The organism is Celeribacter sp., from assembly GCF_048266405.1.
GTDB lineage: Bacteria > Pseudomonadota > Alphaproteobacteria > Rhodobacterales > Rhodobacteraceae > Celeribacter.
The window spans coordinates 167,647-259,212 of the sequence record NZ_JBLWZO010000005.1 but is presented as its reverse complement, the minus strand read 5'-3'; the positions used below and the strand labels follow the sequence as shown (position 1 = coordinate 259,212).

Here is a 91,566-nt window from a genome sequence, read left to right as displayed (position 1 = left end):
ATAACCAACTTTATCGCAATTCCAGCAAGCCTAAAACCCACAACCCCAACCTGACCCTAGGTCAAACTCGCCGCGCCGCAGAACCACAACGCAACATTTTGTGCTTATCCACAGACCAACACGCAATAAACATTAAAAGCGCCGTGAATCGGGCATCGAGGCTCCTAGAGGAATCAGCACGCGACTCGTGAAACAGGAGTAATTTTTGTGAATCGCTTCGAAAATGGACGCCCCAAAGGCCGATTTGCCACGAAAAAGGGCGACTCGTTTCCGAGCCACCCGTCTTCAACAGTATAATGTCGCCAGATCAGGCGTAGCGAACGTCGTCCCCGTCGCTCTCAAGCGGTTTGAGCGCATTGATCGCGTCATCCAAGGACACAGCCCCCAAAGGAACGCCCTTCACGGACACCACTGGGCAGGTGCTATCAGGGGCGCGGTGCAACTTTGGCAAGGCGTCCTCAATAGACATGCCGCCCGACAGCGTCGGTCCCTGCCCTGTCGCCCCTTTACGAACGATAGAACGCAGGCGCACGACCTTGGCGCGATTGATGTCCTTAATAAAGTCGGTGATGTAGTCATCCGCCGGCTTCATAATAATGTCTTGTGGATCACCCGACTGAATAATCTCCCCATCGCGCAAGATCGCGATGTTGTCGGCGATGTTGAGCGCTTCGTCGAGATCGTGGGTGATAAAGATGATCGTCTTGTGCAGCTCGGCTTGAAGCTCCAACAGGATCGACTGCATATCCGTACGGATCAGTGGATCGAGCGCCGAGAAGGCTTCGTCCATCAACAGGATGTCTGCATCCGTCGCCAAGGCACGGGCGAGGCCTACGCGTTGCTGCTGACCACCGGAGAGTTGCGAGGGGTATTGTTCCTCGAACCCGTTCAGGCCGACACGGTCAAGCCACTTGCGTGCGCGTTCGTCCCGCTCCTCTTTCGCGACGCCCTGAATTTCCAAACCGTATTCGGCATTCTCCAGCACCGTGCGGTGCGGGAAGAGGCCAAACTTCTGGAACACCATCGACATCTTAAAGCGGCGCAGATCGCGCAATTCCGAAGCGCTCATCTGCATCACGTTTTCACCATCGACCCAGATCTCGCCCTCGGTGGGTTCAATCAGTCGGTTCAGGTGGCGGATCAAAGTGGACTTGCCCGACCCTGACAGCCCCATAATGACCTGAACCTTTTGCGCAGGAATATCGAGGGTGATGTTTTTGAGGCCGAGGGCGTGACCATGCTGGTCCATCAGATCTGGTTTCGACATGCCCGCATGCACATGCTCCATGGCGCCCTGAGGATCATCCCCAAAGACCTTGAAGAGAGAGCGGATCGAAACCTTGATCTCGTCTTGGTCATCATCTGCCATTGCAGAGGTCACGTTCATACTAGTCATGGCCAGTCTCCCGATATGCCTGAAGGCGTTTGCCGTAGGTCTGGCTTACACGGTCAAAGATAATGGCGAGCGCTACGATGGCGAGACCATTCATAATGCCCAGAGCGAGGTACTGGTTCGCAATTGCTTGTAGCACAGGTGTGCCGAGGCCCTTCACGCCAATCATCGACGCGATCACGACCATAGACAGAGCCATCATGATGGTCTGGTTCACGCCAGCAAAGATGTTGGGCAAGGCGAGCGGGATTTGCACACCGAAGAGTTTCTCGCGTCCAGAAGCGCCAAAGCTCTCAGCAGCTTCCATCACATCGCGATCCACCAAGCGAATACCAAGGTTGGTCAGACGCACGATGGGTGGAATGGCGTAGATACACACGGCAATAAGCCCCGGAACCTTACCGATCCCCAACAGCATCACCACAGGGATAAGATACACAAAGGACGGGATGGTTTGCATCACGTCGAGAATAGGGGTCACAATCCGCTGCGCGATATCGGATCGCGCCATAAAGATGCCGATGGGAATGCCCACGGCGATACAGACAAATGTCGCGACAGATATAATGGCGAGCGTCGCCATCGTATTTTCCCACATGTCGAGATAGCCGATCAACAAGAAGGCAACGATCGTCCCCGCCGTGATTTTCCAAGAGCGCGCGCCCAACCATGTCAGGGCAGCGATCACGGCAATAACCAACGGCCACGGCGCGCCCGTCAGTAGTTTTTCGAAAAAGATCAAGAATTTCAGCAGCGGCGTAAAGAACGCCTCAAGTTCATCCCCGAAAGCCCGCGAAAATGTGCGGAAGCTCTCATCTATGCTTTGTTTCAACTGCGAAAGGTCGCGGCGACCCATCGAAGGAAACTCCATTAGCCAATCCATCGGTATTGATTCCCGTTTTTCCTAAAAGAAGGGGCCCGCGATAGACCGTAAACCGGATCGCGGGCCCCCAAATTTTAATCAGACCACATCAAGGGTATCCCCTTACAGTGCGCCTTTGACTTTCTCGGCAACTTCAGGGGAAACCCACTGCATCCAAACGTCCTCACGTGTCGCAAGGAATTCGTAAGCAGCATCTTCACCAGAGGCTTGGTTCTCGTTCATATAAACGAGCATGCCATTCATCACTTCACCAGGGAAAACACGGGCTTTGAAGTAGTCGGTCGCTGGGCCTGCTTTTGCGATGAACTCATCGGTCACAACAGATTCAACTGCGGATTCAATCCATGCCGTTGGCTGTGGATCAAGACAGTCTTGCTCGGGCAAGGACACACAGTTGTTCCAGTTGTCATCCCCGGCGTAATCGACTTCGAATGGCAGCATTTGCAATTCGTATTTGCCGATGACAGCCGTTGGGCTCCAATAGTAGCCAAACCATGGCTCGTCGCGCTCAACCGCTTTCGCGATAGAACCGTCAAGGCCTGCTGCCGAACCTGGATCAACCAAAGTCCAACCTTTTGCTTCCATGTCAAACGCACGGAACAAGTTGGCGTTAATCGCCTGACAGCCCCAACCCGCAGGACAGCCCATGAAGGCGCCTTTGGTTTTGTCTTCGATGTAGGGGAACAACTCGGGATGCTCGAGCAGTTTCTCGACGGTGTCGAGTTCAGGATGATCTTCCTTGAATTTCTTCGTCACCCACCAGCCTTCGCCAAGACCCGTGATCGGGCCGTCGTTGAGAGCAACCAAGGAGCCGGCTTCTTTCGCCGCTGCCAAAGGTGTCGCAACAGCGTTGATCCAAAGCTCGGGCGCAACGTCTGGCTGACCTTTTTCGTTCATGGACGTAAAGGTCGGTGTTGTGTCGCCGGTGATCAGTTCGACGTTACAGTCGTAACCTTCTTCGAGGATGATCGCGTCGACATTTGCCATGAGAGAGGCAGAGGCCCAGTTCATCTCGGCAATCGTTACGTCGCCACATTCAGCGGCAAATGCTGCACCAGCAGAGGCCGCGAGGGTCAGTGCGCTGGCCGCAATAAGTTTCGTCATAGTCATAAGTGGGAATCCTGCTTACATTCGTGTGTGTGTTCAACGATCCTACGCCTCCCTGACGCAAAAGATGGACCGCGCACCACCCCGAAATGGGCGATTTCTCCACACGTCCGTTCGCTGTTCCTCTCTAGGAACGCCCCTCTATCTATAGAGAGGCACGATCGGCGGAGCATGCGGCGAATCTACATGTTGTGGGCTTGGATGCAACCCGATTGCCCAAAATGCCCTCTCTTACCCCGCGGAACAGCCCTCCAACCGCCCGCCAAGCCCCGTCAATCTCTCCCATATAATACAGGGTGAATTCAGCCCCCGCGGCGGGTGTCTCGTGCCCTGCGGCACCATGGCCCTCCGCCAAAGGTTGCCCCGCCATAGCCGCGCCGCTATCAGTCATGCGCATAAGTAAGACCAAGAAGGATCAAACATGGCCGACGACCGCACACTTCAAGACGCCGCAGATCGCGAAAAATCCAAGCGCGTCGGCGCCTTGGCCGAGCTTTGGCCGTTCATCCGCCCTTACAAAACAATCATGGTCGGCGCGATGTTGGCCCTGATCCTCACGGCCTGTATCTCTCTCATCCTGCCCGTCGCGGTACGCCGCGTGGTGGATGGGTTTCAATCCTCGCAGGGCCTTTTGCTCGACAAATACTTCGGCGCGGCATTGGCCATTGCCTTCCTGCTCGCGCTCGGAACGGGGCTTCGATATTACCTTGTGACCCGTTTGGGCGAACGTGTGGTGGCCGACATCCGCAAAGCGGTGTTTGACCGCATGATCCGCATGTCCCCTGCGTTTTACGAGAAGATCATGACGGGCGAAGTCCTGTCGCGCATTACCACAGATACCACGCTGATCCTCTCGGTGATTGGCTCGTCCATCTCGGTCGCGCTGCGCAACTTCCTGATTTTGATCGGCGGGCTCATCTTGATGATGTTCACCTCCGCAAAGCTCACGGGCCTTGTTTTGTTGATCGTGCCCGTGGTGATTGTCCCAATCATTGTGCTCGGGCGCCGCCTGCGCAAATTGAGCCGCGAGAACCAAGAGTGGATTGCCTCCTCTTCCGGTGCAGCTTCCGAGGCACTCTTGTCGGCGCAAACGGTCCAAGCCTTCACCGCCGAAACCGAGCAGGCCCAGCGCTTTGATGATGTCACCGAGAAGAGCTTCGTCTCCGCACAAACCCGCGTCAAAACCCGTGCGGTTATGACGGTCATCGTTATCACGCTGATCTTCTTTGGTGTGGTGGGTGTACTGTGGATCGGGGCGCGTGACGTGCGTGAAGCCACCCTATCCATCGGGGAACTGGTCCAATTCGTGATCTACGCCGTGATGGTGGCAGGGGCCGCAGGGGCGCTGTCGGAAATATGGGGCGAATTGCAACGGGCCGCAGGGGCCACCGAACGTCTGGTCGAACTTCTCGGCGCTCAAGATCCCGTCCAAGACCCCGCGCATCCCGTCCCCTTCCCTACCCCCGCCAAAGGCGCGATCTCGTTCGACGCGGTGCGGTTCTCCTACCCTGCCCGCCCGTCACAGGCGGCACTGGATGGGGTCTCCTTTGACATTAAAGCGGGCGAAACCGTTGCTCTCGTCGGCCCATCGGGTGCGGGAAAATCCACGATTATTCAACTCCTTCAACGCTTTTACGAGCCACAGGAAGGCACGATTTCGATTGATGGCGTCCCCATTGCGGATATGGCGCGCAGCGATTTCCGCCGTCACATCGCACTGGTCCCCCAAGACCCTGTGATCTTTGCCGCCTCCGCCGCCGACAACATCCGCTTTGGCTCCTCGGACGCGTCTCTCGACACCGTCATCGCCGCGGCGAAAGCGGCCAATGCCGATGACTTCCTCGCCAAGCTGCCCGAAGGCTACGACACCTATGTGGGCGAACGCGGCATCATGCTGTCGGGGGGCCAGAAACAGCGCGTCGCGATTGCCCGTGCGATCCTGCGCGATGCGCCGATCCTCTTGCTCGACGAGGCCACCTCCGCGCTCGACTCCGAAAGCGAACAGGCTGTGCAAAATGCCGTCGACGAGATGTCGCGCACCCGCACCACCCTGATCGTGGCGCACCGCTTGGCCACCGTGAAAAAGGCCGACCGCATCCTTGTGTTCGAAGATGGCAAGATCGTCGCCACTGGCACCCATGACGCCTTGGTTGCCGAAGGTGGACTCTATGCCCGACTGGCCAAACTACAGTTCACGAATGGCGATTAAGGCTTTGTAACAAAAAGATAAACAACTTTACGCCCCGCTCTGACGGGGCGTAATTTTTAGGAGAAAACCCGAATTTCCGCTTTTCATTCTGCCTGTTTCCCTGTCTGATACGCGCAATCGTAATTAACCATTTGGAGTATGAACATGGGTCTGTGGAGTTTCGCGAAAAATGCTGGCAAAGCCGTCTTTGGTAAAAAAGACGACGCGCCAAACAAGGATGATCTTCTGGCGGAAATCGAAGCCCTCGGTCTTGACGCAGCAGGCGTTGAAATCGAAGTCGAAGGCGACACTGTGAAGGTCGGCGGTACGGCTGTTTCGCAAGAAGCCAAAGAGAAAATCATCATGGCTGCCGGCAACATCGAAGGCATCGCTTCGGTCGAGGATAACCTCGACGGTGACGACCCTGTGTTCCACGAAGTCAAAAAGGGCGACACGCTTTGGGGCATTGCTGCGGCTGCTCTGGGCAATGGCGCACGCTACGAAGAAATCTTCGAGGCCAACAAGCCAATGTTGTCACACCCTGACAAAATCTATCCTGGTCAGATGCTACGCATCCCACAGGACAAAAAAGCCTAAGCAACCGCTTTAGGGCATGTGTTGAGGGCGTCCCAAATGGGGCGCCCTTTTTAATATCTTTCACAGATTTGCGGCGCGGTCTTTAAAATGTTTAAAGACTTTGTGGGACGCATTTTAACACAATTTCCCCCGCCTCCCGCCCACCTCCGCGCCCGTTTTACAGGATCAACTCCCGCTCATGCCCCTCCTCGCCCTTCTCATCATCGTCGGTGTTTTGCTCTTTTTCGGAGGGCGGTTCATCGTCAGCACATTGCACAAACGGCGGCTATTGCGCCGCCCGCTCACGGCGGATCAACGCGCGATTATAGCCGCCTGTGTGCCGCTTAGCCGACGCCTGCCCACCGCCCTGCGTCCGCGCTATGAGGGAAAAATTAACCTCTTTCTCGATCAGGTCGAGGTCTTTGGCTACGAGGGCGTCGAGGTCACGGAGGCCATGCGCCTGTCGATTGCCGCGCAGGCCTGTTTGCTGATCGCGGGGACGACTGCGTGGTATGACAGCCTGCGCACGATCCTGCTCTACCCAAGTGCCTTTCGCTCGATGCAGAAACGCCGCGAGGGCTATGTGATCCGCGAGCGCAACCAAACGCGACTGGGGGAGAGTTGGCGCTATGGTCCCGTAATCCTGTCGTGGCAGCATAGTCGCGAGGGGGCCGAGGACGCCAATGATGGCAAGAACGTCGTGATCCACGAGTTTGCCCACCAACTTGACGGGCTATCGGGCGACGTCAACGGGGTGCCGACTTTGGCGCAGGGACAGAGTTTTGCGCAATGGGAGGCGGTGTTTCTCGACGCCTATACCCGCCTTGTCGCCGACGTTGCGCGCGGGACACGCAGCGTAATCGACGGTTATGGCGCCACCAATCACCAAGAGTTCTTCGCAGTCTGCACCGAAGTCTTCTTCGAGCGCCCTGCCGACTTGAAGGCCGAAGAACCTGCGCTCTACGCGCAGTTCTCAACACTGTTTCAGATGGACCCTGCGGCGTGGTGAGGGGTTAGACCCGCTCCACAATCACCGAGCCAACCGAGTAACCCGCCCCGAACGAACAGATCAGGCCTTTGTCGCCTGCCGCCATATCGTCCGAGTGTTTTGCAAAGGCGATGATGGAGCCTGCTGACGAGGTATTGGCGTAGTCCTGCAAGATGTTGGGCTGCTCGCCCGCTTCGGGTTCACGTCCCAGAACCTTTTTGCCAATGTAGTCGTTCATGGATTTGTTGGCTTGGTGCAGCCAGAGCCGTGACAGATCGTCAGCCACGACGCCTTCGCGGTCGAGATGGGATTTGATGTGTTTCGAGACGAGGGGCAGCACCTCTTTGAACACCTTGCGGCCATTTTGCATGAACTGCATGTCACGGCGGTCGTCCATCTGGTCGTGGGCGCGGCGCAAGAAGCCAAAGTTGTTGCGGATATTGTTGGAAAACTGCGTGGCGCAGGCGGTCGAGAGCACCTTGAACTGCGGATTTTGCGCAATATCGCCCGCCTCAAGCAGGACGGCGGTGGCCACATCGCCAAAGATAAAGTGGCAATCGCGGTCGCGCCACTCAAGGTGGCCGGAGGTCACTTCGGGAGAGATCACAAGCGCACGGGTGGCCGAGCCGCCACGGATCATATCGGCGGCGGCCTGAATGCCGAAGGTGGCGGAGGAACAGGCGACGTTCATATCAAAAGCAAAGCCGCCCGCGTCCAGAAGCTGTTGGATTTCAACGGCCATCGCAGGATAGGCGCGTTCCATATTGGAGGCGGCGACAATCACGAGGTCCACATCCGAGGAAACCACGCCCGCCTGTGCCAAGGCGTCTTTGGCAGCGGCGCAGCCCATCTCGGCCATCAGGGACGGTTCGTCATCGGCGCGGGGCGCATAGCGCGGACACATGCGGGCGGGATCAAGCGTGCCTTCTTTGTCCATCACGTAGCGCTGCTCGATGCCCGAGGCCGCAACGATGAAGTCGGAGGACGACGGGGCTTTCGCCACGATCTCGCCTGCGGCAATGCCTTCGGCGTTTTCAGCGTTGAACAGCTCCACATAGGCATTGAAGGACGCCACGAGTTCGTCATTAGTGATGACATGGGGAGGTGTGAACACACCGCTGCCGCTAATGAATACGTCCGCCATACCGAGGTCTCTCCTTATGTTATGCGCTAACGCTACCCGCGCTTGCCTGCGAGGTCCAGAAGTGCGCGGCGACATTCGTAAGGATGACGTCGCGTTCAGCATGACTGCGGGAGACGTGACGCTGCGTAGTGGAGAGCGCGGCGAGGCTTGCGCGATGCGATAATTCTACGCACAATCAAAGGTAAGAGGAGAGACCCCCAAGGCGCGATTTGCCCTTGGCTGAGGTCGACGGGGAGGAAAGGGAGATATCATGGCGTCAGATTTCAGTTCATATGAGGCACGCAACGCAATCCATAATGAGATGGCGTGGGAGGACCGCGACGTCGCCAAAACCGTTTACGGGCTTTTGAGCGATACGACGTCGAAATTTCCAGACCGCCCCGCCTTTTCCTATCAGATCACCTCTGGTCCCAAAGATAAGAAAGAGACCCTGACATGGCGGGCGTATCACGCCAAGGTCACGCAGGCGGCGAACCTGTTTCGCAAGCTCGGCATCGGTGAGAAAGACACCGTCGCCTATATCATGCCCAACTGCCATGAAACGGCGATCACCTTTGTCGGGGGTATGGTTGCGGGGATCGTGAACCCGATCAACCCGCTGCTCGAACCCGAACAAATGGCCGCGATCCTGCGCGAAACGGGCGCGAAGGTTGTCGTCACGCTCAAAAGCTTCCCCAAAACGGACGTGGCCCAAAAGGTGGCCGAGGCCGTGCGCCACGCCCCTGCGGTCAACACCGTGCTTGAGGTGGATTTGCTGCGCTACCTCAGCCCACCCAAAAGCTGGATCGTGCCGCTCATCCGCCCGAAAAATCCAACGGCTATTGCCCATCACGCCGACCTGCTCGACTTCAACGCCGAACTGGCAAAGATGCCCACGACACTGCAATTCGAGGACGAGCAAAAAGACCGCGTTGCCGCCTATTTCCATACGGGCGGGACAACGGGCATGCCGAAGGTGGCACAGCACACCTATTCGGGCATGATCTACAACGGTTGGCTCGGGACACGTCTTCTCTTTGACGAAAAAGACGTGATCATGTGTCCGCTGCCGATGTTCCATGTGTTTGCCTGTCACGTCATCATGATGGCGCAGTTCACATCGGGCGCACATGGCGTCTATCCGACCCCTGCGGGCTATCGCGGCGAGGGCGTCTTCGACAACTTCTGGAAGTTGGTCGAGCGCTATCGCGTCACTTTCATGATCACCGTGCCCACAGCCATGTCCGCGCTGATGCAGCGGCCTGTGGATGCCGACATCTCGTCGATCAAGACCGCATTTTCGGGATCTTCCCCCCTCCCGGTCGAGCTCTACAAACGGTTCGAGCAAGCCACTGGCGTTGAGGTAATCGAGGGCTACGGCCTCACGGAGGCCACATGTCTCACCTCGATCAACCCCGTGGGTGGCGTCAAGAAAATCGGCTCCGTCGGGATTCCCTTCCCGCATTGTGACGTCAAAATCCTGCGCGATGGACCAGACGGCCCAATCGAATGCGGCGTTGATGAAATCGGTGAGATTTGCATCGACAACCCGGGCGTTTACGCAGGCTCGACCTACACGGAAGTGGACAAGAACCACGACCTGTTCCACCACGATGTCTACCTACGCACAGGCGATTTGGGGCGCATCGACAGCGATGGCTACATCTGGATCACGGGCCGCGCTAAAGACCTGATCATCCGCGGCGGTCACAACATCGACCCCGCCGAGATCGAGGAAGCGCTCGCAGGACACGAGGCCGTCGCCATGGTCGGCGCTATCGGCCAACCCGATGCGCATGCGGGCGAAATTCCCTGTGCCTATGTGGAACTGGTCGCGGGGGCATCCGTCTCCGTCGAGGAGCTGATGGAGTATGCCAAGGTGCATATCCACGAACGCGCCGCGATCCCGAAACACATCGAGATTCTCGACGAGTTGCCAAAGACGGGCGTGGGCAAAATCTTCAAACCCGACCTGCGCAAAGCGGCGATCACCCGCGTCTACAACGCAGCGCTGGAAAAAGCGGGCCTGAGCGCGCGCGTGATCTCTGTGATCGACAGCAAGAAGCGCGGGCTTGTGGCCCAACTCGACCCTGCGGCGAAGGGCGAATCCGACGCGGTCACAACCTGCCTTGGGGCCTTCACCAACCCGTGGGAATGGGCCGAATAGAGACGTTTTTAACGACTCCTCTCGAAGAAACCCAACAAAACGCGCGGTCCTTTGCCACGGCAAGGGGCCGCGCAATCCGTTTCAGCGCCTGTCCTCGCCTCGCAGACCACCCCATCGGCGGTCTGTCGCTCATCTGCAAACATCTATTGAATGCAAGGCCTTACCCGCCTAGTCACGGGGAGTGAGGCCGTCGCCACAAATAAAGCTGGCAAGAAACGTAACGGCACGCTTTACGCAGGGGCAGTTAGCACTTATTAACAAAGTGTTAACAAGTGGACGCCTTAAACATTTTGTCCATAGGTTTTAGTCATAAGTATTGTGTGCGATTCGATGTTTTAGGGGAGTTCGGATATTATGCTAGCGAACGTCATTTTTTCACTGGTCTGCGGCTTTGCCGTTGCTGTGTCGCTTTACTTTGTCGGCGCTCCCCTTTGGCTTTCCGTCATCGGATACGGATTGGGCGGCGCGATTGCACTCGTATCTCTCTCGCTGCGCGGCTACCTCAAAACCGCCCCCCAGTCCTCCCAGATCGACAACACCGCACATCTGCGCACCTAGAAGCCACTCATCGCGCCTATTATAAAGCGCCCCCATAACAATCTGCACGTTCGGATCGGCACACAAGCCGAGCCAAACCCATGCGCCCTCCCCCACATCACACCACCGCCCGTACGAGGGGAAAAGGTGGCATGTCATCCATGCCACGGAGATCAAGTCTAATTTCTTGGGAAAACTGGTGCTGCTGGAGAGAATTGAACTCTCGACCTCTCCCTTACCAAGGGAGTGCTCTACCTCTGAGCTACAGCAGCGCCGTGGGCGGCTGATTAGACGCTCAGGCGGGTCGGTGCAAGAGGTATTTGTCGAAAAATACCCGTGACGTTCCGATTTTGGCGGGTGGGTGGTTTCAAGGCCGCCCGCGTGAGGCCTTTTGATCGAGACGGTGTGACCCGCGCGGCCAGCACTGGACGGGCCGCGCCCCTTTGGCTACATGGGAAGTGATGAATAGAAAACCCGATCATACCACTGGCGCAAAAACGCCCGCTTCGAGCCGCGAAGCACGACTCAAGGCGGCGCTGAAGGCCAATCTCGCACGGCGCAAGAAACAGGCACGCGCGCGGGCGGCGGACGAGACGGTTCACACCAACGATAACGATAAAGCGTGAGGCGAGAGTAATGGATAGTATTTTGGTACGCGGCGGTGGCCCGCTTAACGGGGACATCGAAATCGCGGGGGCAAAGAACGCCTGTTTGACGCTGATGCCCGCGACCCTGCTCTCGGAAGAGCCGCTGACTCTGACCAATGCGCCGCGCCTGTCCGATATCAAGACCATGACCGCGCTCCTGTCCTCGCTTGGCGCCGAGGTGTCCTCGCTCCATGAGGGCAAGGTGCAAGCCATGTCGTGTCACGGCGAGATCACCCCCTTGGCCGACTACGAAATCGTGCGCAAGATGCGGGCCTCCAACCTCGTGCTTGGGCCGCTTCTGGCGCGTCTGGGCCATGCGGTTGTCTCGCTTCCGGGCGGCTGTGCGATTGGTGCGCGTCCAATGGATTTGCACACCACGGCGCTTGAGGCGCTTGGCGCAGAGATCGAGTTGAAAGACGGCTACCTGCACGCCACGGTCAAAGGTGGACGTCTCAAAGGGGCCGTTCACAAAATGCGCTTCCCCTCTGTGGGCGCGACCGAAAACTTCCTGATGGCGGCCTCGCTGGCCAAGGGCACATCGGTGTTGGAAAACGCCGCACGCGAACCCGAGATCATCGACCTTTGCGATTGCTTGCGTGCTATGGGCGCACAGATCGAGGGCGACGGCACATCGCGGATCGAAATTCAGGGTGTAGACCGTCTGCACGGCGCAACCCACCCCGTTGTGACCGACCGTATCGAGCTTGGCACCTTTATGCTTGCGCCCGCGATTTGCGGCGGCGAAGTGACCTGTCTGGGTGGCAAGATGCGCCTCGTGGAGAGCTTTGTCGAGAAGCTGAACGCGGCGGGCATCGACGTGCAGGAAAACGAGCGCGGCCTGACCGTCAAACGCACAGGCGAACGCGTCAAAGCGGTGGATGTGATCACCGAGCCCTTCCCCGGCTTCCCGACCGATCTGCAAGCGCAGATGATGGCGCTGCTGTGCACCGCTGACGGCACGTCCGTGCTTGAGGAAACCATTTTCGAGAACCGCTTCATGCACGCACCCGAGTTGATCCGCATGGGCGCTGACATCGACGTTCACGGCGGGAAGGCCATCGTGACGGGCGTGGGTAAGCTCAAAGGCGCCCGCGTCATGGCGACCGACCTACGGGCCTCTGTGTCGCTGATCCTCGCGGGTCTGGCCGCAGAAGGCGAAACAGTCGTGAGCCGCATTTACCACCTTGATCGTGGCTACGAGTTCGTCGAGCGCAAACTGTCAGGCATCGGCGCACAAATTGAACGCATCCAAACCTAAGGGATAGACAATGGTCGAAGACGCACGCTTCGAAGATGGCGGAGAACGCCCCCTCTCTCTCAAGGCTCTTGATGCCGAAGACCTCACCGTGATTTCGGCACTGGTCCAAGACGCTGTAGTGCCCGTGGGCGAGATGTCATATGACGCCAACAAACGCCGCTTTGCCATGTTGCTCAACCGCTTCCGTTGGGAAGACGTCGAGGCCGCGCAGGCGCGGGGCCGTGCGGTGGAGCGCGTGCAAACGGTTCTGCTGTTCGACGACGTGATCAAAGCCCGCTCAATGGGCGTGGACGGGCGCGACACAGAGACGATTGTTTCGGTTCTGGCTCTCACGTTCGAGGCAGGGCCAGATGGCACGGGACGCGTCGAAATCACCCTTGCGGGGGATGGCGCGATCGCTCTGGACGTAGAGACCATCGACGCCACGCTCAAGGACGTGACACGCCCCTATGTGGCCCCCTCTCATAAAGTGCCGACCCACGACGCCTGAATGCGGGCGCTTGCCCGTCTGCCACCTGCGCGATATGTGAGGATCAAGGAGACCACGATGCCCCACTTTCTGAACTCTGCCGACACCGACTTCGAAGACCGCTTTACCGCTCTTCTCGCCATGAAACGCGAGGATAGCCCTGATGTGGATGATGTCGTCGCAGGGATCATTGCCGATGTGCGCGCCCGTGGCGATGCTGCGGTGTTGGAGCTGACCGAAAAATTTGACCGCATGCCGCTTACCGCCGACAAGCTGCGGTTTTCCGATGCGGAAATCGACGCGCTCTGTGCGCAGGTCTCTGCCGAAGAACGCGCTGCGCTTGAACTGGCCGCCGAGCGCATCCGCGCTTACCACGTGCGCCAGATCCCCGACGACCAGATGTGGACCGACCCCGACGGGGCAACGCTCGGGTGGCGGTGGTCGCCTGTCGCCGCTGCGGGGCTGTATGTGCCTGGTGGTTTGGCCTCTTATCCCTCGTCGGTGTTGATGAACGCTATCCCCGCAAAGGTTGCGGGCGTGACGCGTCTGGCCATTACCGTGCCGACACCTGATGGCGTGGCCAACCCCTTGGTGTTACTTGCCGCGCGGATCGCGGGTGTGGACGAGATTTACCGCATCGGCGGCGCACAGGCCATTGCCGCCCTCGCCTATGGCACGGACAGCATCGCCCCCGTGGACAAGATCACCGGACCGGGCAATGCCTTTGTCGCCGCTGCCAAGCGTCGCGTCTTTGGCAAGGTCGGCATTGATATGATCGCGGGTCCGTCCGAGATTCTGGTCATCGCTGACAAGCACAATGATCCCGACTGGATCGCGGTTGACCTGATGTCTCAGGCCGAACACGACGAGAGCGCCCAATCCGTCCTCATTACCGATGACGCCGCCTTTGGCCGCGCCGTGGCCGAGGCTGTCGACAAGCGCCTTGAGACCCTTGAGCGCCGCGCCATTGCGGGCAAGTCTTGGGCTGATTTCGGCGCAGTTATCACCGTGCGCGACCTTGATGAGGCAGCAGAACTGTCGGACCGTTTCGCCCCTGAACACCTTGAGCTTTGCGTCGAAGATCCAGAAGCCCTAAGCGCGAAAGTCACCCATGCGGGCGCGATTTTCCTCGGGGCCTATACGCCCGAAGCGATTGGCGACTACATCGGCGGGCCGAACCACGTTCTGCCCACCGCCCGCTCTGCACGATTCTCCTCGGGCCTGTCCGTCCTTGATTTCATGAAGCGGACAACATTGGCCAAGATGACGCCGCAAGCCTTGGCTGCCATTGGACCCGCCGCCGAGCGCCTCGCCAAATCCGAGAGCCTTGAGGCGCACGGTCTGTCTGTGCGGGCGCGTCTCGACCGTCTCAACGGGGGCGGCAATGAGTAAACTGGTCGCCATCACAATCGACGACGAGGGATTGGCCCCGCCGACCCCCGAGATCGAACAGGAGCGCAAGGTCGCGATCTTTGACCTGCTCGAAGACAACAGTTTCGGCCTGCCCGCCCGCGAGGACCGCGAGGTTCCAAAAGGACCATTCAAACTGTTGCTGTGCATCCGCGACCGCCGTTTGGTGTTCGATTTGTCCAATGAGGCCGACGATAAAGTGGCAGAATTCCACATGTCGCTCGGCCCCTTCCGTCAGGTCGTCAAAGACTACTTCCAGATTTGCGAAAGCTATTTCGACGCCGTCAAAACCATGCCCCCGTCGCAAATCGAGGCCATCGACATGGCGCGGCGCGGCATTCACAACGAGGGTGCGCGGGTGTTGCAAGAACGTCTTGAGGGCAAGGCCGACGTTGATACCATGACCGCCCGTCGCCTGTTCACCCTGATCTGTGTGCTACACTGGGGGGCGTGAGCGACATGACCGCAGAACTGCCTCACTCTGTCTTGTTCTGCTGTGACCACAACGCCGTTCGCTCCCCGATGGCCGAAGGCCTGATGAAGAAATTCTACGGCACCGATAGCTATGTCCAATCCGCAGGTGTCAAAAGCGACATGGAGATCGACGGATTCTCTGTCGCGGTCTGCGAAGAGATGGGAATCGCCCTGCATCGGCATCGTTCGCGTTCCTTTGATGACATGAAGGACTGGGGAGATGACATTTCCTCCTACGATCTTGTCATCGCTCTGTCGCCCGCATCGCAGCGACAAGCTCTTGAAATGACGCGCTGTTATCACTTGGACGTGGAATACTGGCCCATCATGGACCCCACGGGTATTGGCGAAACGCGCGAGGAAAAGCTCGACGCCTACCGCCAGACCCGCGATCAGATTATCGCCCGCATGACCGCGCGCTTCGGGCCACCAAAAGAGTGCTGACGCTCTGGTGAGGGCGCTTTTTTCGGAATTTGGCGACGAAAACCCCACATCCTGTGGCCAAAACACCGCATTAGGGTGAAATCAGCCTTGAAAATCTACGATCAAAGGCGCATTTACTGCACGCATCCGCAGATTGGCGGGTGAGTTAAACATGGAGTGAACATGGCCAAGGAAGAATTGCTCGAATTTCCCGGTGTCGTTAAGGAACTCCTGCCGAACGCGACATTCCTGGTCGAGCTGGAAAACGGCCATACGATCATCGCTCACACGGCAGGCAAAATGCGCAAAAACCGCATTCGCGTTCTCGCAGGCGACAAGGTACAGGTCGAGATGACCCCCTACGATCTGACCAAGGGTCGGATCAACTATCGCTTCCGCTAAACGCGGCGGCGCGGTTCCCACATGAAACTGATCCTAGGTTCAGGAAGCCCGCGCCGGAAGGACCTTCTGGCGCAGCTTGGGCTTGTGCCCGACGACATTCGGTCCCCCGACATTGATGAAACGCCCGCCAAGGGCGAATTGCCCCGCCCCTATTGCGCCCGTATGGCGCGGGAAAAGGCGATGGCGGTTGAACGCGCACCCGACGAGATAGTCCTGTGCGCCGATACCACTGTGGCCTTGGGCCGTCGCATTATGGGCAAACCCGAAGACGAAAAAGAGGCTGCGGCCTTTTTGCTTGCAATGGCGGGGCGTCGTCACAAGGTGATTACGGCCGTGGCCGTGGCTCATGGCGCGCGCGTCCTCGAATCTGTCGTCGTCACGACCGTCAAGATGAAGCGCCTCTCAGACAATGAGCTGAACACCTACCTCGCCTCGGGCGATTGGAAGGGCAAAGCCGGCGGCTACGGCATCCAAGGCCCCGCAGGTGCATTCATCCCGTGGATTCAGGGCAGCTACACAGCCGTGATGGGATTGCCCGTGGCCGAAACCGCAAACCTGCTCCTCGCAGCAGGCTACCCCGTATACGGAGAGACATCATGAAGGGCAGCGTCATTGCACTTGGCGAGATTAACGGCAACCGCGCGGCGGCCCTGATCCGTGACGGCAAACTCGACGATTTTGTGGTGGATGCGGATGACACCGCCGCCCCTGCCCCCGGCTCTATTTTTCGCGCCAAGGGCGGGCGCTTGCTAAAGGGGATGGGCGGCGCACTGCTTGATCTGCCCGACGGCGAGCAGGCCTATCTGCGCGGCTCCAAGGGGCTCAAGCCCGGCGCGCCGATGTTGGTGCAAGTCACGCACATCGCCGAAGAGGGCAAAGCAGTGCCTGTCACCACGCGACTGCTGTTCAAATCGAAATACTGCATCGTCACGCCTGATGCGCCGGGTCTCAACATTTCCCGCGCGATCAAGGATGAAGATGAATTGCTGCGCCTTCACGATCTGGCGAGCGCTGGCATGGAGGAGGCTGACGAGGCCTTCGGTGTGATTCTGCGCTCCGCCTGCGAGGGCGCGTCGGATGATGACATCCTCGAAGACATCACCGCCATGCGCAATCTGGCCGAGGCCGTGACCGCCGATGTGGCGGGCGATCCCGAATTGCTCGTCTCTGGCCCCGATGCGTGGGAAACCGCGTGGCGCGATTGGTCCTCCGATATGTTCGACGACAGCGAGGATGCGTTTGAAAATCATGGCGTGATGGAACTCATCGACGGTATTCGCGCCATCAAGGCCCCTCTCACAGGCGGCGCCTTTGCCTATATCGAACAGACCCGCGCGATGGTCACAGTGGACGTCAACACGGGCGGTGCCTTTTCCCCCGCCGCAGGAACAAAAGCCAATATTGCGCTGGCCCGCGACCTGTCGCGTCAACTGCGTGTCCGCGGCCTTGCAGGGCAGATCATCCTCGATCTGGCCCCTATGCCCAAGAAAGAACGCCGCCAGTTCGAGCAGGCGCTCAAAGCAGGGTTCAAAGCCGAAGGTGGCGATGTTGTCCTTGCGGGCTGGACGCCACTTGGCAACTTCGAGATTCAGAAAAAACGCACAAGATTGCCCGTCGCACAGGTGATCCGATGAGCTGTCCCGTTTGCAAACAAGAGAGCGTGGCGGCCTACCGCCCCTTTTGCTCCAAACGCTGTGCTGACATCGACCTCGGGCGATGGATGAACGGCTCCTATGCGATCCCGTCCGAGCGGGAATTCGACCCCGAAGAGGTCGCAAAAGCCCTCCAAGAGGCAGAAGAGGATGAAAATCCTGATGGCACCAATAAACCCCACTAAATTCTTCAAATTCCCTCTGGACACCTGACCGCCCTACGACTAGAAACCGCCTACCCGAACGCAACAGCGTTCTTCCGGTGCCCGGGTAGCTCAGGGGTAGAGCAGTGGATTGAAAATCCTCGTGTCGGTGGTTCGAATCCGCCCCTGGGCACCATTTTTACTCAACATGTCAGGCTAAAAAGCGGACGCGGGTGACGCGGGCTTGTGTCTTTTTGATGTGGGGTCTTGTGAGATGTCTGAGTGCGTTCGCCAGGAGGGGAATGAGGGATTGCGGGGCCGCCGCACTCTAAGAAGTCTGTCGGGTTTTCACACCGCGCCGCTCGATGCTCATTTTCTATGATGCGAACCAAATTAAGGCGGCGCTGGATTGCAGTGCGCCGCCCCTTCTTCGCCCCGCCCCCTAAACCGATCCAAGGAATCAGGAACCCTGTAGCATACAAATCCACGCTTCCGTCCAACGACTGCAAACGTCAGACATCAAAACTCAAAACCGTCTGCGGCGCCCCATGAGACGCTTCGCAATGACCGCCGTCAGGTGAGTGCATTAGGCCAAGTGCCTAATGGCCGAAAATCTGGCTGAGGAAAACCTTCGTACGCTCATGTTGTGGCGCATCGAAAAACGGCTCAGGCGCGTTTTCTTCGACGATTTCGCCCTGATCCATAAAGATCACCCGATCGGCCACGCGGCGGGCGAACCCCATCTCGTGGGTGACGCACAGCATGGTCATTCCCTCGTCTGCCAGCTCGATCATCGTATCAAGCACCTCTTTGATCATTTCGGGATCGAGGGCCGATGTCGGCTCGTCAAACAGCATGATCCGCGGCTTCATACACAAGGACCGCGCGATGGCGACACGTTGCTGTTGGCCACCTGAAAGCTGCTCGGGGTATTTATGAGCCTGATCAGCAATGCGTACTTTTTCCAGAACCGCGAGTGCCGCCTCCGTCGCATCCGCGCGTGACACGCCGCGCACAGACATCGGGGCAAGGATGCAGTTTTCCAGAATCGTCATGTGCGGGAACAGGTTGAACTGTTGAAAACACATGCCAACCTCGGAGCGGATTTTGCCGATATTCTTGGTGTCGTTGGTCAACTCAACGCCGTCGACAATGATCTGCCCCTCTTGGTGCATTTCAAGACGGTTTATGCAGCGGATCAGGGTGGATTTCCCTGACCCCGACGGCCCCGCAATCACGATGCGCTCGCCTTGCTTCACGGTCAGGTCTATGCCCCGCAAGACTTGAAACGTGCCGTACCATTTGTTGAGGCCTGAAATAGAGATGGCTGGAGAAGTATCTTGGGTCATGTGGAGTATCCTGGGTCTCGAGGGGAAAAGGTTTGGCTCACCAATCGGGTAAGTCCATCATGCGGCGATAACTTTCTTCGCCAGCGAGCACGTAGCGAAAAAGGACTAACTCGACATGTGCGGCATTACGGTTGGTGAAAGCGTGAAGCATTTGACGCTGGAGCTCAATGAGTGCCTGCGAGGAACGTGCATCGCTTAGCGTTGCAAAACGCACAGCCTGGATTTGGGACATATACCGCAAGATCGTGTCACGCAGCTCGACGTTTGGCACAGCCATAATCCACGTGCGCCGAATGACTTCTGATGCAGAATGAAGACTCTCTACATCACCCGTTTCAAGTGTTTTTTCCGCCTGAATCACAGCCCCCTCAAGCGCATCAAGGTCGGCCTGGGTCAGGTTTGCGGTCGCGAGTGCGGCAGCGCGCGGCTCAAGCAGACGACGCAACTCGAAAATCTCCAAGATCTGTTCGGGCTTCATGTTCGGCAGCATAAAGCCGCGTGTTGTACTGGTCAGATAGCCCTCATGTGTAAGCCGCATCAACGCATCGCGCACCGGCATTCTCGACACATTAAGTTCCGCCGCGATAGCCGTATCCACAAGCCGATCCGTATGTGAAATCTGGCCACGCTGAATGCGCGCCAGATAGGTGTCATAGATTCGGTCTTTGATATGGCGCTTCGGCGTACCCGACATGGCGACCCCCAGAACAGTATTCTAATTTTTAAGCATCATAAGCAGACATCGCCAAATCAGTAAAGAAAAAGCTTTAGGTTTAAATAAAATGTTTACATCCGTATACTGAATGTGCCAACGATATGTCATCAAAGACGCAAAAACGCACTTCACTCCACAACAGGGAACCCTTCAAATGACATCTAGACGCACCATTCTCGCAACCCTTGCACTGGCCACTGTCACCGCTTTTTCTGGCGTAAGCGCCATGGCGAAAGACACTCTGCGTGTTGGCTCCTACCCATCGAATCCCCCGTGGGAATTCAAAAATGAAGCCGGCGAATTTGAAGGCTTTGAAGTCGACATCATCAACGAAGTCGCAAAACGCCTCGACATGGACGTCGACATCAAAGGTCTCGACTTCCGCGCCCTTTTCGTCGCATCAGCATCGGGCCGTGTAGACGCCGTCATCTCCTCGCTGACCACCACAGAGGAACGCCTCGAAGCGCAATCCTTCACCCAACCCTATTTCCTGGGCGCACTTGGTGTCGGTACGAAAGATACCGCTGGGATCACCGAAATTTCTGACCTCAAAGACAAGCGCGTTGGCGCCATCGCAACCTCTTTCGGCGAGGCATGGGTCAAAGAGCGCGAAGAAGAGCTGGGCTACACTTCTTACTCCAGCTACGACAGCACAGCGAACATGCTGACCGACCTTCGCAACGGACGCATTGACGCCGCGGTGAACGACATTGTTGGCCTGCGCTATTCCTTCGCGCAAACGCAAGACAGCAGCCTTCAGGTGCCCGTTGAAATCCCAACAGGCGACCTCTTCGCGATCATGATGCCGAAGAACTCCGACAAGTTGGAAATGGTCAACGATGCGATTTCCGCCATGAAAGAAGACGGCACTATGGCCGAACTCTTTGAAAAATGGATGGGCGTTGCCCCTGCTGCAGGCAGCGTCACAGTGACACCAATGCCCTTTCCTACCTTGGCCAAGTAAGCCAACCAGACAGCCCAGCACTCCCTTGCTGGGCTGTTCGCCCCCACCAAGATGACGCGCCCCTTGCGTCTGTGCGACCGGAGTTTCCATGGAAATCATCGACATCTTCTTCAACATCGACGTGATGCGTCGCGCCTTTCCGATCATCATGCGCGGCTTGATGAACACGCTTCTTTTGGGAAGTGCGGCTATTATCCTTGGTGGAGCCTTGGGTATTCTGGTCTGCCTTGTGCGCCTGTATGCGCCCCGTCCCTTCCAGCTTTTGGCGATCTTTTATACCGACATTTTTCGCGCCATCCCCGTGCTGGTGGTGCTCATTCTTGTCTACTACGCCCTACCCTTTGCAGGCATTGTTTTATCCTCATTCGTCGCGGCGACCGTCGCCCTTGCGGTGGTCCTCGCGGCCTACACCGCCGAAGTTGTCCGCGCAGGCATTCAAGCCGTCCCCAAGGGGCAATTCGAGGCCTGTGATGCACTCGGCCTGTCGTTTGCCACCACGATGCGCAAAGTCATTTTACCCCAAGCCTTCCGTATGATGATCCCGCCACTGGCGTCCTACGGCGTGGCAATTATCAAGGACACATCGCTGGCCTCGGTTGTGGCTATGGACGACCTGCTCAAACAGGCCACAGATGCCCAAGCGCTCTTCGCGAACCCGACACCGCTGCTTTTGGCCGCGATGGTCTACATCGCGATCCTTTGGCCGCTCGTGCGCCTCACGGGATGGCTCGAAGAGCATTTCAAACGCGGCTACCGCTAAGCCCCCCATATTTCGCGCAGCCCCTGCGCAACGCATTCAATCGGAGACTAAAATGTCCACATCACCCAAAACTGGCGATGCCTATTTGCTGTACCATTCCATCGGCCAATACGAAGGCAAGAAAGACGATATGGCTGCGGGCCTTGCCGACTTTTGCGACGTTTGGGGCGCAGCAAATGGCGACCAATGGGGCGACGTTCTCGGCAAGCGCCAAGAGTTCATCGACCTGTGGGCCGAATTGATTCACGCCCCCAAAGGCACCGTAACGACGACCGAAAGTGTAACCACAGGCCTGATGTCCGTGATTGGCGCCTTGCCCGAGGGCACATTACGCGGCAAGCGGGTTTTGGTTGCTGAAGACGGCTTTCCGTCGCTGCACTTCCTCCTGACAGGTCTGGCTAAACGCTTTGAGTTCACCCTCACGACTGTGCCTATCCGCCAAGGTGGAAACTGGGTTGAAGCCGAGGACATCATTTCCGAGTGGGATGAGACCGTCGCTGTTGCCCTGCTAACATGGGTCAGCTCGACAAGTTCGCACCGCCTGGACATTCCGCAGCTCGTCGCCCACGGGCGTGAGATGGGGACGATTATTGGGGTCGACCTGACGCAAGCTGCGGGTCTATTGCCCTACGACGTGACCGCGCCAAAAGTCGACTTCGCCCTGTCCACGAGTCTCAAGTGGATGTGCGGCACCCCTGGCGCTGGTATGATATATATGGACCATGATCTCTTGCTGCGCTGCGAGCCCGAATTGCGTGGCTGGTTCTCACAAGACAACCCGTTCTCTTGGGACTTGGACAAATTCAAATTCGCCGATGACGCGCGCCGACTGGATAGCGGAACACCATCGAGCGTCTCCGCATTGGCCAGCCTACCTGCCATGAGATGGCGCATGGCGCAAGACAGCGACAAAATCGCAGCGCATAACCGCAAGCTTACAGGTCTCCTCCAAGAAGGACTGGAAGACATGGGGCTTATCCTCGCCAGCCCTACGAACCCCGACGAACGCGGCGGCAGCCTAATGGTCAACCTCCCCGACAGCCTCCCCGCCGCCGAGGTAGTTGCTGCACTGCGCGAACAGGCCATCTTCATGGACAATCGCAGCCAAATTTTGCGGATGTCCCCCGGCGTGCTGACAACCGAAGATGGCGTAATACGGACGCTGAAAGCACTGCGCGAGATCGTGCAGCCCGCAGAGAGCCGCACCGCCGTAGCTACACTGTAATCAACACATCAAAACCACTGGGGAGCGCCACTCAAGCATGGCCTCCCCGCTCTACAGACTTCGGGGCAGCTCACGGGTCATCTATTTTAGGCTGCGCCCGCTTGAACAACCTCAAAGCCGAGCAAACCCCTAAATGTCGCTTTACCGACAACCTATAAAGTTGGTATATAAAACAAATTAGAAACAGTGAATTTTAGGGGCACATTATGGATAGCGCAACGACCACAGGCATCGCCGACGAGCACCTCGCCCGCCAACGTCTTCGTCTTTGGCTTCAGATGTTAAAAGCGACACGCCACATTGAGAGCGCCCTTCGTGAGCGCCTTCGTGCAGGGTATGACACCACCCTGCCGCGCTTTGATGTTTTGGCGACATTACACGCCACGCCAGAAGGCATGAAAATGAGCGAACTTTCAGCCCACCTCGTAGTCTCCAACGGCAACGTGACAGGCGTTGTGGATCGCCTCGTCGCTGACGGCCTCGCAGAACGCACCAACCTGCCAAAAGATCGCCGCGCATTTTTGGTGCGCATCACGGACAAAGGACGTGCCTTGATGGATGAGATGACATCGGAACACCTGATGTGGGTCAACGATCTGTTTGACAACGTCACGGAAGCGGACGCCGCGCGCGCCATTTCAATCATGCTCGACATTCGCCAGAAGGCTTAGCCTCCACACACAAAAGCCCCCCGACCATTTGGACGAGGGGCTTTTTCTTTATGCGCGAGCAGGCGTCTTACAGAATGCCCGTTTCCTTTGCGACACGGCGATATCCGGCCCCCGCGGTGAAGCCACCGTCGATGACGATATCTTCGCCCGTGATGAAACCAGACCCGTCAGACGCGAGGAACAGCACGAGCTGCGCCACCTCATCGGCCTCACCTGCGCGTTGTGCGGGCGTCATTGAGATCATCGGGCCAAGGTGTGGAGACTCGCGGTTGAGGTCGGTGACGATCAAGCCGGGGCAGATCGCATTCACGCGAATACCGTCATCCGCAAACTCCATCGCCGCCGTGCGCGTCAATCCGCGGATCGCCCATTTGGACGAGGTGTAGGCGGGGTCATAGTGACCCGAGAATCCGCTATTGGACGAGATATTGACGATGCTACCGCCACCCGTTTCCGCCATCATAGGCGCACAGAGTTTGACACCGATAAACGCGCCCGTTGCGTTGACATCCAAGACCTTACGCCATTCTTCAACCGACATGTCACGAATGACCTTGCGGTTGATAATGCCCGCGTTGTTGACCAAAACGTCAAGGCGTCCCGTCCATGCTTTCACAACATCAAGCGCCGCCGCCCACTCCGCCTCGGAAGTGACGTCTAGCTTGCAGAACCGCACAGGCTTGCCATCGGCCTGAAGGCGTTCAGCAAGTGCCTTCCCGTCCTCTTCTAGCACATCACAGATTAAAACCTGCGCGCCTGCGGTGGCCAAGAGTTCAACCTCAACCGCCCCCTGCCCGCGCGCGCCACCTGTGACAATCGCCGTTTTTCCGTTCAAATCCGTTAGGGCCGCTTTGGCCTTTTCAAAGTCAATACTCATGCTTGCACCATCACTTGTCGTTGTTCGCCCAAACCAGCAGCCCCGAGCGTCACAACCTGCCCCTCCTTGAGGAAGGTCGGAGGCTTCATGCCCAAGCCAACACCGGGAGGAGTGCCCGTTGCGATGATATCGCCCGCTTCAAGCGTCATGAATTGCGAGATGTAATGCACCAGATGCGCAACACCGAAGATCATGGTTTTGGTATTGCCCGTTTGGCGCCGTTCGCCGTCAACATCGAGCCAGAGATCAATGTTCTGAACATCCGCGATCTCGTCTTTCGTGACCATCCACGGGCCGACAGGACCAAAGGTATCGTGGCTTTTACCCTTCACCCATTGGCCGCCACGCTCGGACTGAAAGCGGCGCTCGGAGACGTCATTCACCAGGGCATAGCCAGCGACGTAGTCAAGGGCGTCAGCCTCCGACACGTATTTCGCACGCTTGCCAATCACGATGCCCAGCTCGATTTCCCAATCCGTGCGGTCAGAGCCGCGCGGGATTTCGACGTTGTCATATGGCCCGCACATGGCTGTGGTGGCCTTGGAGAACAACACAGGCTCGGCGGGTGGCTCTTTGCCCGTTTCGCGCGCGTGGTCGGCATAATTCAAACCAACACATAGAAACTTGCCTGGACGTGCAATCGCTGAACCAATGCGTGGCGTTCCGTCGACAAGCGGCAAGTCCATTGGATTGAGGGCCGCCAATTTGGCAAGGCCTTCAGGTGCGAGTGCCTGTGCGTCGATGTCATCAACATACTGCGAGATGTCGCGCATATTGCCATCGGCATCCAAGAGTGCGGGGCGTTCTGAGCCAGCAGGCCCATAGCGAAGAAGCTTCATACAGCGTCCTTTTCATGGTGGCCTCTCCCCCGCGAACGCAGCGGAGAGGTAGCAATGAGATCAAGCGCGACGGTAGCCTTCGAGGGCTTCGTCGGGCACATCAGGCAGGTTTGTGACAAGATTGTCAGGCGTACGGCATGTAAGCCACACGAGCTCCTCGGTCGTGCTCATATTCACTTCAACATGCGGCATGTATGGAGGAACAAAAACAAAATCGCCTTCATAGAGATCGGTGTATTCCTTGTAGTCTTCACCGAAATAGATGCGACCGTGACCTTTCAGGACATAGCCACCTGTTTCGCATTCCTCGTGATGGTGCGGAGGGGAGCGGTGCCCTGGATCATTACTGACGCGGCCAAACCAGATCTTGGTCGCAGGAGTGTGCTGCGGGCTCACGCCGGATTTACGTACGCATTCGCCAGATTGCAGCGTGCTGTCATCGAGTTCGTTCGAACGCGTGACGACGGGAACAACTTTATCAGTCATGTAGAATGGCTCCTCAAATTTCATTGCGACGTCGGTGTCGCGACGCGATGATCCTGTCAGATTATATTTTAAACCTCAACTGTTTTTGGGCGGCGACTCGCAATTACTGCAAATTCTGCACATGACGTGACTTTCTGCGCCTGCAGTATGATTCTCAGGCAAACCGCCGAATGAACCCTTATTTTATTGCCTCAAATTTAGTCACCGAAAAAGATAAGACGCCGTGAACGCCCTTTGTTGAAAAGAAAAATCCACTTTTGGAAATTTTGCGCTTGAAGAAACTTAATACATGTATTTGCATATGATTTAATCAATACACCAAAACTATCACTCAGGGAGTTTCTATAATGTCCACGAAAGACACACTCGCAAATCTCGCCTCCGGCCTTCTGGATGGCTCCATCAAAGTCGTCGATTGCACGGCACCTTTGGGCCCCGACACGCCGCTTTTGAAACTGCCGCCAGAACTGGCAGACGACACGCCCAAAATCGAAATCCACGAAATTTCCCGCTATGGCGACCGTGGTCCATTCTGGGCATGGAACTGGCTCAAATTGGGCGAACACTCCGGCACGCACTACGATGCACCGCACCACTGGATTTCGGGTAAAGACTACCCTGACGGCTCGGTCGACACCATTGCGCCACAGAACTTTGTCGCCCCCGCCAACGTCATCGACTGTTCCAAAGAAGCCGCTGAAAACTCTGATTTCTTGCTGACGGTTGAGCATGTGAAGGCATGGGAAGCGGAGCACGGCGAGATCAAAGAAGGCGAATGGGTTTTGATGCGCACTGATTGGGACCAATACAACGACGACGAGGACAAATACCTCAACGCCGACGAAAACGGCCCGCACACCCCTGGCCCAACCGCCGAAGTTATCACCTATCTGATGGAAGAGAAGAAGGCACTTGGTTGGGGCACACAGTGTATTGGGACGGATGCCGGCGCTGCTGGTGGGTTCGAGATTCCCTTCCCTGCGCACTTCTTGCTGCACAAACACAACCGCTACGGTCTGGCCTCTCTGACCAACCTGAGCGAGTTGCCAGCCAAGGGCGCGATTCTCGTCACCGCGCCACTCAAGATCGTTAAGGGCACAGGCTCGCCGATCCGCGCACTTGCACTCGTTCCTGCGTCCTAAGTCGGAGTTCGCACCATGACCGCACCCCTCGATATCGCCATCATCGGCAGTGGCATCAACGCGCTGACCGCTGGCGCAATGCTTGCCAAATCCGGCAAACGCGTCGCGCTGTTCGAGCGTGAGGACGTCGCGGGCGGCTGTATGCGGTCTGAAACACTGGCCGAGGGGGTCACTTATGATCCCCTCGCCACCACCTTTGTTCTTTGGGTCACGGGGGCCGCACATGGGGCACTTGGCGATGATCTCGCCCGCCACGGCGTCGAGTTTTGCGCCACGGACACCCCTACGGGTGTTCTGCTCCCTGATGGGCGGGCGCTCACCTATACAACTGATCGCGCCGCAAATGTGCGTGCGTTCGATGCCGTGCATTCCGGAGACGGCGCACAATTGGCCGCCGATCTGGACGCCTTTGGCGCGGATGCCGAGCTTCTGTTCGGCCTTATGGGAGGCGATCCGTGGTCAAAATCCACGGCGAAACTTCTCGCAAAAGAGACTTGGAAACGCAAACCACGCGGGCTCGCCACAACGATGGGCGGCGCATTGCAATCCATGCGCGGCTGGCTCGAAACCTCCTTTCAAGACGAGCTGACCCGTGCGCTTTGGGCACCGTGGTGCCTCCACGCTGGCCTCGGCCCAGAAGCCGCCTTCTCTGGTCAAATGGGACAAGTGATCGGTTTCGCCTTGGAAGCTGCGGGTGCGCCCGTGATCAAGGGCGGAACGGCCGACATGGTGCGCGGATTGATCGCGATCATCGAGGAAAACGGCGGAGCTGTTCACACGCGTACCGAAGTAGCCAACATTACCGTGCGCAACGGAATTGCCACGGGCATCACGCTCGGTGACGGCCAAGACGTCGCTGCGAAAAAGGTGCTTGCCTCCGTGACGCCGCACCAACTGTACGAAGACCTGGCACCGAATGCAGACAAAGAAGATGATCTGCGCAAATATCGCTATGGAAAGGGGAATTTCCAACTTCACTACCTGCTGGACGGTCCTGTCAAATGGAAGACCGACGGGCTTGATACCGTGCAATTGTTGCACATCACGCCGGGTCTTGATGGCGTCTCCAAAGCAGGCAATGAGGCCGAGCGTGGTTTGCTGCCAGACGTTCCCACCATCTGCGTTGGACAGCCTACCGCCGCGGATCCGAGCCGCGCACCTGAGGGGCAGACCGTTCTGTGGCTGCAACTGCCCGAAGCCCCTCGCCACATCAAAGGCGATGCTCGCGGCGAGATTGACACACCCGAAGACGGTCAATGGACTGAAGCCGTGCGCGAGGCCTACGCCGATCGCGTCGAGGCTATTCTGGCAGACCACATCGACGGGTTCAAAGATCAGATCAAGACGCGCCGCGCCATCTCACCTGCGGACCTGCAAGGCTACAACATGAACCTCGTCGGCGGCGACCCCTATGGTGGTGCCTGCTCGATTGAGCAGTTCTTCCTCTGGCGTCCGTTTGCCGACACCGTGCGCCATGAAACGGGAATAAAAAACCTCTACCACATCGGCGCATCCACCCACCCCGGCCCCGGCCTCTCCGGCGGCTCCGGCTTCCTGACGGCAAAGGAATTGGGGGCATGAGTGATCGCACCGAAGACCTTGAGGAGTTCACGCCATACCTGATGAACCGCATCATGGCGCGCTATAACAAAGGCGTCGATGCCGCCCTCAAAGAGGTGGGTGTCTCGGTCGCACAAATGCGCGCACTTGTCGTGCTCGCGGACAACGGGCCGTGCACCATTTCCGAACTCTCGGTTCTCACCGTTATCAAACAATCCACGCTCTCGCGCACCCTCGACACGATGGAGGCAGCGGCACTCATCAAGCGTGAAAGCCGCGATGGTGACAGCCGCTATCGCCTCATCAGCCTCACAAAAACAGGCCGTGCAGCCTATGACGCCGCTTGGCCCGCCATGCTCGGGATGCGCGACACCATGCTCAACGCGTTGTCCGACGACGAACGCGCCACATTCAATCAACTGTTGCTGCGGATTTTTTACGACATCCGCCACCACGAATATTAAGTCAGGAGCCACCTATGGCCGAAAGATCATTTGCCAAGGAAGTCGAAAAACTAAAGCAAGGTGAGGGCGAGGTCTTCACGGGTGAAGGTATCCTTGCCATCACCAAGGCGCTGTTGGAAAACGGCGTGGGCTATGTGGGTGGCTACCAAGGCTCCCCCATTTCCCACTTGATGGATGTATTGGCAGATGCCCAAGAAATCCTTGGCGAGCTTGGCGTACACTTCGAGGCCTCCGCCTCCGAGGCAACGGCGACTGCGATGCTCGCGGCTTCGGTGCATTACCCCATTCGCGGCGCGGTGACATACAAGTCCGTTGTCGGCACCAACGTGGCCTCCGATGCCCTCTCCAACCTTGCCTCAGGCGGGGTGACGGGCGGCGCGTTGATTATCGTTGGCGAGGACTACGGCGAAGGTTCGTCCATCATGCAGGAGCGCACCTATGCGTTCGCCATGAAATCACAGGTCTGGATGCTTGATCCGCGCCCGAACCTCCCCGCGATTGTGGACGCTGTTGGGCATGGCTTTGAGCTATCCGAGATTTCCAACACGCCTGTGATGTTGCAGGTCGGCATTCGTTCGTGCCACGTGCACGGCCACTTCGACGCCAAGGATAACAAGCGCCCCGACATGACCGTGTCGGATGCGCTCGAAAATCCCGCGCGTCAATTGGACCGCATCGTGTTGCCCCCCGCAACCTACCTGCACGAAGAAGAGAAGCTCACCAAACGCTTGCCCGCCGCGCAAAACTACATCCTCGAAAAAGAGATCAACGAGCGCTTTGGCAAGTCTGGCGCAAAGGTCGGCCTGATCCTCCAAGGCGGCACCTACAACACCGTGATCCGCGCGTTGAACCGCCTCGGCCTTGCCGATCTCTATGGCGACACGGACATGGATATGCTCGTGCTCAACTGCATCTATCCATTGGTCGACAGTCAGATCATGGACTTCTGCGAGGGCAAAGACGCCGTCTTGATCATCGAAGAAGGTCACCCGAACTACATCGAACAGCAGATCGCGCATATGCTCTACAAGGGCGGCAAAACGGTCAAACTCGAGGGCAAGGGCAAATTGCCCATGGGCGGTGAGTACACCGGTCAGGTCATGGTCGATGGCATCGGCGCGTTCCTGTCTGAACATGCCGCCGAGATGCTGCCGATTGCGAAAGTTGCGACAAACGAAGAGCCGGTTGCGATCCCTGATCTGTCGAAAACCCTGCCTGCGCGCCCACCCGGGTTCTGCACAGGCTGTCCCGAGCGCCCTATTTTTGCGGCAACCAAACTGGTTGAAGAGGAATTGGGAGAGCACCACATTTCATCCGACATCGGCTGTCACCTGTTCTCGATCATGCCGCCCTTTGATCTGGGTGCGACAACGATGGGCTACGGCCTTGGCCCCGCCTCTGCCGCTGCCTTCCACAATGAAAACAAAGAGGGGCGTCGCTCGATCTCCTTCGTGGGTGATGGTGGATTTTGGCACAACGGCTTGACCAGCTCGGTCGGCAACGCGGTGTTCAACAAATCCGACAACGTCATTGTGATCGTCGACAACTTCTACTCGGCCGCGACCGGCGGTCAGGACATCCTGTCGTCTCGCGCAGACAACAAGACCAAGCAAACCCAGAACTCTATCGTCGACGCCTGTAAAGGCATGGGCGTCAAATGGATTCGCCAGATCGACCGCACCTATGACGTGACCAAAGTGCGCGACACACTCAAAGAGGCGCTCACCACACCAGAAAGTGGTCCGAAGGTTATCGTCGCCTCCTCCGAGTGCATGTTGAACAAACAGCGCCGCGTGAAGCCGCAACTGGCCAAAGCCGCCAAAGAGGGCAAACGCGTTGTGCGGCCACGGTTCGGTGTGGACGAGGATATCTGCACGGGCGATCACGCCTGTATGCGCCTGTCGGGCTGTCCATCACTGTCGGTCAAGGACACGGGTGATCCATTGCGTGACGATCCAGTGGCCGCGATTGACCAGACCTGTGTCGGCTGCGGCAACTGTGGCGAGGTGGCCGATGCGGCGATCCTTTGCCCGTCCTTCTTCCAAGCCGAGATTGTTTCGAACCCAAGTCAAACCGAAAAGCGACGCGCCAAGCGGAGCCAGAAAATCATCTCGTGGCTACAAACACGCCGTGACGCCAAGCGCGTTGCCTTCGCTTAAGGACCATTCTTATGAACATCCAAACAAACCCGATTGTTGCCCGTCGTTCTCCCGGTCCAGATGGGGAGAAAATCATAACACTCGCGGCCTTGGCCGTTGGTGGACAGGGCGGCGGCGTGCTGACCAACTGGATTGTCGCCGTGGCCGAGGCCAATGGTTTTCGTGCCCAATCCACCTCGGTGGCGGGCGTAGCCCAGCGGACAGGTGCCACGATCTACTACGTCGAGATGTGCCGTGACACGGGCCGCGCACCCGTCTTTTCGCTGTCCCCCTCCATCGGTGACGTCGACATTTTGATGGCGTCCGAATTGATGGAAGGCGGGCGAGCGATCACACGCGGCTTCGTCACACCAGGACGCACAACGCTAATCGCCTCCACGCACCGCATCGCCGCAGTTTCCGAAAAGGTAAATCCCGGCGACGGTCGTGTGGATGGCGCTGACGTGATCGAAGCCATGGGCATCGCTGCCGATCATGTGGTGGCGTTTGATATGGAAACGGTTGCCAAACGCGCAGGCTCGGTGATCTCCTCCTCCCTGCTCGGTGCATTGGCGGGCTCTGGCTCTCTGCCGTTCCCGCGCGAAAGTTTCGAAGAGGTGATCCGCAAATCGGGTCGCGGCGTCGAGGCAAGTTTGCGTGCGTTTGGCGATGCCTATGACATCGCGAAGGGCATCACACCCGCGCCACAGCCCGAAGATGTTGAAGCGCCAATTTTGCCCGTGCTTCACGTACCCCAAAAGTTGAAAACGAAATGGGCCACTTTAGAGGCTCGCGTTGCTGCTCTGCCCGAAGACGCCCGCGAAATGACGGCTCTGGGATTGCAAAAAGTCGTGGATTACCAAGACGTAGACTACGGGTCGGACTACCTCGACATGGTCGAGAAAATCGTAGCACTCGACACGACTCCTTATGAAATGAGCATCAATGCCGCCAAGTATTGCGCCCGTGCACTCTGCTACGATGACATCCTACGTGTCGCCGACATCAAAACCCGCGCCTCTCGGTTTGAGCGCGTGAAAAACGAAGTGGTCGTGAAAGACGACCAACTATTGATGTTGACCGAATACTTCCACCCGCGGTTCGAAGAATTCACAACCACCCTTCCCCGCAGCCTCGGAAAATGGCTCCAACGCCGCAAAGGGCTTGAGGCATTTTATAGCAAACACTTCGACAAGGGACGCCGGATTCGCACGGACAGCCTGCGCGGGTTCATGATGCTTTGGATCGTCTCGTCACTGCGCCCTTACCGCCGCAAATTGCTCAGACACGAAAGCGAAATGGCGCACGTAGACGCATGGTTCAACACAGTTTGCGACCTCGCAAAAAGTGATCCCGCATTGGCTAGCGAAGTCCTTGCCAACTACCGCCTGATCAAAGGGTATTCCGACACCCACGCACGCGGCCTGTCTAAATTCGCTCGCGTCATGGGCGCGCTTGAGCTGCTCGAAGGACGCGCAGATGCAGCCGATTGGATGCGCCGTTTGCGTGTTGCCGCCCTGGATGACGTTAAAGGCGATAGCCTCGATGGCGCGCTTGCAACCGTAGAAAGCTTTGCGAGGTAACATATGAAAACACCTGTCATCATCATCGGCGCTGGCATCAACGGCCTTGTCGCAGCGGCGGATTTGGCCGCACGCGGCACGCCCGTGCGCGTGTTGGAACGTGGCCCGACAGCAGGGGGCGCGGTGCGCACCGAAGCGCTGACCCTCCCCGGATTTCGCCACGACGTCGCGGCGATGAACCTGTCCATGTTCGCAGGGTCGCAATTCATGGCCCGTCACGGGGATGAGATGGCAAAGCATGGCATGGAGTTTGTGCCTATTGACCGCCCCTTTGCGCAGGCGATGGAGCCGGGCGATCATCTGGGCGTGACGACGGATGTTGATGAAACGTTAAGCACCTTTAACTCTCAAGCCGACAAAGACACATGGCGCGCCTTGATGGAGGATTTTCCCGAACGCGCTGGCGTTGTTGGTGGCCTGCTCGGCACACCCATGCGGCGTTGGCCATTGGCGAAATTCCTTTGGAAGACTTGGCGCAGCCTTGGCACAGCCAAGAGCCTAGAGGTCGCGCAATTCCTGATGTCGTCACCGCGCGACTGGCTCGACGCCAACTTTGAAGACCCACGTCTCCGCACAGCCCTGTCCACATGGGGAATGCACCTCGATTTCGCGCCCGACATCGCAGGCGGCGCAATCTTCCCCTACCTTGAGGCCATGGGCGGACAGGCCATGGGCATGGTCATCGGCAAAGGCGGTGCAGATGTAGCGACCCGCGCGCTCGTCTCCATGATCGAAGCGCACGGCGGGAGTGTCGAGTGCAACAGTGAAATTACGCAAATCTTGCATATGAATGGCAAAGCCACAGGCGTGATTTCAAACGGCGAAAAAATCGAAGCCTCAACTATCCTCGCAGGTCTCGCGCCGAAACATCTCGTGCGTCTGACAGGCGACACATCAGACGCCCGCTTCGACAAAGGAATGAAGTCCTTCCGTCACGCGCCAGGAACAATGATGATCCATCTCGCGCTCGACAAACAAGTTCCGTGGCTGGCGGAAGCGCTCAAAAAATTCGCCTACGTTCACATTGGCCGCACCATCGACACTGCTTCGCGCACTTATGCGCAAGCTGTTGCGGGGCAGCTTCCCGACACGCCCCTGCTCGTCGTCGGACAACCAACCGTATTTGACCCAAGCCGCGCGCCCGACGGCAAACACACGCTTTGGGTTCAAGTCCGTGTCGTGCCCGCCGAGATCAAGGGGGACGCAAAAGGGGAAATCTCTGAGACAAACTGGCAAGACGCGAAAGCGCCGATGGCCGAGCGCGCCCTTGACCTGATCGAAGAGCAAGCACCTGGTTTCCGAGATCTGATCCTTGGGCAGCACGTAGTGTCCCCCCTCGATCTGGAGGCCGAGAACCCCAATCTCGTTGGTGGGGATCAGATTTGCGGCTCCCACCACCTGACGCAAAACTTCCTCTTCCGTCCCGTGCGCGGCTTTGCCGACGGCCAAACCCCGATTGAAGGACTGCATATGATCGGTGCGGCCTGTTGGCCAGGCGCTGGCACAGGTGCCGCCTCGGGTTTCTTTGCAGCGCAAACAATCAAATAGAGCATTTTCTGAACATAAATGAAGAGCAGAGTCTATTTTTGCTTTAATTATGAAATTTTATGCTCAAACTACTTTCGAAACAAACATGAGTCCGAAAAACGGACCTTTTCGCATTAACAAGGAGTATCGCAAATGTCTGACAAAATGAATCTCACGCGACGTGGCTTCATGGGCACATCCGCCGCCCTCGCCACGCTCTTCGCCAGTGGCGTCCCATTGTCCGCGCAAGACGCCGACAACCTCACAATCGCCTATAACATTCCCGTGCAAAGCTGGGATCCAACCACAGGCCCCGCCGCAGTAAACCCTGCGCTACAGTCTATCTATCTGGCTGTATTTGACCGCTACATCGAGCAAGCCCCCGACCTGTCTTTCGGCCCTGGCCTTCTGACCGAATGGGGTTTCAACGACGATCAAAGCAAGGTCACAATGACCGTGCGTGAAGGCGTAAAATGGCACAATGGCGACGACTTCACTCCTGAGGATGTTGTCTGGTCCCTCGAACGCGCCGCCAATCCCGAGACAGGCAACCCGATGCAATTCGTCTGGTCCAAGATCGGAAATTTCACGGTTGAGGGTAACGTCATCACCGCCGACGTGCTGGGCTTTGAGCCCGCACTGTTCAAATGGATGGCCTTCCTCACAGCGTTCATTTTGCCGAAAAACTACTACGAAGAAGTCGGTGCAGACGGATTTGAAAAAGCTCCCATCGGCACAGGCCCCTACATGGTCGACGCGTTCGAGCAAGGTGCCTATGTGCGCTTGAAAGCCTTCGCTGACTACTGGGGCGGCGCGCCTGAATTTGAAACGGTTACCGTCAAATTCGTCACCGACGCCGCATCGCGTGTCGCGGAGATTGAATCGGGCAATGCCGACATCACCTCCAACATGCCCTATGAGGAATATGATCGCCTAATCGCCAAAGATGGCCTATCCGGCGAAGCAGTGCCCGTCACAGATATCGGCATGATCTTCCTCAACGACATCGACGTCATGCTCGACAAAAACGTGCGCCTCGCCGCCCACCACGCGATAGACAAACAGCTGATCATTGATCGCTTGCTGCGCGGATACGGCGTGCCTTTGGCGACCCTCGAGGTGCCGGGCTATGCAGCTTATGACGAGAGCATTACCTTTGACTATGACCCTGAAAAGTCTGTCGAACTTCTCGCTGCATCAGGTTACTCCTCCGACAATCCTGTGCGTTTCACAATCCAAACCACCCGTGGGTTCAAGCCCAAGGATTACGAGATGATCCAAGCCATTGTCGGCATGTGGCGCAAGGTCGGGATTGAGGCCGAGATTGAGGTCTATGAGATCGCGAAACACTACGAGTTGCGCGCAACAGATACCCTCGCCCCTGCGGCGTTCTACAACTGGGGCAACTCAATTGGCGACCCATCGACCTCAACCGGTTTTGCCATGTTCGGCCCCTCCCCCCATTCGGTTTGGGACTCGCCAGATCTGGTCGAGATGATGGCACCACTGTTCTCGGAAAGCGACGAAGAGGCCCGCATTCAGGGCTTTAAAGACGTGTCGCGCTACATCGCAGAAGAAGGCTATGTCATCCCGCTTTTGCAGTACGTGATGCCGATTGTTTACGCGTCCTCCGTGAAAGTGACGCCATACACGTCTGGCGATTTGCTTCCGCAAGCCGTCACCAAAGCCTAAGCCCCAAAAGGCACAATCTCGGATCGCACGCTGTGGCGGTCCGAGACCATAACCCAGTGAGACTCTCATGCTTTTGAAATCCGTCCTTGTGCGGCTCCTGACAACAGCGATCACGTTGTTTGGGGTGGCCGTCGTCGTCTTCACGCTTGTGCGTGTGGCCCCCGGCAACCCCATTTCGATGATGCTGCCGCCGGGCGCGACCGAAGATGACATCGCGGCGCTAACCGCCCTTTACGGCTTTGACAAAAGCCTACCCGAACAGTTTGTGATCTGGCTCGGCGGGGTACTTCATGGAGATTTCGGGACATCCATCACAATGCGCCAACCTGTGGTCGGACTTGTGCTTGGACGCCTGCCCGCCACGCTCGAGCTCTCCACGATGGCGCTTTTGATCGCCGTGGGTTTGGGCGGATTGGTCGCCGTCATTGGCGCTCGCAAACGGGGCACAGCGACCGAAGTCGGCCTCGACCTGACCAGCGGGGCGGCCCTGTCGATACCGGATTTTCTCTGGGGCCTGATCTTCGTTTTGCTCTTCGGGGTTTTGTGGCCCGTCCTCTCCATTTCCGGACGCATTGATCCCCGTCTCGACTTTGATTTTACCACCAACTTCTACCTGATCGAAGGGGTGCTGCGCGGCCGGTTCGACGTTGTCGGCTCGACACTATCGCATATGCTTATGCCCGCCATGTCGCTCGCATTGCCACTGGCTGCGATGATCGCACAATTGCTAAAACAAAACCTCAAAGAGGTTTTGGCACAAGATTACACCACATTGGCGCGGGTGCGAGGCTTCTCCGAGACAGCCGTAATTTTACGTGAAGCGTTGCGCAATGCAGCACTTCCCACACTCGCTCTGGTGGGGGTGCAGTTCACCTTCTTGATCGGTGGCACCGTGATCGTCGAGCGCCTCTTTGCGTATGAGGGGCTCGGGAATATGGCCATCGACGCAGTGATCAACCGTGACCTGCCGTTGATCCAAGGCATCGTTTTGCTCTTCGCCGCCCTCTTTACCGTGATCAACCTTCTGGTCGATCTGTCCTATACTCTTTTGAACCCGAGGTTGCGCCATGGTTGATGTGACACCAACACAGACGCGTGCACGCGTCCGCCGTATCAATTTCCGTTTGTGGGTTCCCTTGACGTGGATTGCAGTAGTGTTTGTAGCCGCGCTCTTCGCTCCCCTCCTTGCGCCACACGATCCTTTGGCCCAAGATCTCATGCTTGAGCGGTTACCACCCTTCTTTATGAGTGGCTCCGAACCGGGGTATTTGCTCGGCACCGACAGCTTGGGCCGCGACGTACTATCGCGTATGATCTACGGCGCACGAATTGCCCTGTTTGTTGGCGTCGTCGCAGCGCTCAGCACCGGCATCTTCGGCTCGATACTCGGTCTGGTCGCCGGCTATTATGGCGGTTGGTGGGATCGTGTGATCTCGAGGCTCGTCGACATCTGGATGGCCTTCCCACCCGTATTGTTCGCCGTGCTTTTGGTGGCAGTCATGGGCACAGGCCTCACCTCTGTTATCGCTGCTATTGCCTTGATCGACTGGACCCGTTTCGCCCGTGTAATCCGCGCCGAAACGATGGTTCAGGCGCATATGGATTACGTCGACAGCGCCCGTATCGGCGGCGCGCGCCGCTTGGCTACACTATTTAGTGAAATCCTGCCCAATGTCTTGCCGTCGATCATCGCGCTTTTGATGTTGGAAATGGGTATCGCCATCATCGTCGAGGCTATTTTGAGCTTCGTAAATCTGTCGATCTCATCCGATGATCCAACGTGGGGCTCGATGATAGCGGAGGGCCGCGGCGCCATTCACTTCGCGTGGTGGGTGCTTCTCTTCCCCCTTATTGCGCTGTTCCTCACCGTGTTGAGTTTCTCGACATTGGGCGAAGGCCTCAAGAAACAATTTGATCCGGTGCTCCAATGACCCAGCCAACCCCACATGCTAAAACACTCGACATCATCCAGCTCAATGTAACCTTGCCGAACGGCATACGCCTGTTGCGGAATGTGTCCTTGTCGCTTGACCCCGGCGAAGTGCGTGCCCTGGTCGGCGAAAGCGGCGCGGGTAAATCCATGATCGGCAAAGCCGTGCTTGGCATCCTTCCCAACGGAATCAAAATCGGGAGTGGTGAAATCCTCCTTGAAGGCGAACATTTAAACGCGCTGACCCCCAAAAGCCGCCGCAGTACCGTCGCCAAGATGTCGGCGCTGATTCCGCAAGATCCGCTCACCGCACTAAATCCCGTCCGCAAAATCGGGCCACAGATCACCGATCCCCTCACCCGCATTCACGGTTGGAGCTATGACCGTGCCCTCGAGCGAACCCTTGAATTACTAGACCGCGTCCACATCCGTGATCCTAAGCGCGTCATGGCAAGCTACCCGCACGAAATGTCTGGCGGGATGCGCCAACGCATTTTGATCGCCGCAGCCTTCGCCCCTTCCCCGCGTTTGATCGTGGCCGACGAACCGACTACGGCGCTGGATGTGACAGTCCAAAAACAAATTTTGCGTCTCATTCGCGAGTTACAACAGGAAACAGGGACGAGCGTTTTGTTTGTCACCCACGACATGGGCGTCGTTGCCAAGATCAGTCAGAAAGTCACAGTGCTTTTCGAAGGACGCGTCGTCGAAGATGCCCCTACGCGCACCGTGTTTGAAAACCCCGCCCACGCCTACACCCGCGCGCTCATTGCAGCGACGCCAACACCGAATGCCACAACGGAGCCATTTCGCCCCGTTCCCACGGATTTGATCGACACGCTTCACCGCGAGACACAAGCCGCGGATGCGCTATATACCCAAAGGGCTCGCAGATGAGTAACTCCGTATCTCCCACCCCGACCGCTTTGTTTTCAATAAAAAACCTGCGTTTGTCATTCGCCGATCGCGCTCATAAACCCCTCATTGGTGCCGCGCCTCGCATCACCGTTTTGAAGGGATTGAGCCTCGACATCCCTGAGGGACGCATCACCGGCATTGTCGGAGAAAGCGGCTCGGGAAAATCCACTTTCGGGCGTGTTCTCGTGCGGCTCCTCTCGCCCGATTCAGGTCAGGTTATGTTTGACGGTAAAGAGATTGGAGACCTCGACGAGCAGGCACTTCGTCCTCTGCGCCGCGACCTTCAGATGATCTTTCAAGACCCGATGTCCTCCCTCAACCCGCGCCATAAAGTGTGGCGCATCATTGCCCAACCGATGAAACGTTACGGGCGCGGCGGCACACGAGATGACGCCATTGCAGCACTTGGGAAAGTGGGCCTGCCCGCCCATTTCGCAGATCGCCACCCCCACGAATTGTCGGGTGGCCAGCGCCAGCGGGTCGGGATTGCACGCGCCATTGCATTGGAGCCACGATTTATTCTGGCGGATGAAATTGTGTCGGGGCTGGATGTATCCAGTCAGGCGCAAGTGTTGTCGCTGCTCAAGAACCTTGCCCGCGACATGGGGCTCACAGTGGCATTTATCAGCCACGACCTCTCCGTCATTCGGCACCTGTGTGATGATGTTATCGTGCTAAATCATGGGGAGATCGTCGACAGCGGGCCTGTTGAAGAGGTGTTTGAAAACCCTCAATCCGAGATCACCAAAACGCTTCTCGCCGCAATTCCACGGCCCGAAATAGATGAAAGCTGGTTCAACTAAACCAAAGAAGACACGCGCCGGAGCCCGAGCACAGGCGCGTGTCTTTTCATTGCGTTGACTATTTCGCCAGTTCAGGATGCAAGTATCGCTCCAAACCCGCGCGACAATCGTCAGGCCAAGGATGAGATTTGTGGTCTTTGGTTGAGGTCATCACGATGAGCTGCTCGATGGTCCAAATGACATCTTCGCCCACTTTGACAACCGTGTAGAGATCAAGGGACGATTTGCCAATTTTGCGTACATGCACATTGAAGTCGAGGATGTCGCCGTAGACTGCTGGCTTTTTGAATTCGATGTTCATTTTCACGCTTGGCAGGCCAAGGTGACGCTCGAACATCAGCTCTTTCCATGTCACGCCAAAGGAAGCGAACATGGCTTCGTTGACGTCGACCAGATAGGACAAATAGGCGGGATGGTAGGCGATACCAGTGAGGTCGCAATCGCCAAAGCGCATGGGCTTTGAAATCGTAAAGGGCATAATTCGTTCCTTTCAGTGTCGCAGAGGCGTTGCGACGAACCGCGGCTTCACCTCCTGATTTTTACTTCCTATAATAATTTATGTTTAAAATTTATTCCGATGTCAAACACCCAATCCTCAAGTCGCCCACAATCCGAGCGATCTGCGATTCTTTTGATCGAATTTGGCGACAGTAGCCACAATGTAAAATTTATAAATCATTCATATAATGGCAAGATAGTGAGAAAAATAAGGGGAACAGTACCATCTGCGTGACGCAAAGCCCAATCCGCATCAATCCGCCTTACCTGTTGACAGGGTGCAGCGACACAATTACCTTTATGTTTAAAGTAAATTAAAGTGGCGATCCTCCCCGCCCTTCAGCAAAGGATAACAGCAATGAAGATAGCAGTTCTTGGTGCCGGACCGTCTGGTCTCTACTTTGCAATCTCGATGAAGCTGCGCAATTCGGCGCATGATATCACGGTTTATGAACGCAATCGCTTTGACGACACCTTTGGGTGGGGCGTGGTTCTGTCCGACGAAACAATGAGCAATTTCGAGGACAACGACCCCGTCAGCGAGAAGATGATCCGCGACAACTTCGCCTACTGGGATGACGTAAAAACTGTCCGTGGCGATGAGTCCATGACATCTGGCGGGCACGGCTTTAGCGGCATCGGACGCAAAAAACTCCTCATCCTTTTGCAAGATCGCGCACGCGAATTGGGTGTAAATCTGGAATTCGAACACAATCTGGACGCAGAAAAAATTGCAGCCCTTAAGGAAGCAAACGATCTGGTTGTCGCCGCTGACGGACTGAACTCCATGACGCGCAAGATCTATGAGGACAAGTTCAATCCAGAGATCGACATGCGACAGAACCACTTTGTGTGGCTCGGGACGCACCAGAAATTCGACGACGCCTTCACCTTCATCTTTGAGAAAACGGAGCATGGCTGGATCTGGGCGCACGCCTATCAATTTGACGACGACACAGCGACGTTCATTGTCGAATGTGGTCCGGAAACATACAAAGCATTCGGGTTCGACAAGCTAGATCAAGCGGCGAGCATTGCCCTATGCGAAGAGATTTTCGCCAAGCACCTCGGCGGTCATTCGTTGATGACCAACGCCAATCACATTCGTGGCTCGGCGTGGATTCAGTTCCCTCGCGTCACCTGTGAAAACTGGTATTTCGAGAACGTTGTATTGCTTGGAGATGCCTCCGCAACGGCACACTTCTCCATCGGTTCCGGCTCAAAGCTTGGCATGGAAAGCGCCATTGCCTTGGCCGACGCGATTGAGTCAGGCAAGCCACTCGACGAAGCACTTCACACCTATCAAGATGAGCGCAAACTCCAAGTGCTGCGCGTCACATCAGCGGCCCGCAACTCGACAGAATGGTTCGAAGATGTCGAGCGTTACCTGAACCTTGACATGATGCAATTCAGCTACTCTTTGCTCACCCGTTCGCAGCGTATCAGCCATGAAAACCTACGCTTGCGCGACCCCGAATGGATGGCCAAGGCGGAGGCATGGTTCCAGAAGAAAGCTGGCGGCACCGAAGGGCGCAGTCCGATGTTCGCGCCGTTTAAATTGCGCGACATGGAATTGGAAAACCGTGTCGTCGTCTCGCCCATGGCGCAATACAAAGCGCAGGATGGCAACCCGACAGATTGGCATTTTGTCCATTACTCCGAACGCGCCAAGGGCGGTGCGGGCCTCGTCTTCACCGAAATGCTGTGCGTTTCCAAAGAAGGGCGCATCACACCAGGTTGCCCGTGCATCAGCGAAGACCAAGTCCCTGCATGGTCACGCCTGACGGAGTTCGTCCATACGGAAACCCCCGCGAAAATCTGCGCCCAAATCGGCCACGCGGGGCGCAAAGGCTCCACACGTTTGGCATGGGACGGGATCGACAAGCCGCTCGATGAGGGCAACTGGGATCTCCTTTCTGCGTCCGCCATTCCCTTGATGGAGGGCAACGTAGTTCCCAAAGCAATGGACCGCTCCGATATGGATATGGTGAAGGCGCAATTCGTCGCCTCTGTCAAAGCAGCCGCCAAGGCTAACTTCGACATGATCGAGATGCACGCCGCCCACGGCTACCTCCTGGCCTCGTTCATCTCGCCTGTGACCAACAAACGAAGCGACGAATACGGTGGATCATTGGAAAACCGCATGCGGTATCCGCTAGAGATTTTCCACGCGATGCGTGCTGAATGGCCCGAGGACAAGCCGATGACGGTTCGGATTTCGGCGCATGACTGGATGGGCGACGCGGGCGTTTCCCCCGAAGATGCAGTTGCCATTGCGCAGATGTTTAAGGATGCAGGCGCAGATGCGATCAACGTCTCCTCTGGCCAAACGGACAAGGCTGAGCAGCCGGTGTATGGCCGCATGTTCCAAGTGCCCTTCTCGGATCGTGTGCGCAATGATGTAGACGCGCCGACGCTTGTTGCAGGCAACATTTACGAACCCGATCACGTCAATTCTATCTTGATGGCGGGTCGTGCCGATCTTGTCCTTCTGGCCCGTCCGCATCTCGCGGACCCCTACTGGACCCTGCATGCCGCTGTTGAATTGGGCGATACGAAACAAGCATGGCCTGCCCCCTATGAGGGTGGACGCCGCCAAGCCAACACATTGGCCGAACGCGCCAAGGCGATGTCGGCATGAGTTTGTCGGGAAAAACGGCCTTTGTCACGGGAGGCGGCTCCGGTGTTGGGGCCGTCATCGCAACGCAATTGGCCGAGGCGGGCGCACGGGTGACAATCTGTGGTCGCCGTTTGGCACCGCTTGAAACGGTCGCGGCGACGCATCCGAACATCACGGCGGTTGTTGCAGACATTACAGATGAGGCGGCGATTTCTGCCGCGATTGCGGGTGCTTCTCCTGACATCGTTGTTGCGAACGCAGGTGCCTCCGAAAGCGCGCCCTTTGTCAAAACCGAGCTTGAGGCCTTCGAGCGCATGATGAAAGTCAACGTCACGGGCACGTTTTTGACATTGCGTGAAGGCGCCAAAGCCATGAAGGGCAAACCTTGGGGCCGCCTCATTGCCATCGCCTCGACGGCGGGTATCAAAGGCTACCCCTACGTAGCGCCTTACGCAGCTGCGAAGCATGGCGTGGTGGGCATGGTGAAATCCGTAGCGCTCGAATTCGCGCGCAAGGGCATCACCGTCAACGCCATCTGTCCCGGCTTTCTGGACACGGAAATGACCCAACGCTCGATCGCCAACATCGTCGAGAAAACGGGCCGTAGCCAAGAGGAGGCGCGCGCCTCCCTTGAGGCAACAAATCCGATGCATCGCCTTGTCCCCCCCGAAGACGTCGCATCATCTGTCCTTTGGCTTTGCAGCCAAGGCTCTGATATGGTCACCGGCCAGAGCATTTCTGTATCCGGAGGCGAGACATGAGCGAGATTTTCAAACTGAAGCGGCAGGTTGAGTTCAACCACTGCGACCCAGCGGGCATTGTATTTTATCCGCGCTATTTCGAGATGATTTCCTCTGTCACCGAGCGGTTCTTTTCCGACGCGCTTGACCTGAGCTGGGCCAAAATCGTGCTCACGCAGGATCATGGCACACCAATGGGGAATATCGAGGTCCGCTTTCATGCCCCCTCCAAGCTCGAAGACTGGCTGGATTTCTCCTTGACGGTCAAACGCATTGGACGGTCCTCTGCGACTTTGCACATTGAATGCCACTGTGACGGAGAGCCGCGCTTCACCTGCGTAGCGACACTCGTCTATGCCAATATCAAAACCGGGAAATCCGATGCGTGGCCAGAAGCCGCACGCGCAGCGATGATCCGATTCCAACCTCCTCTCAAAGACAAATAAGAAAGTCCCGCCATGAGTGCTCTCAAACCCCACATGTTTCTGCAACCAGATGGTTGGGCCCCCGCAAAGGGCTATTCAAATGGCGTCATGGCCGAAGGCAAAATGGTCTTCACAGGCGGTCTCGTCGGCTGGAATGCCCAACAGGAGTGGGAGCATGACGACATGGTCGCACAGTTCCGCCAGACCTTGGAGAACATCGTCGCCGTTTTGGCTAGCGCGGGCGCGAAACCCGAGCACCTCGTGCGCCTGACATGGTATATTACCGACAAGCAGGAATATAACGACAACCTGCGCGCGTTTGGTGCCGCTTACCGCGATGTCATCGGGCGTCATTTTCCCGCGATGGCCGTGGTGCAAGTGGTCTCATTGATGGAAGACAAGGCAAAGATCGAGATCGAAGCCACTGCGGTGATCCCCAATGAGTGACCAGCCGACCCGTCCCGACACTGCCCCCGTTGTCGTCACCGTCGCGCCCTATGATGCCGTCACGCCACGTGGCGCAGTCACGGGCGCGTGGATTTTGGGGCAGTTCGACACCGCGGCAGGTCTTGCGGGCAAGAAATTCTCTGGCGGAGAGGCTTTGATTTTGTCGATCAAAGACTTTACCTTCCACGCCGCTCTTTCTGCATGGGAAGAATTTGTCATCCATGCTGAGCCGGTCCGCAAGGGCAACAGCTCTTTTGATCTGTCCTTTTCAGGATGGGCCGATCCCGATGGCGCGTGCACCCGCATTTTTAGCGCAACCGCCGTTCTCATTGCAGTTGATGACGACGGAAAACCACGCAAACTGACATAGCGGCACGGGGCGTTATACCCGCGCTTACTGTGCGGGAATGGGGTCTGCGCATAGGAGGGGGATGAGGTCTTGCGCGGTAGCGACAGCGCAAAAGGCTCCCGCAGCCATCAGTTGATCGGCATGATCAGGCGTAGTGTGTCCCCCGCCCGTAAAGCCAATGGCCCTTGCCCCTGCGGCGACAGCCCCCGCGATACCTGTCGGGCTATCATCAATGACCAGACAGTTTTGCGCCTCGACGCCCATGCGTTGCGCCGCAAAGTAGAATAGATCGGGTGCAGGTTTGCCCTGCGCCACATCATCGGCACTGAACACACGCGGACCGAAATGAGCGGCCAGTCCTGTCAGTCCCAAGGTGAGCGCGAGACGTTCATGCCCGCTGTTCGAGGTCACACAACTTGGCAAGCGCAATGCCTCCAGAACCTGTGCGATCCCCGCTACGGGCTGCAACTGCTCCCGAAACCGCTGATATACCTCGCGCGTATATAGCTCTTGATACGTAGCGGGAAGCTCGACGCCGAAGGTGGCGCGAATATAGGCTGCGGAATCCTTGGCGGTTTTGCCCAGAAGGGTCGCAAGTACCTCATCGGTGGTCAGCTCGACGCCAAACTCCGCAAGGCATTCTGCCGTGGTTTCAGCAGCAAGTCGTTCACTGGCGATCAGAACGCCATCACAGTCAAAGCAAATCAGATCCGTCATCAGTGGTCCTCACATAGGGATGTCAATTGTTTCAAGCGGCTCGTGATCTACTCCGCCAACCCCAACCCGCGCAGATAATCTGCTGAAGGACGGATGCCCGATTTATCACGGAGTTCCATGATCAGGCGCGGTTTGCTCGTCAGTTGAGCCAGAGCAGAAAACACGGCGGGCCAGTTCACAGTGCCCTTTCCAATCGCCCAATGACGGTCGGCATAGCCATCGGCGTCTTGCAGATGGATATGCTCCAACAAATCGCCTGCGCGATGCACATAATAATCGACGGGCGGCGCCATAGTGGTGCCGTGGGCGTAATGGGCGTGACCCGTGTCGATGGAGACCTTGACGGCTGCGCTATCGAAGCTACGCGCCAGTTCACAACGGGCATCGGGATCTTTGTCCTCGATGTTTTCGAGAACCATCGTCACCCCTATGGATTCAGCCCGCGCGATCACGGGATCAAGCGTGGCGTGGACCAGATCGACAACATCCCGTCTACCGTTTTTCGCATTGTCGAGATTGTTATACATCCATGTGGTGTAGGGGCTATGGATCACCATTTGCGTTGCGCCAAGCGCCTCGCAGACCGCCAAGCCCTGCTCCATACGCCGCGTGACTAGGGCCCGCACGTCTGCGTCAGGGTTGGCTAGGGACAGCCCCCAAAACGGCCCGTGAATACCCAAACGTCCCGAATAGCCATCAAGCAGGCCACGCGCCCGTTCCACCAAAGGCATCCAATCGCCATTCAACACATCGGCGGTGATAAAGTCCTGAAGTTCGAGATCGCGTTGCGCGTCGATAATCCAGTCGCGATGCGTCTCCAAAGCGTCGAGCGGCATGGCCGCGCCGAGAACGGGAAGAGATGTCATAGAATGCTCCATAGCTGAAAGGCATCGCCAAGAGGCGACACGACAAAGGGAAGGAAACGGCCCTGATTGGGCCTTTCGCTGCCCTGTGCTACGGCGGCTCTATGACAGGTTGATAACAAGCAGAACAAAATCGGCGCACATTGTGCCATTTGGCACATGTATCAAAACCGTAACCTAAGCGTCTCACAGCTGTCACATAGCTCGGGTTGTTTGCGCTCTGTCGAGGGCGGCTTGCTGCTGCCTTCGCCCGAAATTCCATGCGGGCCTCTCGGTGATGTCCGTACTTCCTTTAGGAGACAGAGAAATGATCAACCTCAATCGTCGTCACGCACTCGGCCTGATGGGGGCCTCCGTCGGCGGCCTCATCCTTCCTGGCTATTTGCGCGCCCAGACACAGCGACCTTCGGTCACTATTGCAGTGCAAAAAATCACCAACAACAACACACTCGACCCGTGGAACGAACAATCCAACGTCGGCGAGCGTGTCCTTTACCCCAATCTTTGGGAAGGCTTGATCCTGCGCGACTGGATGGGCAATCAGGGCCCTGTCCCTGGTCTGGCGACCGAATGGCACCGTATTGATGACAAGACGTTGGAATTGAAACTTCGCAAGGGCGTGAAATTCCACAACGGCGACGAAATGACTGCCGAAGATGTGGCGTTTTCTTTCTCCGCCGAGCGCGTGTTCGGCGAGACCCAGCCCGCAGGTGGCAAAACGATTTTTGCCGAAAACTTCAAACCGGAAACGGCCAAAGATATTCCGGCAAACGTCCCTGGCATCGGTCGCCGCAAATGGCCATCGCTCGCAGGCGTCGAAATCGTCGACAAATACACCGTGCGCTTTCACAACGCGACGCCTGACGTGACGCTGGAAGGCCGCCTTTATGCAGGTGGCAGCCAGATCCTCAACCGCCGCGCGTGGGATGAAGCTGCGACCTATACCGATTGGGCAGGCAAGCCTGTGACAACCGGCCCTTACATGGTCGAAGATTACCGCCCAGATGTTTCGCTGACACTCGTGGCCTTTGATGACTACTGGGGTGGTCGCCCACCACTTGAGCGCATCACCTTTGTTGAAGTGCCCGAAGTGGCAAGTCGCGTGAACGGTCTGCTGTCTGGCGAGTATGATTTTGCCTGTGACCTGCCACCTGACCAGATCGGCAACGTTATGAATGTGGACGGGTTCGAAGTGCAGAACTCCACCATCTGGAACCATCGCATTTCGGTGTTCAACACGCAAAACGACATCCTTGCCGATCCGCTTGTCCGTCGCGCCATGACCCATGCGATTGACCGCGAGGCTATCGTTCAGGCGCTCTGGGGCGGGATGACCAATGTGCCCGCAGGTCTGCAATTCGAAAGCTTCCGCTCCTCGGATATGTTCATCGAGGGATGGGCCGCACCGGAATACAATCCGCAGCTGGCCCGCGATCTGCTCAAACAGGCCGGCTACAAGGGTGACGCAATCCCTTACCGCTTGCTCAACAACTACTACACCAACCAGACCTCCAACGGTCAGATCATGGTTGAGATGTGGAAGCAGGTCGGTCTCAACGTCGAGATCGAGATGAAGGAAAACTGGGGCCAGATCCACGACCCTGAAGGCGTCAAGGGTGTGCGCGACTGGTCGGCCTCCAACACGATCAACGACCCCATCACCCCGATGGTCGTCCAGTTCGGCCCCAACGGCGAAGTCCAGCAAAAGCAAGACTGGAGCAATGCGGAGTTGAACGAACTGTCCATTGTGATGGAAACCTCGACCGACCGCGCAAACCGCAAAAAGGCCATCGCGCGGATGCTCGAAATCGCCGAACGCGAAGACCCTGCCTATCAGGTTCTGCACCAGAACGCGGTCTTTACGGGTATGCGCTCCGATCTTGGTTGGAAGGCGGCTCCTGCCTTCGCAATGGATTTCCGCGCCGAGAACTGGCCAACAAGCGGCTAACCCTCTGACACTGGACCTCGGCGGGCGCAGGCTCGCCGAGGCTTCCCTCCCCCCTCTCCGCTTGGGCCGACCTCCTTCGACCCAAACGCAGTGGCGGATTTCAAAAGGACCCCAAATGAGCAATCTTGTCGAAATTCACGATCTGAATGTCGCCTTTGACGGCGTTCCCGTCCTGCACGGGATTGATTTACACGTGGCCCGTGGTGAGGCACTTGGCCTTGTGGGCGAAAGCGGCTGCGGGAAATCCGTGACGTGGTTGGCCGCTCTTGGGCTTTTGCCGACGAAAGCAACAGTCACGGGCTCTGTCACCTTGGAGCAGACCGAGCTGCTCGGCGCTTCAAGAACCGCGCTTGAACCCGTGCGCGGCGGGCGGATCGCGATGATCTTCCAAGACCCGTCCAGTTCCTTGAACCCCGTCATTCGGGTCGGGCGTCAGATCATGGAGGCCCTCGCCTTGCATCGCGGACTACGCGGTGACGCGGCACGAACCGAGGCGCTGCGCCTTATGGATCTCGTCGGCATCCCCGATGCGAAGGGGAGGTTCAAACTCTACCCCCATGAATTTTCTGGCGGTCAGGCCCAGCGCATCATGATCGCGATGGCGCTTGCGGGCGAACCCGATTTATTGATCGCGGACGAGCCGACCACAGCTCTTGATGCAACGATCCAAGCGCAGATCCTCGACCTGCTCGCAAAGCTGCGGGCGGAAATGGGCATGGCCTTGGTCTTTATCAGCCACGACCTCGGTGCGGTCGCGCAGGTCTGTGAACGGGTCTGTGTGATGTATGCGGGACGGATCGTGGAGCAAGGCCCCGTGGCGCAACTGTTTGACCGTCCGCGCCATCCCTATACGCGCGGGCTGTTCGACGCGATCCCACGGCTGGACGGGCCACGCCTGCCACTCATCCCGATTTCGGGCACCGTGCCCGATCCGCGCCAGATGCCCTCAGGCTGTTCCTTTTCCCCGCGCTGCGCCCATGCCCGCGCGTTTTGTCACAAGGAAGGTCCGGAATTGTTGCCGCAACGTGACGGACGCTCTCTGGCCTGCGCTTACCCCTTGCCCGAAGCGCGCGCGAATGCCGCCGAAACGGCACAGGTGTTGTCATGAGCGTTCTTCTTGAAGCGGACTCACTGGTCCGGATCTATAGCGGACGCAGCGGGTTGTTCGGCAAGCCCACCCCCGTGCGGGCGGTTGACGGGGTGAGCCTGCATCTATCGCGTGGCGAAACCCTCGGCATTGTCGGGGAAAGCGGCTCGGGCAAGTCCACGCTCGGGCGGATGCTCCTTGGAGTTGATCCTGCGCAGGGCGGCACGATGCGCTTCGATGGTCGTCCGATGCCTGCAATCGGCACCGCCGCGTGGCGGGCGCTGCGGGCCCGTATGCAAATGGTTCACCAAGACCCATTGGCCGCACTCGACCGACGGCTCACCATTGCGGATCAAATCCGAGAACCACTCGATATTCACCTGATCGGCACCGACACCACCCGCGCCGCTCGCGTGGCGAATTTGATGGAGGCCGTGGGGTTGCGCCCCGATCAGGCGGAGCGGTTCCCTCATGAGCTGTCTGGCGGCCAGCGCCAAAGGGTCGTCATTGCCCGTGCGCTCGCCACCAATCCCGACATGCTTGTGTGCGACGAACCTGTCTCTGCACTTGATGTCTCCATTCAGGCGCAGGTGGTCAATCTGTTGCGCAGCCTGCGTCATCAAACGGGCCTTAGCATGGTCTTTATCAGTCACGATCTGAAGGTGGTGCGCAATCTGTGTGATCGTGTCGCGGTGATGTATCTGGGACGTATTGTTGAGGAAGGCCCTTCCGAGACGCTCTTCGCCAATCCGCGCCATCCCTACACGCAAGCCCTTGTCTCCTCGGTTCCCGAACCGGGCAAGCGGCTGGACGGGCGGGTGATCCTGCAAGGCGAGCCGCCCAACCCCGCGAAACGCCCAACGGGCTGTGCGTTTCATCCCCGTTGTCCAATGGCCACCGACCTGTGCCGCGACAACGCCCCCCAACTTCATGCGCTCGGCCAAGGCCGCACCGCGGCCTGCCATCTTGTCGCTGATGCGGCAGTAGCGCAGGTCGCCTGAGAGGTTTCCCATGATCCGTTTCGTTCTCCTCCGCCTGTTTCGGGCCTTCGTGACTGTTCTCGCAGTTATGACATTTGCGTTCTTGGTCCTGCGCTTGTCGGGTGATCCGGCCCAAGTGCTTCTCGGCCCTGACGTGCCGCAGAATATCATCGACGATTTCCGCGCCGACTGGGGCCTCGACAAGCCGTTGTGGCAGCAATATCTGGCCTACCTCAAGGCCATTGCCTCAGGTGATTTCGGCCTGTCCATGCGCGGCGGGGCGCCTGCGCTTGAACTGGTTGTGGAGCGCATTCCCGCAACATTGATGCTCACCATTCCCGCTCTGATCCTTAAGCTCGGCATCGGCATTCCCGCGGGAGTATATGCTGCGCTCCACCGCAATAGCGCCATCGACCGTGGTGTGATCATGCTTGCCATTCTGGGCTTTACCGTGCCGTCCTTTGTCATGGGCCTGTTGTTGGTGTTGGTCTTCTCAATCCACCTCGGCGTCCTTCCGTCGGGTGGATTTGGCACGTGGCAACACGCCATCCTTCCCGCGCTTACGATTTCGGTGGGCGGGATCGGCCTTTTGGCCCGTTTCTCGCGCTCGGCAATGATCGAAGTTATGGGGCAACCCTACATTCGCACGGCATCAGCCAAGGGTGTAAAGTGGAGTGACGTAGTGCGCGGTCATGCCCTGCCCAATGCCGCCGTGCCGATTGTCACCATTGTGGGCTTTATGGTCGGCGCACTGATCGCCGGAGCAGTCGTGGTGGAAACGATTTTCTCATGGCCCGGAATCGGACGCCTCCTGATCGTTTCCGTCTCGAACCGCGATCTGGCCGTCGTGCAATGTATCTTGCTTCTCATTGCCGCCGTCATGGTCGCCGCCAACCTCATCGTTGATTTGCTCTACGGCCTGCTTGATCCACGGCTGCGCAGCCAGTCCGCTCACTAAGGATATGCCCATGACTTCTGTCACCGAAACCCCCACCGTCCGCCCCCGCTTTGCCGCTCTTCACAGCGTTCGTGCGATCCCGCTTGCGGTGTTATTCGGCCTGTTCTGGCTCGCCCTTATGGTGCTGACCGCACTTCTGGCCGACTGGGTGCGTCCCTATGATATCACCCAAATGGATTTATCGTCGCGTCTGGCACCGCCCGCCACTCCCGGTCATTGGCTTGGCACCGACGAGTTGGGGCGCGATGTGTTTTCGCGATTGATCCAGTCGGTGCGCGTCTCCTTGGTGATTGCCTTTGGCGCCACGATCATCTCCGCTGTCTTTGGCACAACGCTCGGATTTCTCGCCGCGCAGTTTCGAGGGATGACGGAGCATTTCGTTGTCATGCTCGCGGATTTCCAAGCCGCCCTGCCCTTCTTGATCATGTCATTGGCTGTACTTGCCTTTTTCGGCTCCTCCATGATCCTGTTGGTCTGCTTGATGGGCTTCTACGGATGGGAACGCTACGCGCGAATTGCGCGCGGGCTTGCCATCTCCGCAGGGGCGCAGGGCTATGCCGCAGCCGTGGTCCAACTCGGGGCCACGCCCTACAGGGTCTACCTCAAACATATCCTGCCCAATGTGGCCTCGACCCTGATCGTCTCCATGACCCTGACCTTTCCCGAGATCATCCTCATGGAATCAGGTCTGTCCTTTCTCGGTCTGGGAGTGCAGCCACCCGACACCAGTCTGGGCAATATGATCGGGTTCGGACGTGAATACCTGACCACCGCACCGTGGATCATGCTCGCCCCCGCCGTGGTGGTGATGTTGACCACCCTGTCGATCTCGCTCGTCGGAGACTGGCTGCGTGACCGACTGGACCCCACCATCCGCTAAATCCGTTTTCAAAAGGAAAGACAGATGACATTTATCACTGGCCACCGCGGCGCACGAAACCTCTGGCCTGAAAATTCCCTGACGGGGTTTCGTGAGGCCATCAAACTCGGCTGTGACGCGATTGAATTCGACGTTCACCTGACGGATGCAGGCGAGTTGGTGGTGATCCACGACCCGACGCTGGAACGCACCACGCAAGCAACGGGCACTGTGGCAGCGCTCTCTCCCTCCGAACGCGCAGAAACTCGGCTCACAGACAGCCAAGACACCCTACCAACGCTCGACGAGGTTTTGAACATTCTCGTTCCTGCGGGTGTGAACCTGCATGTGGAACTCAAGGTCGACAGCACAGGGCAGCCCTATCCAAATCTTGATCGCCGCGTGGCCGAACGTTTGCGGGCGCATGGTGCAACCCAACGCGCACATTTGACCTCTTTCAACCTGTCCATCCTGAAATCCTGTCTGGCCCACAACCCCGACATCCCGCGACTGGTCTCGACGGACAGCCGTTGGGTGGAGAAATATGGTGGGTTGGAGACATTCTTTGCCGAGGTGCGCGATCTGGTGGATATCGTCGCGCTACGTCACGATTACTTCGCCACGGTCTTTGATCAGGTGACGCAGATGTGGCCGAAAGACCGCTTGTGTGCGTGGACGGTGAACGAGCCTGAAGCCCTGCGTGACTGGCTCGGACGCGGTATTGGCCATCTAACCACGGACCGCCCCGACCTCGCACTGGCACTGCGCCGCTCCTGTGTCGGAGCCATGGCCCCAAGCAGCCTGTAGGTCAAAACAGAGTTGAGACGTCGGACGCATGTCGTCATTGCCCCCGCAACAGCGCAAGATCAAAAGCGGCGCGACATCGGGTGGTTATTTGCTGACGCGCCCCGGCGTTCTCGTCCCCACACAGGCAACCTTTCCTGTCTCAAGGCAGTCCATGGTGCGCGCGCCGGCGCGGCCCAAAGTCGGTTTGCCGACTCGCTCTAACGTTCTCGCACCGACACGCCCTGGAGTGGCACTGCCAACGCGGCCAATCGTGCGTTTCCCTTTGCGATTGAGTGTTCTCACACGGGTTCCGACACGTTTTCGCAGACCCGTCTTACTGCTTTGCGCGGTTGCGGCCATTGGCATGACACAGATCGGCGCAATAACGAACAATGCGAGAGCCTCTTTAAAGCGTGTCGCCATTTCGGGTTTACGTGTCATCACATCAGTCCTTAAACATCAAAGGGGTGGTAATTTCCCTAGCGTAAGATGGGACGCGATGACTTGTAAACATGAAACCTCGTGAGTGCCGTAGATCGGCGCTTCCATGCCGTTTCGCTTTGTGTTCGGCTCTGCATTATGACGCATAAATGGATGCCGTCAGGCAGTGCAATCCACCGCCCAAGCCTTTGGTTGCACAGTCTATAAAGACGGGAACATACCCCTCCGCCGCCACGCCATCCGCAGCGCCCTGACAGTTTGGATCATCCTCGCCGAAACGGGGCAAGAGGATCGTCTGCCCCAATTGGACCCAATTCACAGGGCTGTCAAAATACGCTCCCGTCGCCTTTGCCTGAATTTCCAGAAACCTGAGATCAGGGATTAACTGTTGCAATTCACCCATCAAAAAATCGATGGTTTTGCAGGCCTTCACGTTGTCGCTGCGACGGACCACCGCGCATAGGGTCGGGCTCAAAAAACGCACCATACAATCGGTGTGTTTCGACGCATCATCACTAAAGGCATCCACCACGACCCAATGGTTGACGCCAAGCTGCCGCGCGGAGGGGTCCAGTTGCGTCATATCTGTCAGCCCGTTCAGGCCCAAAAGATCATTGGTCGAGATGGCTATTCCGTTCGGCCCCCTGACAAGATTTCCCGCATGGAGGTACAATGACGTCTGCTCACAGGGCGTTGCCATCAGGCTCTCGAACAGGACGACATCCTTGGGCCTTTTAACATGGTTCAAGCGTGGCAGGATCTGGTGAACACCGTCCATTGAGCGCACGGCAATAGGGCCATGATCACGCAACCACGGGCTTTCGTATTCTGCAGTCACGACCGCGAAACGCTCCGGATCAGATTGGTCATTCACAAAGGCCTGAAGGTCGGGACCATCGGGGCCAATCAAAAGCACACCGACATGGTGCGCCATTTCTACCGCGAGGGTCTCCAACGTTCTTTGAGTGTCGAAAGTGTGCAGGGCAACGGCCATTGCAGAGGGCAATTCATAATCGGGGACGATCGTTCTGGACTGCGACACGTTGAGGTCCGCCCCCTTATCCGGCTGAATCATCGGCTAAATACCACGGTAGCGAAAACCGCAGCTCCTGCCAAGCAACAGCCGAAGACACACCGACGCCAGCATTGGGTCTGCGACGCATTCCAACCAACTAGTGTTGTGCTACACTGTCGAAATGACACCCCGCGCTCCCTATACATTCCGCCGCGTGACGCGCGAAGACGGCGACTTGCTCATGACGTGGCAGGCCCATCCGCATGTGCGGGCATGGTGGGACGCGAGCGAACCCTACGACCATGAGGCGCTTAACGATCCGCGCGTGTCGCGTTGGATCGTGTCTCTGGACGGGCGTCCCTTTGCCTTCATGCAAGACTATACTGTGCATGGCTGGGACGACCACCATTTCGCGGTCCTGCCCACAGGAACGCGGGGCATTGACCAATATATTGGCGACCCCGAAATGATCGGGATCGGGCATGGCTCCGCCTTCATCGGCGCACGGATGCAAACCCTGTTCGATGCGGGCGCTCCGGTGATTGCCACCGATCCACATCCCGATAACGCACGAGCGATTGCTGTTTACACAAAATTGGGCTTCTCCCCTTTCGGACCGCCTCAGCAAACGCAATGGGGCCTGATCCTGCCCATGCGAGCACAGCGCCCGACAAGAGGCAAAGCCTGATCCGAGCGGCGCTCAAGACCGCATGTCCGTGGCCAAATCCAAAAAGAAAATCGACCCTCATTTCCCTGTGGTTTCCCCATTGAATTCCGCACAGCAAAATGAAAGTTTGCGCGAACTTTAACAAAGGGCGCACACCTTGCACATCTTGAGATCATTGGGGCCTGCCGTGGCCTCCGCTTCGCCGCGCGAGGCAATTCGTGCTGGCTTCGGAGCCTTCATTGGCCTTGGCCTTGCAGGCGCACTTTTGCTGTTGCCCTTTGCGGATAAGAGCTTGGGATTCTATCTCGTTGCGCCCTTTGGCGCGAGTGCGGTGTTGCTCTTTGCGGTGCCCAACAGTCCTCTTGCGCAACCGTGGTCGGCCATCGTCGGAAACACTGTCGCCGCCGTGGTCAGTGTCGCTGTCTGTTTAACGATAGCGGACCCGACACTGCGGGTGGCTTTGGCAGTGGGGCTCGCCATTGTCGCAACGATCCTGTGCCGCGCGGTGCATCCCCCGTCAGGCGCTGTTGCGATGACGGCAGCAATGAGCCCCGAGGCCATCGAAGCCTTGGGCTTCTGGTTCGCGCTCGCCCCCATTGCGGCAGGGACGACCTTTATCGTTGCACTGGCCACGATCTATGCGCGCCTCACGGGCCGCCATTATCCCATCCGCCAGTTTGATGATCCAAGCAAACAAGGCACATTGGATCGCAATCCCGTCGAACGTCTGGGCCTGTCCGAAGAGGAACTGACCGAATTGCTTGGTCGCTATAGGCAGTCATTCAACCTTGGCGTCGAGGATTTCGCACGGCTGCTCGGGGCCGCCGAACTGCAAGCCGCAACCCATAGTTCAGACGCCATGACCGCGCAGGACATCATGTCGCGCGACCTCATCACGGTGCGTGAAAATTCCACACTAAGCGAGGTGGCGGAGCTGTTCAAACATCACAGGTTCGCCTCGCTCCCCGTCACGGGGCCTGATGCAAAATACCTCGGGATCATTTTCCAGATTCACCTCATTCGTCAGGCGCGCGAGGATGCCTTACGTTTGGAGCGCGGATTTCGCGCGGCGTTCAAACGTCTGCTGGACAGCAATTGGGACAGGCCCATACGAGCGGGAGAGATCATGGATGTTGCCGGTCCACGCGCCACACCGCAAACCCCTATCGGGTCGCTCGTGTTGATGATGGTCGATAGCGAAGTCGATGCCGTGCCTGTTCTGGATGGCGACCGTGTAACGGGCATTGTCACGCGGACAGATATGTTCGCAGCAATGGCCCGTTCCTTCGTCAGGCACGGATAATAGGCGCATTCATGTGAATACTACGGCGCTGATCCCGAGGGGAATGGGACCAACGCCGCGCAACCTTCCTATTCGATGTCAGGAAGGTAGAAGGTCAGCAAGCCAAGGAACAACAGAGTCGAAAGATAGCTGAACACTTGCTGCATACCGATCTGGTCGGCGAGCGCCCCCAAGGCCGCCGCGCCAAGCGCACCGATCCCGAAGGCAAAGCCGAAGACAAAGCCAGACACCATCCCAACCTTTTCAGGCAACAATTCTTGGGCATAGACCACGATTGCGGAAAAGGCGGAGGCCAAGATCAATCCGACGAGAATACTCATAACGACTGTGCCGAACAGGGTCGTATGGGGCAACAGAAGCGCGAAGGGCAACGCACCGAGGATCGACACCCAGATCACCTTTTTCCGCCCGATACGGTCGCCCACGGGCCCCCCGACAAATGTGCCAACCGCCACTGCGCCGAGGAAGATAAACAAAATGGTCTGGGCGTGTTGGATCTCGACGGCAAATTTCTCGATCAGGAAGAAAGTATAGTAGCTTTTGAAGGTCTCGATGTAGACGAATTTGCTCATCAACAGCGCCCCGATGATGGCAAAGGCAATCAAAAGACGGCGGCGTGGCAGTTTTACCGATGACAGGGGCGGCGCACCCGCAGCAGCGGTGACACGTTGGTGATTAACAAACCAGCGCGCAACCCAAATCAGAATGGCAACGGCCAAGACAGCGGTCAGCGCAAACCAGACCGTGCTGATCTGACCAAGGGGCAGAACGAACATGGCTGCGGCAAGAGGACCGAGAGCCGTCCCTGTGTTGCCGCCCACCTGAAAGCTCGACTGTGCAAAGCCGCGGCGGCCACCTGAGGCCATGCGGCAGACCCGCGAGGCTTCGGGGTGGAACAGGGCAGAGCCGATCCCCAACACTGTTGCCGCGAGCAACAAGAGCAAGAAGGAATTCGCAGTCGCGAGCAACAACACGCCCGCCCCAACAATCGCCATTGATACGGCAAGCGAATAGGGCTTGGGTTTCAGGTCGCCGTAAAGCCCCATCAGCGGTTGCAAAATGCAGGCCGTGATTTGCTGCGCCAAGGTCAGCAGACCCAGTTGGAAATAGTTAAGCGCATAGTCCGATTTGAAAACGGGATAGAGCGCAGGCAACAAAAACTGGATCAGATCATTGATCAAATGGGTGCCGCTGACGGCAAGAATTACCGAATACGACGTTGGCATCAGAACTGCTTTTTGTGCGGTCATCTGTAGTGCTCTCGCTATTATTGGGCGCATTGCGCATGGCATTTTCGCCGTGTGAATTTGGCGCCATAGTGGCCTATTCAGCGCGGACTTTCTCACCAGAACGAAATCCTCTACAGTGTAGAAAATCTATTGGGTTGATATGTCCACATCACGCCGAAACCTTCCCCCACTCAATGCTCTTCGCGCCTTCGAGGTCGCGGGACGGCACCTGAATTTCCGCGCTGCGTCCGAAGAACTCGGCGTCACACAGGGTGCCGTAGCCCAACAGGTGCGGCTTTTGGAGGAGCATTTGGGTGTCTCGCTGTTTCAACGCATGCCGCGCGGTGTAGCCCTGACACCGCAGGGGGCGAGCTATCTGGTGGAAATGACCCGCGCCTTTGACACCTTGGGCAAGGCGACAGAACAGCTTCACAATCGAACCGATGCCGTGACAATCAGTGTTACCCCGACTTTTGCCACCAAAGTCCTGATTCCACAGCTTTCCATCCTGAAAGCCGCCATCCCCGGCGTCGAGTTGCGCACAATCGCGACCGAAGCGGTTTCCGACTTTGACCGCGATCAGATCGACATCGCCGTGCGGCAGATCCGGCCGCCTTCTGCGGCCTCCCACGATACCCATTTGCTGTTCCGCCACGATCTTGTTCTGGTCGCCAGTCCGCATCTGTTGGGCAAGGCGACGCTTCCTTTGTCGCGTGACGAAATCGGCGCACTGCCTCTCCTGCATGATTCCTATAATCACTGGCCAAAGTTCTTTGGTGTCGGCGGAAGATTACCCGGAGCGGTGTTCAACCAGACGACACTGGCGCTTGACGCCGCATTGGCTGGACAGGGCGTTGCGATCTCCTGTCGGGCCTTTGTGCGGGCGGATTTAGACGCAGGACGCCTGATCGAAATCGGCGTGACAGAGTTTAGCGGCGGTTCCGATTTCTATCTTGTACGCAAACGTGCCGTTCAGCCCCGCGACACGGTAGACGCGGTTTGGTCATGGGCGGTTGCACATTGGACCGAGGGCGGCGCACCGCGTCATGACGAGGCGGGATAAGCATAAGACAGCCCCACGTGGCCCGCATTTCCTTGGCCCCTGACCCTGTGGCCTCTTGCGTCATGCGAGACGATGCGGGACATAGGGGAGACTGACGTGGCGCATGTCGCGCCGCCTGACTGGCCCGAGGAGACCGCATGACCTTCGACCGTTCCATCAAGATCGCCCCGTCGATCCTATCCGCAGACTTCGCCAACTTTGGCGCAGAGATCCAAGCCATCGAGGCGCAGGGGGCTGATTGGGTCCACGTCGATGTGATGGACGGGCATTTCGTGCCAAACCTCACCTTCGGCCCTCCTGCGGTCAAAGCCTTTCGCCCGCATGTCAAAACCGTCATGGACGTGCATCTGATGATCTCGCCCGTGGATGCCTATATCGACGCCTATGCCGACGCAGGGGCCGATATTCTCACGGCCCATGTCGAGGCGGGTCCGCACATTCACCGGACATTGCAAGCCATTCGTGGCGCTGGGATGAAGGCGGGCGTGGCGCTCAATCCGGGCACGCCTGCGTCGGCGGTCGAGGACATTCTTGATATGGCGGATATGGTTTTGGTGATGACTGTGAACCCAGGGTTTGGCGGGCAAAAGTTCATCGACATGACGTCCAAGGTGCGCAAAGTGCGCGAGATGATTGGCGACCGCGAGATTCACATCCAGATCGACGGGGGCGTTGATCCGACAACCGCGCCGCTTGTCACCGCTGCGGGGGCCGACGTACTTGTCGCGGGCTCTGCTGTGTTCCGAGGCGGCTCAGTCGACACGCCGTCGGTCTATGGCGACAATATCAAAGCCATCCGCGACGCGGCACAGGGCTAAGCCCCGCACAGACCCACAATAGCGGCGCGGTTACATCACCGCGCCGAGCACCGCAAAGCCCACCACCATCATGCCGCACAGACGGCTGATATAGTCGCGCACGGCAAAGACAATCGGATCGTCGTGCATCTCGCCGCGATGCGTCAACAGTACGATACGGCTAATCCAGAACAGTAAGATCAGGCAGATCCCCCAAAGCGCCGGCGGGTTGGAATAGAGCAGCACCACCTCGGGCGAATTCATGTAGAGCGCCAACACGAGGATGGACACATAGCCCGTGCCAAGCGCCATTTGCGAGATGATTTCAACGTCATCATTGCGGTAGCCGCGCCCCTCGGGCTGCACCTTACCCGCCTTGATATTATCGACCAATTCGGCCTGACGTTTGACGGCGGCCAGCGCAAAGAAGAAGAACACCGAAAAGGCCAAGAGCCACATCGAGAGCGACACGCCAACAGCCACGCCGCCCGCAACGATACGCAGGGTGTACAGACCCGCAAGCACCGAGACGTCAATCACAGCGCGGCGCTTGAAAAAGAGCGAATAAGCGGTGGTCATGACATAATAGCTCAACATGACAAAGAAGAAGGTCGCCCCCAGAGCCGCAGACAGAACGGCCCCGATGCCGAGCAACCCTCCCGCCATCACGGTGCCCTTGCCAATGGGCACGGTTCCCGCAGCAAAGGGGCGTTTGCATTTGCGGGCATGGGCGCGGTCGGCGTTGAGGTCCAACAGATCGTTGAGCACATAGACCGAGGACGCCGTGAGCGAAAAGGCGACAAATGCAGTCAGCGCACGCAGGAGCGAGGTCGCGTCCAGTTGATGCGCCAATAACAGCGGAATAAAGACCAGAATGTTCTTGAGCCACTGATGCGGCCGCAGCGCTTTGGCATAGGGTTTGAGGTCGCGCTCGGCGGTGCCGATGTGATCGACCTCTACACCCAATCGCGCGACCTTGCCTCTCAGCGTCTCCGAGGCGTTTACGGTCACGGCCTTTGCTGCATGAGGCCAAACGACGAGATCAGCTTCGTGATCACCGATGTAAACAAACCCCTGCTCGCCATAGCGCTCGACGAGAAATTCCGCCTTGGTCGCTCCCTTCAGGTTTCTATCCCCATCCGAACCAAACACCGCATCAAATACGCCTAAATGTGTGGCAATTTGATCTGCTGAGGATTGATCGGTGGCGGTAACAAGAGCGACCTGACCGCCCGTCTCGCGCCAAGCTGCGATATAATCCAGCACCTCGGCGTTATAGGGCAGCTTGGCCACATCCACGCTCGCGCGTTCCGCCAACTCGCGTTTGAGTGCCGCTTTGCCCGTTTTAAGCTGCCCAATGGTGCGTAGGGCCGCGCTCCAGTCCCGCGAGGCGACATTCCAAAAGGTCTCATGGAGCATATCGGACTTCAAAAGCGTTCCATCCAGATCGACGGCCAGAACGGGTTGCGGGGGGGTACCTGTTTTACTCACTGCGCACCTCAATTTCGTGCTGCTCGCCTTTGCGGCGATCCGTTGGTTTCATTCTGCTTTGCCCCCATATCGAACGTCAGAGACCTTTTTGGCAAGACCTCCGCCCCATTCACACAACAAAGGTCGCAATTCGGGGCAATTGAGTCACGCAAACCGCCTTGACCCTCGTGAGCCAATGGCATAATTCCTCTCTCACCCGAGCGGGTGTTGTGTAATGGTAAGACCTCAGCCTTCCAAGCTGATGATACGGGTTCGATTCCCGTCACCCGCTCCAATCTCCCCGCCCTCGATATTTGACGCCACCATCCAAACGATGGCTGGCTATAGCGGCGCGATCAGGTCCGGACCCTCGGCGCGGTTGGACTTCACCGCTTTTGAGACCTTGTGGAACTGCAACGCCGTATCCTCGACGGAGCGCATAAGCGATGCCGCGCCATGCCCCTCCTCGCCAAGCCACTTCCCCCATTGATCAGGTGTCAGAACCACAGGCACACGGTGGTGGATCTCGGCCATGCGCCCAAGGGCGGCACAAGTGACCATCGCACAGGTCCGCAGCCGTTCGCCCTCTCGTTCCCAGTCCTGCCAAATTCCTGCAAAGACCATAGGGCCATCGTCAGCGGGGCGAATGAACCACGGTTGTTTCTCGCCTCCCTCGGGACGGTGCCATTCGTAGAAGCCATCCGCAGGGATAAGGCACCGCCGCGCCCGACAGGCAGCGCGAAAGGCGGGCTTTTCGGCGATGGTTTCGGCACGGGCATTGATTAACAACGGGCCGTCATTGGGCTTTTTGTACCACTGCGGGATAAAGCCCCAACGCATCGGCACCAATTTACGCGTGCCGTCCTCGCCAAACACCACATGGATATTCGTGGTCGGGCAGACGTTGTAACTGGGAATCGTGGGCAGATCATTGGCGGGCGCCGCCGCAAAAAGCTGCGCCATCGCATCGTTGGGCAAGGTGATTGCAAATCGTCCACACATTCCGTCACAATAGATCGAAAGTTGATGGAGACCAGAGCCATGACACTCACACGTCCGAAACATCCGATGCCTGATGAAATTCGTAAGGCCATTGAGGCGCGTGGATTAATGGCCGCCTATGAAGCGCGCCCACCCTATCAACGCAATGACTACCTCGGGTGGATCGCCCGCGCCAAACGCGACGCGACCAAAGCGAAACGCCTCGCACAGATGCTCGACGAGTTAGAGGGCGGGACGCTCTACATGAAAATGGTCTGGCGGAGCAAAGGCTCCAAGACAGAAACCTAGCGAAAGGCCTTCTTGGCCAGTGCGATTCGCACATCCATCATCGACATCTCTTTGAGTATTTCCTGCCGCCGTGTGCGGTCCCCTGTCTCGCGCAACTCCGTGCGCAGGCGTGCCAACTCTCGCGACAAAAGCACAAATTCAGGTGCCCCGCCGGCCTGTTTAACAACGCGATTTATCAGAGCATTTTCGGGATCGTCCTCGGGTGGCAAGGGTTTGCCCGCGCCCTCAAGGTCATCGAAATCACCATCGCGCATCGCCTGCGCAATCTTTGCTTCGATCAAATCGCTCAAGGGATGGTCCATGTGCCTGCCCGCCAAAAGAAAAGCCCCCGCATCTTAGCGAGGGCTTCCCGATTTGTTAAGCGGATCGCGGTTATTTCACCGTGATACGACCGTCCGTGTAAGGTTGGTAGGGCGCATGGGCGGCAATATATTCCGCCGTCACGTCCGCCAAGTCAGGACCGAAGTCATAGACGTTGGAGGCTTCGCGGAACATTTTGTAGCCGTCACCGCCATTGCGCACGTAGTTGTTTGACACAACGCCGTAGGTTTTGGCGGGATCAAGTGGCTCCGAAGTGCCGTCCATGTCGATCATGATGTCGACCACGCGCTCACCCGTAGGGTTGCCCGATTCAACGACATATTTCATGCCCGACACTTGTGGGAAGCGACCGTCATCTTCGGCGTTGTCAAACTGAGCCATGCCGTTTTCCAAAGCGGCTTTAAGTGTCGCACCATCAACGAAGAAGGTCGACAGAGTGTTCTGGAACGGCAACACGGTCAGCACTTCGCCCTGTGTCACGGGGCCAGCGTCAATTGAGGACCGCAGACCGCCGGAGTTGGCGATCGCGACTTGGATGCCTTGATCCTTCACACGGTCCAACATGGCATCAGCGACAAGGTTACCCATCTCGCATTCCATGTGGCGGCAGACGTCACGCGACCCTTCGATGGCCGCAGCGGTTTCCGCCACAACCTTGTTACGAATTTCATCAAGCGGCACTGCGGCCTCTGCGATACGCGCCACGGTGGCCTCATCCTCGTCCACCCCTGCATCCATGATGAGCGGTTCACCGACGGCTTCAATCACGTTGCCATCGTCATCGAAGGTCACGTTCAACTCGCCAAGGAACTTGCCGTAGGCATAGGCCGACACGATTGCAGTGTCGCCGACCATCGTGGGGTATGGACCTTCGGCGTTTTCGTTGGAGTTGGACAGGAGCGTGTTGGTGTGGCCACCTACGATCACGTCAACACCTGTAGTGTTGGCCGCGACGATTTGATCCACGCGGTAGCCCGAGTGGGAAAGCACGATGATCTTGTTCACGCCCTCGGAGGTAAGTTTATCCACTTCGCCCTGAACGGCCTCGGACGGATCGGTGAAGATCACGTTCGGGCCAGGAGAGGCCAATTCGTCGGTGTTTTGTGGCGTCAGGCCGATGAGGCCCAGTTTCTCGCCACCACGTTCAATGATCGTGGATTTGAGCAACTTGTCCGCCAGTAATTCCTCGCCCGAGAAATCGGCGTTGGACATCAACACGGGGAAATCCAGTGCATCCATAAATCCGCGCAGAACTTCGGGACCATCGTCAAACTCGTGGTTGCCCACGGTCATCGCGTCATAGCCCATTTTGTTCATCATCTCGGCGGCAAGCTTACCCTTGTAGTAGGTGTAGAACAAAGTGCCTTGGAACTGGTCGCCCCCATCCACAAGGATGGAATTGTTGGACCGTGCGCGTGCCTCTTCGATGGCTGTGACAAGACGGGCGGAACCGCCAAAACACTTGCCTTCGGCATTATCTTCGCTGGAACAGCCTGAATCATATTTCGAGACAGGCTCAAACCGCGCGTGAAAATCGTTGGTGTGCAGAACGGTCAGCGAATAGTCGGCGTAGGCCGCACCTGCGCATAGCGACATGGCGGCAGAGGTTGTGAGAATCTTCTTGAGCATATCTGGCTCCCTGTTGAGTTATAATCCGATGCTGCAAAGAGTTGACCGAAGAGTCAAAGGAACATTCGACATTAGCGCTAACGGCGCAGCGTAACGCCTATATGACAGGCAGCAATTTCGCCCGAAGAGCAGCCAGCAGCAATGGGAGCGGCCAACTCCGCGCCCGCTACACCATACCGCAACAGCTCTGACGGCGATATGCCCCATTGACCCGCCACTGCAAAACGGGGCATTTCTGCGCTATGATGATTTATAAAATATTCCGCCAGAACGAATGGGCCGCCCTCAAACAAGACGGTCAAACCAAGGGTGCCCCTGTCGATGTGGCGGATGGTTACGTGCATTTTTCGACCGCCGAACAGGCGCGGGAAACGGCTGCGAAATGGTTTACGGGGGAGACCGGCTTGGTCCTGTTGGCCTGTGACGTCGACAAGATGGAAGCCGACATTACATGGGAGCCGTCGCGTGGCGGGGCCTTGTTCCCCCACCTCTACCGCGAATTGCGCCTGAGCGATGTGGTGTGGGACAAACCCTTGCCCGTCTCGCCCCAGACGCACCCTGACAGTCACATCTTTCCCGAGGACATGGTATGAGCGTCACCGAGCAAATCGGCCTTGCAGCCCTGCGCAAACTCGATCCCGAACGCGCGCACAAACTGGCGCTCTCAGCACTACGGGCGGGTCTTGCCCCTTTGCCTGGCCCAGTGACCTCGCACCGCCTTAAAACCACGATTGCAGGCCTTGAGATGCCCAACCCGATTGGTCTCGCCGCAGGGTTCGACAAAAACGCCGAGGCCATTCCGCAGCTGAGCCGCTCGGGCTTCGGGTTTATTGAACTCGGTGCCGCAACACCGCGTCCACAGCCCGGCAATCCGAAACCGCGCCTTTTTCGTCTGACCGAAGATCGCGCGGTGATCAACCGCTTCGGCTTCAACAATGACGGGATGGAAGCAATCACCAACCGCCTCGCCCGTAGCCGCCGCTCCCCGCAAAAGATCGAAATCCCTGTGGGCCTGAACCTTGGCGCGAACAAAGACAGTGAGGACCGTGCAGCGGATTTCGCAACGGTTCTGGCACATTGCGGCAATTTCATCGACTTTGCCACCGTCAACGTCTCCTCGCCCAACACCGAAAAGCTGCGTGATCTGCAAGGCGCAGAGGCGCTCGAAGCGCTGCTCGCAGGGGTTTTGGATGCCCGCAAAGGCTTGCAAAAATCCGTGGCTATCTTCCTGAAAATCGCTCCTGACCTCGACAGCTCCGAGATTGACGAAATTGCCGACGTGGCTCGCTCATCGGGTATCGATGGTGTCATCGCCACCAACACAACCCTGTCGCGCGAAGGTTTGAAAAGTATCCATAAAGACGAGATGGGCGGACTATCGGGCAAGCCTTTGTTCGAAATGTCCACGCGCGTGCTCGCCCGCCTGTCACGCACTCTGGGCAAGGACGTGCCACTCATCGGGGTCGGCGGGATCGGTTCGGCGCTTGATGCCTATACCAAAATCCGTGCAGGTGCATCCGTGGTGCAGCTCTATTCTGCAATGGTTTATGAGGGGCTATCACTCGCTCCACGCATCGCCAAGGGATTGGACGAATTACTCAAAGCCGACGGGTTTGAAACGGTGGCCGAGGCGGTTGGAACCCAGCGCGGCGACTGGCTCTAAGCGGCCACATCGCGTTCGAGCGCAGGATACTTCCACCCCAAGGTCGCCGCCCGCGCAACATAGCTGATCAGCAGAGCCGCCCAGAGCCCGTGATTGCCCAAGAGCGGGATGAGTGCCCAGACCGCACCGAAATAGACCGCGACCGACAACACCATCATGTTGCGCATGTCGCGGGTGCGGGTCGCTCCGATGAATACCCCGTCGAGCATCCAGGAGGCCAAGCCGACAAGCGGGGCGAGAACCATCCACCACAGGTAAGACCGCGCCTCAAGGCGCACATCGGGCGCAGTGGTCATAGTGTCGATGATCGTCGCACCAAACAGCGCAAATCCTAAGGCGAGCAACATCGCAACGATCATCCCCCAGAATGCCGCCAACAAGGCCCCTCGTCGAAACGCCGCGCGCGAGCGAGCGCCCATCGCGGTGCCGACAATCGCCTCGGCGGCAAAGGCAAAGCCGTCGAGTGCATAGGCGGTGATCTCGATGAATTGCATCAGAATTTGATTGGCCGCGAGGGTGACATCGCCAAATCCCGCGCCCAAAAACGCGAATGACACCATGATGGACAGAAGCAGAACCGAGCGGATCAGAATATCCGTATTGACCTTCGCCATATGAATGAGGCGCTCGGCCTTTAGCACCACGGACCAATCACGCCACGCCGGGACCGCAAAGGCATCGCGGCACAGCCACAACCCCATCCCCGCGCCAGTGACTTCGGCAATAACTGTGGCGAGGGCCACGCCCTCAACACCCCATCCAAGGCCCAGAACGAACCAGAAATCGAGACCGATGTTGATGCCGTTCATCCATATTTGCAGCAGTAGAACAGCACGCGTGCGCTCTTGGGCGATGAGCCATCCTGTCAGGCCAAAGATGGAAATCGCGAAAGGCGCGGACCAAATGCGGATCGAAATATAGGAGGTCGCCAAGGCTTCGACCTCGGCGGAAGCAGGGGCCATACGAAAGGCTGCCCATAGAATCGGAGCTTGCAAGGCGATCAGACCGAGCCCGCCAATCACAGCGACCATTAAAGCTCGCGTAAGATAGGCAGATACTTCGGCGGCATCCCCTGCCCCGCGGGCTTGGGCCACAAGTCCCGTTGTTCCCATGCGCAGGAACCCGAAGATCCAGTAGACGGATGCAAGGATCACCGCACCGATCCCGACAGCGCCGATGGGGGCCGCCTCGCCCATTTGCCCGACCACACCCGTATCCACCGCACCAAGGATGGGAACGGTGGCATTCGACAACACAATGGGAAGCGCAATCGCGAGGACGCGCCCGTGAGACAGGCGCGTCACCTCGGTCACAACCTGCCCCATTGGGTCAGCCATCGCGGCGCGGCATCAAAAAGTGACACATGGCATCGGCAATGGGGCGGTCTGGTTCGCCCTGCCACGCAGTGGCGTGAACGGTAGCAAACCTGCGCCCAGCGCGAGTGATGCGGGCCTTGGCAAATGTGTCTTGGGGCTTGCCTGAGCGCATATAGTCAATGGTCAGGTCAATGGTTTTGGGAATGGAGGGCCAGACCTCCCCCTCTGCCGAACGGCCACCATCGCCCATCCAGATACGCGACCAACCCAATGTCATAAAGGCCGTGACTTCAAGGAAGGCGGCAATCGTCCCGCCATGCAAGGCGGGCACTGACGGGTTGCCGATCAGTTCAGACCGGTAGGGCATCTTGGCATTCAGAAAGTCTCCCTCCGCCTCGAACTCGAAGCCCATAAAGGCCAAGTAGGGCACGGTTGCCATCAGACGTTCAAGCAGCGCCTCTCGGTTACGGGTCTCACTCATGCGCTGCGCTCCACGGTAAACGCGCCGTTGGCCGTCGCCACGGGCGTATCTGAGGTTCCATCCGTTGCCGTAGCGCGCACAAAGGCGACCGATCGGGTCATGTGGTAGCACTCGGCATGGGTGGTAATCGTGTGGTGAGGCTTGGCAGAGCGCATATAGTCAATCCGCAGATCAAGGGTCGCCGTGGCAAACCCTGCTTCGGGATGGCTCATCACCGCCGCCCCCGCACAGGTATCCATCAGCGCCGACACCGCACCGCCGTGGATCACGCCCGTGGACGGATCACCGATCAGCTTTTCGAGGTAGGGCATCGTGATGGTCGCAGCCCCTGCACCAATAGAGGTCAGCGTCATCTCCAAATCACGGCTATGGGGAATGGCCTCTATAAACTGTCGTGCAATTTTAGTCCGTTGATCTGTCATTAGTCCCCCAATCCATGTGCAAATAATCGCGTTCAAGCAGGGAGCTGCAAGGGCAAACTGATATCGGCCATGTGAACATGTGGACCGGACACAAAATGACGTTACGTCGAAATCCCACCACGCGCACCAACACCTCTCGACAAAATGGCAGAATCGATAGCGCGAACAGCCTTGATCCTTCCCCCTTGTCTTATCTATGGTTCTCGAAAAGGTATCGAACCGAATTGATCTTCTAAACCAATCGGTTTAGTTCAGGTGCCAAGGAGAACTGATATGTCCGACGAACGCCTTAGCTTTAAAGAGATGTGCAGCAGGTTCGACGTAACGCCGCGCACACTGCGCTATTATGAGTACATCGAGCTGCTTTCCCCCGAAAAGGAAGGTCGCTCACGCTATTACACATCCCGTGAACTGGCGCGGATGAAATTGATCCTGCGCGGTCGTCGCTATGGGTTCTCCCTCGAAGAAATCCGCCAATGGCTGCTCATCTACGAAGAAAAAGGGACAAAGGCTCAAAACGACGCTTTTGTGAAACTCGCAGACCGACAGCTCAACGCACTCGAAGAGCAACGCAAGGAACTCGACGAAGCGATCGAAGAATTGCGCACCCTACGCCGCCAAACCGCAACAATGGCGGCGTCCTAATTCATTTAAACCCGCGCAATGACCATGACGGATCAGAGACATTTACTTTCCCTAAGGTCCGGCGCGAGAGACCGACGTAACGTCTTACCGCCGTCGCCCCGAGATCATGAGGTTTTTCGCGCCCGTTTCGCGGATAAGCCTTCCACCGTGCGACAGAGGCCATCGCACAAAATGCCCTAAAGTAAGCCAAAGCGCTTTATTCGTTAATTATTGTTGTTTTACAGGCCTTTTAACTAGTTTGGTTCAAACCGCTTTCGTATAGCGGAGGCAGAACAATATTGCTCTTGCCCCTAGGTAACTATTCCGGAAATTTTACCATTTGGGAAATGACGCCACGTCAAAGTTTTGGTAGCCGTCATTCAACTTGTAGACTGATCGCGAAGCAACCACTTCGCGCCAAACGCACCTTGGGCCGACGCCCATAAAGACAGTAGCCGGAGTGAGACACGTGACAAACGAGGTACTAACCATCCGCGAGATGTGTGACGCGCATGATGTGACGCCACGAACTTTGCGGTTTTACGAAGCGAAAGAGTTGCTCTTTCCGATCCGTGAAGGGCAGAAAAGACTCTTCACACGTCGGGATCGCGCCCGCCTCAAATTGATTTTGAAGGGCAAGCGATTCGGATTTTCGCTCGAAGAGATCCGGCAGCTGCTAGATCTCTATAGTGAGGAAGATAACGGGCGCGCCCAATTGAGTGGCACGCTTCATGCCTATCGTCACCAACTGAAGGTGATGAAAAAGCAACATGACGAGCTGCTCCAAATCATGGACGAGCTCGCCGAACAAATCGAATGGACCGAGCAAGCGCTTGGCTCCAGAGACTTAATCGGGAAGGCAAGCTGACCTCTCCCGAAGCATCGCAAGGGAGAAGGCAATGCCTAGCTACACGGCACCGACAAAAGATATCCAATATGTTCTGCATGACCTGTTGAACGTCTCAGGCTCTGACATCCCCGGTTACGGCGATCTGGAGCCTGAGTTCACCGAAGCCATCTTGGAGGCTGCAGGTCAGATTTCCTCCGAAGTCCTCGCCCCGCTCAATGCGGTCGGTGACAAAGAGGGCTGTCGCCTTGAGAACGGTGTCGTCCACACCCCTACGGGGTTCAAAGACGCCTTCGAGAAGATGAAAGAAGGCGGCTGGACAGGTCTCGACCTGCCCGAGCAGTATGGTGGCCAAGGCATGCCCTACATTCTTGGCACGGCTGTCGGCGAGTTGTTTTCCTCCGCCAACCAAGCCTTTACCATGTACCAAGGCCTGACCCACGGCGCGGTCTCTGCCATTCTGGTCCACGGCACTGATGAGCAAAAAGATCTGTTCATGCCGAAAATGGTGTCCTGTGAATGGACGGGCACGATGAACCTGACCGAACCGCATTGCGGCACCGATCTGGGCCTGATGCGCACCAAAGCCGAGCCAAATGACGACGGCAGCTACAAGATCACCGGCCAGAAAATCTTTATCTCGGCTGGCGATCACGACATGTCCGAGAACGTCATCCACCTCGTTTTGGCCAAGATTCCAGGTGGTCCCGAAGGGATCAAAGGCGTCTCGCTCTTTATCGTTCCAAAATACAAGGTGAATGCGGACGGGTCCGTGGGCGAGGCCAATGGCGTCTCCGTTGGCTCCATCGAAGAGAAGATGGGCATCCACGGCAACTCCACCTGCGTCATGAACTACGACGAGGCCGAGGGCTACCTCTTGGGTGAGATGCACAAGGGCATGCGTGCCATGTTCACCATGATGAACGAGGCTCGTTTGGGCGTTGGGATGCAAGGTTTGGCACAGGCAGAAGCCGCCTACCAAAATGCCGTAATCTACGCCAAAGACCGCCTGCAAGGTCGTGCGGTAACGGGCGCGGAAAACCCTGACGGGCCAGCCGATCCATTGATCGTCCACCCCGACATCCGCCGCAACCTGATGGACCAGAAAAGCTTCATCGAGGGTGCTCGGGCCTTCCTGCTCTGGGGCGCTTCCATGCTCGACGCGGGCCATCTGAAGGGCGACAAAGATGCCGAAGGCCTCGTGTCGCTTATGACCCCTGTGCTCAAGGGTTTCCTGACCGACAAAGGCTACGAAGCCACAGTCAACGCACAGCAAATCTACGGTGGCCACGGATATATCGAAGAATGGGGCATGTCGCAGTTCACCCGTGATGCGCGGATTGCCATGATCTATGAAGGTGCAAACGGCGTTCAGGCGCTCGACCTCGTTGGCCGTAAATTGGCTCTCGATAGCGGCAAACACGTCATGGCGTTCTTTGAAATGGTCAAAGGCTTCTGCAAAGAGAACAACGGCGAGGACATGGCAGAGTTCGTCGAGCCGCTCAAACAGGCCTCCAAAGACCTGCAAGCGGCAGGCATGTTCTTTATGCAAAACGGGATGAAAAACCCCAACGCTGCCCTAGCCGGTTCCTATGACTTCATGCACCTGTTTGGTTACACCTGTCTTGGCCTGATGTGGGGGCGTATGGCGAAAGTGTCTCAGACCGCCTTGGCAAACGGCACTGATGACCCTGCCTTCCACGAAACCAAACTGGCCACAGCGCGCTATTACATGGCCCGTCAGTTGCCGATGACATCGACCCTGCTCAAACGGATCGAGAGCGGTGCCGACCCTGTCATGGCGTTGCACGCCGACAACTTCTAAGGGGGCGCCCCGCGAGCTTTCAGTGCGGTGATGATTGAGGGCCAAGCTATGCTTCAACTCAACACCGAAACGCTCTAGGCTACGGGTAAACCGAACATAGAGGCCCCTGCCCAACTTGGGTGGGGGCCTTTTGTTATTTCAGCGACCTTTTGACGGAGCGTAACAATGCCCAAACGATTTAGAATGACGCGGCGTTTTCCTGTTTCAATGACCGAAGACGGCTATCGTCGTCTCAAGATGTTCGCACGGGAGGCCGAATTGGAAGAGGGCGAAGCACTGTCTTTTCTGTTCGAGAATTTCAATTCCGTGACCCATGACGAGAACCTCAAGCACCGCTTGAATTTGTTCAAAGCGGATTTGGAGAAACGCAAGAGATGACAGGCATAGCGCCCCTTACATCGAGAAAGTTTAGCGATCGGGTGGAGCGCAAAACCGGACCAGCCGATGCGCTCTTGCGGGATCGGGCATTGACGTCGGGAGGGGCGTAACATGACAATTCAACTCTACGGTTTTGGCGAAAGCGGCCATTCGTACAAAGTGGCACTCGCGATGACACTGGCAGGTGTGGACTTTGATCTGCGCTTCGTTGATTTTTTCAAAGGCGAGGCCCGCAGCCCCGAGTTCAAAGCGATCAACCCGATGGGCGAATGCCCCGTTTTTGTGGATGACGATCTAACGCTCACGCAATCGGGGCTGATCCTCGATCACCTCACCAAACAAACGGGCAAGTTCGGAGGCGCCTCAGAGGCGGAAAAGCGTGAGGTGCTGCGTTGGACCCTCTGGGACAATCACAAATTCTCAAGCCAGATCGGCATGGTCCGCTTCTTGATGAACTTCCTGCCCGAGGACAAACGCCCGCAAGAGGTCATCGCCTTCACCCAAGGTCGTATCAAGGCTGCTCTGGGAGTTCTTGATTCCCATCTCGCAGACCACACATGGGTTGCAGGTGGTAATGGACCGACAAATGCGGATTTCTCGTGCTGCTCTTATCTTTTTTACCCCGAACCGTTCGGCTTCGACCGCTCGGATTGGACGCATATCGACCGTTGGCTTTCGAACATCGAAGGTCTGGACGGTTGGAAACATCCCTATGATTTGATGCCCCGCGCTTTTGCAACGGGGGCCTGAGGAGGACCACATGACAGACGCCTATATATATGACGCCATTCGCTCGCCGCGCGGCAAAGGCCGCAAGGACGGCGCATTGCACGAAGTGACATCCGTGCGCCTTTCGTCGCTGATGCTCAACGCACTCGTCGAACGCAACGGTCTTGAGGGCCATGCGGTTGAGGATGTGATCTGGGGCAACGTGACCCCTATCGGTGAACAGGGCGCTTGCCTTGCGCGGACGGCGGTTCTGGCCTCCAAGCTCGACCAATCCATCCCCGGCCTCGCGATCAACCGCTTTTGCGCCTCGGGCATGGAAGCTGTGAACCTCGCCGCGAACCAAGTCCAAGGCGGCGCGGGCATGGGTTACATCGCGGGCGGCGTCGAAATGATGGGCCGTGTGCCGATGGGCTCCGACGGTGCCGCAATCGCCGCCGATCCGTCGCTCGCCATGTCGACCTACTTTGTCCCACAAGGGATCTCCGCTGACATCATCGCGACCGAATACGGCTTTACCCGTGAGCAGGCCGATGCCCTCGCCGTTGAAAGCCAGAACCGCGCCGAAGCCGCATGGAAAGCAGATCGCTTTTCCAAATCCATTGTGCCCGTAGTGGATCAGAACGGCCTGACCATTCTGGACCGTGACGAATACATGCGCCCGGGCACCACGACCGAAGCGCTCGGCAATCTCAAAGCGTCGTTCAAAGACATGGGCGAAGTGATGCCCGGCTTTGATAAGGTCGCTCTGATGAAATACCCGCACCTTGAACGCATCAACCACATCCACCACGCCGGCAACTCGTCGGGCATCGTGGACGGCTCCGCAGGGGTGTTGATCGGCAACAAGGAATTCGGTGAGAAATGGGGCATCAAACCCCGTGCGCGCATCCGTGCCACCGCGAAAATCGGCACCGATCCGACCATCATGCTCACAGGCCCCGTCCCCGTGACCCAGAAAATCCTGGCCGACAGCGGCATGAGCATTTCCGACATCGACCTCTTTGAGGTCAACGAGGCCTTTGCCGCCGTCGTCATGCGCTTCATGCAAGCGTTCAACGTCGACGCCTCAAAGGTCAACGTCAACGGCGGCTCCATCGCAATGGGCCACCCGCTTGGCGCGACAGGCGCAATCATTATCGGCACGCTTCTCGACGAATTGGAGCGCACAGGCAAAGGCACGGGCCTTGCAACACTGTGCATCGCATCCGGCATGGGTGCGGCAACCATCATTGAACGCGTGTAAGGGAGAGAAAACATGGCTGACTTTACACTAAGCAAAGACGCAGACGGCGTTGGCGTCATCACATGGGACGTCCCAAACAAATCCATGAACGTCCTCTCGATCGAGGGCATTGGCGAGCTTGAGGCTTGTTTCGACGCGGCGCTTGCCGATGACGAGATCAAAGGCATCGTGATCACCTCCGCCAAACCCGATTTCGCGGGTGGCATGGACCTCAACATCATCGCCAAGATGAAAGAGTCCGCGGGCGACAACCCCGCCCAAGGTCTAATGGACGGGCTGATGAACATGCACGCGATCCTTCGCAAGATCGAGCGCGCAGGCATGGACCCTAAAACCAACAAGGGCGGCAAACCTGTCGCTGCGGCTCTTCCAGGCACGGCGCTTGGCATCGGCCTTGAGCTGCCACTGGCGACGCACCGCATCTTTGCCGCCGACAATCCAAAAGCCAAAATCGGCCTGCCCGAGATCAAAGTTGGCATCTTCCCCGGCATGGGCGGCACCACGCGCGTCTCCCGTCTGGTTGGCGCAATGGCTGCGGCTCCGATCTTGCTAGAAGGCAAGATGCTCGACCCCAAGAAGGCGAAGATGAGCCAGTTGGTCCACGAAGTCGTCCCCGCCGACGAGCTTCTGGCCAAGGCGAAAGAATGGGTTCTCAACGCCAAAGACGCCGACATTCTCAAGCCTTGGGATGCGAAGGGTTGGAAAATGCCCGGCGGCGCGCCTTACCATCCCGCAGGGTTCATGACCTTTGTCGGTGCCTCCGCAATGGTCAATGGCAACACCAAGGGCGTCTATCCGGCCGCCAAGGCCCTGCTGTCGGCGGTCTACGAAGGCGCAATGGTCCCCTTTGATACCGCGCTCAAAATCGAGGCACGCTGGTTCACCCATGTGCTGATGAACCCGTCGTCCTCCGCAATGATCCGTTCGCTCTTCATCAACAAGGAAGCGCTCGAAAAAGGCGCGAACCGTCCCTCCGTTGATGATCAGAAGGTCAAAAAGGTCGGCGTGCTCGGCGCAGGCATGATGGGCGCAGGTATTGCCTATGTCTCCGCCAATGCGGGCATTGAAGTCGTACTGATCGACCAAGCCCAAGAGGCCGCGGACAAAGGAAAATCCTATTCAGAAACCATCCTCGACAAAGGTATCTCCCGCAAAAAGGTGACACCAGAGAAGAAGGAAGAGGTGCTTGGCCGCATCACCGCCACAACCGATCTCGACGCGCTCAAGGGCTGCGACCTGATCGTTGAGGCCGTGTTTGAGGATATGGACGTCAAAGCCGAGATGACGAAAAAGGTCGAAGCCATCGTCGGTCCCAATTGCATCTTTGCCTCCAACACATCGACGCTGCCTATCACCGAACTGGCGAAAGCCTCGGTGCGTCCAGAACAGTTCATCGGCATTCACTTCTTCTCCCCCGTGGACAAGATGTTGCTCGTCGAGATCATCAAGGGCAAGGAAACGGGCGATGTCGCCGTGGCCAAGGCGCTCGATTTCGTGCGCCAGATCCGCAAGACACCGATTGTCGTCAATGACGCGCGCTTCTTCTACGCCAACCGCTGCATCATTCCCTACATCAACGAGGGCGTGCGATTGGCCGCTGAGGGCGTTCAGCTGCCATTGATCGAAAACGGGGCAAAGCTCTTGGGCTTCCCGCTCGGACCACTTCAGCTCATCGACGAGACCTCCATCGACCTCGGTGTGAAAATCGCCAAAGCGACCAAAGCGGCAATGGGCGACGCCTATCCTGACTCTGCCGTCGACGAGGTGGTGTTCTGGATGGCCGATCAAAACCGCATGGGCAAAAAGGCCAAGGCGGGCTTCTACGAATACGACGAGACGGGCAAACGCGGCCTCTTGTGGGACGGATTCACCAAAGAATTCCCAACCGCCGAAGTCCAACCCGATCTCGACGAGGTCCAACACCGCCTTATGATGGCGCAGGTTCTGGAAGCCGTGCGTGCCCTCGAAGACGGCGTATTGACCGATATTCGCGAAGGCGACGTTGGCGCGATCCTTGGCTGGGGCTTTGCGCCGTGGTCGGGTGGTCCGTTCTCTTGGCTCGACATCATCGGTGCGGCCAAAGCGGTCGAGATTTGCGACAACCTCACTGCAACACACGGCCCACGTTTCGAGACGCCCAAACTGCTGCGTGAAATGGCAGAAACAGGCGAGACCTTCTACGGGCGTTTTGGCGCAGGGGTCGACTCAAAAGCCGCCTAAGTGAACAACATTCAAACAAAACGAACCCGCGCATGAGAAATCATGCGCGGGCTTTTTGATAGTCCTGCTATGGGAAACAGCAGAACCCGGCGTGGATCATGCCACAACGTGCAGTGGACGATTTTCGCGGGCCGTTTTTGCCCAAACTGCGTCTTGGCTTTCCTCATGGATCATCGCGGACACAAGGGCGCGGGCTTTCTCGGGAGACAACACCTCATAGCCCGGAGCATAGCTTTCGTCGATCATGTCAAGCAGATCGCCGCCCGCGTAAGCAGGGCAATAGAACAGCGCACCGACATTGGCGAAGACGACCTGCTCAGTGTCGAAATACAGCGTGATCACCTCAACAATTTCAGGATCAACTTGTTGGCGAATGTTCTTGTAGCCGATGAGCGCGAGGGCGGGCACGAGGGTGAACGGATCACCAAACATCTCTTCACCCAGATCGCTCTCCACCATCACGGGCTGATCAGGCAAAATCCGAAGCGCCTCACGATTTCCAAGAGCGCCTGCAGGGACACAGATCGGCGCGTCGGCGGCATTATCACCGGCCTCACTGACCGCGACAAAATTTCGCTCGATACGGCGCACAGTCTGGAGACCGTCGTCAAACGTAAGAACCTTGTCCCCCTCTTGCACCGCTTCGATTTTACGCCAACCGAGGCCCGTGGCGACTTGAGTGCCAGTAACGAGACCAACCGAGACCGGACGCCGAGAAGCCGCGCCGTGCTGACCGAATTCCCACGCACGGTGCAATCCATGTGCATCCCGTACAGGTTCCTTGCCAAAAATCTCACCAAGTTTCATGTCTTCATCCCCTTGCTCGGACGTCGTGGGTGGCAGCCCGTCCGTATTTGGTGAAATCAGTTGGCCTTCTTTGCAGGGTCACAATTCGCCGCAAATCGGACCGAAATGCGGCATAATCCCGACTTTGGCGAAAATCCCGTCGAGGGCAGCGCATTGTTTACGGTTTTGGTAACGATCTCTTAACTTTTTGCACGCCCATCACCGATTTAACCATTCTTTTTCGACGAATAACGCCATGTGCCTTTGTTTTTCATGGAGATTCGGAAGGGATTCGCAAACGGCCCCGTTGCGATTCTTCTAAGGCGTTAACCCTGTTGTCGCGCATTTGGAGGCGAAAACCACGCACATAGTTGGGCGTTGACCGCCATAATCGTGTGAAAGGGGAACATATTTCGCCTCACTGCCGACATGACAATGTGGCGCGTAGCTGAATTTCGAAAGACATTGTGACGCGCGCGCCTTCCGCTTTTCGTTGTCGCACAGGCGAAGGCGCGGTAAAGTCACGCAACAAAAAACAAAAGAGCAGGCCCGCGCATGACTGCGCTTACCGAATATGAACGATTAGAGGCGTCCGCCCTTTGGCGTCCCGAGGGCGAGACCCAAAAGCGCGAGGTTCTCGTGTCCGTTGGAGATGCCACTTTGGTCATCTCGGATTTCACGGGAACGCCCTTGGCCCATTGGTCCCTACCCGCCATTGAGCGCATCAACGGCACCAACGAGAAAAAAGCGCTCTATAGCCCTGCCCCCGACACAGATGAACGGCTTGAGGTTGACGACGACACGTTGATTGACGGCATCGCCCGCATTCACCGCGCTTTGGAACGGGGCCGCTACCGTCCAGGCCGTTTGCGCGGCTTTGTCATTGGCGGCATCGTGGCGGGCACCTTGGCGCTTGGCGTGTTCTGGCTACCAGGGGCACTCATTCGGCAAGCCGTCTCTATTGTGCCCAATGTGACGCGGGAAGAAATCGGCCTACAGCTTTTGGACCGGATGCAACGCCTGTCCGGCCAACCTTGCGCCACCCCGCGTGGAGCAGAGGCACTTGACCACCTCAACGACCGTTTGCGTGCGGTTTCCGGCGGGCGGTTGGTGGTTGTCGAAAGCGGCGTGCCAACGACGCAGCACTTGCCTGGTCGCATTGTTGTCCTCAATCGCGCCTTGGTCGAGGACTTCGACGATCCCGCCGTCACTGCCGGTTTTGCCTTGGCGGAGATGGAACGGGCGCGTCAGCATGATCCACTTGAGCGCCTGCTGAAACAATCGGGCCTCATGACAACACTGCGTCTGTTGACCACAGGCCACATCGACCCCGAGACATTGGACGCTCATACAGAAGAGCTTTTGACCACGCCTCCTGCGCCGATCGAGGCAACCGATGCGCTCATCGCGCGCTTTGTGCAGGCACAGGTCCATAGCGCACCCTATGCCTATGCGGTGGATATCACCGGCGAAGCGACCCTCCCGCTGATCGAGGCGGATGCCGTTAACATCGACAATACACGGCCAATCCTTTCGGATGGCGATTGGATCGCCTTACAGGGCATTTGCGGCGGTTGATTTCATCACGCCACCTGAACGCATAGGCCTATGACAAAAGAAAACCCCCGCCATATGCGAGGGTTTTCTTTTGAACCGTGCAGCAAAGACTGCTGCGTCAGCGTCGATGCATTTACTTACGCGCGAAGGCGTCTGAGTATCCTGCGGCGCGGATGGAGCCGAGTGCGCTCAAAGTCTGTTGCGATGATCCAAATGGGCCTGCCAACACAACTTTGATTGTCTTGCCACCACGGTTCAGCATCTGCGACGACACAGGCACCCCCATTGATGACAGCCGCGCGATTGAGGCGTTTGCATTGCTTTCCACGCCAAACGCTCCAACTTGAACGTAGCGCAAGTCAGCGGACGTATTTTTGGCCTTTGGCGTTGCTGCGGGCGCTACGCTTTTGGTGGAAACGCGGGTGTTTGTTGGCGACACAGCGACCGTGACAGGGGCCTGTTGGACAACAACCGTTGTTTTTTGCTGACCCGTTCCGAACAGAGACTCCCAGAACGTCTTTGGCTTGGGCGCGTAGACATCACGCGCAGGTGTCTCCTGCGTCCAGACCTGCGCCTGCTGTAAATCCCCTGCAAGGGTGCGCGGTCCGCGACTGGGGTTCAAACGGCCATCTTCCCATACGCGCTCATATCCCGCCGGAATGCTCAACGGGACGGGCCGTGGCACCGTAATGCCCTGTGCCGCTGCGGTCCGTTGGATTTGAACAGCTTGGGCCTGTGCCTGTACCGCTTGGGCCTGACGACGAACGACAAAATCAGACGGGTGTTGCGCCTGCGGGCCACAGCGCACGGAAACCTTGCTCGATGTTGTCATATATTGCGCGGCATTGCCGCTCAAATTCGCACAGGTGTTAGAGGCCACGTGGGTCGCCTGCGGGACCGCAACATATTGTGGAACGGCAACGCGTTGTGCTGCGGGCACAGGAACGCGCACCAAAGTAGGTTCGGTGGTGGTCATCTGACCGCCGTCAGCCGTGCGCACCGTTACCCCTGCGGGCAAGCGCTTCATCACATATTCGGATGGATGGACCTCTTGGGGGCCATTGCGCACAGCCACATTCGTGGTGCGCGTCATCGTGGTTTGTGTGTTTGCCTTCGGTGCCTGCACCTGAACCGTAACGGGTTTTGCAGCGGTGGCCACGGTGGGCTTCGCGGCAGAAACTGTGGGGCGCGATGCGGTAGCTACAGGTGAAACCTGAACACGCTCGGGCGTGGACTGCGAGGGAGCCGCAGGCTTCGCCGCTGCGACCGCGGTCTGACGGGCAACTGTAGCGGGCTTGGCCTTCTGCGCGACTGTTGTCGGCTTTTGCGCAACGGGCGCAGCGGGCACCTCATCCTTGATCACAGGGAGGGCTGCGCCCACAATCTGTGTCGGCTTAAACCCACACATCACGTCGCGTGATCGTGTCACGCGGGGCACCCACTGAGTGCCCCCCGCATAACCTGCACGTACATAGACGCAGCCACGGCTGTCCACATACTGCGACCCTTTAAAGCTGGCGGGTGGAAATTCCGCTGGTTCGTCGGCATTGCGAAGCGATTTGGCGCTCAATGGAGCCACCGACAAAACGGCAATAACGGCCGCGATAGAAACTGATTTCAAGACCTTCATCATGTGCCCCCACACAAAATATTGTGTATCAGACTACATGACTTCACACTTAGTTGCAAAGATCAAATCAGACGGCCCATAGCTATTTTGTCCCGAACATGCGGTCCCCCGCATCCCCCAGACCCGGAACGATATAGCCGCTCTCGTTTAGCTTTTCGTCCAAGGACGCTGTGACGATCGGCACATCCGGATGCGCCTCTTTCATACGCGCGACGCCTTCGGGAGCGGCCAAAAGGCACAAGAACCGAATATTGGTCGCACCGGCTTTTTTGAGCAAATCAATCGCAGCGACAGAGGAATTTCCTGTGGCCAGCATAGGATCAACCGCGATCACCAAGCGATCTTCAAGCGCGTCAGGCACTTTGAAATAGTATTGAACGGGTTGAAGCGTTTCCTCGTCGCGGTACAGCCCGACAAAGCCCACACGGGCCGAGGGGATTAACTCCAACACGCCATCGAGCAAGCCATTGCCCGCCCGCAGGATGGAGATCAGTGCCAGCTTTTTGCCGTCAAGGACAGGTGCATCCATCGGCTGCATCGGCGTATCAATCCGCTTGGTTGTCATGTCCAGTTCGCGCGTGACCTCATAGGCGAGCAGTTGCGAAATTTCGCGCAGCAACTGACGAAAGACCGCCGTTGAGGTCTCTTTCTCGCGCATCAACGTCAGTTTGTGTTGGACGAGCGGGTGTTTCACGACGGTGAGATGGTCAAGCATGGCAAAAAGTCCTCGGTCTGGCAGGAAGGGGTGCAAGTGTTGGGGTCAAAGGAACGACGTCCCTGGTCCGTGATTTTCAATTTCGAGATGGGCTGCGATGGAAGCCGCCACATCGACAAAGGCCACCTTGCCGATAGCTCGCGCCCCGACACCGTGGCCGACAACAGGCACCATCTCGCGGGTGTGGTCAGTGCCGCTCCACGTCGGATCGTTGCCGTGATCGGCGGTGAACAAGATCAAGTCCCCCTCACGCGCGCGTTCCATCAGGCGCGGAATTTGCGCATCGAACCATTCGAGATGACGCGCATAACCCGACACATCGCGGCGGTGTCCGTAAAGGCTGTCGAATTCGACAAAGTTGGCAAATGTGAACGCGCCATCTTCGGCCTCCTCCATGAAATCGCACAAGTGATCAAAGAGCGTGACATCCGCGCCTTTGCGCACCTCGTCAATTCCGCGCATAGAGAAGATGTCGCCAATCTTGCCAACTGCGTAGACCTTGCGCCCTGCGTCATGGGCCCAATCGCAAATCGTCGGCGACGGTGGGGCAATGGCGTAATCGTGACGGTTCAGGGTGCGTGAGAACCCGTCGGTCTCATTGCCGACAAAAGGCCGCGCAATCACCCGCCCGATTTTCATCTCATGCAGCGTGGGCGCGAGATCTTCACAAAGTTTAAGCAGGCGATCTAGGCCGAAATGCTCTTCGTGCGCGGCGATCTGCATCACGCTGTCCACCGACGTATAGCAAATCGGCCACCCCGTTTTGACATGCTCGGCACCGAAATCATCAATCACCTGCGTGCCCGACGCATGGCAATTGGCCAGTGTGCCACCTGCCCCGCACAGACGTGCAGTCAAATCCATGATCTCTTGCGGAAAGGATGGCTCGGTTTTTGGAAAATAGCCCCACTCCCACGGCACGGGCACGCCCGCCAATTCCCAATGCCCCGAGGGCGTATCCTTGCCCTGCGAAATTTCAGTTGCAGCCCCGTAAAGTCCACGCGGGGTGGTGGACAGGTTTGGCGCAGAATCCGATGTGGCCACGCCAATCGCAGCACCAAGGCCAAGCGCGTCCAGATTGGGCAGATGAAGCGGTCCCGTGCGGCCCTCTTCGGCCTGTCCCGCCGCACAAGCCTGCGCGATGTGAGCGAGTGTATTGGCCCCCGTGTCAGGCACATCACCATTGAAAAACTTATCCGCATCAGGTGCGCCGCCAAGGCCCACAGAATCCAACACGATTAAAAATGCACGGCTCATAGCGTCACCTTTTCATAGATCAGCGGCAGCGCCTCTGGCGGCTCTGTCCCGAATGTCACAGCTGCACGAATGGCCGCTTCGGCACGGTTGGCATCTGCCTCATTTCGCGCATGGATGGTCGCGATGAGGTCATTAGACCCAAGGCAATCCCCGACCATGCTAAAGTTGGAAAAGCCCACGGCAGGGTCGATTTTGTCACCGCCCTTGAGGCGCCCACCACCAAGGTGGACCACAGCCATGCCAAGCGCATGACCATCCATACCCGACACATAGCCCGCATCCTTAGCCGTCACATCGCGCACCACAGGGGCCGATGGCAAACGGTCGCGCCACAGGTCCACAAAGTCGCGCGGCCCGCCCATCGCACGGACCATTTCGCCAAACCGCTCGGCGGCAGAACCATCTTGTAGCGTGCCGCGCACGGCAAGTGCGGCCTGATCCGCATCCTCGGACATGCCCGACAGCAACATCAATTCGCCGCCCAAAGCACAGGTGAGATCGCACAGGATATTATCAACCTCGCCGCTCGTCATCGCCTCCATCACCGCCATGATTTCAAGCGCGTTGCCCATCCACGGGCAGAGCGGTTGGTTCATATCCGTGATTAGGGCCGAGGTTTTGCACCCTGCCCCGTTGGCCGTAGTGACAAGGCTTTGAGCCAAGGCCTTCGCCTCTTCGCGGGAGTGCATAAACGCGCCCGATCCGCATTTGACGTCGAGCACCAACCCCTCAAGCCCTGCGGCGAGTTTCTTGGACAGGATCGACGCGGTGATCAGGTCGATGCTTTCCACCGTCCCCGTCACATCGCGGATCGCATAGAGCCGTTTGTCGGCGGGCGCGATGGAGCCTGTGGCGGAGACAATAGCAAACCCCGTTTGCGTCATGATCTCGCGGAAACGCTCCTCGCTGACTTCCGTTTTCAGGCCCGGAATGGCCTCCAATTTATCAAGCGTCCCACCCGTGTGGCCAAGGCCGCGTCCTGACACCATCGGGACAAATCCGCCCAAAGCGGCAAGCGCAGGGGCAAGGAGCAAGGACACGCAATCGCCGATCCCGCCCGTAGAATGTTTGTCAATCGCCGGCGCAGGAGTGTCCCACGTCATCACTCCGCCGCTGTCGCGCATCGCAAGGGTCAGCGCCACGCGTTCGGGATCAGACATGCCATTCAAGAGCGCCGCCATAGCAAAGGCCCCTGCCTGTGCGTCGGTCACAACACCACTAGCCAAGCCTTGCGCGAACCACGTCAGTTCCTCGGTCGAGAGGTCTATACGGTCACGGAGCTTTTCAATTATGCGGCGCGCGTCCATGGTCACCTCAGTCCATAAAGTCAGTGGTAAAGGCTCCGGGTAGCAGCTCACCCACAGTCAGCGTGAGTGTCTTGCCCGTACGCGACATCATCGTGACGGGCACATCAGGAGCCGCAAATTCGCGCAGCTTTTGACGACAACCTCCGCAGGGTGGCGTTGGCTCGTCACTCGACCCAATCACGGCCACTTCGACGATCTCTTTTTCGCCGCCCAGAATCATCGCCGCAATCGCGCCCGCTTCGGCGCATGTGCCCTCAGGGTAAGCCGCATTCTCAACATTGACGCCGGCAAAAACCGCACCGGACGGCGTTTTCACAGCAGCGCCCACTTTGAAATTCGAGTAGGGCGCATAGGCCTTGCCTTGTGCGGCTTTGGCATCATCAATCAAAGACATCGGTCGCGGGCCTTTCGCAATATTTGACTACATGGTCGAGATTGCGCGTTGAGGCCTTGGGATGCAAGCGCGATGCCGCCCCAAGACGCAAAAACTCCGCGTCAGGCAATAAAACGCTTTTGTTTGCGCTAACCTCGCCCCTTTGACCAACACGAGACTTGCGTGACCGCCACTCAAACGCGTAAGGGCAAAGCGATCGCAACGTGACAATTGCGCAGGATTAAATTAGTTTAGCATTAAACTAAATGGTGGAGAGACTCATGGCAGACGACAAGAGAGACGGAAGTCTACGCAAAGCGGCGCTCGATTATCACGAATTCCCCAAGCCCGGAAAACTCGAAATTCGCGCCACCAAGCCGCTTGCCAACGGCCGCGACCTCTCCCGCGCCTATTCGCCCGGTGTGGCCGAAGCCTGCTTAGAGATCAAAAACGACCCAAGCACAGCAAGCCGCTACACATCGCGCGGCAACCTTGTCGCCGTAGTCACAAACGGCACCGCTGTTCTGGGATTGGGCAATATCGGCGCGGCCGCATCCAAACCTGTGATGGAGGGCAAGGCGGTTCTGTTCAAGAAGTTCGCCAACATTGATTGCTTTGACATCGAAGTGAACGAGAGCGACCCCGAAAAACTTGCCGATATCGTCTGTTCACTTGAGCCGACCTTTGGCGCGATCAACCTCGAAGACATCAAAGCGCCCGATTGTTTTATCGTTGAACAATTATGTCGTGAACGCATGAACATCCCTGTTTTCCACGATGACCAACACGGCACCGCCATTGTGGTGGGCGCAGCCGCAACCAACGCTCTACGCGTCGCGAACAAGAAGATTGAGGATATCAAAGTCGTCTCAACGGGTGGCGGAGCGGCGGGGATTGCCTGTCTGAACATGCTGCTGAAACTCGGGCTCAAGCGTGAAAACGTCTGGCTGTGCGATATCGACGGCCTCGTCTATGAGGGCCGCGAGACCGAAATGACGGCTCAAAAGGCCGCCTACGCACAGAAATCCGATCTGCGCACGCTCGACGATGTGATCCACGACGCAGACATGTTCCTTGGCCTGTCTGGTCCGGGCGTCCTGAAACCTGAGATGGTCAAAAAGATGGCCAAACAGCCGATCATCTTTGCACTCGCCAACCCGACCCCCGAAATATCGCCCGACGAGGTCAAAAAGGTCGCACCTGATGCGATCATCGCGACAGGGCGCTCGGATTATCCGAACCAAGTCAACAACGTGCTGTGTTTCCCGTTCATCTTTCGCGGGGCACTTGATGTCGGGGCCAGCGAGATCAACGACGAAATGCAAATCGCCTGTATCGAAGGTATCGCCGCCTTGGCCCGTGCGACGACCTCTGCGGAGGCCGCCGCGGCTTACCAAGACGAGCGCATGACTTTTGGCCCCGAGTACCTCATCCCCAAACCGTTCGATCCACGCCTGATGGGGGTTGTGGCCTCTGCCGTGGCCCGCGCAGCGACGGAAAGCGGTGTCGCCACCCGTCCAATCGCAGACCTGAAAGCCTACAAAGAGAGCTTGGATCACTCGGTCTTCAAATCCGCACTCCTGATGCGCCCCGTATTCCACGCCGCTTCACAAGCCGAGCGCCGCATTGCCTTTGCCGAGGGCGAGGACGAACGCGTTCTGCGGGCCGCCCAGGCGATGATCGAGGAGACCACCGACAAACCGATCCTGATCGGCCGCCCCGAGGTAATCGCCATGCGGGCCGAACGTGCAGGCCTCAAAATCCGTCCGGGCGTGGACTTTGAAATCGTGAATCCCGAAAACGACAGCCGCTACAAACAATACTGGCAGGCCTATCACAAACGGATGGAACGCCGAGGCGTAACACCCGATCTGGCCAAGGCCATCGTGCGCACCAACACCACAGCCATCGGCGCGATTATGGTCCACGAGGGCCACGCCGACAGTATGATCTGCGGCACTTTTGGACAGTATTTGTGGCACCTGAATTATGTAGAGCAAATCCTAGGCACCAAAGAGTTGAGCCCCGTAGCGGCGCTCTCCTTGATGATCCTCGAAGACGGGCCATTGTTTGTCGCGGATACCCACGTCCACACCGAACCCACCCCCGCGCAAATCGCCCAGACGGTCATTGCCACCGCCCGCCACATCCGCCGCTTTGGCATTGATCCCAACATTGCGCTGTGTTCGCACTCCGAGTTCGGCAACCTCAACTGCATGACAGGACGAAACATGCGCGAGGCCATTGCTATCCTCGACAGCGAGCCGCGCGACTTCGCCTATGAGGGTGAGATGCACATCGACAGTGCGCTGACCCCCGACCTGCGTGAGCGCTCCTTCCCGCATTCGCGCCTGAACGGGCCCGCTAACGCCTTGGTCTTTGCCATCGCGGATGCCGCTTCCGGGGTGCGCAACATCCTCAAGACAAAAGGCGGCGGCTTGGAAGTCGGGCCGATCCTGATGGGCATGGGCAACCGCGCACATATCGTGACACCGTCGATCACGTCGCGCGGATTGCTCAACATGTCCGCCATCGCAGGCACGCCCGTCGCGCATTACGGCTAAGGCCTCACGTCACCTCACATGTCATGCCGCCCGCCATTGGCGGGCGGTTCACGTTTTGCACATGCGGCAATCTGCAAACTTTGCAAACCAAATTGCTACACAGGTTTGCAACATTTTCTCCAAACGACTCGGCTGCTTTGCTAGGACACTTACGCGAGTAGAGAGCTTGCACGGCGAGAGTCGGCAATCAGTGACCATCTGGCACAGGGAGGAGACCTTGCTCGATGGTCACTGGAAGCGTTTAAAGTGTGACGGTAGCGCCTGATGCGCGCAGTGTCCTGAGACACCGCACCTCAGGCCGGCATCGAAGCGCCTTAAACACGCTATCAGTGAGGAGAACACATATGGGTTACGCAGACGTTTACGGCGCTTGGAAGGCCGATCCAGAGAAGTTCTGGATGGAGGCCGCCGAGGATATTTTTTGGTACGAGAAACCATCGAAAGCCTTGTTCGATGATAATGCGCCCATTTACGAATGGTTTTCCGACGGGATGACCAACACGTGCTACAACGCGGTAGACCGCCACGTTGACGAGGGCCGCGGTGACAACATCGCGATCATGCACGAAAGCCCGATCACCCTTTCCTCCAAAGGCATCACATACCGAGAATTACGCGACCGTGTGGCCTCGCTAGCAGGGGCGCTGAAAATGCGCGGCGTCGAAAAAGGCGACCGCGTGATCATCTACATGCCAATGGTTCCCGAAGCGTTGGAAGCAATGCTCGCCTGTGCCCGCATCGGCGCGGTCCACTCGGTTGTCTTTGGCGGGTTCGCCGCCCACGAGCTTGCCGTTCGGATCAACGACTGCACACCCAAAGCTATCATCGCGGCCTCTTGCGGCCTCGAGCCAAATCGCGTGGTACATTACAAGCCGCTGCTCGACGACGCCATTGATATGGCCGAGCACAAACCTGATTTCTGTGTGATTTTCCAACGCGAACAAGAGGTTGCCAAACTCGTCGACGGACGCGACTTCAGTTGGCACGGCTTCCAATACGGCGTCAAACCCGCCGACTGTGTCCCTGTCGAGGGCAATCACCCTGCCTATATCCTCTACACCTCGGGCACCACGGGCCAACCCAAAGGCGTCATTCGCGCCACGGGCGGGCACCTTGTGGCTCTGCAATGGACGATGAAAAACCTCTATAATGTCGGACCGGGGGAACGGTTCTGGGCCGCCTCGGACGTTGGTTGGGTCGTGGGTCACTCCTACATCTGTTACGGCCCGCTCATCACGGGTGCCGAGACATTGGTGTTTGAAGGAAAGCCCATCGGGACACCACACGCGGGCGTCTTCTGGAAAATTATCCAGAACCACCGCGTTAAATCTTTCTTCACCGCACCGACAGCCTTGCGTGCGATCAAACGCGAAGATCCCGATGGCGAATGGATCAAGCGCTACAAGCTACACGATCTGCAAGCCCTGTTCCTTGCGGGGGAACGCGCCGATCCTGACACGATCAAATGGGCGCAAAAACATCTCGGTGTCCCCGTGATTGACCACTGGTGGCAAACCGAAACGGGCTGGGCGATTGCCGCGAACCCCATCGGAATTGAGGAACTGCCCGTCAAAATCGGCTCGCCCTCTGTCGCGATGCCGGGCTATGACATCGACATTCTTGACGACGCGGGCCACCCCGTTGCCAATGGCGAACTCGGGGCCATCGCGATCAAATTGCCCCTGCCCCCCGGCACATTGCAAAACCTGTGGAACGCCGAAGAGCGCTATAAGAAGTCCTATCTCGATACTTTCCCCGGCTACTATGAAACGGGCGATGCGGGGATGAAGGACGAGGATGGTTACCTCTATATCATGGCGCGCACCGATGACGTGATCAACGTCGCAGGCCACCGTCTTTCGACGGGCGCGATGGAAGAAGTTCTCGCGGGGCACCCCGATGTTGCCGAGTGCGCCGTGATTGGCGTGACGGATGAGCTCAAAGGCCAAATTCCGATGGGGTTCTTGTGCCTCAACAAAGGATGCGAGCGTGACCACGCCACCATCGTCAAAGAATGCGTCGCGGCAGTGCGCAACGAGATCGGCCCTGTGGCCGCGTTCAAACTGGCCTGTATTGTCGACCGTCTCCCCAAAACCCGTTCAGGCAAAATCCTGCGCGGAACGATGGTCAAAATCGCGGATGGCGAAGACTACAAAATGCCCGCGACCATCGACGATCCCGCAATTCTCGAAGAGATCAAAGTGGCGCTTCAGGGAATTGGCTACGCCAAATAACGCACCACTCCAGACAGAAAAACGCGCTCCAATCGGGGCGCGTTTTTTCGTGGACATGTCGAGAACGGACGCGATTTACGTGAACTGCTCGCGCAACAACCGCTCCTCCAACCCGTGACCCGGATCAAATAGAATGCGGTGATTGATCGACGGCTCGGAGGCAATCTCGACCCAAAGCACATTGCCCGCGGAGCGGCTATCCGCGTCAGACATCACAGGCCGTTTTTCAGGTTCCAGAACATCTATGCGCACTTTAGCAGACTTGGGCAGGAGCGCCCCGCGCCACCGCCGTGGCCGAAAGGCCGCCATCGCCGTGAGCGCCAGAACGTCCGAGCCAATCGGCAAAATCGGGCCGCGTGCGGAGTAGTTATAGGCGGTCGAGCCCGCAGGCGTGGAGAGCAAAACCCCGTCGCACACCAACTCCTCCATACGCACCCGTCCATCCACCGAAACTTGCAACTTTGCCGCTTGCGGCCCTGCCCGCAGCATCGAGACCTCGTTGATCGCAAGCGCATGATGCATCTCGCCGTCAGCACCTAATGCCGTCATCCGCAAAGGGTTTATGACCTCCTCAGCGGCTTGATTTAGGCGATCTCGCAATCCGTCTTCTTGGAACTCGTTCATCAAGAACCCGACAGTGCCGCAATTCATCCCGTAAACAGGTGTGTCCAAATGCATGGTCGAGTGCAGCGTTTGCAGCATAAATCCGTCGCCACCCAAGGCCACGATCACGTCCGCATCCTCCGCAGCAACAGGGGTGTATCGCGCCTCAAGGCGTTCCAACGCCCGTTGGGCACTCTGCGCCTCGCTGGCTGTGATAGCGATTTTGACCATAATATTCCGACTTTCTGTGGCCCACACACGACTTTCTCCGCGTGGCTCTTCTTTGCCTGCCTATCAAACCGACAGCAGGTTTTCACGTCTTTTCAGCACTGTGGCCCTCGCAGCCGGCCGCTTGGACCAACATGTGACCTCAAAACCGTGATGTTCAAGATGATTATGCACCTGTTATGGGTTTTCCACGGCGCTCACTTTGGCTAAACATCGCGCAGACACGTCCCTGCTGCCAAGGAGCACTCCCAATGATTTCCAACGTCCGCGATGCCGGTTTCTTTACCGAAGACCTTTCCACACGCGACTCCGCGATCTTTGACGTCTTGACCAACGAGCTTGGTCGTCAACGCGATGAGATCGAATTGATCGCCTCCGAGAACATCGTCTCCGCCGCAGTCATGCAGGCGCAAGGCTCCGTGTTGACCAACAAATATGCCGAAGGCTATCCGGGACGTCGCTACTACGGTGGCTGTGACGTTGTGGACGTGGCCGAGAACCTCGCCCGCGACCGTGCCAAGGAATTGTTCGGCTGCAAATATGTGAACGTTCAGCCGAACTCGGGCTCGCAAGCCAACCAAGGTGTGTTCCAAGCACTGCTTCAACCAGGTGACACCATCCTCGGCATGTCGCTCGACGCAGGTGGTCACTTGACCCACGGCGCCAAGCCCAACCAGTCGGGCAAATGGTTCAACGCAATCCAGTACGGCGTGCGCAAACAGGATCAGCGCATCGACTACGACCAAGTCCAAGAGCTCGCCAATGAGCACAAGCCCAAGATGATCATCGCGGGCGGCTCGGCCATCCCGCGTCAGGTCGACTTTGCCAAAATGCGCGAAATTGCCGACAGCGTTGGTGCCTATCTCATGGTCGATATGGCCCACTTCGCGGGTCTCGTCGCAGGCGGTCAACACCCCTCGCCTTTCCCACAGGCTGATGTTGTGACCACCACGACCCACAAAACCTTGCGTGGGCCACGCGGTGGCATGATCCTGACCAACGACGTCGAGATCGCCAAGAAGGTCAACTCGGCCATCTTCCCCGGCATCCAGGGCGGCCCGCTCATGCATGTGATCGCCGCCAAGGCTGTGGCCTTCGGTGAGGCCTTGCGTCCTGAGTTCAAAGCCTATGCCGAACAAGTCGTGAAGAACGCCCAAGCCATGGCCGACCAGTTGATGAAAGGTGGTCTCGACATCGTGACAGGCGGCACCGACACCCATGTTCTGCTCGTGGACCTGCGCCCCAAAGGCGTCAAAGGCAACGCGACAGAAAACGCCCTGGGCCGCGCCCACATCACCTGTAACAAAAACGGTATCCCCTTTGACCCCGAGCCCCCAATGGTCACATCTGGTGTGCGTCTTGGCTCGCCCGCAGGCACCACGCGCGGGTTCGGTGAGGCCGAGTTCCGTTTGATCGCCGATCTGATTGTGGAGGTCGTCGACGGCCTCGCACAGAACGGCGAAGAGGGCAATGCCGAGGTTGAGGCCAAAGTGAAAGCGGACGTCGAAGCGCTTTGCGCCAAGTTCCCGCTTTACCCAAACCTCTAAGCGGTTGATGCATAACGTCATTAAAGGGGCCTTCGGGCCCCTTTTTATTTGCCGCGTTTAGATCAACCCGCGCCAGATCATGACGCCAAGCACCAATCCAATGGTCACAAACACGACAAAGGCGATGCCCGCAATCAGGTCCAAAATCTTGGCCTTGCGTCGCTGCACCGGATCAACCTCGCCTAAGTGACGCGACAGGTTCGCCACGGCGCGCTCCACCCGCGCATGATCAATCTGACGCGACAATTTCGGGTGTGATTCCAATGCCATAGCCTGAACAATCACCTCACCATCCCGCCGCGCCCAACGGGGCAAACGGCGACCTGCCTTGGCCAGTTTCGCCGCGAACCCGTTGCCCGAACGCACGCCGAGACGGGTTTGCATCAGTTCGGCCAGTTGCGTGGCTTGATAGGTAATTGAATGTTCCATGTTTGCGAAACTAAGGGCTTTTCGCGGCGGCTCCAAGACACTAAGTCTGGGATATGCTCAATTATATCACCACCGGCACGCCCACCGACCTGCCCCCGCTGCTCATCGTCCATGGCCTGTTCGGCTCTGCGCGCAACTGGGGCGTGATCGCAAAACGTCTTTCAGATCAACGCCTTGTCGTCTCTGTGGACATGCGCAATCACGGGGAAAGCCCGCGGTTTGCGACCCAATCCTACCCCGACATGGCGGGGGATCTCGCGGACGTTCTTGACCACCTCACACCGACCCACGGGGCCTTTCATGTCTTAGGTCATTCGATGGGGGGCAAGGCGGCGATGCTGCTCGCGCTGACGCGGCCTGATCTGCTTAAGTCATTGATTGTAGCTGATATTTCACCTGTCGCCTATAGCCACGACAACAGTCACCTGATCCACGCCATGCGCGATCTGGACCTGACCGATATCGAGCGGCGGTCGGAGGCGGATGCGGCGCTCAAAGACAAAATTCCCGACGCGGGCGTGCGGGCATTCTTGCTGCAAAGCCTTGTTGTTAAAGAGAAAAAATGGCTCCTCAATCATGACGTTTTAGAAGCCGACATGCCCA

At 57.7% G+C, this 91,566-nt stretch carries 91 protein-coding genes and 3 tRNA genes (1 of these 94 only partly in view); 62 read left to right on the top strand and 32 right to left on the bottom strand.

The features are described from left to right. Window positions 1-307: 307 nt before the first annotated feature. The 3 genes from ACN0TS_RS12175 to ACN0TS_RS12165 form a co-directional block, all read right to left on the bottom strand. Complete coding sequence (locus ACN0TS_RS12175; protein ID WP_417259627.1) at window positions 308-1,396, bottom strand: quaternary amine ABC transporter ATP-binding protein; 1,089 nt, start codon at window positions 1,394-1,396, stop codon at window positions 308-310. Beyond that, the gene (locus ACN0TS_RS12170) at window positions 1,389-2,276 is read right to left on the bottom strand and encodes an ABC transporter permease (protein WP_417259626.1); all 888 of its coding nucleotides are present in this window, start codon (window positions 2,274-2,276) and stop codon (window positions 1,389-1,391) included. Before ACN0TS_RS12170 ends, ACN0TS_RS12175 begins: the two co-directional genes overlap by 8 nt. Window positions 2,277-2,378: 102 nt before the next feature. Beyond that, the gene (locus ACN0TS_RS12165; protein WP_417259632.1) at window positions 2,379-3,380 is read right to left on the bottom strand and encodes a glycine betaine ABC transporter substrate-binding protein; all 1,002 of its coding nucleotides are present in this window, start codon (window positions 3,378-3,380) and stop codon (window positions 2,379-2,381) included. 424 nt (window positions 3,381-3,804) lie between these two features. On the opposite strand from ACN0TS_RS12165, the gene ACN0TS_RS12160 reads away from it, so the two are divergent. The 3 genes from ACN0TS_RS12160 (at window position 3,805) to ACN0TS_RS12150 (ending at window position 7,156) form a co-directional block, all read left to right on the top strand. Then, complete coding sequence (locus tag ACN0TS_RS12160) at window positions 3,805-5,592, top strand: ABC transporter transmembrane domain-containing protein (RefSeq protein ID WP_417259625.1); 1,788 nt, start codon at window positions 3,805-3,807, stop codon at window positions 5,590-5,592. A 144-nt stretch (window positions 5,593-5,736) separates the two neighbouring features. Next, window positions 5,737-6,168, top strand: a complete 432-nt coding sequence (gene lysM / locus ACN0TS_RS12155; protein ID WP_417259624.1) for a peptidoglycan-binding protein LysM — start codon at window positions 5,737-5,739, stop codon at window positions 6,166-6,168. 178 nt (window positions 6,169-6,346) lie between these two features. Beyond that, entirely contained in the window at window positions 6,347-7,156 is an 810-nt protein-coding gene (locus tag ACN0TS_RS12150) for a zinc-dependent peptidase (RefSeq protein ID WP_417259623.1), read from the top strand. A gap of 4 nt (window positions 7,157-7,160) precedes the next feature. On the opposite strand, the gene ACN0TS_RS12145 is transcribed toward ACN0TS_RS12150, so the two are convergent. Continuing rightward, entirely contained in the window at window positions 7,161-8,279 is a 1,119-nt protein-coding gene (locus ACN0TS_RS12145; RefSeq protein WP_417259622.1) for a beta-ketoacyl-ACP synthase III, read from the bottom strand. A gap of 250 nt (window positions 8,280-8,529) precedes the next feature. Here ACN0TS_RS12145 and ACN0TS_RS12140 point away from each other — a divergent pair, with 250 nt between their 5' ends. Both ACN0TS_RS12140 and ACN0TS_RS12135 read left to right on the top strand, forming a co-directional pair. Further along, window positions 8,530-10,425, top strand: a complete 1,896-nt coding sequence (locus ACN0TS_RS12140) for an acyl-CoA synthetase (RefSeq protein ID WP_417259621.1) — start codon at window positions 8,530-8,532, stop codon at window positions 10,423-10,425. Between the two features lie 354 nt (window positions 10,426-10,779). Beyond that, complete coding sequence (locus tag ACN0TS_RS12135) at window positions 10,780-10,983, top strand: hypothetical protein (RefSeq protein ID WP_417259620.1); 204 nt, start codon at window positions 10,780-10,782, stop codon at window positions 10,981-10,983. Window positions 10,984-11,159: 176 nt separating this feature from the next. Here ACN0TS_RS12135 and ACN0TS_RS12130 read toward each other — a convergent pair. Beyond that, a tRNA-Thr gene (locus ACN0TS_RS12130) sits at window positions 11,160-11,234 on the bottom strand. 189 nt (window positions 11,235-11,423) lie between these two features. Between ACN0TS_RS12130 and ACN0TS_RS12125 the strand changes: the two genes are divergently transcribed. From ACN0TS_RS12125 to ACN0TS_RS12075, 11 genes are all read left to right on the top strand, one after another. Beyond that, a complete protein-coding gene (locus ACN0TS_RS12125) occupies window positions 11,424-11,588 on the top strand; it encodes a hypothetical protein (RefSeq protein WP_417259619.1) in 165 nt (54 codons plus the stop codon). 10 nt (window positions 11,589-11,598) lie between these two features. After that, window positions 11,599-12,867: a UDP-N-acetylglucosamine 1-carboxyvinyltransferase gene (gene murA / locus ACN0TS_RS12120; RefSeq protein ID WP_417259618.1), complete on the top strand. Its 1,269-nt coding sequence runs from the start codon at window positions 11,599-11,601 to the stop codon at window positions 12,865-12,867. 10 nt (window positions 12,868-12,877) lie between these two features. After that, window positions 12,878-13,357, top strand: a complete 480-nt coding sequence (locus tag ACN0TS_RS12115; RefSeq protein WP_417259617.1) for a DUF2948 family protein — start codon at window positions 12,878-12,880, stop codon at window positions 13,355-13,357. 57 nt (window positions 13,358-13,414) lie between these two features. Continuing rightward, window positions 13,415-14,728: a histidinol dehydrogenase gene (gene hisD, locus ACN0TS_RS12110; RefSeq protein WP_417259616.1), complete on the top strand. Its 1,314-nt coding sequence runs from the start codon at window positions 13,415-13,417 to the stop codon at window positions 14,726-14,728. Continuing rightward, window positions 14,721-15,200 carry a UPF0262 family protein gene (locus tag ACN0TS_RS12105; protein ID WP_417259615.1) on the top strand — a complete coding sequence of 160 codons (480 nt, stop codon included), beginning with the start codon at window positions 14,721-14,723 and terminating at the stop codon, window positions 15,198-15,200. The genes hisD and ACN0TS_RS12105 overlap by 8 nt, the downstream gene beginning before the upstream one ends. 5 nt (window positions 15,201-15,205) lie before the next feature. Next, complete coding sequence (locus ACN0TS_RS12100; RefSeq protein ID WP_417259614.1) at window positions 15,206-15,664, top strand: low molecular weight phosphatase family protein; 459 nt, start codon at window positions 15,206-15,208, stop codon at window positions 15,662-15,664. 162 nt (window positions 15,665-15,826) lie between these two features. Continuing rightward, window positions 15,827-16,045: a translation initiation factor IF-1 gene (gene infA / locus ACN0TS_RS12095; RefSeq protein WP_062220139.1), complete on the top strand. Its 219-nt coding sequence runs from the start codon at window positions 15,827-15,829 to the stop codon at window positions 16,043-16,045. A 21-nt stretch (window positions 16,046-16,066) separates the two neighbouring features. Beyond that, the gene (locus ACN0TS_RS12090; RefSeq protein ID WP_417259613.1) at window positions 16,067-16,645 is read left to right on the top strand and encodes a Maf family protein; all 579 of its coding nucleotides are present in this window, start codon (window positions 16,067-16,069) and stop codon (window positions 16,643-16,645) included. Then, window positions 16,642-17,679 (top strand): ribonuclease E/G, encoded by a 1,038-nt coding sequence (locus ACN0TS_RS12085; protein ID WP_417259612.1) that lies wholly within the window; start codon window positions 16,642-16,644, stop codon window positions 17,677-17,679. Before ACN0TS_RS12090 ends, ACN0TS_RS12085 begins: the two co-directional genes overlap by 4 nt. Next, the gene (locus ACN0TS_RS12080; protein ID WP_417259611.1) at window positions 17,676-17,882 is read left to right on the top strand and encodes a DNA gyrase inhibitor YacG; all 207 of its coding nucleotides are present in this window, start codon (window positions 17,676-17,678) and stop codon (window positions 17,880-17,882) included. Before ACN0TS_RS12085 ends, ACN0TS_RS12080 begins: the two co-directional genes overlap by 4 nt. 79 nt (window positions 17,883-17,961) lie before the next feature. Next, window positions 17,962-18,036, top strand: a tRNA-Phe gene (locus tag ACN0TS_RS12075). A 403-nt stretch (window positions 18,037-18,439) separates the two neighbouring features. Here ACN0TS_RS12075 and ACN0TS_RS12070 read toward each other — a convergent pair. After that, window positions 18,440-19,189 (bottom strand): amino acid ABC transporter ATP-binding protein, encoded by a 750-nt coding sequence (locus ACN0TS_RS12070; protein ID WP_417259610.1) that lies wholly within the window; start codon window positions 19,187-19,189, stop codon window positions 18,440-18,442. A 37-nt stretch (window positions 19,190-19,226) separates the two neighbouring features. Further along, window positions 19,227-19,883 (bottom strand): GntR family transcriptional regulator, encoded by a 657-nt coding sequence (locus ACN0TS_RS12065; RefSeq protein ID WP_417259609.1) that lies wholly within the window; start codon window positions 19,881-19,883, stop codon window positions 19,227-19,229. Between the two features lie 175 nt (window positions 19,884-20,058). Between ACN0TS_RS12065 and ACN0TS_RS12060 the strand changes: the two genes are divergently transcribed. The 4 genes from ACN0TS_RS12060 to ACN0TS_RS12045 all read left to right on the top strand — a co-directional run bounded on the left by ACN0TS_RS12060 (window position 20,059) and on the right by ACN0TS_RS12045 (window position 23,524). Then, on the top strand, window positions 20,059-20,868 hold the full coding sequence (locus tag ACN0TS_RS12060; RefSeq protein WP_417259608.1) for an ABC transporter substrate-binding protein: 810 nt from the start codon (window positions 20,059-20,061) through the stop codon (window positions 20,866-20,868). Window positions 20,869-20,956: 88 nt separating this feature from the next. After that, complete coding sequence (locus tag ACN0TS_RS12055; RefSeq protein WP_417259607.1) at window positions 20,957-21,628, top strand: amino acid ABC transporter permease; 672 nt, start codon at window positions 20,957-20,959, stop codon at window positions 21,626-21,628. 52 nt (window positions 21,629-21,680) lie between these two features. Continuing rightward, on the top strand, window positions 21,681-22,853 hold the full coding sequence (locus ACN0TS_RS12050; protein ID WP_417259606.1) for an aminotransferase class V-fold PLP-dependent enzyme: 1,173 nt from the start codon (window positions 21,681-21,683) through the stop codon (window positions 22,851-22,853). 206 nt (window positions 22,854-23,059) lie between these two features. Next, window positions 23,060-23,524 carry a MarR family winged helix-turn-helix transcriptional regulator gene (locus ACN0TS_RS12045; protein ID WP_417259605.1) on the top strand — a complete coding sequence of 155 codons (465 nt, stop codon included), beginning with the start codon at window positions 23,060-23,062 and terminating at the stop codon, window positions 23,522-23,524. Window positions 23,525-23,591: 67 nt separating this feature from the next. Here ACN0TS_RS12045 and ACN0TS_RS12040 read toward each other — a convergent pair whose 3' ends face one another. The 3 genes from ACN0TS_RS12040 to ACN0TS_RS12030 are packed head-to-tail and all read right to left on the bottom strand — an operon-like array spanning window position 23,592 to window position 25,726. Continuing rightward, window positions 23,592-24,401 (bottom strand): SDR family NAD(P)-dependent oxidoreductase, encoded by an 810-nt coding sequence (locus ACN0TS_RS12040; RefSeq protein WP_417259604.1) that lies wholly within the window; start codon window positions 24,399-24,401, stop codon window positions 23,592-23,594. Beyond that, entirely contained in the window at window positions 24,398-25,240 is an 843-nt protein-coding gene (locus tag ACN0TS_RS12035) for a fumarylacetoacetate hydrolase family protein (RefSeq protein ID WP_417259603.1), read from the bottom strand. The genes ACN0TS_RS12040 and ACN0TS_RS12035 overlap by 4 nt, the downstream gene beginning before the upstream one ends. Before the next feature lie 60 nt (window positions 25,241-25,300). Next, window positions 25,301-25,726: a cupin domain-containing protein gene (locus ACN0TS_RS12030; protein ID WP_417259602.1), complete on the bottom strand. Its 426-nt coding sequence runs from the start codon at window positions 25,724-25,726 to the stop codon at window positions 25,301-25,303. A 347-nt stretch (window positions 25,727-26,073) separates the two neighbouring features. Between ACN0TS_RS12030 and ACN0TS_RS12025 the strand changes: the two genes are divergently transcribed. The 11 genes from ACN0TS_RS12025 (at window position 26,074) to ACN0TS_RS11975 (ending at window position 39,483) form a co-directional block, all read left to right on the top strand. Beyond that, window positions 26,074-26,868: a cyclase family protein gene (locus ACN0TS_RS12025; RefSeq protein WP_417259601.1), complete on the top strand. Its 795-nt coding sequence runs from the start codon at window positions 26,074-26,076 to the stop codon at window positions 26,866-26,868. A 15-nt stretch (window positions 26,869-26,883) separates the two neighbouring features. Further along, complete coding sequence (locus ACN0TS_RS12020; RefSeq protein ID WP_417259600.1) at window positions 26,884-28,449, top strand: phytoene desaturase family protein; 1,566 nt, start codon at window positions 26,884-26,886, stop codon at window positions 28,447-28,449. After that, the gene (locus ACN0TS_RS12015) at window positions 28,446-28,892 is read left to right on the top strand and encodes a MarR family winged helix-turn-helix transcriptional regulator (protein WP_417259599.1); all 447 of its coding nucleotides are present in this window, start codon (window positions 28,446-28,448) and stop codon (window positions 28,890-28,892) included. Before ACN0TS_RS12020 ends, ACN0TS_RS12015 begins: the two co-directional genes overlap by 4 nt. Window positions 28,893-28,906: 14 nt before the next feature. After that, complete coding sequence (locus tag ACN0TS_RS12010; protein WP_417259598.1) at window positions 28,907-31,051, top strand: thiamine pyrophosphate-dependent enzyme; 2,145 nt, start codon at window positions 28,907-28,909, stop codon at window positions 31,049-31,051. A gap of 11 nt (window positions 31,052-31,062) precedes the next feature. Further along, window positions 31,063-32,613 (top strand): indolepyruvate oxidoreductase subunit beta family protein, encoded by a 1,551-nt coding sequence (locus ACN0TS_RS12005; protein WP_417259597.1) that lies wholly within the window; start codon window positions 31,063-31,065, stop codon window positions 32,611-32,613. A gap of 3 nt (window positions 32,614-32,616) precedes the next feature. Next, window positions 32,617-34,161 carry a phytoene desaturase family protein gene (locus ACN0TS_RS12000; protein WP_417259596.1) on the top strand — a complete coding sequence of 515 codons (1,545 nt, stop codon included), beginning with the start codon at window positions 32,617-32,619 and terminating at the stop codon, window positions 34,159-34,161. A 132-nt stretch (window positions 34,162-34,293) separates the two neighbouring features. Beyond that, window positions 34,294-35,832 (top strand): ABC transporter substrate-binding protein, encoded by a 1,539-nt coding sequence (locus ACN0TS_RS11995; RefSeq protein WP_417259595.1) that lies wholly within the window; start codon window positions 34,294-34,296, stop codon window positions 35,830-35,832. A gap of 67 nt (window positions 35,833-35,899) precedes the next feature. Further along, on the top strand, window positions 35,900-36,907 hold the full coding sequence (locus ACN0TS_RS11990) for an ABC transporter permease (RefSeq protein ID WP_303484970.1): 1,008 nt from the start codon (window positions 35,900-35,902) through the stop codon (window positions 36,905-36,907). 142 nt (window positions 36,908-37,049) lie between these two features. Further along, window positions 37,050-37,763, top strand: coding sequence for an ABC transporter permease (locus ACN0TS_RS11985; RefSeq protein WP_417259594.1), 714 nt, complete (start codon window positions 37,050-37,052; stop codon window positions 37,761-37,763). Beyond that, window positions 37,760-38,659: an ABC transporter ATP-binding protein gene (locus ACN0TS_RS11980; RefSeq protein ID WP_417259593.1), complete on the top strand. Its 900-nt coding sequence runs from the start codon at window positions 37,760-37,762 to the stop codon at window positions 38,657-38,659. The genes ACN0TS_RS11985 and ACN0TS_RS11980 overlap by 4 nt, the downstream gene beginning before the upstream one ends. Beyond that, window positions 38,656-39,483, top strand: coding sequence for an ABC transporter ATP-binding protein (locus ACN0TS_RS11975; RefSeq protein WP_417259592.1), 828 nt, complete (start codon window positions 38,656-38,658; stop codon window positions 39,481-39,483). Before ACN0TS_RS11980 ends, ACN0TS_RS11975 begins: the two co-directional genes overlap by 4 nt. A 58-nt stretch (window positions 39,484-39,541) precedes the next feature. Here ACN0TS_RS11975 and ACN0TS_RS11970 read toward each other — a convergent pair whose 3' ends face one another. Beyond that, on the bottom strand, window positions 39,542-39,961 hold the full coding sequence (locus ACN0TS_RS11970; RefSeq protein WP_417259591.1) for an acyl-CoA thioesterase: 420 nt from the start codon (window positions 39,959-39,961) through the stop codon (window positions 39,542-39,544). Between the two features lie 378 nt (window positions 39,962-40,339). On the opposite strand from ACN0TS_RS11970, the gene ACN0TS_RS11965 reads away from it, so the two are divergent. The 5 genes from ACN0TS_RS11965 to ACN0TS_RS11945 are packed head-to-tail and all read left to right on the top strand — an operon-like array spanning window position 40,340 to window position 44,583. Beyond that, window positions 40,340-42,622 (top strand): bifunctional salicylyl-CoA 5-hydroxylase/oxidoreductase, encoded by a 2,283-nt coding sequence (locus ACN0TS_RS11965; RefSeq protein WP_417259590.1) that lies wholly within the window; start codon window positions 40,340-40,342, stop codon window positions 42,620-42,622. Next, complete coding sequence (locus ACN0TS_RS11960) at window positions 42,619-43,362, top strand: SDR family NAD(P)-dependent oxidoreductase (RefSeq protein ID WP_417259589.1); 744 nt, start codon at window positions 42,619-42,621, stop codon at window positions 43,360-43,362. The genes ACN0TS_RS11965 and ACN0TS_RS11960 overlap by 4 nt, the downstream gene beginning before the upstream one ends. Further along, the gene (locus tag ACN0TS_RS11955; protein ID WP_417259588.1) at window positions 43,359-43,787 is read left to right on the top strand and encodes an acyl-CoA thioesterase; all 429 of its coding nucleotides are present in this window, start codon (window positions 43,359-43,361) and stop codon (window positions 43,785-43,787) included. The genes ACN0TS_RS11960 and ACN0TS_RS11955 overlap by 4 nt, the downstream gene beginning before the upstream one ends. A gap of 12 nt (window positions 43,788-43,799) precedes the next feature. Then, entirely contained in the window at window positions 43,800-44,213 is a 414-nt protein-coding gene (locus ACN0TS_RS11950; protein WP_417259587.1) for a RidA family protein, read from the top strand. Further along, window positions 44,206-44,583, top strand: a complete 378-nt coding sequence (locus ACN0TS_RS11945; RefSeq protein ID WP_417259586.1) for a hotdog domain-containing protein — start codon at window positions 44,206-44,208, stop codon at window positions 44,581-44,583. The genes ACN0TS_RS11950 and ACN0TS_RS11945 overlap by 8 nt, the downstream gene beginning before the upstream one ends. A gap of 24 nt (window positions 44,584-44,607) precedes the next feature. Here the strand turns inward: ACN0TS_RS11945 and ACN0TS_RS11940 are convergent, their stop codons facing one another. After that, the gene (locus ACN0TS_RS11940; RefSeq protein WP_417259585.1) at window positions 44,608-45,279 is read right to left on the bottom strand and encodes an HAD family hydrolase; all 672 of its coding nucleotides are present in this window, start codon (window positions 45,277-45,279) and stop codon (window positions 44,608-44,610) included. A gap of 47 nt (window positions 45,280-45,326) precedes the next feature. Beyond that, on the bottom strand, window positions 45,327-46,145 hold the full coding sequence (locus tag ACN0TS_RS11935; protein WP_417259584.1) for a sugar phosphate isomerase/epimerase family protein: 819 nt from the start codon (window positions 46,143-46,145) through the stop codon (window positions 45,327-45,329). Between the two features lie 304 nt (window positions 46,146-46,449). On the opposite strand from ACN0TS_RS11935, the gene ACN0TS_RS11930 reads away from it, so the two are divergent. From ACN0TS_RS11930 to ACN0TS_RS11905, 6 genes are all read left to right on the top strand, one after another. Then, window positions 46,450-48,090, top strand: coding sequence for an ABC transporter substrate-binding protein (locus ACN0TS_RS11930; RefSeq protein ID WP_417259583.1), 1,641 nt, complete (start codon window positions 46,450-46,452; stop codon window positions 48,088-48,090). A gap of 115 nt (window positions 48,091-48,205) precedes the next feature. After that, window positions 48,206-49,198 (top strand): ABC transporter ATP-binding protein, encoded by a 993-nt coding sequence (locus ACN0TS_RS11925; protein WP_417259582.1) that lies wholly within the window; start codon window positions 48,206-48,208, stop codon window positions 49,196-49,198. After that, window positions 49,195-50,178, top strand: a complete 984-nt coding sequence (locus ACN0TS_RS11920; RefSeq protein ID WP_417259581.1) for an ABC transporter ATP-binding protein — start codon at window positions 49,195-49,197, stop codon at window positions 50,176-50,178. The genes ACN0TS_RS11925 and ACN0TS_RS11920 overlap by 4 nt, the downstream gene beginning before the upstream one ends. Before the next feature lie 10 nt (window positions 50,179-50,188). Further along, window positions 50,189-51,115, top strand: coding sequence for an ABC transporter permease (locus ACN0TS_RS11915; RefSeq protein ID WP_417259580.1), 927 nt, complete (start codon window positions 50,189-50,191; stop codon window positions 51,113-51,115). Between the two features lie 10 nt (window positions 51,116-51,125). After that, entirely contained in the window at window positions 51,126-51,995 is an 870-nt protein-coding gene (locus ACN0TS_RS11910; RefSeq protein WP_417259579.1) for an ABC transporter permease, read from the top strand. 24 nt (window positions 51,996-52,019) lie between these two features. Continuing rightward, a complete protein-coding gene (locus tag ACN0TS_RS11905) occupies window positions 52,020-52,781 on the top strand; it encodes a glycerophosphodiester phosphodiesterase family protein (protein ID WP_417259578.1) in 762 nt (253 codons plus the stop codon). An 84-nt stretch (window positions 52,782-52,865) separates the two neighbouring features. Here the strand turns inward: ACN0TS_RS11905 and ACN0TS_RS11900 are convergent, their stop codons facing one another. Together ACN0TS_RS11900 and ACN0TS_RS11895 are read right to left on the bottom strand one after the other, a co-directional pair. Then, window positions 52,866-53,201, bottom strand: coding sequence for a hypothetical protein (locus ACN0TS_RS11900; protein WP_417259577.1), 336 nt, complete (start codon window positions 53,199-53,201; stop codon window positions 52,866-52,868). A 136-nt stretch (window positions 53,202-53,337) separates the two neighbouring features. Next, window positions 53,338-54,276, bottom strand: a complete 939-nt coding sequence (locus tag ACN0TS_RS11895; RefSeq protein ID WP_417259576.1) for an agmatine deiminase family protein — start codon at window positions 54,274-54,276, stop codon at window positions 53,338-53,340. 121 nt (window positions 54,277-54,397) lie between these two features. Between ACN0TS_RS11895 and ACN0TS_RS11890 the strand changes: the two genes are divergently transcribed. Both ACN0TS_RS11890 and ACN0TS_RS11885 read left to right on the top strand, forming a co-directional pair. Continuing rightward, entirely contained in the window at window positions 54,398-54,904 is a 507-nt protein-coding gene (locus ACN0TS_RS11890) for a GNAT family N-acetyltransferase (RefSeq protein ID WP_417259575.1), read from the top strand. Between the two features lie 136 nt (window positions 54,905-55,040). Then, window positions 55,041-56,186, top strand: coding sequence for an HPP family protein (locus ACN0TS_RS11885; RefSeq protein ID WP_417259574.1), 1,146 nt, complete (start codon window positions 55,041-55,043; stop codon window positions 56,184-56,186). 68 nt (window positions 56,187-56,254) lie between these two features. On the opposite strand, the gene ACN0TS_RS11880 is transcribed toward ACN0TS_RS11885, so the two are convergent. Further along, window positions 56,255-57,436, bottom strand: coding sequence for an MFS transporter (locus tag ACN0TS_RS11880; protein ID WP_417259573.1), 1,182 nt, complete (start codon window positions 57,434-57,436; stop codon window positions 56,255-56,257). Window positions 57,437-57,575: 139 nt separating this feature from the next. Here ACN0TS_RS11880 and ACN0TS_RS11875 point away from each other — a divergent pair, with 139 nt between their 5' ends. Together ACN0TS_RS11875 and rpe are read left to right on the top strand one after the other, a co-directional pair. Beyond that, window positions 57,576-58,478 (top strand): LysR substrate-binding domain-containing protein, encoded by a 903-nt coding sequence (locus tag ACN0TS_RS11875; protein WP_417259572.1) that lies wholly within the window; start codon window positions 57,576-57,578, stop codon window positions 58,476-58,478. Between the two features lie 137 nt (window positions 58,479-58,615). Beyond that, complete coding sequence (gene rpe / locus ACN0TS_RS11870; RefSeq protein ID WP_417259571.1) at window positions 58,616-59,296, top strand: ribulose-phosphate 3-epimerase; 681 nt, start codon at window positions 58,616-58,618, stop codon at window positions 59,294-59,296. Window positions 59,297-59,326: 30 nt separating this feature from the next. On the opposite strand, the gene ACN0TS_RS11865 is transcribed toward rpe, so the two are convergent. Beyond that, window positions 59,327-60,766 carry a UbiA family prenyltransferase gene (locus ACN0TS_RS11865; protein WP_417259570.1) on the bottom strand — a complete coding sequence of 480 codons (1,440 nt, stop codon included), beginning with the start codon at window positions 60,764-60,766 and terminating at the stop codon, window positions 59,327-59,329. Between the two features lie 200 nt (window positions 60,767-60,966). Here ACN0TS_RS11865 and ACN0TS_RS11860 point away from each other — a divergent pair. Then, window positions 60,967-61,040 (top strand) — tRNA-Gly (locus tag ACN0TS_RS11860). A gap of 47 nt (window positions 61,041-61,087) precedes the next feature. Here the strand turns inward: ACN0TS_RS11860 and ACN0TS_RS11855 are convergent. After that, the gene (locus ACN0TS_RS11855) at window positions 61,088-61,747 is read right to left on the bottom strand and encodes an SOS response-associated peptidase (RefSeq protein ID WP_417259569.1); all 660 of its coding nucleotides are present in this window, start codon (window positions 61,745-61,747) and stop codon (window positions 61,088-61,090) included. 39 nt (window positions 61,748-61,786) lie between these two features. On the opposite strand from ACN0TS_RS11855, the gene ACN0TS_RS11850 reads away from it, so the two are divergent. Continuing rightward, on the top strand, window positions 61,787-62,035 hold the full coding sequence (locus ACN0TS_RS11850; protein ID WP_417259568.1) for a YdeI/OmpD-associated family protein: 249 nt from the start codon (window positions 61,787-61,789) through the stop codon (window positions 62,033-62,035). Here the strand turns inward: ACN0TS_RS11850 and ACN0TS_RS11845 are convergent. The 3 genes from ACN0TS_RS11845 to ACN0TS_RS11835 form a co-directional block, all read right to left on the bottom strand. Further along, window positions 62,032-62,337, bottom strand: a complete 306-nt coding sequence (locus ACN0TS_RS11845) for a DUF1992 domain-containing protein (RefSeq protein ID WP_417259567.1) — start codon at window positions 62,335-62,337, stop codon at window positions 62,032-62,034. The two genes, ACN0TS_RS11850 and ACN0TS_RS11845, sit on opposite strands and share 4 nt — an antisense overlap. A gap of 70 nt (window positions 62,338-62,407) precedes the next feature. Further along, a complete protein-coding gene (locus ACN0TS_RS11840) occupies window positions 62,408-63,985 on the bottom strand; it encodes a bifunctional metallophosphatase/5'-nucleotidase (protein ID WP_417259566.1) in 1,578 nt (525 codons plus the stop codon). Between the two features lie 77 nt (window positions 63,986-64,062). Further along, window positions 64,063-64,218, bottom strand: coding sequence for a hypothetical protein (locus ACN0TS_RS11835; protein WP_417259565.1), 156 nt, complete (start codon window positions 64,216-64,218; stop codon window positions 64,063-64,065). Between the two features lie 9 nt (window positions 64,219-64,227). Between ACN0TS_RS11835 and ACN0TS_RS11830 the strand changes: the two genes are divergently transcribed. Both ACN0TS_RS11830 and ACN0TS_RS11825 read left to right on the top strand, forming a co-directional pair. Continuing rightward, entirely contained in the window at window positions 64,228-64,578 is a 351-nt protein-coding gene (locus ACN0TS_RS11830) for a DUF952 domain-containing protein (protein WP_417259564.1), read from the top strand. Next, the gene (locus ACN0TS_RS11825; RefSeq protein ID WP_417259563.1) at window positions 64,575-65,648 is read left to right on the top strand and encodes a quinone-dependent dihydroorotate dehydrogenase; all 1,074 of its coding nucleotides are present in this window, start codon (window positions 64,575-64,577) and stop codon (window positions 65,646-65,648) included. The genes ACN0TS_RS11830 and ACN0TS_RS11825 overlap by 4 nt, the downstream gene beginning before the upstream one ends. On the opposite strand, the gene ACN0TS_RS11820 is transcribed toward ACN0TS_RS11825, so the two are convergent. The 3 genes from ACN0TS_RS11820 to ACN0TS_RS11810 are packed head-to-tail and all read right to left on the bottom strand — an operon-like array spanning window position 65,645 to window position 67,867. After that, entirely contained in the window at window positions 65,645-66,985 is a 1,341-nt protein-coding gene (locus tag ACN0TS_RS11820) for an MATE family efflux transporter (protein ID WP_417259562.1), read from the bottom strand. The two genes, ACN0TS_RS11825 and ACN0TS_RS11820, sit on opposite strands and share 4 nt — an antisense overlap. Continuing rightward, on the bottom strand, window positions 66,978-67,445 hold the full coding sequence (locus ACN0TS_RS11815) for a PaaI family thioesterase (RefSeq protein WP_417259561.1): 468 nt from the start codon (window positions 67,443-67,445) through the stop codon (window positions 66,978-66,980). Before ACN0TS_RS11815 ends, ACN0TS_RS11820 begins: the two co-directional genes overlap by 8 nt. After that, window positions 67,442-67,867 (bottom strand): PaaI family thioesterase, encoded by a 426-nt coding sequence (locus tag ACN0TS_RS11810; RefSeq protein ID WP_417259560.1) that lies wholly within the window; start codon window positions 67,865-67,867, stop codon window positions 67,442-67,444. The genes ACN0TS_RS11815 and ACN0TS_RS11810 overlap by 4 nt, the downstream gene beginning before the upstream one ends. Window positions 67,868-68,140: 273 nt before the next feature. Here ACN0TS_RS11810 and ACN0TS_RS11805 point away from each other — a divergent pair, with 273 nt between their 5' ends. The 7 genes from ACN0TS_RS11805 to ACN0TS_RS11775 all read left to right on the top strand — a co-directional run bounded on the left by ACN0TS_RS11805 (window position 68,141) and on the right by ACN0TS_RS11775 (window position 75,733). Continuing rightward, window positions 68,141-68,512: a MerR family transcriptional regulator gene (locus ACN0TS_RS11805; protein WP_417259559.1), complete on the top strand. Its 372-nt coding sequence runs from the start codon at window positions 68,141-68,143 to the stop codon at window positions 68,510-68,512. A gap of 448 nt (window positions 68,513-68,960) precedes the next feature. Beyond that, window positions 68,961-69,359 carry a MerR family transcriptional regulator gene (locus ACN0TS_RS11800; protein WP_417259558.1) on the top strand — a complete coding sequence of 133 codons (399 nt, stop codon included), beginning with the start codon at window positions 68,961-68,963 and terminating at the stop codon, window positions 69,357-69,359. 31 nt (window positions 69,360-69,390) lie between these two features. Next, window positions 69,391-71,163 carry an acyl-CoA dehydrogenase C-terminal domain-containing protein gene (locus tag ACN0TS_RS11795; protein ID WP_417259557.1) on the top strand — a complete coding sequence of 591 codons (1,773 nt, stop codon included), beginning with the start codon at window positions 69,391-69,393 and terminating at the stop codon, window positions 71,161-71,163. 165 nt (window positions 71,164-71,328) lie between these two features. Further along, on the top strand, window positions 71,329-71,541 hold the full coding sequence (locus ACN0TS_RS11790) for a hypothetical protein (protein WP_417259556.1): 213 nt from the start codon (window positions 71,329-71,331) through the stop codon (window positions 71,539-71,541). Between the two features lie 111 nt (window positions 71,542-71,652). Then, a complete protein-coding gene (locus ACN0TS_RS11785) occupies window positions 71,653-72,291 on the top strand; it encodes a glutathione S-transferase family protein (protein WP_417259555.1) in 639 nt (212 codons plus the stop codon). A 10-nt stretch (window positions 72,292-72,301) separates the two neighbouring features. Then, window positions 72,302-73,513 carry an acetyl-CoA C-acetyltransferase gene (locus ACN0TS_RS11780; RefSeq protein WP_417259554.1) on the top strand — a complete coding sequence of 404 codons (1,212 nt, stop codon included), beginning with the start codon at window positions 72,302-72,304 and terminating at the stop codon, window positions 73,511-73,513. Between the two features lie 12 nt (window positions 73,514-73,525). After that, window positions 73,526-75,733, top strand: coding sequence for a 3-hydroxyacyl-CoA dehydrogenase NAD-binding domain-containing protein (locus ACN0TS_RS11775; protein ID WP_417259553.1), 2,208 nt, complete (start codon window positions 73,526-73,528; stop codon window positions 75,731-75,733). A gap of 96 nt (window positions 75,734-75,829) precedes the next feature. Here ACN0TS_RS11775 and ACN0TS_RS11770 read toward each other — a convergent pair whose 3' ends face one another. Beyond that, window positions 75,830-76,540, bottom strand: a complete 711-nt coding sequence (locus ACN0TS_RS11770; RefSeq protein WP_417259552.1) for a Hint domain-containing protein — start codon at window positions 76,538-76,540, stop codon at window positions 75,830-75,832. A 534-nt stretch (window positions 76,541-77,074) separates the two neighbouring features. On the opposite strand from ACN0TS_RS11770, the gene ACN0TS_RS11765 reads away from it, so the two are divergent. Continuing rightward, a complete protein-coding gene (locus ACN0TS_RS11765; protein ID WP_417259551.1) occupies window positions 77,075-78,097 on the top strand; it encodes a hypothetical protein in 1,023 nt (340 codons plus the stop codon). Window positions 78,098-78,209: 112 nt separating this feature from the next. On the opposite strand, the gene ACN0TS_RS11760 is transcribed toward ACN0TS_RS11765, so the two are convergent. The 5 genes from ACN0TS_RS11760 to cdd all read right to left on the bottom strand — a co-directional run bounded on the left by ACN0TS_RS11760 (window position 78,210) and on the right by cdd (window position 83,379). Then, entirely contained in the window at window positions 78,210-79,709 is a 1,500-nt protein-coding gene (locus tag ACN0TS_RS11760; protein WP_417259550.1) for an SPOR domain-containing protein, read from the bottom strand. 79 nt (window positions 79,710-79,788) lie between these two features. Continuing rightward, window positions 79,789-80,421 (bottom strand): uracil phosphoribosyltransferase, encoded by a 633-nt coding sequence (gene upp, locus ACN0TS_RS11755; RefSeq protein WP_417259549.1) that lies wholly within the window; start codon window positions 80,419-80,421, stop codon window positions 79,789-79,791. A 45-nt stretch (window positions 80,422-80,466) separates the two neighbouring features. Beyond that, entirely contained in the window at window positions 80,467-81,678 is a 1,212-nt protein-coding gene (locus ACN0TS_RS11750) for a phosphopentomutase (protein WP_417259548.1), read from the bottom strand. After that, window positions 81,675-82,985 carry a thymidine phosphorylase gene (locus ACN0TS_RS11745; RefSeq protein ID WP_417259547.1) on the bottom strand — a complete coding sequence of 437 codons (1,311 nt, stop codon included), beginning with the start codon at window positions 82,983-82,985 and terminating at the stop codon, window positions 81,675-81,677. The genes ACN0TS_RS11750 and ACN0TS_RS11745 overlap by 4 nt, the downstream gene beginning before the upstream one ends. 7 nt (window positions 82,986-82,992) lie before the next feature. Further along, window positions 82,993-83,379: a cytidine deaminase gene (gene cdd / locus ACN0TS_RS11740; RefSeq protein WP_417259546.1), complete on the bottom strand. Its 387-nt coding sequence runs from the start codon at window positions 83,377-83,379 to the stop codon at window positions 82,993-82,995. Between the two features lie 260 nt (window positions 83,380-83,639). Here cdd and ACN0TS_RS11735 point away from each other — a divergent pair, with 260 nt between their 5' ends. Beyond that, window positions 83,640-85,922: an NADP-dependent malic enzyme gene (locus ACN0TS_RS11735; protein ID WP_417259545.1), complete on the top strand. Its 2,283-nt coding sequence runs from the start codon at window positions 83,640-83,642 to the stop codon at window positions 85,920-85,922. Window positions 85,923-86,266: 344 nt separating this feature from the next. Further along, window positions 86,267-88,156, top strand: coding sequence for a propionyl-CoA synthetase (locus ACN0TS_RS11730; RefSeq protein ID WP_417259544.1), 1,890 nt, complete (start codon window positions 86,267-86,269; stop codon window positions 88,154-88,156). Window positions 88,157-88,231: 75 nt separating this feature from the next. Here ACN0TS_RS11730 and ACN0TS_RS11725 read toward each other — a convergent pair whose 3' ends face one another. Next, on the bottom strand, window positions 88,232-88,993 hold the full coding sequence (locus ACN0TS_RS11725; protein WP_417259631.1) for an NAD kinase: 762 nt from the start codon (window positions 88,991-88,993) through the stop codon (window positions 88,232-88,234). Window positions 88,994-89,238: 245 nt separating this feature from the next. Here ACN0TS_RS11725 and glyA point away from each other — a divergent pair, with 245 nt between their 5' ends. Beyond that, entirely contained in the window at window positions 89,239-90,534 is a 1,296-nt protein-coding gene (glyA, locus tag ACN0TS_RS11720; RefSeq protein WP_417259543.1) for a serine hydroxymethyltransferase, read from the top strand. A 57-nt stretch (window positions 90,535-90,591) separates the two neighbouring features. Here glyA and ACN0TS_RS11715 read toward each other — a convergent pair whose 3' ends face one another. Further along, window positions 90,592-90,963, bottom strand: coding sequence for a hypothetical protein (locus tag ACN0TS_RS11715; protein ID WP_417259542.1), 372 nt, complete (start codon window positions 90,961-90,963; stop codon window positions 90,592-90,594). A gap of 53 nt (window positions 90,964-91,016) precedes the next feature. Between ACN0TS_RS11715 and ACN0TS_RS11710 the strand changes: the two genes are divergently transcribed. After that, window positions 91,017-91,566, top strand: the 5' portion of a protein-coding gene (locus ACN0TS_RS11710) for an alpha/beta fold hydrolase (protein ID WP_417259541.1). 233 nt of this gene lie beyond the right edge of the window; the window shows 550 of its 783 coding nt (coding positions 1-550); the start codon lies at window positions 91,017-91,019; its stop codon lies off the right edge, out of view.

Excerpts from the sequence above, each read along its gene's own strand:
- ACN0TS_RS12175 (WP_417259627.1), bottom strand. The coding sequence starts at position 1,396 with ATGACTAGTATGAACGTGACCTCTGCAATGGCAGATGATGACCAAGAC.
- ACN0TS_RS12170 (WP_417259626.1), bottom strand. The coding sequence starts at position 2,276 with ATGGATTGGCTAATGGAGTTTCCTTCGATGGGTCGCCGCGACCTTTCG.
- ACN0TS_RS12165 (WP_417259632.1), bottom strand. The coding sequence starts at position 3,380 with ATGACGAAACTTATTGCGGCCAGCGCACTGACCCTCGCGGCCTCTGCT.
- ACN0TS_RS12160 (WP_417259625.1), top strand. The coding sequence starts at position 3,805 with ATGGCCGACGACCGCACACTTCAAGACGCCGCAGATCGCGAAAAATCC.
- lysM (WP_417259624.1), top strand. The coding sequence starts at position 5,737 with ATGGGTCTGTGGAGTTTCGCGAAAAATGCTGGCAAAGCCGTCTTTGGT.
- ACN0TS_RS12150 (WP_417259623.1), top strand. The coding sequence starts at position 6,347 with ATGCCCCTCCTCGCCCTTCTCATCATCGTCGGTGTTTTGCTCTTTTTC.
- ACN0TS_RS12145 (WP_417259622.1), bottom strand. The coding sequence starts at position 8,279 with ATGGCGGACGTATTCATTAGCGGCAGCGGTGTGTTCACACCTCCCCAT.
- ACN0TS_RS12140 (WP_417259621.1), top strand. The coding sequence starts at position 8,530 with ATGGCGTCAGATTTCAGTTCATATGAGGCACGCAACGCAATCCATAAT.
- ACN0TS_RS12135 (WP_417259620.1), top strand. The coding sequence starts at position 10,780 with ATGCTAGCGAACGTCATTTTTTCACTGGTCTGCGGCTTTGCCGTTGCT.
- ACN0TS_RS12125 (WP_417259619.1), top strand. The coding sequence starts at position 11,424 with ATGAATAGAAAACCCGATCATACCACTGGCGCAAAAACGCCCGCTTCG.
- murA (WP_417259618.1), top strand. The coding sequence starts at position 11,599 with ATGGATAGTATTTTGGTACGCGGCGGTGGCCCGCTTAACGGGGACATC.
- ACN0TS_RS12115 (WP_417259617.1), top strand. The coding sequence starts at position 12,878 with ATGGTCGAAGACGCACGCTTCGAAGATGGCGGAGAACGCCCCCTCTCT.
- hisD (WP_417259616.1), top strand. The coding sequence starts at position 13,415 with ATGCCCCACTTTCTGAACTCTGCCGACACCGACTTCGAAGACCGCTTT.
- ACN0TS_RS12105 (WP_417259615.1), top strand. The coding sequence starts at position 14,721 with ATGAGTAAACTGGTCGCCATCACAATCGACGACGAGGGATTGGCCCCG.
- ACN0TS_RS12100 (WP_417259614.1), top strand. The coding sequence starts at position 15,206 with ATGACCGCAGAACTGCCTCACTCTGTCTTGTTCTGCTGTGACCACAAC.
- infA (WP_062220139.1), top strand. The coding sequence starts at position 15,827 with ATGGCCAAGGAAGAATTGCTCGAATTTCCCGGTGTCGTTAAGGAACTC.
- ACN0TS_RS12090 (WP_417259613.1), top strand. The coding sequence starts at position 16,067 with ATGAAACTGATCCTAGGTTCAGGAAGCCCGCGCCGGAAGGACCTTCTG.
- ACN0TS_RS12085 (WP_417259612.1), top strand. The coding sequence starts at position 16,642 with ATGAAGGGCAGCGTCATTGCACTTGGCGAGATTAACGGCAACCGCGCG.
- ACN0TS_RS12080 (WP_417259611.1), top strand. The coding sequence starts at position 17,676 with ATGAGCTGTCCCGTTTGCAAACAAGAGAGCGTGGCGGCCTACCGCCCC.
- ACN0TS_RS12070 (WP_417259610.1), bottom strand. The coding sequence starts at position 19,189 with ATGACCCAAGATACTTCTCCAGCCATCTCTATTTCAGGCCTCAACAAA.
- ACN0TS_RS12065 (WP_417259609.1), bottom strand. The coding sequence starts at position 19,883 with ATGTCGGGTACGCCGAAGCGCCATATCAAAGACCGAATCTATGACACC.
- ACN0TS_RS12060 (WP_417259608.1), top strand. The coding sequence starts at position 20,059 with ATGACATCTAGACGCACCATTCTCGCAACCCTTGCACTGGCCACTGTC.
- ACN0TS_RS12055 (WP_417259607.1), top strand. The coding sequence starts at position 20,957 with ATGGAAATCATCGACATCTTCTTCAACATCGACGTGATGCGTCGCGCC.
- ACN0TS_RS12050 (WP_417259606.1), top strand. The coding sequence starts at position 21,681 with ATGTCCACATCACCCAAAACTGGCGATGCCTATTTGCTGTACCATTCC.
- ACN0TS_RS12045 (WP_417259605.1), top strand. The coding sequence starts at position 23,060 with ATGGATAGCGCAACGACCACAGGCATCGCCGACGAGCACCTCGCCCGC.
- ACN0TS_RS12040 (WP_417259604.1), bottom strand. The coding sequence starts at position 24,401 with ATGAGTATTGACTTTGAAAAGGCCAAAGCGGCCCTAACGGATTTGAAC.
- ACN0TS_RS12035 (WP_417259603.1), bottom strand. The coding sequence starts at position 25,240 with ATGAAGCTTCTTCGCTATGGGCCTGCTGGCTCAGAACGCCCCGCACTC.
- ACN0TS_RS12030 (WP_417259602.1), bottom strand. The coding sequence starts at position 25,726 with ATGACTGATAAAGTTGTTCCCGTCGTCACGCGTTCGAACGAACTCGAT.
- ACN0TS_RS12025 (WP_417259601.1), top strand. The coding sequence starts at position 26,074 with ATGTCCACGAAAGACACACTCGCAAATCTCGCCTCCGGCCTTCTGGAT.
- ACN0TS_RS12020 (WP_417259600.1), top strand. The coding sequence starts at position 26,884 with ATGACCGCACCCCTCGATATCGCCATCATCGGCAGTGGCATCAACGCG.
- ACN0TS_RS12015 (WP_417259599.1), top strand. The coding sequence starts at position 28,446 with ATGAGTGATCGCACCGAAGACCTTGAGGAGTTCACGCCATACCTGATG.
- ACN0TS_RS12010 (WP_417259598.1), top strand. The coding sequence starts at position 28,907 with ATGGCCGAAAGATCATTTGCCAAGGAAGTCGAAAAACTAAAGCAAGGT.
- ACN0TS_RS12005 (WP_417259597.1), top strand. The coding sequence starts at position 31,063 with ATGAACATCCAAACAAACCCGATTGTTGCCCGTCGTTCTCCCGGTCCA.
- ACN0TS_RS12000 (WP_417259596.1), top strand. The coding sequence starts at position 32,617 with ATGAAAACACCTGTCATCATCATCGGCGCTGGCATCAACGGCCTTGTC.
- ACN0TS_RS11995 (WP_417259595.1), top strand. The coding sequence starts at position 34,294 with ATGTCTGACAAAATGAATCTCACGCGACGTGGCTTCATGGGCACATCC.
- ACN0TS_RS11990 (WP_303484970.1), top strand. The coding sequence starts at position 35,900 with ATGCTTTTGAAATCCGTCCTTGTGCGGCTCCTGACAACAGCGATCACG.
- ACN0TS_RS11985 (WP_417259594.1), top strand. The coding sequence starts at position 37,050 with ATGCTTGAGCGGTTACCACCCTTCTTTATGAGTGGCTCCGAACCGGGG.
- ACN0TS_RS11980 (WP_417259593.1), top strand. The coding sequence starts at position 37,760 with ATGACCCAGCCAACCCCACATGCTAAAACACTCGACATCATCCAGCTC.
- ACN0TS_RS11975 (WP_417259592.1), top strand. The coding sequence starts at position 38,656 with ATGAGTAACTCCGTATCTCCCACCCCGACCGCTTTGTTTTCAATAAAA.
- ACN0TS_RS11970 (WP_417259591.1), bottom strand. The coding sequence starts at position 39,961 with ATGCCCTTTACGATTTCAAAGCCCATGCGCTTTGGCGATTGCGACCTC.
- ACN0TS_RS11965 (WP_417259590.1), top strand. The coding sequence starts at position 40,340 with ATGAAGATAGCAGTTCTTGGTGCCGGACCGTCTGGTCTCTACTTTGCA.
- ACN0TS_RS11960 (WP_417259589.1), top strand. The coding sequence starts at position 42,619 with ATGAGTTTGTCGGGAAAAACGGCCTTTGTCACGGGAGGCGGCTCCGGT.
- ACN0TS_RS11955 (WP_417259588.1), top strand. The coding sequence starts at position 43,359 with ATGAGCGAGATTTTCAAACTGAAGCGGCAGGTTGAGTTCAACCACTGC.
- ACN0TS_RS11950 (WP_417259587.1), top strand. The coding sequence starts at position 43,800 with ATGAGTGCTCTCAAACCCCACATGTTTCTGCAACCAGATGGTTGGGCC.
- ACN0TS_RS11945 (WP_417259586.1), top strand. The coding sequence starts at position 44,206 with ATGAGTGACCAGCCGACCCGTCCCGACACTGCCCCCGTTGTCGTCACC.
- ACN0TS_RS11940 (WP_417259585.1), bottom strand. The coding sequence starts at position 45,279 with ATGACGGATCTGATTTGCTTTGACTGTGATGGCGTTCTGATCGCCAGT.
- ACN0TS_RS11935 (WP_417259584.1), bottom strand. The coding sequence starts at position 46,145 with ATGACATCTCTTCCCGTTCTCGGCGCGGCCATGCCGCTCGACGCTTTG.
- ACN0TS_RS11930 (WP_417259583.1), top strand. The coding sequence starts at position 46,450 with ATGATCAACCTCAATCGTCGTCACGCACTCGGCCTGATGGGGGCCTCC.
- ACN0TS_RS11925 (WP_417259582.1), top strand. The coding sequence starts at position 48,206 with ATGAGCAATCTTGTCGAAATTCACGATCTGAATGTCGCCTTTGACGGC.
- ACN0TS_RS11920 (WP_417259581.1), top strand. The coding sequence starts at position 49,195 with ATGAGCGTTCTTCTTGAAGCGGACTCACTGGTCCGGATCTATAGCGGA.
- ACN0TS_RS11915 (WP_417259580.1), top strand. The coding sequence starts at position 50,189 with ATGATCCGTTTCGTTCTCCTCCGCCTGTTTCGGGCCTTCGTGACTGTT.
- ACN0TS_RS11910 (WP_417259579.1), top strand. The coding sequence starts at position 51,126 with ATGACTTCTGTCACCGAAACCCCCACCGTCCGCCCCCGCTTTGCCGCT.
- ACN0TS_RS11905 (WP_417259578.1), top strand. The coding sequence starts at position 52,020 with ATGACATTTATCACTGGCCACCGCGGCGCACGAAACCTCTGGCCTGAA.
- ACN0TS_RS11900 (WP_417259577.1), bottom strand. The coding sequence starts at position 53,201 with ATGACACGTAAACCCGAAATGGCGACACGCTTTAAAGAGGCTCTCGCA.
- ACN0TS_RS11895 (WP_417259576.1), bottom strand. The coding sequence starts at position 54,276 with ATGATTCAGCCGGATAAGGGGGCGGACCTCAACGTGTCGCAGTCCAGA.
- ACN0TS_RS11890 (WP_417259575.1), top strand. The coding sequence starts at position 54,398 with ATGACACCCCGCGCTCCCTATACATTCCGCCGCGTGACGCGCGAAGAC.
- ACN0TS_RS11880 (WP_417259573.1), bottom strand. The coding sequence starts at position 57,436 with ATGACCGCACAAAAAGCAGTTCTGATGCCAACGTCGTATTCGGTAATT.
- ACN0TS_RS11875 (WP_417259572.1), top strand. The coding sequence starts at position 57,576 with ATGTCCACATCACGCCGAAACCTTCCCCCACTCAATGCTCTTCGCGCC.
- rpe (WP_417259571.1), top strand. The coding sequence starts at position 58,616 with ATGACCTTCGACCGTTCCATCAAGATCGCCCCGTCGATCCTATCCGCA.
- ACN0TS_RS11855 (WP_417259569.1), bottom strand. The coding sequence starts at position 61,747 with ATGTGTGGACGATTTGCAATCACCTTGCCCAACGATGCGATGGCGCAG.
- ACN0TS_RS11850 (WP_417259568.1), top strand. The coding sequence starts at position 61,787 with ATGACACTCACACGTCCGAAACATCCGATGCCTGATGAAATTCGTAAG.
- ACN0TS_RS11845 (WP_417259567.1), bottom strand. The coding sequence starts at position 62,337 with ATGGACCATCCCTTGAGCGATTTGATCGAAGCAAAGATTGCGCAGGCG.
- ACN0TS_RS11840 (WP_417259566.1), bottom strand. The coding sequence starts at position 63,985 with ATGCTCAAGAAGATTCTCACAACCTCTGCCGCCATGTCGCTATGCGCA.
- ACN0TS_RS11835 (WP_417259565.1), bottom strand. The coding sequence starts at position 64,218 with ATGCCCCGTTTTGCAGTGGCGGGTCAATGGGGCATATCGCCGTCAGAG.
- ACN0TS_RS11830 (WP_417259564.1), top strand. The coding sequence starts at position 64,228 with ATGATGATTTATAAAATATTCCGCCAGAACGAATGGGCCGCCCTCAAA.
- ACN0TS_RS11825 (WP_417259563.1), top strand. The coding sequence starts at position 64,575 with ATGAGCGTCACCGAGCAAATCGGCCTTGCAGCCCTGCGCAAACTCGAT.
- ACN0TS_RS11820 (WP_417259562.1), bottom strand. The coding sequence starts at position 66,985 with ATGGCTGACCCAATGGGGCAGGTTGTGACCGAGGTGACGCGCCTGTCT.
- ACN0TS_RS11815 (WP_417259561.1), bottom strand. The coding sequence starts at position 67,445 with ATGAGTGAGACCCGTAACCGAGAGGCGCTGCTTGAACGTCTGATGGCA.
- ACN0TS_RS11810 (WP_417259560.1), bottom strand. The coding sequence starts at position 67,867 with ATGACAGATCAACGGACTAAAATTGCACGACAGTTTATAGAGGCCATT.
- ACN0TS_RS11805 (WP_417259559.1), top strand. The coding sequence starts at position 68,141 with ATGTCCGACGAACGCCTTAGCTTTAAAGAGATGTGCAGCAGGTTCGAC.
- ACN0TS_RS11795 (WP_417259557.1), top strand. The coding sequence starts at position 69,391 with ATGCCTAGCTACACGGCACCGACAAAAGATATCCAATATGTTCTGCAT.
- ACN0TS_RS11790 (WP_417259556.1), top strand. The coding sequence starts at position 71,329 with ATGCCCAAACGATTTAGAATGACGCGGCGTTTTCCTGTTTCAATGACC.
- ACN0TS_RS11785 (WP_417259555.1), top strand. The coding sequence starts at position 71,653 with ATGACAATTCAACTCTACGGTTTTGGCGAAAGCGGCCATTCGTACAAA.
- ACN0TS_RS11780 (WP_417259554.1), top strand. The coding sequence starts at position 72,302 with ATGACAGACGCCTATATATATGACGCCATTCGCTCGCCGCGCGGCAAA.
- ACN0TS_RS11775 (WP_417259553.1), top strand. The coding sequence starts at position 73,526 with ATGGCTGACTTTACACTAAGCAAAGACGCAGACGGCGTTGGCGTCATC.
- ACN0TS_RS11770 (WP_417259552.1), bottom strand. The coding sequence starts at position 76,540 with ATGAAACTTGGTGAGATTTTTGGCAAGGAACCTGTACGGGATGCACAT.
- ACN0TS_RS11765 (WP_417259551.1), top strand. The coding sequence starts at position 77,075 with ATGACTGCGCTTACCGAATATGAACGATTAGAGGCGTCCGCCCTTTGG.
- ACN0TS_RS11760 (WP_417259550.1), bottom strand. The coding sequence starts at position 79,709 with ATGATGAAGGTCTTGAAATCAGTTTCTATCGCGGCCGTTATTGCCGTT.
- upp (WP_417259549.1), bottom strand. The coding sequence starts at position 80,421 with ATGCTTGACCATCTCACCGTCGTGAAACACCCGCTCGTCCAACACAAA.
- ACN0TS_RS11750 (WP_417259548.1), bottom strand. The coding sequence starts at position 81,678 with ATGAGCCGTGCATTTTTAATCGTGTTGGATTCTGTGGGCCTTGGCGGC.
- ACN0TS_RS11745 (WP_417259547.1), bottom strand. The coding sequence starts at position 82,985 with ATGGACGCGCGCCGCATAATTGAAAAGCTCCGTGACCGTATAGACCTC.
- cdd (WP_417259546.1), bottom strand. The coding sequence starts at position 83,379 with ATGTCTTTGATTGATGATGCCAAAGCCGCACAAGGCAAGGCCTATGCG.
- ACN0TS_RS11735 (WP_417259545.1), top strand. The coding sequence starts at position 83,640 with ATGGCAGACGACAAGAGAGACGGAAGTCTACGCAAAGCGGCGCTCGAT.
- ACN0TS_RS11730 (WP_417259544.1), top strand. The coding sequence starts at position 86,267 with ATGGGTTACGCAGACGTTTACGGCGCTTGGAAGGCCGATCCAGAGAAG.
- glyA (WP_417259543.1), top strand. The coding sequence starts at position 89,239 with ATGATTTCCAACGTCCGCGATGCCGGTTTCTTTACCGAAGACCTTTCC.
- ACN0TS_RS11715 (WP_417259542.1), bottom strand. The coding sequence starts at position 90,963 with ATGGAACATTCAATTACCTATCAAGCCACGCAACTGGCCGAACTGATG.